Annotated in this window: 101 protein-coding genes (2 of these 101 cut by a window edge); 29 read left to right on the top strand and 72 right to left on the bottom strand. The window is 64.2% G+C overall.

The window, feature by feature from the left end; translation table 11 throughout:
- The 5 genes from QD356_RS02010 to QD356_RS01990 all read right to left on the bottom strand — a co-directional run.
- Positions 1-532: the 5' portion of an exopolysaccharide biosynthesis protein gene (locus QD356_RS02010; RefSeq protein WP_192838471.1), read on the bottom strand. 53 nt of this gene lie to the left of the window's left edge; 532 of the gene's 585 nt are visible here — the first part of the coding sequence; its start codon is at positions 530-532; its stop codon lies off the left edge, out of view.
- Positions 533-630: 98 nt separating this feature from the next.
- Positions 631-1,344, bottom strand: a complete 714-nt coding sequence (locus QD356_RS02005; protein ID WP_107335281.1) for a divalent cation transporter — start codon at positions 1,342-1,344, stop codon at positions 631-633.
- Positions 1,344-1,769 (bottom strand): hypothetical protein, encoded by a 426-nt coding sequence (locus tag QD356_RS02000; RefSeq protein WP_192838470.1) that lies wholly within the window; start codon positions 1,767-1,769, stop codon positions 1,344-1,346. The genes QD356_RS02005 and QD356_RS02000 overlap by 1 nt, the downstream gene beginning before the upstream one ends.
- Positions 1,770-1,896: 127 nt before the next feature.
- Positions 1,897-2,322, bottom strand: coding sequence for a TM2 domain-containing protein (locus QD356_RS01995; protein WP_192838469.1), 426 nt, complete (start codon positions 2,320-2,322; stop codon positions 1,897-1,899).
- Between the two features lie 218 nt (positions 2,323-2,540).
- Positions 2,541-3,380, bottom strand: coding sequence for an isopenicillin N synthase family oxygenase (locus QD356_RS01990; RefSeq protein ID WP_192838468.1), 840 nt, complete (start codon positions 3,378-3,380; stop codon positions 2,541-2,543).
- 247 nt (positions 3,381-3,627) lie between these two features.
- Here QD356_RS01990 and QD356_RS01985 point away from each other — a divergent pair, with 247 nt between their 5' ends.
- Positions 3,628-3,831, top strand: coding sequence for a cold-shock protein (locus QD356_RS01985; protein ID WP_043335501.1), 204 nt, complete (start codon positions 3,628-3,630; stop codon positions 3,829-3,831).
- 259 nt (positions 3,832-4,090) lie between these two features.
- Here the strand turns inward: QD356_RS01985 and QD356_RS01980 are convergent, their stop codons facing one another.
- The 6 genes from QD356_RS01980 to QD356_RS01955 form a co-directional block, all read right to left on the bottom strand.
- Positions 4,091-4,639 (bottom strand): hypothetical protein, encoded by a 549-nt coding sequence (locus tag QD356_RS01980; protein WP_192838467.1) that lies wholly within the window; start codon positions 4,637-4,639, stop codon positions 4,091-4,093.
- A 220-nt stretch (positions 4,640-4,859) separates the two neighbouring features.
- Entirely contained in the window at positions 4,860-5,309 is a 450-nt protein-coding gene (locus QD356_RS01975) for a nucleoside deaminase (protein ID WP_107336621.1), read from the bottom strand.
- 82 nt (positions 5,310-5,391) lie between these two features.
- Entirely contained in the window at positions 5,392-6,417 is a 1,026-nt protein-coding gene (locus QD356_RS01970) for an SPFH domain-containing protein (protein ID WP_043337056.1), read from the bottom strand.
- 137 nt (positions 6,418-6,554) lie between these two features.
- The gene (locus QD356_RS01965) at positions 6,555-7,010 is read right to left on the bottom strand and encodes an NfeD family protein (RefSeq protein ID WP_192838466.1); all 456 of its coding nucleotides are present in this window, start codon (positions 7,008-7,010) and stop codon (positions 6,555-6,557) included.
- 163 nt (positions 7,011-7,173) lie between these two features.
- Entirely contained in the window at positions 7,174-8,082 is a 909-nt protein-coding gene (gene yegS, locus QD356_RS01960) for a lipid kinase YegS (RefSeq protein ID WP_192838465.1), read from the bottom strand.
- A 146-nt stretch (positions 8,083-8,228) separates the two neighbouring features.
- The gene (locus QD356_RS01955; RefSeq protein ID WP_225347735.1) at positions 8,229-9,434 is read right to left on the bottom strand and encodes a multidrug effflux MFS transporter; all 1,206 of its coding nucleotides are present in this window, start codon (positions 9,432-9,434) and stop codon (positions 8,229-8,231) included.
- 130 nt (positions 9,435-9,564) lie between these two features.
- Between QD356_RS01955 and QD356_RS01950 the strand changes: the two genes are divergently transcribed.
- Entirely contained in the window at positions 9,565-10,644 is a 1,080-nt protein-coding gene (locus QD356_RS01950; RefSeq protein ID WP_192838464.1) for a LysR family transcriptional regulator, read from the top strand.
- A gap of 75 nt (positions 10,645-10,719) precedes the next feature.
- Positions 10,720-11,115 carry a glutathione S-transferase N-terminal domain-containing protein gene (locus QD356_RS01945; RefSeq protein WP_043337063.1) on the top strand — a complete coding sequence of 132 codons (396 nt, stop codon included), beginning with the start codon at positions 10,720-10,722 and terminating at the stop codon, positions 11,113-11,115.
- 134 nt (positions 11,116-11,249) lie between these two features.
- Here QD356_RS01945 and QD356_RS01940 read toward each other — a convergent pair whose 3' ends face one another.
- The 3 genes from QD356_RS01940 to QD356_RS01930 all read right to left on the bottom strand — a co-directional run bounded on the left by QD356_RS01940 (position 11,250) and on the right by QD356_RS01930 (position 14,182).
- Positions 11,250-12,617: a COX15/CtaA family protein gene (locus QD356_RS01940; RefSeq protein ID WP_264158079.1), complete on the bottom strand. Its 1,368-nt coding sequence runs from the start codon at positions 12,615-12,617 to the stop codon at positions 11,250-11,252.
- A 131-nt stretch (positions 12,618-12,748) separates the two neighbouring features.
- Positions 12,749-13,390, bottom strand: coding sequence for a hypothetical protein (locus QD356_RS01935; protein ID WP_192838463.1), 642 nt, complete (start codon positions 13,388-13,390; stop codon positions 12,749-12,751).
- Between the two features lie 75 nt (positions 13,391-13,465).
- Positions 13,466-14,182: an SURF1 family protein gene (locus QD356_RS01930; protein WP_279876627.1), complete on the bottom strand. Its 717-nt coding sequence runs from the start codon at positions 14,180-14,182 to the stop codon at positions 13,466-13,468.
- 106 nt (positions 14,183-14,288) lie between these two features.
- Here QD356_RS01930 and QD356_RS01925 point away from each other — a divergent pair, with 106 nt between their 5' ends.
- Positions 14,289-14,480, top strand: coding sequence for a DUF2909 domain-containing protein (locus QD356_RS01925; protein WP_043337068.1), 192 nt, complete (start codon positions 14,289-14,291; stop codon positions 14,478-14,480).
- Between the two features lie 17 nt (positions 14,481-14,497).
- Here the strand turns inward: QD356_RS01925 and QD356_RS01920 are convergent, their stop codons facing one another.
- The 4 genes from QD356_RS01920 to coxB are packed head-to-tail and all read right to left on the bottom strand — an operon-like array spanning position 14,498 to position 18,852.
- The gene (locus tag QD356_RS01920) at positions 14,498-15,358 is read right to left on the bottom strand and encodes a cytochrome c oxidase subunit 3 (protein ID WP_131431479.1); all 861 of its coding nucleotides are present in this window, start codon (positions 15,356-15,358) and stop codon (positions 14,498-14,500) included.
- On the bottom strand, positions 15,355-15,951 hold the full coding sequence (locus QD356_RS01915) for a cytochrome c oxidase assembly protein (protein WP_192838461.1): 597 nt from the start codon (positions 15,949-15,951) through the stop codon (positions 15,355-15,357). The genes QD356_RS01920 and QD356_RS01915 overlap by 4 nt, the downstream gene beginning before the upstream one ends.
- 27 nt (positions 15,952-15,978) lie before the next feature.
- Positions 15,979-17,631, bottom strand: coding sequence for a cytochrome c oxidase subunit I (gene ctaD, locus QD356_RS01910; protein WP_107335293.1), 1,653 nt, complete (start codon positions 17,629-17,631; stop codon positions 15,979-15,981).
- Positions 17,632-17,661: 30 nt separating this feature from the next.
- On the bottom strand, positions 17,662-18,852 hold the full coding sequence (coxB, locus tag QD356_RS01905; protein ID WP_225996475.1) for a cytochrome c oxidase subunit II: 1,191 nt from the start codon (positions 18,850-18,852) through the stop codon (positions 17,662-17,664).
- Positions 18,853-19,342: 490 nt separating this feature from the next.
- Here coxB and QD356_RS01900 point away from each other — a divergent pair, with 490 nt between their 5' ends.
- The 8 genes from QD356_RS01900 to QD356_RS01865 all read left to right on the top strand — a co-directional run bounded on the left by QD356_RS01900 (position 19,343) and on the right by QD356_RS01865 (position 31,916).
- Positions 19,343-21,091 (top strand): carbon starvation protein A, encoded by a 1,749-nt coding sequence (locus QD356_RS01900; RefSeq protein WP_192838460.1) that lies wholly within the window; start codon positions 19,343-19,345, stop codon positions 21,089-21,091.
- On the top strand, positions 21,081-21,401 hold the full coding sequence (locus tag QD356_RS01895; RefSeq protein ID WP_225996474.1) for a cory-CC-star protein: 321 nt from the start codon (positions 21,081-21,083) through the stop codon (positions 21,399-21,401). The genes QD356_RS01900 and QD356_RS01895 overlap by 11 nt, the downstream gene beginning before the upstream one ends.
- A complete protein-coding gene (locus QD356_RS01890; RefSeq protein ID WP_192838459.1) occupies positions 21,392-22,624 on the top strand; it encodes an ArsA family ATPase in 1,233 nt (410 codons plus the stop codon). The genes QD356_RS01895 and QD356_RS01890 overlap by 10 nt, the downstream gene beginning before the upstream one ends.
- Before the next feature lie 541 nt (positions 22,625-23,165).
- Positions 23,166-24,464 carry an efflux RND transporter periplasmic adaptor subunit gene (locus QD356_RS01885; RefSeq protein ID WP_192838458.1) on the top strand — a complete coding sequence of 433 codons (1,299 nt, stop codon included), beginning with the start codon at positions 23,166-23,168 and terminating at the stop codon, positions 24,462-24,464.
- A 101-nt stretch (positions 24,465-24,565) separates the two neighbouring features.
- Entirely contained in the window at positions 24,566-27,697 is a 3,132-nt protein-coding gene (locus QD356_RS01880; RefSeq protein WP_192838457.1) for an efflux RND transporter permease subunit, read from the top strand.
- Positions 27,698-28,087: 390 nt separating this feature from the next.
- Complete coding sequence (locus tag QD356_RS01875) at positions 28,088-29,578, top strand: paraquat-inducible protein A (RefSeq protein WP_192838456.1); 1,491 nt, start codon at positions 28,088-28,090, stop codon at positions 29,576-29,578.
- Positions 29,575-31,209, top strand: a complete 1,635-nt coding sequence (pqiB, locus tag QD356_RS01870) for an intermembrane transport protein PqiB (RefSeq protein WP_054554969.1) — start codon at positions 29,575-29,577, stop codon at positions 31,207-31,209. Before QD356_RS01875 ends, pqiB begins: the two co-directional genes overlap by 4 nt.
- An 11-nt stretch (positions 31,210-31,220) precedes the next feature.
- Complete coding sequence (locus tag QD356_RS01865) at positions 31,221-31,916, top strand: ABC-type transport auxiliary lipoprotein family protein (protein ID WP_192838455.1); 696 nt, start codon at positions 31,221-31,223, stop codon at positions 31,914-31,916.
- Positions 31,917-32,035: 119 nt separating this feature from the next.
- On the opposite strand, the gene QD356_RS01860 is transcribed toward QD356_RS01865, so the two are convergent.
- From QD356_RS01860 to QD356_RS01850, 3 genes are all read right to left on the bottom strand, one after another.
- Positions 32,036-32,575, bottom strand: a complete 540-nt coding sequence (locus QD356_RS01860) for a glycine zipper 2TM domain-containing protein (protein ID WP_192838454.1) — start codon at positions 32,573-32,575, stop codon at positions 32,036-32,038.
- A 369-nt stretch (positions 32,576-32,944) separates the two neighbouring features.
- The gene (locus QD356_RS01855) at positions 32,945-33,580 is read right to left on the bottom strand and encodes a hypothetical protein (protein ID WP_043331848.1); all 636 of its coding nucleotides are present in this window, start codon (positions 33,578-33,580) and stop codon (positions 32,945-32,947) included.
- 87 nt (positions 33,581-33,667) lie between these two features.
- Positions 33,668-34,864, bottom strand: coding sequence for a GGDEF domain-containing protein (locus QD356_RS01850; protein WP_192838453.1), 1,197 nt, complete (start codon positions 34,862-34,864; stop codon positions 33,668-33,670).
- Positions 34,865-35,573: 709 nt separating this feature from the next.
- On the opposite strand from QD356_RS01850, the gene QD356_RS01845 reads away from it, so the two are divergent.
- From QD356_RS01845 to QD356_RS01810, 8 genes are all read left to right on the top strand, one after another.
- Entirely contained in the window at positions 35,574-36,074 is a 501-nt protein-coding gene (locus tag QD356_RS01845; RefSeq protein WP_131431471.1) for a hypothetical protein, read from the top strand.
- Positions 36,075-36,418: 344 nt separating this feature from the next.
- Positions 36,419-37,033 carry a CBS domain-containing protein gene (locus QD356_RS01840; protein ID WP_043331851.1) on the top strand — a complete coding sequence of 205 codons (615 nt, stop codon included), beginning with the start codon at positions 36,419-36,421 and terminating at the stop codon, positions 37,031-37,033.
- A 250-nt stretch (positions 37,034-37,283) separates the two neighbouring features.
- On the top strand, positions 37,284-37,898 hold the full coding sequence (locus QD356_RS01835; RefSeq protein ID WP_192838452.1) for a hypothetical protein: 615 nt from the start codon (positions 37,284-37,286) through the stop codon (positions 37,896-37,898).
- 249 nt (positions 37,899-38,147) lie between these two features.
- Positions 38,148-39,338: an MFS transporter gene (locus tag QD356_RS01830; RefSeq protein WP_225996473.1), complete on the top strand. Its 1,191-nt coding sequence runs from the start codon at positions 38,148-38,150 to the stop codon at positions 39,336-39,338.
- A gap of 349 nt (positions 39,339-39,687) precedes the next feature.
- Entirely contained in the window at positions 39,688-40,461 is a 774-nt protein-coding gene (locus QD356_RS01825) for a DUF969 domain-containing protein (protein WP_064503231.1), read from the top strand.
- On the top strand, positions 40,458-41,369 hold the full coding sequence (locus tag QD356_RS01820) for a DUF979 domain-containing protein (protein ID WP_192838450.1): 912 nt from the start codon (positions 40,458-40,460) through the stop codon (positions 41,367-41,369). Before QD356_RS01825 ends, QD356_RS01820 begins: the two co-directional genes overlap by 4 nt.
- Positions 41,370-41,445: 76 nt before the next feature.
- Positions 41,446-42,105, top strand: a complete 660-nt coding sequence (gene pcp, locus QD356_RS01815; protein ID WP_192838449.1) for a pyroglutamyl-peptidase I — start codon at positions 41,446-41,448, stop codon at positions 42,103-42,105.
- 102 nt (positions 42,106-42,207) lie between these two features.
- Positions 42,208-43,254 (top strand): asparaginase, encoded by a 1,047-nt coding sequence (locus tag QD356_RS01810; protein ID WP_192838448.1) that lies wholly within the window; start codon positions 42,208-42,210, stop codon positions 43,252-43,254.
- A 219-nt stretch (positions 43,255-43,473) separates the two neighbouring features.
- Here QD356_RS01810 and ppc read toward each other — a convergent pair whose 3' ends face one another.
- The 5 genes from ppc to cysM all read right to left on the bottom strand — a co-directional run bounded on the left by ppc (position 43,474) and on the right by cysM (position 52,136).
- A complete protein-coding gene (gene ppc, locus QD356_RS01805) occupies positions 43,474-46,122 on the bottom strand; it encodes a phosphoenolpyruvate carboxylase (protein WP_192838447.1) in 2,649 nt (882 codons plus the stop codon).
- A gap of 332 nt (positions 46,123-46,454) precedes the next feature.
- Entirely contained in the window at positions 46,455-47,429 is a 975-nt protein-coding gene (gene mazG, locus QD356_RS01800) for a nucleoside triphosphate pyrophosphohydrolase (protein WP_192838446.1), read from the bottom strand.
- Positions 47,426-49,690, bottom strand: a complete 2,265-nt coding sequence (gene relA / locus QD356_RS01795) for a GTP diphosphokinase (protein WP_192838445.1) — start codon at positions 49,688-49,690, stop codon at positions 47,426-47,428. The genes mazG and relA overlap by 4 nt, the downstream gene beginning before the upstream one ends.
- A gap of 56 nt (positions 49,691-49,746) precedes the next feature.
- Positions 49,747-51,150, bottom strand: a complete 1,404-nt coding sequence (locus QD356_RS01790) for an RsmD family RNA methyltransferase (RefSeq protein ID WP_192838444.1) — start codon at positions 51,148-51,150, stop codon at positions 49,747-49,749.
- Positions 51,150-52,136 carry a cysteine synthase CysM gene (gene cysM, locus QD356_RS01785; protein ID WP_107335311.1) on the bottom strand — a complete coding sequence of 329 codons (987 nt, stop codon included), beginning with the start codon at positions 52,134-52,136 and terminating at the stop codon, positions 51,150-51,152. Before cysM ends, QD356_RS01790 begins: the two co-directional genes overlap by 1 nt.
- Positions 52,137-52,357: 221 nt before the next feature.
- Here cysM and QD356_RS01780 point away from each other — a divergent pair, with 221 nt between their 5' ends.
- Positions 52,358-55,591 carry a hybrid sensor histidine kinase/response regulator gene (locus QD356_RS01780; RefSeq protein WP_192838443.1) on the top strand — a complete coding sequence of 1,078 codons (3,234 nt, stop codon included), beginning with the start codon at positions 52,358-52,360 and terminating at the stop codon, positions 55,589-55,591.
- Between the two features lie 125 nt (positions 55,592-55,716).
- Here QD356_RS01780 and acpS read toward each other — a convergent pair whose 3' ends face one another.
- The 9 genes from acpS to QD356_RS01735 form a co-directional block, all read right to left on the bottom strand.
- Positions 55,717-56,094 (bottom strand): holo-ACP synthase, encoded by a 378-nt coding sequence (gene acpS, locus QD356_RS01775; RefSeq protein WP_192838442.1) that lies wholly within the window; start codon positions 56,092-56,094, stop codon positions 55,717-55,719.
- Positions 56,091-56,921 carry a pyridoxine 5'-phosphate synthase gene (gene pdxJ, locus QD356_RS01770; protein ID WP_192838441.1) on the bottom strand — a complete coding sequence of 277 codons (831 nt, stop codon included), beginning with the start codon at positions 56,919-56,921 and terminating at the stop codon, positions 56,091-56,093. Before pdxJ ends, acpS begins: the two co-directional genes overlap by 4 nt.
- A gap of 121 nt (positions 56,922-57,042) precedes the next feature.
- The gene (gene recO, locus QD356_RS01765) at positions 57,043-57,759 is read right to left on the bottom strand and encodes a DNA repair protein RecO (protein WP_043331865.1); all 717 of its coding nucleotides are present in this window, start codon (positions 57,757-57,759) and stop codon (positions 57,043-57,045) included.
- 203 nt (positions 57,760-57,962) lie between these two features.
- Complete coding sequence (gene era, locus QD356_RS01760; protein WP_052384345.1) at positions 57,963-58,907, bottom strand: GTPase Era; 945 nt, start codon at positions 58,905-58,907, stop codon at positions 57,963-57,965.
- 92 nt (positions 58,908-58,999) lie between these two features.
- Entirely contained in the window at positions 59,000-59,692 is a 693-nt protein-coding gene (gene rnc, locus QD356_RS01755; RefSeq protein WP_043331866.1) for a ribonuclease III, read from the bottom strand.
- Positions 59,693-60,032: 340 nt separating this feature from the next.
- The gene (lepB, locus tag QD356_RS01750) at positions 60,033-60,836 is read right to left on the bottom strand and encodes a signal peptidase I (protein WP_054554987.1); all 804 of its coding nucleotides are present in this window, start codon (positions 60,834-60,836) and stop codon (positions 60,033-60,035) included.
- A 55-nt stretch (positions 60,837-60,891) separates the two neighbouring features.
- Entirely contained in the window at positions 60,892-62,712 is a 1,821-nt protein-coding gene (gene lepA / locus QD356_RS01745; RefSeq protein WP_043331869.1) for a translation elongation factor 4, read from the bottom strand.
- A gap of 321 nt (positions 62,713-63,033) precedes the next feature.
- On the bottom strand, positions 63,034-64,449 hold the full coding sequence (locus QD356_RS01740; protein WP_043331870.1) for a DegQ family serine endoprotease: 1,416 nt from the start codon (positions 64,447-64,449) through the stop codon (positions 63,034-63,036).
- Between the two features lie 316 nt (positions 64,450-64,765).
- On the bottom strand, positions 64,766-65,236 hold the full coding sequence (locus QD356_RS01735; RefSeq protein WP_054554989.1) for a SoxR reducing system RseC family protein: 471 nt from the start codon (positions 65,234-65,236) through the stop codon (positions 64,766-64,768).
- 127 nt (positions 65,237-65,363) lie between these two features.
- Between QD356_RS01735 and QD356_RS01730 the strand changes: the two genes are divergently transcribed.
- Positions 65,364-65,609 (top strand): VF530 family protein, encoded by a 246-nt coding sequence (locus tag QD356_RS01730; protein WP_043331871.1) that lies wholly within the window; start codon positions 65,364-65,366, stop codon positions 65,607-65,609.
- A 186-nt stretch (positions 65,610-65,795) separates the two neighbouring features.
- Here QD356_RS01730 and QD356_RS01725 read toward each other — a convergent pair whose 3' ends face one another.
- Together QD356_RS01725 and rpoE are read right to left on the bottom strand one after the other, a co-directional pair.
- Positions 65,796-66,533, bottom strand: a complete 738-nt coding sequence (locus QD356_RS01725; protein WP_107335316.1) for a sigma-E factor negative regulatory protein — start codon at positions 66,531-66,533, stop codon at positions 65,796-65,798.
- A gap of 366 nt (positions 66,534-66,899) precedes the next feature.
- Positions 66,900-67,502 carry an RNA polymerase sigma factor RpoE gene (gene rpoE / locus QD356_RS01720; protein ID WP_043331873.1) on the bottom strand — a complete coding sequence of 201 codons (603 nt, stop codon included), beginning with the start codon at positions 67,500-67,502 and terminating at the stop codon, positions 66,900-66,902.
- Positions 67,503-68,035: 533 nt separating this feature from the next.
- On the opposite strand from rpoE, the gene QD356_RS01715 reads away from it, so the two are divergent.
- Entirely contained in the window at positions 68,036-69,124 is a 1,089-nt protein-coding gene (locus tag QD356_RS01715) for a 3-deoxy-7-phosphoheptulonate synthase (RefSeq protein WP_043331875.1), read from the top strand.
- A gap of 135 nt (positions 69,125-69,259) precedes the next feature.
- Here QD356_RS01715 and dinG read toward each other — a convergent pair whose 3' ends face one another.
- Together dinG and QD356_RS01705 are read right to left on the bottom strand one after the other, a co-directional pair.
- Positions 69,260-71,398, bottom strand: a complete 2,139-nt coding sequence (gene dinG / locus QD356_RS01710) for an ATP-dependent DNA helicase DinG (RefSeq protein WP_192838440.1) — start codon at positions 71,396-71,398, stop codon at positions 69,260-69,262.
- Between the two features lie 217 nt (positions 71,399-71,615).
- A complete protein-coding gene (locus tag QD356_RS01705) occupies positions 71,616-72,920 on the bottom strand; it encodes a DEAD/DEAH box helicase (protein WP_192838439.1) in 1,305 nt (434 codons plus the stop codon).
- 1,011 nt (positions 72,921-73,931) lie between these two features.
- On the opposite strand from QD356_RS01705, the gene QD356_RS01700 reads away from it, so the two are divergent.
- Complete coding sequence (locus QD356_RS01700) at positions 73,932-74,198, top strand: hypothetical protein (protein WP_043331879.1); 267 nt, start codon at positions 73,932-73,934, stop codon at positions 74,196-74,198.
- A complete protein-coding gene (gene xthA, locus QD356_RS01695; protein ID WP_192838438.1) occupies positions 74,198-75,010 on the top strand; it encodes an exodeoxyribonuclease III in 813 nt (270 codons plus the stop codon). Before QD356_RS01700 ends, xthA begins: the two co-directional genes overlap by 1 nt.
- 137 nt (positions 75,011-75,147) lie before the next feature.
- On the opposite strand, the gene QD356_RS01690 is transcribed toward xthA, so the two are convergent.
- The 8 genes from QD356_RS01690 to QD356_RS01655 form a co-directional block, all read right to left on the bottom strand.
- Positions 75,148-76,443, bottom strand: a complete 1,296-nt coding sequence (locus tag QD356_RS01690) for a hypothetical protein (protein ID WP_192838437.1) — start codon at positions 76,441-76,443, stop codon at positions 75,148-75,150.
- A 133-nt stretch (positions 76,444-76,576) separates the two neighbouring features.
- On the bottom strand, positions 76,577-77,371 hold the full coding sequence (locus tag QD356_RS01685; RefSeq protein WP_054554996.1) for an energy transducer TonB: 795 nt from the start codon (positions 77,369-77,371) through the stop codon (positions 76,577-76,579).
- Between the two features lies 1 nt (position 77,372).
- Positions 77,373-77,771 (bottom strand): biopolymer transporter ExbD, encoded by a 399-nt coding sequence (locus tag QD356_RS01680; protein WP_043331884.1) that lies wholly within the window; start codon positions 77,769-77,771, stop codon positions 77,373-77,375.
- Entirely contained in the window at positions 77,764-78,387 is a 624-nt protein-coding gene (locus QD356_RS01675) for a MotA/TolQ/ExbB proton channel family protein (protein WP_084589252.1), read from the bottom strand. Before QD356_RS01675 ends, QD356_RS01680 begins: the two co-directional genes overlap by 8 nt.
- Positions 78,380-79,831 (bottom strand): MotA/TolQ/ExbB proton channel family protein, encoded by a 1,452-nt coding sequence (locus tag QD356_RS01670; RefSeq protein WP_192838436.1) that lies wholly within the window; start codon positions 79,829-79,831, stop codon positions 78,380-78,382. Before QD356_RS01670 ends, QD356_RS01675 begins: the two co-directional genes overlap by 8 nt.
- Positions 79,831-80,742, bottom strand: coding sequence for a DUF3450 domain-containing protein (locus QD356_RS01665; RefSeq protein ID WP_279876607.1), 912 nt, complete (start codon positions 80,740-80,742; stop codon positions 79,831-79,833). Before QD356_RS01665 ends, QD356_RS01670 begins: the two co-directional genes overlap by 1 nt.
- Before the next feature lie 322 nt (positions 80,743-81,064).
- Positions 81,065-81,991, bottom strand: a complete 927-nt coding sequence (locus tag QD356_RS01660) for an FAD-binding protein (RefSeq protein WP_192838435.1) — start codon at positions 81,989-81,991, stop codon at positions 81,065-81,067.
- Positions 81,988-82,740, bottom strand: coding sequence for an electron transfer flavoprotein subunit beta/FixA family protein (locus tag QD356_RS01655; protein WP_192838434.1), 753 nt, complete (start codon positions 82,738-82,740; stop codon positions 81,988-81,990). The genes QD356_RS01660 and QD356_RS01655 overlap by 4 nt, the downstream gene beginning before the upstream one ends.
- A gap of 593 nt (positions 82,741-83,333) precedes the next feature.
- Here QD356_RS01655 and QD356_RS01650 point away from each other — a divergent pair.
- Positions 83,334-84,977 (top strand): electron transfer flavoprotein-ubiquinone oxidoreductase, encoded by a 1,644-nt coding sequence (locus tag QD356_RS01650; protein ID WP_153635265.1) that lies wholly within the window; start codon positions 83,334-83,336, stop codon positions 84,975-84,977.
- A gap of 227 nt (positions 84,978-85,204) precedes the next feature.
- On the top strand, positions 85,205-86,440 hold the full coding sequence (locus QD356_RS01645; RefSeq protein WP_192838433.1) for a dicarboxylate/amino acid:cation symporter: 1,236 nt from the start codon (positions 85,205-85,207) through the stop codon (positions 86,438-86,440).
- Between the two features lie 110 nt (positions 86,441-86,550).
- Here the strand turns inward: QD356_RS01645 and QD356_RS01640 are convergent, their stop codons facing one another.
- From QD356_RS01640 to QD356_RS01565, 16 genes are all read right to left on the bottom strand, one after another.
- A complete protein-coding gene (locus QD356_RS01640) occupies positions 86,551-87,492 on the bottom strand; it encodes a sulfurtransferase (protein WP_225996472.1) in 942 nt (313 codons plus the stop codon).
- 131 nt (positions 87,493-87,623) lie between these two features.
- Positions 87,624-90,143: an ATP-dependent helicase gene (locus QD356_RS01635; RefSeq protein ID WP_225996471.1), complete on the bottom strand. Its 2,520-nt coding sequence runs from the start codon at positions 90,141-90,143 to the stop codon at positions 87,624-87,626.
- Between the two features lie 106 nt (positions 90,144-90,249).
- Positions 90,250-90,879, bottom strand: a complete 630-nt coding sequence (locus QD356_RS01630; RefSeq protein WP_192838432.1) for a DUF1285 domain-containing protein — start codon at positions 90,877-90,879, stop codon at positions 90,250-90,252.
- A 42-nt stretch (positions 90,880-90,921) separates the two neighbouring features.
- Entirely contained in the window at positions 90,922-91,755 is an 834-nt protein-coding gene (locus QD356_RS01625; RefSeq protein WP_043331890.1) for a TatD family hydrolase, read from the bottom strand.
- A 110-nt stretch (positions 91,756-91,865) separates the two neighbouring features.
- Positions 91,866-92,216 (bottom strand): PilZ domain-containing protein, encoded by a 351-nt coding sequence (locus QD356_RS01620; protein ID WP_043331891.1) that lies wholly within the window; start codon positions 92,214-92,216, stop codon positions 91,866-91,868.
- Positions 92,217-92,493: 277 nt separating this feature from the next.
- Positions 92,494-93,519, bottom strand: a complete 1,026-nt coding sequence (locus QD356_RS01615) for a DNA polymerase III subunit delta' (protein WP_054555003.1) — start codon at positions 93,517-93,519, stop codon at positions 92,494-92,496.
- A complete protein-coding gene (gene tmk / locus QD356_RS01610) occupies positions 93,516-94,265 on the bottom strand; it encodes a dTMP kinase (protein WP_192838431.1) in 750 nt (249 codons plus the stop codon). The genes QD356_RS01615 and tmk overlap by 4 nt, the downstream gene beginning before the upstream one ends.
- 99 nt (positions 94,266-94,364) lie before the next feature.
- Positions 94,365-95,366, bottom strand: a complete 1,002-nt coding sequence (gene mltG / locus QD356_RS01605) for an endolytic transglycosylase MltG (RefSeq protein ID WP_192838430.1) — start codon at positions 95,364-95,366, stop codon at positions 94,365-94,367.
- Positions 95,367-95,438: 72 nt separating this feature from the next.
- Positions 95,439-96,329, bottom strand: coding sequence for an aminodeoxychorismate lyase (gene pabC, locus QD356_RS01600; RefSeq protein ID WP_192838429.1), 891 nt, complete (start codon positions 96,327-96,329; stop codon positions 95,439-95,441).
- Between the two features lie 118 nt (positions 96,330-96,447).
- Positions 96,448-97,692, bottom strand: a complete 1,245-nt coding sequence (gene fabF / locus QD356_RS01595) for a beta-ketoacyl-ACP synthase II (RefSeq protein ID WP_043331892.1) — start codon at positions 97,690-97,692, stop codon at positions 96,448-96,450.
- A 339-nt stretch (positions 97,693-98,031) separates the two neighbouring features.
- Positions 98,032-98,265, bottom strand: a complete 234-nt coding sequence (acpP, locus tag QD356_RS01590; RefSeq protein WP_024950601.1) for an acyl carrier protein — start codon at positions 98,263-98,265, stop codon at positions 98,032-98,034.
- Between the two features lie 100 nt (positions 98,266-98,365).
- Complete coding sequence (fabG, locus tag QD356_RS01585; protein ID WP_043331893.1) at positions 98,366-99,109, bottom strand: 3-oxoacyl-ACP reductase FabG; 744 nt, start codon at positions 99,107-99,109, stop codon at positions 98,366-98,368.
- A gap of 60 nt (positions 99,110-99,169) precedes the next feature.
- On the bottom strand, positions 99,170-100,132 hold the full coding sequence (fabD, locus tag QD356_RS01580; protein WP_192838428.1) for an ACP S-malonyltransferase: 963 nt from the start codon (positions 100,130-100,132) through the stop codon (positions 99,170-99,172).
- A 274-nt stretch (positions 100,133-100,406) separates the two neighbouring features.
- Positions 100,407-101,429 carry a phosphate acyltransferase PlsX gene (plsX, locus tag QD356_RS01575; RefSeq protein WP_192838427.1) on the bottom strand — a complete coding sequence of 341 codons (1,023 nt, stop codon included), beginning with the start codon at positions 101,427-101,429 and terminating at the stop codon, positions 100,407-100,409.
- Between the two features lie 29 nt (positions 101,430-101,458).
- On the bottom strand, positions 101,459-101,629 hold the full coding sequence (gene rpmF, locus QD356_RS01570; RefSeq protein WP_065392644.1) for a 50S ribosomal protein L32: 171 nt from the start codon (positions 101,627-101,629) through the stop codon (positions 101,459-101,461).
- Positions 101,630-101,662: 33 nt separating this feature from the next.
- Positions 101,663-102,193, bottom strand: coding sequence for a YceD family protein (locus QD356_RS01565; protein ID WP_107335333.1), 531 nt, complete (start codon positions 102,191-102,193; stop codon positions 101,663-101,665).
- A 258-nt stretch (positions 102,194-102,451) separates the two neighbouring features.
- Between QD356_RS01565 and QD356_RS01560 the strand changes: the two genes are divergently transcribed.
- Positions 102,452-103,048 (top strand): nucleoside triphosphate pyrophosphatase, encoded by a 597-nt coding sequence (locus QD356_RS01560; RefSeq protein WP_192838426.1) that lies wholly within the window; start codon positions 102,452-102,454, stop codon positions 103,046-103,048.
- 81 nt (positions 103,049-103,129) lie between these two features.
- Here QD356_RS01560 and QD356_RS01555 read toward each other — a convergent pair whose 3' ends face one another.
- The 3 genes from QD356_RS01555 to QD356_RS01545 are packed head-to-tail and all read right to left on the bottom strand — an operon-like array spanning position 103,130 to position 105,906.
- Positions 103,130-104,233 (bottom strand): S49 family peptidase, encoded by a 1,104-nt coding sequence (locus QD356_RS01555; RefSeq protein ID WP_192838425.1) that lies wholly within the window; start codon positions 104,231-104,233, stop codon positions 103,130-103,132.
- A gap of 34 nt (positions 104,234-104,267) precedes the next feature.
- On the bottom strand, positions 104,268-104,954 hold the full coding sequence (locus QD356_RS01550; RefSeq protein ID WP_054555006.1) for an HAD-IA family hydrolase: 687 nt from the start codon (positions 104,952-104,954) through the stop codon (positions 104,268-104,270).
- Positions 104,947-105,906 (bottom strand): RluA family pseudouridine synthase, encoded by a 960-nt coding sequence (locus tag QD356_RS01545; protein ID WP_054555007.1) that lies wholly within the window; start codon positions 105,904-105,906, stop codon positions 104,947-104,949. Before QD356_RS01545 ends, QD356_RS01550 begins: the two co-directional genes overlap by 8 nt.
- A gap of 1,036 nt (positions 105,907-106,942) precedes the next feature.
- Here QD356_RS01545 and rne point away from each other — a divergent pair.
- A complete protein-coding gene (rne, locus tag QD356_RS01540) occupies positions 106,943-111,148 on the top strand; it encodes a ribonuclease E (protein ID WP_192838424.1) in 4,206 nt (1,401 codons plus the stop codon).
- A 260-nt stretch (positions 111,149-111,408) separates the two neighbouring features.
- Here the strand turns inward: rne and murB are convergent, their stop codons facing one another.
- The 6 genes in view from murB to msbA are tightly spaced (at most 54 nt apart) and all read right to left on the bottom strand, a layout consistent with a single transcriptional unit that may run on beyond the window.
- Entirely contained in the window at positions 111,409-112,488 is a 1,080-nt protein-coding gene (murB, locus tag QD356_RS01535; RefSeq protein WP_192838423.1) for a UDP-N-acetylmuramate dehydrogenase, read from the bottom strand.
- Entirely contained in the window at positions 112,485-113,042 is a 558-nt protein-coding gene (locus QD356_RS01530; protein ID WP_192838422.1) for a low molecular weight protein-tyrosine-phosphatase, read from the bottom strand. Before QD356_RS01530 ends, murB begins: the two co-directional genes overlap by 4 nt.
- A complete protein-coding gene (gene kdsB / locus QD356_RS01525; RefSeq protein ID WP_192838421.1) occupies positions 113,042-113,881 on the bottom strand; it encodes a 3-deoxy-manno-octulosonate cytidylyltransferase in 840 nt (279 codons plus the stop codon). The genes QD356_RS01530 and kdsB overlap by 1 nt, the downstream gene beginning before the upstream one ends.
- On the bottom strand, positions 113,881-114,075 hold the full coding sequence (locus QD356_RS01520; RefSeq protein ID WP_043331901.1) for a Trm112 family protein: 195 nt from the start codon (positions 114,073-114,075) through the stop codon (positions 113,881-113,883). The genes kdsB and QD356_RS01520 overlap by 1 nt, the downstream gene beginning before the upstream one ends.
- Positions 114,076-114,129: 54 nt before the next feature.
- Complete coding sequence (gene lpxK, locus QD356_RS01515) at positions 114,130-115,119, bottom strand: tetraacyldisaccharide 4'-kinase (protein ID WP_054555010.1); 990 nt, start codon at positions 115,117-115,119, stop codon at positions 114,130-114,132.
- Positions 115,116-115,343: the 3' end of a lipid A export permease/ATP-binding protein MsbA gene (gene msbA / locus QD356_RS01510; RefSeq protein ID WP_279876594.1), read on the bottom strand. Its footprint extends 1,521 nt past the window's final position; only the last 228 of its 1,749 coding nucleotides appear in the window; its start codon lies beyond the right edge, outside the window — the gene reads right to left on this strand; the stop codon is at positions 115,116-115,118. The genes lpxK and msbA overlap by 4 nt, the downstream gene beginning before the upstream one ends.

Genomic DNA, 115,343 nt, shown 5'->3' with positions numbered 1-115,343 from the left:
CCAGCAGGATGATCAAGCCATCTTCCCCGATCAGCCCCAGTCCCAGCAGCAGCAAGGTTGCCGCCGGCAAGGCCGCGGCGAAGGGCACTAGCTCCAGCGGCACCATAGCCGTGGCCAGCAGGATGGTCAGCGCCGCGATACCGCGATAGGCAATGCCGCGCGTCATGAAGCTCAGGCGTGGCTTGAGCAGACGATCGAGGCGTCGTGTCCAGGGCCTTGCCCGCTCGACGCCATGGGTCAGGCGTTGATGCTCGAAACTGAAGCACGCCAGCCGGCGTGGCAACCACGGCATCTTGCGCCCCAGCAACAGTTGACCCGCGATCAGCACGATGAACAGCGCACAGGTCGTCGGTACCCCGGGGATCGCCCCGGTCGGCAGCAGTACCAGCAAGGCAGGCAATACCAGCAAGGGGCCGAAGCCCCGGGAGTTGAAGTGCTCCAGAATGTCGCCCAGCGAGATATCCCCTTCGATCTCGCGGTCCAGCTCTTCCAGCAACCCCGTGAGGTTGCCTTCATTGGCGTGCTTGCTCATGCGAGCTCCCTATCGGGAAGATGACAGAGGGTGTGAAGGTCTCGAGCCGTGGCGAGTCAGCTGGTGCCGCCCCGCCACGGTGAATCGTCAGCTGATCGTCAGCCGACCAGGCGATCACCCAGCATGCCGATCATGAACCCCAGCGAGGCGCCCAATGGCGGTGACCAGTGATGCGCCACCCGCGACTGGGGCGCAATGTCCTGGAAGACGAGGTAGAGAATGCCGCCGGCGGCGAAGGCCATCAGTCCGCCCAGCACGCCCGGCGCATCCGCAAGCCACAGATGGCCGGCCAATGCCGCCAGCGGGCCCAGCAGAGACAGCAGCACGAAGGCCCCGAGCCCCTGACGCGCCGTCAGCCCGGCCCCTTCCAGCTCACGATAGGCATTGAAGCCTTCCGGCAGGTTCTGCACCGCGATGAACAGTGCCAGCAGCATCGCCGCGGCGGGAGAGGCAGAGGCCAGTGCGCCCAGCGCGATCGCCTCGGGGATGAAGTCCATCAGCATCGCCAGCAACTGGCCCTTGGCGCCGCCACCGCGCGCCAGCCAGCGGTCCAGTTGCATGAAGATCAGCGCGCCCAGCAGAAACAGCCCCAACAGCGCCGCGATGGACAGCGCCTGCATGGCATGCGGCACCAGCACCAATGACACGGCGGCCAACAGAATACCGCCGCCGAGCGCGGTGATCCCCGCCAGCCAGCTGCGCTTGACGTGACTCTCGTGACTGCGCTCCAGCTGGGCGATCACGCCACCCAGCGGGATGCACAACCCGGCAGCCCAGGCGAGCGCCACCATGGTCCACGGAATCGATGCCATCATGCTGTCGTCGGGGCTGCAGGACTCGGTCGCGCGCCCAGCACACGCATCAACAGGCTGGTGCCGACACCCCAGGCGCCATTCAGGATCAGGCCACCGACCACCATCAGCGGCGCGACCTCGATCCCCTTGAGCGGAAAGACGACCAGCATGGCCACGGCCGTCGGGCCGACTGCACCGAAGACGAGGCTGATCAGCCAATGGCTGACGCCGGTCCTGCGACGCACCAATGCCCACAGCGGTAGCCCCCACAGCCCGCCCCAGAAGGCCAGCGAGAGCACTGATGGAACGCCCAGCGGCCCGGTAGGCGTCATGTTGTAGGGCGCCCTGGGCAGAATATCGGCCAGATAGAAGAGCCCGAAGAGGCCCTGATGGAAGATCAGAGTCGCCAGAAAGGCGGCGATGAAGGCTTTCAACCAGATCATGTTCACTTCCTTGTCGTCATGTTGATGAAAACATCCGAGCCCCAGCACATTAGAACATGCGAAAACTCGTCACTGCCTTTCCTGCTACGTCACTTTCGTCCCGCTGGATGCAACGCAGGCGTGATCTCTAGCGCTGGGTGGCCGGCGTCTGCTCGGCATGGCGCAGCGATATCTGGTCATTGAGTGTCCAGAAGTCATACAGCACGCCGATGAAGAACAGCCCACCGGTGCACAGGTAGAGCAAGCCGGTCAGCCACTTGCCCATGTACATGCGGTGGATGCCGAACACGCCCAGGAAGGTGAGCAGAATCCAGCTCAGCGAGTAATTGATCGGGCCTTCGCGAAAACGGAAGTCCGCCTCGCGGTCCATCGCCGGAATCAGGAACAGGTCGATCAACCAGCCGATGCCCAGCAACCCGAAGGTGAACAGCCAGATGGTGCCGGTGACCGGCTTGCCATAGTAGAAACGGTGCGCGCCGAGGAAACCGAAGATCCACAGCAGATAGCCCATGGTCTTGGAATGCGTGTCCTGTACAACAGGCGATGTGGTCATCAGTGAAGCCTTAGCCGCGATGCGGCAGATCATGATTGCGAATACTGTCAATGCGGTCTTGGCGCCGATGAATCAAGCCTTCTGCCGCCAGAGGCCACGCCCGGAAACGACAACGCCACCCGCGCACTGGCGCGGATGGCGTCGGATCAGCAGGTATCTCTTCATCGCTCCCGGGAGCGAAAGCCAGGCCGGGAACGAAAGCCAGGCCGCAGCCGACGCTAGATGACGCCCAGCTCGCGCAGACGTTCCTTGAGGTAGGAGTCCGCCGTGTGCTTGTCAGACAGTACCACTTCGGGGCGCGGATGCAGGAACAGCGGCAGCGACAGGCGTGACTGGCTGGAGCCCTCGCCGGTCGGGTTGATCACGCGGTGCGTGGTCGACGGGAAGTAGCCACCACTGGTCTCCTGGAGCATGTCGCCAACATTGATGACCAGCTGACCCGGATCACAGGGCACGTCCATCCACTCGCCATTGACGTCCATCACCTGCAGGCCCGGCTCGTTGGCTGCCGGCAGCACGGTCAGCAGATTGATGTCTTCATGCGCCGCGGCACGGACGGCGCCCGGCTCTTCACTGCCGGTCATCGGCGGGTAGTGAAGCACGCGCAACAGCGTCTGACCGCTGTCCTTGATCATGTTGGAGAGCGGTTCACGGTAGAGCTCGGCCACTTCGGCAGGTGAATGGGCCTCGACCCAGCTCAGAAGCTCTGCTGCAAAGGCTTCGGCCTGGCGGTAATACTCCATGGCATTCTCGCGCAGGCTGTCCGGAATCTTGCCCCACGGATAGATGTGGTAATACTCCTTGAGATCACGCGCCGTATGGCCCTTGGCGGTCTCGGAGACATCTGCCGGGAACAGTCCATCCTGGGTCTTGGGGTCGAAGCGCCAGGCAAGCTTGTCGGCGCTGGAGAAGAATTCGGCCCATTCGGCGTAGATCTTCTCGACCAATTCATGAGAGATCGGGTGATTGCGGATGACACCGAAGCCCGTCGTGCGTAGGGATTCGACAAATTTTTCGGCTGCATCGGCCGAGCGGTAATCTACGTTCTGGACCTTCATGGCATTTCCATCTATGTTGGCTCTGTGTGAGCATCCTACTTGAGCCGGAAGGAGTCGCCAATACGACAACTTTCTGTTCGAATGGAAGCGAGCACGTGCAGCCTAGGCTGCATGCGTAGGTCAAGCAGGAAAGGATGTCGTCGCTGGACGCAACGCGTCTCTCTGGTGGAATTCCCCCTAGCCGCACCAACGCACTCTGGTCTGATGGGCAGACCACCAACATCATCTCGTAAGCAAGGAAAGAATCATGGCAACTGGCACAGTCAAGTGGTTTAACGACACCAAAGGTTTCGGCTTCATTTCTCCGGACGACGGCGGCGACGACCTGTTCGCGCACTTCTCTGAAATTCAGGCAGAAGGCTTCAAGTCCCTGCAAGACGGTCAGAAGGTTTCCTTCGACGTCACCCAGGGCAAGAAAGGCCTTCAGGCCGCAAACATCAAGCCGGTCTGATCTTCTCGATCAGCCTGGTCAGGCCGCCCTCACCGGCGCTCTGATGATGGCAGCAAGACAGTCATGGAAAAGCCCGCCTTCCGGCGGGCTTTTTTGTGGCCAGGCCTTGGCCTGACTCACGCTTATCGAAGAGTCGCCATCAACAAGAACGCCGCGACCCAAAGGGGCGCGGCGTTCTTGTATCGGCGGCCGTGTCACTCGCACTCAGCCAGTGACACGGCTTGCGACAGGCATCACGCCAGCATTCGCTGGCCAGTGATTACTGCTGCGCTTCGTCGATGGACTCGTTGGCATCCTGCTGCGCAGCGTTGATCTTCTCGTTCGCTTCGGCAGCAGCGTTGTCGCCAGACTGCTCAGCGGAGTCGGTCAGCTCGGCAGCCTGCTCCTTGGTGGAGTCATAGGCGTTCTTGGCAGCATCGGCAGTGGCGTCAGCAGCGTCGTTGACACCTTCCTTGGCAGACTCATAGGTCTCGGAAGCAGCGTTCTTGGTCGCGTCGAGGGCGCTTTCGCTCTCGGCAGCAGCTTCATCGCCCATGGCATCGGCGGATTCGGCAGCGTCGTCAGCCATGTTGTCGGCCTTGTCAGCAGCGTCATCCATCTCTGCGGCCGCTTCGTCAGCTGCCTCGTCCATCTTCTCGGCAGCGGCGTCAGTCGCTTGATCGGCGCTCTGTTCAGCCTGCTCGGCGCTCTGCTCGGCAGAAGTCTCGGCGTTCTGGGCAGCTTTGTCAGTATCGCCGTTATCGCAACCAGCGATGGCCAGAGACAGGCCAGCGGCCAGTGCGGGAATCATCCATTGCTTGAGTTTCATCGTCTTCTCCATGATAGGTGGGGAGTTGCCAGCCCCTGTTTCCTGCAAGTGGCATTGCAACAAAGGTCGTGTAGTCATGCAAGCGAAAGCGTGGCTTGGCGCCTGATACCCAAGACATGGTGCCAGACCGACAGCTTTTCAAGCATTCCGCCCTTTTCACAGCAGAATAGTGTTAACGAACACCATTTTCCATCAGCTACCACCAAAAACCGCGCCGCGATCACTCACCGATATCTTCGTTCCAGACGTCCGGCTGCTCGCGAATGAAGGTCGCCATCAGCTCGCGGCAACGCGCGTTGTCGACCACGTCGACCTTGACGCCCAGGCCACGCAGGTGGTCTTCCGCGCCCATGAAGGTGTGGTTCTCACCAACCACGACATGCGGGATACCGTAGAGCTGGATGGCACCGCTGCACATCGGGCACGGTGACAGCGTGGTATAGAGCACGGATTCACGATAGACGCTGGCCGGCAGGCGACCGGCGTTTTCCAGTGCATCCATTTCACCATGCAACACCGTGCTGCCCTTCTGCTGGCGCTGATTGTGGCCACGACCGATGATCTTGCCATCATGGACGAGTACCGAGCCGATCGGCACGCCGCCAGCCGCATAGCCCTTTTCCGCCTCTTCAATGGCGGCCTGCAGGAAGCGCTCATGATCGGTAGTCATTGCTGTCATCGTCTTGCTCCAGATGCGGTGAATATTCAGTGGAGCGGCAGCCTACTGCCACTCACTGCTCGGCACAATACACTCAGCCCAGGCCCGCTTCGCCGGTCATCATCTGACGGGCGCGTCGCAGCCCTTCATTGCTGGCATTGGTGGGCTCGCCGACTTCAGTGGCAAGCTCGCGGAAACTGCCCATGGCACCCAGCAAGGCAGAGGCCTCGTAGGGGATGAAGACGCGATCACCTTCGCGCGCCATGTCCGGCAGCACCTGCAGATATTTCTGCCCCAGCATGTAGCCGACCACCAGCTGCGGGTCTTCCGCACCGATGGCATCGCGCAGCTGATAGATGGCCTGACGCTCACCTTCGGCGCGCAGAATCGCGGCCTGCTTGTCACCCTCGGCGCGCAGTACCGAAGACTGCTTCTCGCCCTCGGCGGTCGCGATGGCAGCTTCGCGCTGGCCATTGGCCTCGGTCACCGTGGCGCGACGCTTGCGCTCGGCCGCCATCTGCAGCCGCATGGCGTCCTCGACTTCCTCGGGCATGCTGATGTCCTGGATCTCGACGCGCGTCACCTTGACGCCCCACTTGTCACCGACTTCATCCATGGTGATCTGTAAGGCGTCGTTGACCTCCTTGCGGCTCTCGAAGAGCTTGTCGAGCTCCATGCGACCGATCTCGGAGCGCAGGCTGGTCTTGGCCAGGACCTCGACGGCCTGGGTGAAGTTCTCGACTTCATAGACGGCGCGCTTGGGATCGACGATCTGGAAGTAGAGCGCGCCATTGACTGTCACGGTGACGTTGTCCGTCGTCACCACGCTCTGGCCGGGGAAGTCCATCACCGTCTCGCGGCGATCGATGCGCGTCTCCTCCACCACCAGCGGCAGGTTGTCGCCCTTGACCTCACGATAACGGCGAATGGTGATGGAGCGCGGCTTGTCGATGAACGGAATCACCAGATTCACGCCGGATTCCAGTGTGCGGCTGTAGCTGCCGAGGCGTTCGATGACGACGGCTTCTGACTGCTGGACGATCATCAATCCCTTGGCCAGCAGGATTACCACCAGCGCCAGTATGAAAAGAATGATGATGAGTCCCGGACTGATAATCATATTGCTCAACTCCCTTGAACTGGGCCGTATCCGCAAGCCCTTGTGAAATATCCGATCACGCTTGATCCGCTGCCACCACGACCGCGCCGTCGAGCCGCGATCTCATGGCGTCTTTGTGCAGTTTCCTTCGAGACAGACTACTTCGAGACCGATTCCTTCGAGACAGGCTCGACACAGACGGTGATGCCTTCGACGCTGACGATCCTGACCGTGTCCCCCGCTGTCGGCGGCGTCTCCCCCTCCCAGCGTAGCGGATACTCATTGCCTGACACGCGCACGGCAGGTTTGCCGCCGTTGCCGATGATCACCTTGGCCAGCTGCCCGGTCTCCGCGCCGCTGCCCAGGGTACCGTAGGGCGTCTTGGGCAACAGATAGGGATGGATCTTGCGCACGAACAGCGGCACCAGCACCAGGGCCGTGATCGCGACGCTGATCAACTGGATGTTTAGCCCCGCCCCCAGCCCCGCCGCCAGAGCGCCCCCGAGGGCACTGACACCCAGTGCCAGCAGCACGAACTGCGCGCCCAGCAGCTCAAGCCACGCCAGAATCAGCGCGAGGATGACCCAGATATGCCACGCCGCCAAACCGACCATGCAATCACTCCCTGAAGTCCTGACTCCCGCCCTGCGCGGCCGAGAGATTGGAAGAATACGCTGCCACCAACGCAACGAGCGCAGCCTGAGTAAACCTCAGACTGCGCTCGTGTACCAGCCAGCTCTCATGGCCCAGCCAGCGCTCAATGGCCCAGCTGCGGGCTCATGAGTGTGTCAGCAGGGCGGCGCCCTGCGGGGCGACCAGACGCAGAGCGCCGGGAATCAGCTGGAATTCGCTGTTCTCGATCAGATAGCTCTCGCCATCGAGATTCACCGGCAGCGACTCACCCCGATAGTGCAGCGAGTCAGTGCGCACATACCGCACGAAATGGCCGTCGTCGGGAAGCGACTCCAGCTCCTCGATCACCTCCCCCACCCGCGCGATGGGGAAGTCGCGGATCACCAGCACATCGAAGCAGCCATCATCGAGCAGCGCCCGAGGTGCCAGCTCCTGACCGCCGCCCGCCTGACGACCATTGCCGATCGCCAGCACGAACAACGCCAGCTCCTCCTCCACCCCGTTGAGGGTCACGCTGCCACGATAGGGACGGAAGTCCCATGCCTTGAGCACGCCCATCAGCGAATAGGCCCCGCCGCCGAACAGCTTCTTGAGGCCACCGGGCGTCGAGCGCGTCACCTCGGCACCGAAGCCCGCCGAGGCCATGTTGAGGAAGTAGGCATCATCCAGCTGCACCACATCGACGGCTCGCGCCGCCCCTTCGCAGGCCAGCGCCAGCGATTCCGTCACCGGCTCGGGGATGCCGAGCGAGGTCGCCAGGTCATTGGCGGTGCCCAACGGCAGGATCGCGACTTCCGGACGCTTCGCGACTGGATGCTGCATCAATGCATTGGCGATCAGATTGAGGGTGCCGTCACCGCCGCCAACGACCAGCCGCGTGACGCCTTCATCGACCGCCTCGCGCACCAGTCTCGCGACATCATCACCCTCGAAGGTCAACCGCACTTCAAGCCCTGCCATACGCTCACGCTGAGCGAAGATGGCCTCACGCAGCTCCGGCTGCTGAGCCTTGTCCCCGTTGAGTATCACGCGCACACGCGCCGCTGATTCCATGGTGCCTCCTTGGCGACATGCGGATCGAGCGACAAGCATACTCCGGTCGGGGGCCTTCAATGAACCATCTCTGCCCCGCGGCCCGCCGTGGTTGTCAGCCAGCGAATCCTCCATGCCCGGCCAGTCGCACCGGCCAGTCCTACCGACTAGACGCCCGGCTGACGTCGCGCGCCCAACAGCAGCAACGGCAGCACCATCACCACGCTGATCAGCAGCAGCCCCTGCTGAGGGGCGAGCGGCGTATTGAGCAGCGCCGTCGCCACCACTGCCGAGCCGCCGAGCTGGATGCTGCCGAGCAGCGCCGCTGCGGTGCCGGCACGCTCAGCGAAGGCCTCCAGCGCCAGGCTTGACGCCGCGCCGAGCGCCAGCGAGAAGCCGACCGACAGCACTGCCACCGGCACCATGAAGGCCGCGGCCGACAGTGGCAGCCAGGCAAAGGCCGCGCCCTGCATCAGGCCGGAGAGCAGGATAATCGCCAGCCCCAGGCGCACGGTGGGCTGACGGCCGAGGCGCGTGATCACGCGCGGTGCGAAGAAGAAGGTGATGATATTGATCACGGCATTGCCGCCGAACAGGGCACTGAAGACCAGCTCGGAGTGACCGAGGCGCTCGACCAGCAGCTCGGAGGACGACGACACATACAGCAGGATGGCGCTCATCGCGGCCATCGCGACCAGCGCCTGATACAGGAAGCGCCAGCTGGTCAACACGGGGCGGTAGCGCGCCCAGTTGTACAGCGGACGCTCCACGACCGTCGTGGCCGGACGCGTCTCGCCAAAGCTCTTCCACGCCATCAGGCCGACGCACAGCGCGAAGGCGGCCATGAACAGGAAGTTGGAGCGCCAGCCGAACTGCACCGCCAGCAGGCCGCCCAGCACCGGCGCCAGCGCCGGGATGATGCACAGCGCACCATTCAGATAGCTGTACATCCTGGCGCCCTGCTCCGGCGTGTAGCAGTCACGCACGGCCGCGAAGGCCACCGTCACCGTGGCACATGCCCCCAGCCCCTGCAGGATACGCCCGAGATACAGCATGCTGATGTCCTGTGCCAGCACGGCGACCATCGCGCCGACGAGATAGACCGTCGCGCCACCCAACAGCGCCGGACGCCGTCCGTAGAGGTCCGTCAACGGGCCGACCAGAATCTGCCCGACACCCACAGCGCCCAGAAACAGCGTCACCGTCATCTGCATCACATCGGTAGGCTGGGCGAATTCGCGCGCCATCGCCGGCAGTGAGGGCAGATAGATATCGATCGCCAGCGGCGAGAACATCACGCAGCCGACCAGCAGCAACAGCAATAGTCGTGCGTTGGGCATGGGCCTTGCGGCAGCAGAGGAAGACACGGACATGGATAATCTCGAGAGTCAGAAGCCAAGGGCGGCCCGACAAAGGGCCATCAAGAATCCGCAGAGCCTAGCGCCTGCGACTTATGAAGCAAAATGATATTATTTCAGGCCTGATATTCCACTGGAGAAACTCATGAGCGCGACAGCCCCGCAGACACCCGCAAGGCCGGTTGCCGCCCAGTCTCCAGCCGCGTCTTCACTGCCTGCGTCTTCGGGCTCAGCACCAGCGGCCACGCCCTTCAACACGCCCTTCAACACGCGCATCGACCTCAATCTGCTGCAGGTGCTGCAGGTGCTGCTGGAAGAGTGCAGCGTGACGCGCGCGGCGGGCCGTCTGCACCTCTCGCAGTCTGCCGTCAGCAAGAGTCTGGCACGCCTGCGCGTGATGTTTGATGACGCCCTTTTCATTCGCGAACGCCACGGTCTGCGCCCCACGGCGCAGGCCCTGTCATTGCGTGGTGAACTGGCCGAGCTGCTCTCGCGCCTCGAGAATCTGAGCGCCCCTGCCACCTTCACCCCCGCCACCAGCCAGCGGCGCTTTCAACTGGCGGTGCTGGAAAGCGCCTGGGCGACCCTGATGCCGTCCTGCACGCGCGCACTGACCGATGCGCTGCCGCATGGCAGCCTCGAGATCAGTCGCTGGCAGGCCGATTGCCTGAGCCTGATGGAAAAGGGCCAGCTGGATATCGGGCTTGCCGGACACGATCACAGTGCCGAGACCCCGGGCGAGCCGCCCGCCCTCCCCGCTGGCTTCCAATCACGCCTGCTGTGGCGCGACGACCATATGATTCTGGTGCGGCATGATCATCCGCTCACGCGGCGCCAGACACCGATGACGCTGAGTGAATTCGCGGCCTTGAGTCATGTGCAGGCCACCTGCGAGGGGCGCTCACGCTGGTCGCTGGATGAGCGGCTGGAGCAGCACGGCGCACCACGCCGCATCAGCGTGCTGGTGCCGGATTTCCGCGATGCCCTGAGCATCGTCGCGCACAGCGAGCTGGTGTTCTGCGCCCCCAGAAGCTTTGCCCAGGCCAGCAGCGAGCTGCATGGGCTGGCGATCCTTGAGCTACCGATGCGCCTGCCCGCGCTCAGCTACCGCTTGATCTGGCATGCCAGCCACGAGCAGGACCCCGGGCACCGCTGGTTGCGACAGTCCCTGCTGACGCATATCCGCAACGCGCATGGGGAAGACGCCGAGGCCGCTGAGCTCTAGAATGGCCCCATTCTGAATTCGCCACCCGCCCTGCGGCACTGGCGCCGATACCCGCACGTCCCATGAGGTTCTGCCATGCGCTCCATCATCCGCCTGTTCTTCCGCACCCTGCGTCTGGTGCTGGCTCCCTTCATGCTGCTCAGCGAGAAGCTGACCCGCGGCAGCGCGCTCGAGCGCAGCCCCGCCCAGCAGGCCGAGGTGGATGCCGAGACGGCCAAGCTGGCGTTGTATCAGTTCTCGACCTGCCCGTTCTGCATCAAGGTGCGCAAGCGCATGCATCAGCTGAACCTGAACGTCGAGCAACGCGACACCCAGCACAACGCCACTCACCGCCAGGCCCTCGAACAGGGTGGCGGTCGTGTCAAGGTGCCGTGCCTGCTGATCACCCATGACGATGGTCGCGAAGAGTGGATGTACGAATCCGACACCATCAATGCCTACCTGCAGGAGCGCTTCGGCAGCGCGGCCTGACAGGATAACGGCTGATACGATGCAGACCGCAAGAGGCCGCTCTCATGAGCGGCCTCTTGCGGTCTTGTGAGCGCGATCACGCGCGCTTGGGTGCCTCTCTTCTGCTTACCGTCTTGCCCACCTTCTGCCTCTCATCAGGCCAGCGCCTGCGAGACGGATGCCCGCTTGAGGCGAGCCGCCTGGCGCATCTGATCCATCGCCCACACCATCGCCAGCGTCAGCGCGACGGCCCCCAGGGTATGCGCCAGCGCCAGATCCAGCGGCAACCACCACAGCACATTGGCGATTCCCAAGCCTGCCTGCACCAGCCAACACCCCAGCGCCCAGCGCCAGGGGTTGTCAGGTGCCGCCGTCCGCGCCGGCAAGTGGCGGCGCTGGCGCCAATACAGCGCCAACAGCACCGCCCCCAGCAGCACGGCCCCGCCACGGTGCGCCATGTGGATGGCCGTGCGCGCCTCACCATGCAGCTGCCCATGCAGATAGCTGGGGCCGACATCCTGGGTCAGGTGGAAGCCCTCTCCCCAGTCCATCGCCGGCCATGCGGCACCATTGCAGGTCGGGAAACCTTCACAGGCAAGCCCGGCATAATTGCTCGAGGTCCAGCCCCCCAGGGCCAGCTGCCCCAGCAGCAGAGCCGCGGCCAGAGTGGCCAGCCAGGGCTGACGCCGGATGTGCGCTGCATCAGCGCTCGCCTTGTGTTGCTCAGCCGTCACATTGAGGTGCGCCGCCCGTCGTCTGAGTGATAGCCACAGCAACAGCAGCAGGCTCAACACGCTCAGACCGCCCAGCAGATGCAGCGTCACCACCTGCGGCCACAGTTTCAGCGTCACGGTAAAGGCCCCGAACGCGCCCTGAACCAACAGCATGCCCAACAACAGCCAGCAGCCGGCCAAGGGAAAACGAGTGCGCGCCTCCTCGCCCCAGTGATCAGTCACCTTTGCCTCGCCGCTGCCACCCTCGAAGGTCTGCGATTGATGAGCATCCCGACGGCGAACCCGCCAGCCCAGTGCGAGCAAAGCGATGGCCGCAAGCCCGAGCAGACTCGCCGCATAACGATGGATCATCTCCGCCCACGCCTTGTAGCCTTCAAGCGGATGATGCGGGCTATGCAGACTCGCCGTCTGGGCATCCGGCACGACTAGGGCGCCATAACAGCCCGGCCAGTCGGGGCACCCCAGCCCGGCGTCCACCAGCCGCGTCCAGGCTCCCAGCCCGATCACCAGAATGACCAGTCCCAGCATGCTGGCGACCAGTCGCTGACTGCTGCGCCACAGGCGTGCCGTCACCCGCCGGCTCGCCGCCTGCCGTGAGACAGGGCCATGCACCAGATCAGACGTCAGCTCAGGCGTCGCCATCGAGAAGGCCTGCGCAGCTGAGGCTTCATCCGTGGTGGCGTGGCGCAGAAATGGCGGGCGAGGCAGCAACGCCGCCCCTCGTTGGCGAGCCCGCGAGACGGCGCAGGCCCGCGGTGGATAGCGCTTCTGTATGGCGAGGCGAGACATGGCATATCTCCCTGGTGAAGCGAAAGAAGATCACTCCCGGCCTGGCGAGGCGTGGTCTGGAGAGGCCCGGCCTGGCTAGGCACAAACTATCGAGGCGCAACCTGGCGAGGTCCGGCCTGGCGAGGCGCTAACTATCGAGGCGCAACCGGATTACGCTTGAGCAGCCGGCGCACATCTTTCATCACGGCCTGCGGCGTAATCTCGGGCCCGTAGGCGACCACGACCTGCCCGTGAGGGTCGATCAGGCGTAACTGGTGCGGCGCGGAGGTGGTGTCGTTGGGCGCCGGCCAGCGCCCGAGCGCCCGTTGCTCGCCCGGCACCTGAGGATGCACAAAGGTCTTTTCAGCCACCACCAGGCGGCCCAGGCGTGGCGCCTCCTTGCCAAGCGCGCGATGCAGGCGCCACCAGCGCTCGGCCTGCGCCGCGGCCAGCTGTGGCTGGTTCGGCTCCGGCCAGCTGAGCCAGAAACGCTGCTCATCCGCGCCTCGGGCGGCCAGCGGCGGCATGCCGGGGGCCTCCTTCGCGCTAACAGCGCTGCCAGTCGCGTTTCCTGTGGCGTTTTCGGTGACGTTGTCAGTGGCGTTTTCTGTCACGAGGTAGTCGAGCGACCAGTCCGTGAGCGGCTTGACCTTTGGCAACAGGGCACCGTTTGCCACCCGCCCCTCGGGAATCCCGACCTGTGCGCTCAGCATGGCCCACGCCAAGGGCAGCGGGGCGGACAACAGCCCCAGCAAGGCCACGAGTTTCAGACGCTGTCGCATCACGTGTGTCATCGCTCTCCTCCTGACGACGGCTTCCCTGCTTGCCCGGGTGTGCGGACAACAGACTCAAGACACAAGCACCAGACGTTAGGCCTGGCGCTGACGTAGCGCGGACTGGCGTTGACGGCGCGCGCCCAGAACCATGACCACCGCCGCCCCCAGGCTGAGTCCCAGCCACTGCAACGCATAGGCATAATGGCGCTCCGGCGTCATGTTGCTCGGCTGCCACCAGGGCAGGAATCGCCCCTCCCCGCTCGTCTGGTGCAGGACACCCGCAAAGGCCGGTGTGCCCAGCGCCTGCCAGGCGCTCAGATCGACCTGCTGCAGACGCTGCCCCTCGCGGTTGGGGCCGAACAGTGGGCCACCACTGTTGCCTTGACCGTTCAGCCACTGCCAGCGACCACTGATCACCCCGGAGCCTGTCGGGGTCGTGAACTCCGGGTCGCTGCGCGGGGCCGGCGATGCCACGAAGCCACGCTCCACCAGCCACCAGCGGCCATCCAGCGTTCGGAAGGGCGTGAGCACCGCCACGCCATGGCGCTTGTCCAGCGTGCGGTTGTCCAGCAGCAGGCTGTGTTCCGCGAGCCACTCGCCGCGCAGCTCGATCAGGCTGGCACTGGCGGGCGGTGCCGTCGGCATCACCAGCTCCGGCGCGCTGGCGGTATCCTCCAGATGCTGGGCACGCGCCTGGCCACGCATCACCTGCCAGCTGCACAGACACAGACCGAGCACGATCAGGCATCCCCAGAACAGCCACCAGCCGCGTCCGACCTGGCGCTCCTGCGTCGCCGCTGTGGATGACACCTGCGCCGCAGGCACTGACTTGCGCTTGTCAGCCGGATGAGCTCGACTGTCACTAGCGAGTGCTGCGCTGTGCTCACCCGCCACTGTCTGCGCCCCGGGAGGTGACATGCTGCTCAAATCGCTGATCGCACTGGTCTTTATCGGCATGCTGGCAAGCCTGGTCGCCGGCGCCGGTTTTCTGCTGCGCGATGGCAGCCGCAGTCGACGCCTGCTGACCTCTCTCAAATGGCGGGTTGGCCTGGCAGTGTGTCTGGTGATTCTGCTGGTCATTGGCTTCTCCACCGGAATGCTGGACTGACATCACGCCGCGTGCTGTCAGAACACATAGACGAACAGGAACAGACCGATCCACACCGCATCGACGAAGTGCCAGTACCAGGCAGCCGCTTCGAAGGCGAAGTGACGTTCACTCGAGAAGTGGCCGCGTATCACGCGCACCAGCATCACGATCAGAATCAGGGTGCCGATGGTGACGTGCAGACCATGAAAACCGGTCAGCAGGAAGAAGGTGCCGCCATAGACCCCCGCCTGCAGCGTCAGCCCCAGGTGATGCCAGGCCTCGTAGTATTCGATGCCCTGCAGGGTCAGAAAGCACAGCCCCAGCACCACGGTGCCCGCCAGCCAGTTGCGCGCCGTGCGCCGAAACTCCATCTTCAGCGCTTCATGCGCCACCGTGAGGGTGACGCTGGAACTGACCAGCAACAGCGTGTTGGCCAGCGGCAACTGCCAGGGCGACAGCAGCTCTCTGGGCCCGGCGATGCTGGCATCCGGCGGCGTCATCAGGGGCCAGCTGGCGGTGAAGTCAGGCCACAGCAGCGCCGTCACTCCCTTGGCGCCCTCGCCATCGAGCCAGGGCAGCGCGAAGGTTCGCAGATAGAACAGCGCCCCGAAGAAGGCCGCGAAGAACATCAATTCCGAGAAGATGAACCAGGCCATGCCCCAGCGGAACGAGCGGTCCATCTGGTCATCGTAGAGGCCGCCCATCGACTCGCGCACCACATCCCGAAACCAGCCCGCCATCACCAGCACCACGGCCAGCAGGCCGATGCCTGACAGCCAGGCGGCGCTGCCGTGCACCATCCAGATTCCGGTGCCGATCATCATGCCGCCCACCGCCAGCACGCCGAAGATGGGCCAGGCACTGTGGGCCGGGACGTAATAGCTGCCACTGCTCATGTTTCACCTCCTGCAGAATGCTCTGCACCATCGTCCCCCGCGGATGACGGCGTCGTGACCGGATAGAGCGTGTACGCCAGGGTCAGATCACGAATGCCCTCCGGAAGGTCAGGATCGACCTGAAAGACCAGCGGCAGCTCGCGCCGCTCGCCTGCTGCCAGCGTCTGCTCCTGGAAGCAGAAGCACATGATCTTGCGCAGATGCAGTGAGCCCTCGGCAGGACTGACACTGGGGACCGCGCGGCCACGCACCGGGTAATCGGCGTGATTGGTGAACACGAAACGCGCGCTGTACTGGCCACCGGGATGGATGCGGAATTGCTCATCCAGCGCCTCGAGCGTCCACGGCAGGCCCTGCCCCTGCTGGGTGATGAAGCGCACCGAGACCCAGCGGCTCTCGTCGATCTCCATGGCCACCGCGGCCCTGGCCTGACTGGCGGCCTTGCCATTCAGCCCGGTGAGATTGCAGAAGACGTCATAGAGCGGCACCAGCGCGAAGGCGAAGCCCAGCATCGCGACCAGCGCCAGCAGCGTGCGCCGCACGGTGCGTGCCACTGCCTGTTGCTGTTGTGCTGCGTGATCGCGTGAGGGCATGTCACTCTCCTGGCCGCTGTCCATCGCTCAGCGGATGATCTGGCCATCGCGGGTCTGCGGAGGAATCTCGAAGGTATGCAGCGGCGCCGGGCTCGGCACGCTCCACTCCAGGTCCACCGCGCCCTCCCAGGCACACGCCGGCGCCCTGACACCGCCGCGCGCGCACTTGACGATCACGACCAGGAACAGCAGCTGCGAGATACCGAACAGGAAGGCGCCGATACTGGACAGCATGTTGAAGTCGGCGAATTGCAGCGCGTAATCCGGGATGCGCCGCGGCATGCCGGCCAGCCCCGAGAAGTGCATCGGGAAGAAGGTCAGGTTGACGCCGATGACCGACAGCCAGAAATGCCACTTCGAGAGCCCCTCATGGGGATAGAAGCCGGTCCACTTGGGCAGCCAGTAGTAGGCTCCGGCGAGAATCGCGAACAGCGCGCCGGGCACCAGCACATAGTGGAAATGCGCCACCACGAAGTAGGTGTCGTGGTACTGGAAATCCGCCGGGGCGATGGCCAGCATCAGGCCCGAGAAGCCGCCGATGGTGAACTGGACGATGAAGGCGATCGCAAACAGCATCGGGGGCTCGAAGCTGATGGAGCCGCGGAACATGGTGGCGATCCAGTTGAAGACCTTCACGCCGGTCGGCACCGCGATCAGCATCGTCGTGTACATGAAGAACAGTTCCGCCACCAGTGGCAGGCCGACGGCGAACATGTGATGCGCCCAGACCAGGAAGGACATGATCGCGATGGAGCCGGTGGCGTAGACCATCGAGGCGTAACCGAACAGCCGCTTGCGCGAGAAGGTCGGCACGATGGCGGACACGATGCCGAAGGCCGGCAGGATCATGATGTAAACCTCGGGATGCCCGAAGAACCAGAACAGATGCTGGAACAGCACCGGGTCGCCGCCACCGGCGGCATTGAAGTAGCTGGTGCCGAAGTTGATGTCGAACAGCATCATGGTGATGGCGCCCGCCAGCACCGGCATCACCGCGATCAGCAGGAAGGCCGTGATCAGCCAGGTCCAGACGAACAGCGGCATGTCCATCAGGCGCATGCCCGGGGCACGCAGATTGAGGATGGTGGCGATGATGTTGATGGCGCCGAGAATCGAGCTGATGCCGGCGATGTGCAGCGAGAAGATGAAGAAGCTGGTCGAGGGCGGCGCATAGGTGGTGGACAGCGGCGCGTAGAAGGTCCAGCCGAAGTTGGGGCCACCGCCCTCCATCAGCAGGGTGGAAAGCAGCAACAGGAAGGCGACCGGCAACAGCCAGAAGCTGAAGTTGTTGAGGCGTGGCAGCGCCATGTCGGGCGCGCCGATCTGCAGCGGAATCATCCAGTTGGCCAGTCCCGTGAAGGCCGGCATGATGGCGCCGAACACCATGATCAGCCCATGCATGGTGGTCATCTGGTTGAAGAACTCCGGCTGCACCATCTGCAGGCCGGGCTGGAACAGCTCGGTGCGGATCACCAGCGCCATGATGCCGCCGATGAACAGCATGCTCAGCGAGAAGATCAGATAGAGGGTGCCGATATCCTTGTGATTGGTGGTCAGCAGCCAGCGCAGCATGCCGCGCGGCGCGCTGCCGTGGCCCTCGCCCACATGAGCGCCGCCTGCGGTGGCCCCCTCGCTCTCGCTGGCCTGAAGTACCGCCTTGCGTGGCTGTTCACTGGCCATGACACGCCTCCTGAATGCGTCGCTTGCACGCTATTGAGACAGCTGTTCCTTGATGACGGCTGGCTGCACCAGCTCGCCGGTATCGTTGCCCCAGGCGTTGCGCTCATAGGTGATGACAGCCGCCAGCTCGACCGGGCTCAGCACATCGGCAAAGGCCGCCATGGGCGTGCCCGCCTTGCCGTTGACCACGATATCGATGTGCGCCTGCATGTCCTGGGTGACGATGGCGCTGCCTACCAGCGAGGGGAACGCCGGCGGCATGCCCTGGCCATCCGGCTGATGACAGGAGGCGCAGATGGTGGCGTAGGTCTTCTCGCCCTTCTCCATCAGCTCCTCGAGGCTCCAGTCACGACCGGCATCGTTGAGCGCGGCCTCGGCTTCGGCCTTGCGCGCGATCAGCCACTCATCGAACTCGGCCTCCGGTAGCGCCTCGACCACCACCGGCATGAAGCCGTGGTCCTTGCCGCACAGCTCGGTGCACTGGCCACGATAGGTGCCGGGGGTCTCGATGCGCGTCCAGGCCTCATTGATGAAGCCGGGAATGGCGTCCTTCTTGACGCCGAAGTCCGGCACCCACCAGGAGTGGATGACGTCGGCGGAGGTGGTCAGGAAACGCACCTTGCGATTGATGGGCAACACCAGCGGGTTGTCGACTTCCAGCAGGTAATGCTCGCCCTTGGCGGCGGTGTTGTTGATCTGCTCGCGCGGGGTCGCGAGGCTTGAGGTGAAGGCGACATCCTCGCCCAGATACTCGTACTGCCAGCGCCATTGGTGGCCGGTGATCTTCACGTCCAGCGCCGATTCGGAGGCGTCGTACATGTCCTTGAGCGTGGCGGTGGCAGGCACCGCCATCACCACCAGAATCAACAGCGGGATGGCGGTCCACAGAATCTCGATACGGGTGTTTTCATGAAAGCTTGCCGATACCGCACCGCGTGATTTGCGGTGCTTGATCATCGCGTAGCCCATCACACCGAATACTACGATGCCGATGACCACACAGATCCAGAAGATGATCATGTGCAGCGAGTGGATCTCGCGACTGACCGCGGTGACCCCGACCGGCATGTTGTATTCGACTGCCAGCACCGAAGGGGTAAGGGCTGTCAGTGACAAGGTCGTCAGTGACAGGGTCGTCAGTGACAGGGTCGTCACTGTGCGTCGCAAGCGCAGACGCATTGGCCTGGTGACACGGGAAAGGCATTCCGCGATCCATGACATCGGCGCCTCCTTGTCATTGTTATCGAGAGCCTCACCCAGATGACGGCGCTGAGCGGCTCCCCGTGCTCCGACTTGCTTCGAGTATAGAAGAGCTTGGCGGAACACAAGGTCGCGTGGATCAACCCACTGATACTCCTTGGTCGCAAGGCAGAGCGAGGCAAAAACGGCTACCCCGCGCGTGATGCCGCCTGAGCACAAGGCAGCGGCGCGCTTCTGCGTTCAGTCCACGCAGAGAGGCGGCGATTCAGGAATGTCCTGGAGGTTTGCTGGCGACATGCCGGCGCGCGTCGGGGCGACCAATGGCGAAGTTATATGCGCATTTATCGATGTTAGCGTCACGCCGATCTGCACCAATGTGTTGAAAGTCTTGCTTGAAAGCCCTGACGGAAGGTCTTGCTCGGCGTGCGCTCGACAGCGGCATGTCGACCTGACAACCAGCACACGCCAGCACGCCCTACTCAATCCATCACCACGCCCCTCGGAATCTGCCATGAACGCCATCTGGCTTGCCCTGTTCGGCTGCGCCGCCTTCGCCATCGGCTATCGCTTCTATTCCCGCTTTCTGGCCGAACGCATCTTCCGCCTCGACCCGAATTTCGTGACGCCAGCACATGCGCTGCGCGATGACACCGACTATCTGCCGACCAATCGCTGGGTGCTGTGGGGTCACCATTTCACCTCGGTGGCGGGCGCAGCCCCCATCGTCGGTCCGGCGATCGCCGTCTACTGGGGCTGGCTGCCGGCCGTGCTGTGGGTCGTGCTGGGCAGTCTGTTCGCGGCAGGCGTGCATGATTTCGGCACCTTGACGCTATCGGCGCGCCATCGCGGCCAGTCGGTCGGCACCCTGGCGGACAAGCTGATCGGCAAGCGTGCCAAGCTGCTGTTTCTGTTCATCATCCTGATTCTGGTCCTGATGCTGAACGCGGTGTTCGCCTGGGTGATCGCCAATCTGTTCATCAACTTCCCGGCCAGCGTGCTGTCGGTGCTGATCCAGATTCCGCTGGCGGTATGGATCGGCCATCGCGTCTATCGTCGTGGCGGCAAGATGTTGATCCCCTCGCTGCTCGCGCTGATGGTGATGTATGCCGCCGCCCTGCTGGCGGGTCAGTTCGAGTTCCTGCAGATCGACCTGGCCGGTGCCTTCACCGCCATGGCCGGTGGCGAAGATGCCACCCTGCTGTTCGGCCTTTCGCCCATCTCCAGCGCCTTCCTGGTGTGGATCATCGCGCTGATGAGCTATGTCTACATCGCGTCGGTCTTGCCGGTCTGGAAACTGCTGCAGCCACGCGACACCATCAACTCTCACCAGCTGGTGGTCGGGCTGGTACTGCTGTACCTGGGACTGGCCGTAGGTGGCCCGCATCTCAAGGCGCCGGCCTTCAACGCCGATGCCGAGATGTCCTTCTACCCGCTGCTGTTCATCACCATTGCCTGCGGCGCCATCTCGGGCTTCCACGGTCTGGTCGCCTCCGGCACCACCTCCAAGCAGCTGTCCCATGAACCGGATGCGCGCCTGATCGGTTACTCCGGCGCGCTGGGCGAAGGCATGCTGGCGCTGATTTCCATCATCGCGGTGGCAACCCTGTTCGCAACCCAGGCCGACTTCACCGCAACCTATTCAAGCTTCGCCGCGGCGGGTGCCAATGGCCTCTCGAGCTTCGTTCAGGGGTCCGGCCAACTGATCTCGCACCTCGGCCTGCCCGCCAACGTCGGCAGTACGCTGGTCGCGGTCATCGTGGTCAGCTTCGCAGCGACCACGCTGGACTCCGCCGTGCGCCTGATGCGCTACATCATCGCGGAACTGGGCAGCGAATACGGCATGCCAGCGCTCAGCCACAAGCATGTCGCCACCAGCATCGCCGTCATCGCCAGTGCCGCACTGGTCATCCTGCCGCAGGGACCCAAGGGCTTCGGTTCCGGCGGCTACCTGCTGTGGCCGTTGTTCGGCACCAGCAATCAGCTGCTGGCGGGCATCTCGCTGATGCTGGTGTCGGTGTGGCTCAAGCGTCAGGGCCGCCCTGTCATCTATACCCTGGCCCCGATGGTCTTCCTGATGATCATGACGCTGTGGGCGATGGTGCAGCAGGTGGTGCTGGATTGGTCGGGCATGGGCAGCAACGACCCACAATGGCTGTTGTTCACCTTCGGCAGCCTGATCATGGTGTTTGCGCTGTGGATTCTGCTCGAGGCCAGCCGCAGCCTGAAGTCTCCCGCCCGGGTGAGCGCTCATGAGAGCTGATGACGATACTCGGTTGGCGTCATTACCGCGCCAGCCGGGGCTGACAAGGCGCCTGCTGACAGGCGCCATTCAGCTGCGGGATGGCTGGGAGGCCATGCTGCGCGTCAACCAGCAGCGCGATCTGGCGCAGCTTGCCCGTGAGGAGGAGGACATCTTCATGATGATGAGCTTCGCGGAGCTGATGGGCATCCCCAATCCGGCGCCGGCCGTCTCGCTGGAGATGCTGCCGCTGATGCTGGAACGCATGCATGACTGGCACCTGCGTCAGGGACTTGAGCATTCACCGCTGGAGGGCATCAAGTGCTGTTGAGCAGGCTATGGAAACGCGCAGCATTCCGCACGGCGAAAGATACGGCTGTCTGGGAAGGCACTCAGCCGTCAGCGGCTCACGAGACTTACGAAACTCACGAGGCTCACAAGGCTCACACTCACCAGTCTGGCCAAGCACCGGAGCAAGCCGGGAAATCGGAGCATCCCGAGATCTGGTTCTTCGGTGGCAAGGGCGGTGTCGGCAAGACCAGCTGCGCGGCGGCCCAGGCGCTGGCACTGGCGGAGAAAGGCGAAGCGACCCTGCTGGTGTCGACAGACCCCGCGCACAACCTCGGCGACCTGTTCGGTGCGGTCGGTGGCAAGCCCTGCAACATCGCGCCGCGCCTCGACGTGATGGAACTGGACCCCGAACGGGAATGCGACCGCTACCTGGAGGCGGTCCGCCAGCGAATCGCCCCCCTGGTAAGTGGCGAGCGCAGTGCCACCGTGATGCGCCAGCTCGAGCTGTCACGCCACGCCCCCGGCACCAGTGAAGCGGCACTCTTCGATGCGCTGGTGGAGATCATCCTGACTCCGCCAGCCCCGCTGGAAGATGAAACTTCACACTATCGCCACATCCTGTTCGATACGGCCCCCAGCGGGCACACAATTCGACTGCTGAGCCTGCCTGAAGTGCTGGGCGGCTGGCTGGAGGGCATGCTGGGTCAGCGTAGGCGCGCCGTCGCCGAACGCAGCCTGTGGCTGGACAGTCAGCAGGCGTCAGAGACGCCAGGCGAAGAAGCGCCGGAAGACCCGATCAGCGAGGCGCTGGAGCAACGCCGTACGCGCTACGCAGCATTGCGTCAGCGCTTGAGCGATACCCGCCGGGCGCGCGTGATTCTGGTCAGCACGCCGGAGAAGCTGCCGTGTCTGGAGACGACCCGAACACGAGAGGCGCTGGAAGCTCATGGCCTGGCCGTCGGCGGCTTGATCATCAATCAGTGCCTGCCGGAACCCGCCGCGCAAGGGGCTGGCGGTCCCTCCTCAACGCCCCACGAGCCGCAGGCTGACTGGGTCGCGACCTGGCGAGAACAGCAACGACACTGGACCGCCAGACTGGAGGAGGCCTTCGCTGATCGCCCGCGCCTGCGTCTGCTGCGCCAACCACAGCTGCCGGAGGACCGCGCAAGCCTTGCCCCGCTGGTGGCACAATTCACGGCGTTCCGCCCCTGGTCACCCGCCCCTGCCGCGTCCTCTTGCGGTTGCGCTGCCCCCGCCAGATGACTCGAGAGGTCGCCCTGCTCTTCAGCCCCTCAGCGCTTCAGCCCCTCAGCACTTCCGCTCTTTCGCCCTCCCGCTTCCTCGCTCTCCCGACCTCATGCTGATCCGCTGATCCGTCATGTGCTGACGACATGCATTCGCGTACGGGGTCGGGGAGTTCATCATTCAGACACTTCGATCTGATAACTTATTCAGAATTTGCGCATATTGATGCACCATCACTGACCTCGTCTCACCTGACTTGTGCACGCATCTTGAGTGAGGCGAGGCATGTGCACGCCTGCGGGCATGGCAAGCGAATTGCATTGTCTTGCATCCCCCTCCAAGACGTTCAGAATGCTGCTCACATGGCAACAATCTGTTGCAACAGGGTGCGCAATAACTGCACAAAACAACCATACAGTCGCCTCGCCATTCCGATAGAATAGCGGGCTAAATATATTCCTCATCATGACATCGTTGCTTTGACCTGCCGCGCCTGCGGTAAGTCACAATGTGGCGATAGTGACGCACTTCAGCCCCTGAATTTCGTAAAGGACGCTCCATGGCCCCGACTTCCCCCAGTCAATCCCGCTTGCAGAGACACCCATTGGCTTTCAATGCCCGCCGCCTCGGCCTGCTTCCGGCAAGCCTGCTGCTGGTCGGTGCCTTGCTGGCCGGCTGTAGCGGCGACAAGGAGGAGGCTGGCCAAGGCTCCGCCGCAGGCGCCAGCCAGGCCGCTCAGGTCGATGTCGTCACCGTCACTGCCCAGGATGTACCGCTCACCACCGAACTTCCAGGCCGCACGCGTGCCTATCAGATCGCGGAAGTGCGTCCGCAGGTCGGCGGCATCATCGAATCGCGCGACTTCACCGAAGGCAGTGACGTCGAGGAAGGTCAGGTGCTCTATCACATCGATTCGCGCACCTATCGCGCCGATGTCGAGAGCGCCAAGGCGAGCCTGGCGCGCGCCGAGGCGAGCCTCAACACCTCGAGCCTCAAGGCCAAGCGCTACAAGAATCTCGTCGCGCGCAAGATGGTCAGCCAGCAGGATTATGACGATGCCGTGGCCACCGTCGGCGAAGACCGTGCCGATGTCGCCTCAGCCAAGGCCGCGGTATCCAGCGCGCAGATCAACCTGGATTACACCAAGGTCACCTCACCGATCAGTGGTCGTATCGGCAAGTCCAGCGTCACCAAGGGCGCACTGGTCACGGCCAGTCAGGAAACCAGCCTGGCCACCGTCCAGCAGCTGGACCCCATCTATGTCGACCTGACCCAGTCCGCCACCGAAGTGCTGCGCCTCAAGCGTGAGCTGGGCGAGAATCGCGATGCCGCCACCGCCCCGGTCCAGACGGAAGTCGAGCTGGTGATGGAAGACGGCAGCGTCTATGGCGCCAAGGGCAAGCTGCAGTTCGCGGATGTCACTGTCGACCAGGGGACCGGCATGGTCACGCTGCGCGCACTGTTCCCCAACGAAGATGAGCTGCTGCTGCCGGGCATGTTCGTGCGTGCCCGTCTGACCGAAGCCGTTGCCAAGGATGCCATCCTGATTCCGCAGAAGGCCGTGAGCCGTGACAGCACGGGCCAGGCCAGCGTGATGACGGTCAATGCCGAGAACAAGGTCGAGGCCAAGCAGGTCGTGATCGGTCAGGCCATCGACAATCAGTGGCTGGTGACCAGCGGCCTCGACAGCAATGACAAGGTCATCGTCAGCGGTCTGCAGAAGATCAAGCCGGGTGCCACGGTCGAGATCGCCTCGGACGAGACAGGCACTGACCAGAACGCTGCACCTCAGTCGCGGACTGCTGCCAGCAGCGACTCCTCGGAAAGTGAACAGGCCAAGACCGGCGATAGCCAGTAAGCTTGCCCCCGCTTTTCGCGCCACTGTCGCCAGTCAGACGAGAGACGCTTCTCGTGTGACTGGCGACCGTCCCGAACGACGTTCCAGGAGCCTCAAACGTCATGGCCAGATTCTTCATCGATCGCCCTATCTTTGCCTGGGTGCTCGCCATCATCGTGATGCTGGGGGGTATCTTCAGTATCCTCAAGCTACCGATCGAGCAGTACCCCTCGCTGGCCCCTACCAGCATCACCATCCAGGCTACCTACTCCGGTGCCTCCGCCCAGACGGTGGAAGACACGGTGACCCAGGTCATCGAGCAGCAGATGAACGGCATCGACAATCTGCTGTACATGAGCTCGACCTCGGACTCCCAGGGCAACGCCAGCATCGAGCTGAGCTTTGACACCGGCACCGATCCCGACATCGCCCAGGTTCAGGTACAGAACAAGCTGCAGCTGGCCACTCCGCGCCTGCCGCAATCCGTACAGAACCAGGGTGTTTCAGTCACCAAGTCCTCCGGCAGCTTCCTGATGGTCGCGGCCTTCGTCTCTGACGATGGCAGCATGACCAAGCAGCAATTGACCGACTATGTCGCCTCCGACATCCAGGATGAGGTCGCGCGTGTCCAGGGCGTCGGCGAGACCCAGCTGTTCGGCGCGCCGGGGGCCATGCGTGTCTGGCTCGACCCGCAGAAGCTCAACAACTTCAAGCTGACCACCAGCGACGTCACCACGGCCATCAGCACGCAGAACAACCAGATCGCCTCGGGCCAGCTGGGCAATCTGCCGGCGGAAGAAGGCCAGCAGCTCAACGCCACCATCGTGGCGCAAACCCTGTTTGAAACGCCGGAGCAGTTCGGCAACATCCTGCTCAAGACCCAGGAAGATGGCTCTCAGGTCTATCTGCGTGACGTCGGCCGCGCCGAGAAAGGCGCCGAAACCTACAGCACCGTCAGCCGCTACAACGGCAAGCCTGCTGCTGGCCTGGGGATCAAGCTGGCCTCGGGCGCCAACGCGCTGGACACCGTCCAGGCCGTCAAGGACCGCCTCGATGAACTGTCCGCCTACTTCCCGCCGGGCATGAGCTTCAAGGTTCCGTACGACACCTCACCCTTCGTCAAGATTTCCATCGAAGAAGTGGTGATGACACTGCTGGAAGCCGTGGCACTGGTCTTCCTGGTGATGCTGCTGTTCCTGCAGAACTTCCGCGCCACCCTGATTCCGACCATCGCGGTGCCGGTCGTGCTGCTGGGCACCTTCGGGGTGCTGGAAGTGCTGGGCTTCTCCATCAATACCCTGACGATGTTCGCCATGGTGCTCGCCATCGGGCTATTGGTCGACGATGCGATCGTGGTGGTGGAAAACGTCGAACGCGTTATGCACGAAGAGAAGCTCTCGCCACTGGAAGCGACTCGCAAGTCGATGGGCCAGATTACCGGCGCACTGGTGGGTATCGGCCTGGTGCTGTCATCCGTGTTCATTCCGATGGCCTTCTTCCCCGGCACCACCGGTGCGATCTTCCGTCAGTTCTCGGTGACCATCGTCTCGGCGATGACGCTGTCCGTACTGGTGGCGTTGATCCTGACGCCGGCCCTGTGCGCCACCCTGCTCAAGCCGACCAAGGAGAAGACCACCGGCTTCTTCGGCCTCTTCAACCGGGTCTTCGATCGCTCCAACGCGCGCTACCAGAAAGGCGTTGGCGGCATGCTCAAGCGCACCGGGCGCTCGATGCTGGTCTATGCATTGATCGTCGTCGGCTGTGGCGTGGTATTCACGCGCATCTCGACCGGCTTCCTGCCGGATGAGGATCAAGGCTATCTGTTCAACCAGGTCATCCTGCCGGTGGGCTCCACTCAGGAACAGACGCTCGAGACGCTGGAAAAGGTCGAGCATCACTTCCTGGTCGATCAGGAAGATGCGGTTCAGGAAATGTTCGACGTCGCCGGCTTCAGCTTCGCCGGTCGCGGTCAGAACATGGGCCTGGCCTTCATCAACCTGAAGCCGTGGGATGAGCGCGAGCGCGATTCCTTCAGCGTGGTCAGTGAAGCGCAGAGCTACTTCAGCACCTTGAAGGAAGCCCTGGTCTTCGCCATCAACCCGCCGCCGATCATGGAACTGGGCAACGCCAGCGGCTTCGACATGATGCTGGTCGACCGTGGCGGCATCGGCCACAAGGCACTGACCGACGCGCGCAACCAGCTGCTGGGCATGGCGGGCCAGAATCCGGCCGTGACCGGCCTGCGCCCCAATGGTCTGGAAGACAGCCCGCAGTTCACGCTCAATATCGATGAACTCAAGGCGACGGCGATGGGTGTCTCGCTGTCAGAGGTCTACTCGACGCTTTCCACGGCGTGGGGCTCGACCTACGTCAATGACTTCCTCGACAACGGTCGTACCAAGAAGGTCTATGTGCAGGCGGAAGCCAGTGCCCGCATGCAACCGGAAGACCTCAAGAAGTGGTACGTACGCAACACCTCCGGCGAGATGGTGCCGCTGAGTGCCTTCATCAACGGCGAGTGGACCTACGGGTCGCCGCAGCTGGAACGCTACAACGGCGTCTCCTCGATGGAACTGCTGGGACAGGCGGCACCGGGTTACTCCACCGGTGAGGCCATGCAGGCCATGGAAGAGATGGTCAGCCAGCTCAACAATGGCGTCGCGCTGGAATGGACCGGCATCTCGCTGCAGGAATCCCAGAGTGGCGGCATGGCACCGTATCTGTATGCCATCTCGCTGGTCTTCGTCTTCCTGTGTCTGGCCGCGCTGTATGAGAGCTGGAGCATTCCGTTCTCCGTCATGCTGGTGGTACCGCTGGGGGTGCTGGGTGCCCTGCTCGCCACCTGGATGCGCGGACTCGACAATGACGTCTACTTCCAGGTCGGCCTGGTGACGACCATCGGGCTCTCGGCCAAGAACGCGATCCTGATCGTCGAGTTCGCCAAGGACCTTGAAGTGCAAGGTCGCTCGCTGATCGATGCCACCATGGAAGCCGTGCGCATGCGTCTGCGCCCGATCCTGATGACCTCGCTGGCCTTCACCCTGGGTGCCGTGCCACTGGCCATCTCGACGGGTGCGGGTGCCGCCAGCCGTCACGCCATCGGCAACGGCGTGATCGGCGGGATGATCTCGGCCACGGTGCTGGCGATCTTCCTGGTGCCGGTCTGCTATGTGGTCGTGCGCCGCCTCTTCGGTGAGCCGAAGGACCTCAAGCGAGCCCACGAAGCGGCCCGCCAGGAGGATGACCTTGTCTGATCTCTGATCACGACAGAAGCCTCATTGCTGTCACATTGCGTGACGGCCCTGCACGCCGCCCTCTCCGGGCGGCGTGCCTGTTTGCAGGCTGGCAATAAAAGGCGCGCTCACGCGGCAAGCATTGAGTGCCATCAGCCTTTTGCGGCATCATGCTACTATCGAACACTGTTTGCCTGCGCAGGCCTGGTGCTCCTACAGCTCCTATACCTTCGCAGGTCCGCGTGTGCATGGGGGCAGGCCACTGACGGCGCATCCCCGAGAGCGCATCCTCGAGAGCGCTGTCCCAAGAGCGCAGCCGCAGGCGTGGTCAAGCCGCGGCTGACAATGCCTCTGCGCATGCCCCGAACACGCGCGGCACGGCGATACACCACCCGATCCCGCTGGAGCGACATGCCTCGTCCCCTTGCTGCCCTGCGCCGCTACACCCGGCGTACCTTTGAAACCCGTGATCCGCCGCAGGTGTTCGCGCCTGTCACGTCAGGCGTGTCACGGCGGCGGATGCGTGCCTGCGAGTGCTGCGACCTCGTCGTGGCACTGCCGGCGCTCAAGGCCGGCGAGCGCGCCCGCTGCCCGCGCTGCGATCATCTGTTCGCCCAGCGCCATGCCCATGCCGTGCAACGCACCCTGGCACTGGCGATGGCGTGCCTGGTGATGCTGGTACTGACGCTGCCCTTCGAGTTCATCGCCTTTGCCACCAGTGGCATCTCGGCAAGCCTCAGCCTGATCGATACGCCCGCCGCCCTGACGGCCGAGTCCTATCCTTCCCTGGCCGTGCTGCTGATCCTGACCATCGTGATGCTGCCGGCGCTCTACCTGCTGGGCGTCATCTACACCCATGCGGCCATCGGGTTGAAATTGCCCTTGCCGGGTATTCGTGGCATTGCGCGCACCCTGAGCCACCTGCGCCCGTGGATGATGGCGGATGTGTTTCTGGTCGGCGTGATGGTGAGCCTGGTCAAGATCGCCGGCATGGCCGATATCAGCTTCGGCCCTTCCTTCTGGGCGTTCTGCGCCTTCGCCCTGCTGATGACCAAGACGCTGGCCAGCATCGATGGAGATCGCATGTGGTTCGCGCTGGCAGGCGAGCCAGCCGCCCCCAGCGGGACGTTGCCGGGCATCGGCGCTGCCTTGCAGGGATTGGCCAGTTGCCATAGCTGCGGCCTGATCAACGCCTGCGGCGAACGGGAGGCTCACACCCACTGCCGCCGCTGCGGCGACCCTGTCCATCAGCGCAAGACGCAGAGCCTGCAGCGCACCTGGGCGTGGCTGATCGCGGCGGCGATTCTGTACATCCCCGCCAATCTCTTTCCGATCATGACCACGGTCAGTCTCGGGGAGAATGACCCGCAGACGATTGCCGGTGGCATCGTGGTGCTGTGGTCACATGGTGACTGGCCCATCGCGATGGTCATCTTCATCGCCAGCATCCTGGTGCCGGCCTCGAAGATGATCGCCATCGCCTGGCTGTGCATCAGCGCCCAGCGCCCCGAGGTGCAGCATGCGCGGGCGCGGGTGACCCTGTACCGCATCACCGAATATGTCGGGCGCTGGTCGATGGTCGATGTCTTCGTGGTGGCGCTGCTGGCCGCGTTGATCCAGCTGGGCGCGCTGATGTCGGTCCACCCGGGGCCCGCGGCGCTGTCCTTTGCCTGCGTGGTGGTGCTGACGATGCTGTCGGCATTGAGCTTCGACCCACGCCTTGTCTGGGACACCGAGACGGAGAAGACGATGATGGCGAACACGCTGTTCGGTGATCTGCCGCTGACCCCGCTGACGGGCTCCGCATCTCTTGCCGCGTCCTCGCAGGCCACGCCTCCGTTCACGACCCCGGATGCCTCCCGCAATCCCCCTTCCGCTGCCGCCTCACAGGATGACTTATGAGTGATGATTCTCGCGCACGTCGTGAAAGTCGACGCCGCCTTTCGCCGATCTGGATAGTCCCGATCGTGGCCCTGCTGATCGGCGCCTGGATGGTGTGGCACAACTACGCCAGCCGTGGCCCGCTGATCACGATCGAAATGGAGACGGCGGAAGGTATCGAGGCGGGCAAGACCCTGATCAAGACCCGGAATGTCGAGGTCGGCAAGGTCGAATCCGTGCGCCTGTCGGACAATCTTGACAAGACCATCGTCACCGCGCGCATGTCCAAGGACAGCGAGCGCATGCTCAATGCCGACTCGCGACTCTGGGTCGTGAAGCCGCGCATCGGTCGTGAGGGCATCAGTGGCCTCAATACCGTACTGTCGGGGGCCTATATCCAGCTTCAGCCCGGCGACAGCCGCGATGAGGAGGATCACTTCGTGGCGCTGGAGCAACCGCCGGTGACGACGCAGGATGCCAAGGGACTGCGCATCGACCTCACCAGCAACGATGGCAGCGTGCTCTCCGACGGCGACCCCGTCACCTACGAGGGCTTCGTGGTCGGGCGCGTGGAATCCAGCGAGTTCCGCCCCAGCGAGAAGGAAATGCACTACACCCTGTATATCGACTCGCCCTACCATGAGCTGGTGACCTCCACCACGCGCTTCTGGTCCACCAGCGGGGTCAGCCTGCGCCTGGATTCCCAGGGCCTGCAGGTCGATGTCGGGTCATTGGAAAGCGTACTGAGCGGCGGGGTGGCCTTCGGCATTCCCGAAGACCTGCCGCGTGGTCGTCCGGTGGTCGAGAACACCTCCTTCACGCTGTATTCCGACCAGGAAGAGGCCCGTGAAGGCAGCTTCCACCAGGCCATCGACTACGTGATCATGGTCGACGATACCGTGCGTGGCCTGTCGCGCGGCGCGCCGGTGGAATTCCGCGGCGTCCGTCTCGGCACCGTGGTCAGCGTGCCCTATCGCCTGACCCACCAGCGCGTGCGGACGCTGTCGAGCTTCGAGATTCCGGTGCTGATTCGCATCGAGCCCGAACGCCTCGAGGGGCAAGTGGATGATGAAGGCGTGGCGCAGTGGAAGAAGCGCCTCGAGCGCCTCTTCAAGCGCGGCATGCGCGCGACGCTGAAATCCGGCAACCTGCTGACCGGCGCCCTGTTCGTCGATCTCGACTTCTATGACAACCCGCCGCCCTACAAGGCTGATACCTTCGATGATATCGAGGTCATGCCGAGCGTCTCGGGGGGCCTGGCGCAGATGGAAGCCAAGCTCAATGCCCTGCTCGACAAGCTCAATGCACTCGATGTCGAGCCGGTACTGAGCAACCTGAACAAGACGCTGTCGGCCTCCGAGAGTCTGGTCAAGCGCCTCGACAAGACGGCCGGTCATGTCGATAGCCTGTTGGGTTCCGAGGCGGTACAGAAGCTGCCGGGCGATATCAGCACCAGCATCGACAACCTCAATCGTACCCTGGATGGTCTGACACCGGATTCTTCCGCCTACCGCAAGCTGGAAGGCGATCTCGAACGACTGGACCGCGTGCTCAAGAAGGCGGAACCGCTGCTCGACACGCTGGAGAAGAACCCCTCCAGCCTGATCTTCGACAAGCCGACCACTCGCGATCCGATCCCAAGGGCCCAATGATGACGACAGCCATGAGTCTCTCGACCCGCACAGCCACCGTGCCGCAAGCGTGCAGCGCGTCTGCCTCACCGCGCACTTCAACTTCGCACAAGGGCCGCTTCGGCGGCCTGATGGCAGGCTTGCTGATGCTCGGCACACTGGCGGGCTGCACGACTGCCGCCACCGGTGGCGCCTACCTGCTGCCACAAACGACACAGGCCGGTGCCCAGCGCAGCGTTGCCGCCGATGCGCCCCTGCTGGAAGTGATGCCGGTGCAACTGGCCAGCTACCTGGAAGGCGGCAGTCTGGTCTATCAGACGGATGACATCACGCTGGTACAGGCCAGTCAGAACCTGTGGGCCGATGACCTGCAGGACATGCTGACCCGCCAGCTGCTGACACAGCTCAAGGCCAGCCCCGCCCAACCGCTGAGCCAGTACCGTATCGCGGACACCAGCCTGAGCGGCCTCAAGGGCGCACGCCTGAGCGTAAGCCTGGATCGCTTCATCGGCCGCCACGATGGCCAGTCCGTCATCACCGGTCGCTGGCGCCTGCGCGGCGTGGATGGCAGCGTGCTGGAGGAAGGCGACATCCAGACGCTGACTCCCCTGACGGATGACGGCTATCCGGCGCTGGTCAATAGCCTGGGCGAAGGCTGGCGTGTGACTGGCGAGCAGTTGGCACGCGAGATCGCCAAGGCACTGCCGGCCACGGCGGATGCCAGCTGATGACCTGACGGTCTGATGGAAAAGAGCACGGTTGGATGCCCAGAAAGCTGGATGTCCAGAAACCAGAAGCCCCCCGACGGAATCCGTCGGGGGGCTTCTGGTCTGGCGGCTAGCTGGCCTCAGCCTTGCTGGGGCAACACCAGCTCACCGTCACGGATCTCGAAGCGCTTCACATCCGGCTTCTCCTCGAGACGCACGGTGCGGGTCTCGTCACCCATGTCGACCTTGACGTCGTAGCCGACCACCTTGTCTGACGCGTCCTGCACCGTTTCGCAGCGCTGTTCGGTCGTGGTGTAGGTGTCGCCCTTCTTCATCTGGCCCTGGATCTGGTTGCCGGCATAACCGCCACCCACGGCACCCGCGGCTGTCAGCACCTTCTTGCCATTGCCACCGCCAAACTGATTGCCCACCACACCGCCGACGATCGCGCCAACGGCCGTGCCCACGACATTGTGGGTGTCCTTGCTGGGAGCCTGATGCGTCACGGTCTCGTTGTGACAGACCTCGCGCGGGGTGGTCACGGTTTCCGTCACGGCATCCACCGCCACGATATCGGCATATTCAGGGCCTGAGTTGCTGGCCGTATAGCTGCCGATCGCCACTCCACCGCCAATGCCCAGTGCAGCCACGATCGCGCCAATCAGGATGGACTTGTTCATGCGTGTTCTCCTCACCGAATAGTGTTGCAGCCTGGCTCGTCGGCCAGTCAGCCATGCCCCTGGATGACACTTGAGGGGCTTGCCGCTGCGTTCGGAGAGTAATCTAACACTGTTCGATAAACTCGGTAATGTGGCAACTTCACCACCCGGTCGTCGCCATTTCGCAACATCGGACATGAAAAAGCCGGGTTCTACGCTAGATCATGCCTTATATTAGCAATTTCTTGGCAAGCAGGCTTGCGGCCAGAAAACCCCGCTCATCGTCCTGGCGCTGACGCACAGGGCTGTACGAGTTGGACAAGGCAAGGGCCGGTGCGAGCGCCTCAGCTCGCACCGGCCCTTGCCTTGATAGCGCTGACCGCAAGTCACTCAGTCCAGCTGATTGGCCGTGATGGACACGGCTTCATCGTTGCAGAACTGCACGCGCACATCTTCCCACCAGTTCAATAGACGGCAGGACGTGTCATCGGCAATCGTCTCGCTGATATCACTGGGCTTGCCCAGCAACGAGATGGCCTGAGCCTCGCTCATACCCTGCACCAGATAGCCATCATCAAGTGCTGAACGAATGCGGTACTGGCGCTGACTCTCCTCACGTGCGGCCAGGGCACGCTCCTTCTCACGCGCCAGGCGCTGTGCGGTCGGGTCTTCGCCTGAAGTCTCTTCTATCACGTCAGCGGCGGGCACCACCGTCAGCGAATCATCCAGCGTGACGGGGGTATCGCCCTGCTGGCAAGGCTGCTGCTGCCAAGTGGGCACCCCCGCCTGGACACAGCGAAAGATGCTGTTGTTGGCCTTGGCGGCAGGCGGCAGAGAGGGTGTCGCCGGGTCGGCAATCACTTGCGCCCGGGGCGCCTGCCCGTCACTCGAAGACGCTGCAGCATTCGGCGACTCCTCCGCCTGAACCGCCGCAAGCGGCATACCACTGACCAGCGTCGCCACCAGCAGTCCCCGCAAGAGCCGGCGCGACACCTGGCGCGAAACGCTGCCACAGGAATCCATCATCAACTTGTCTCTCCGCTTGGTGAGAGCGTGGATCACGCACGGATATCACGCCCAATGAGGTGAAATGGCAAAGCCATCATCCTTGCGTCAGCGCTTCCACTGATAGACCTCATCGGCGGTCTGCACATCGTCATGGTGACTGACATCAGAGCGACTGGGGGTCGAGGCCGCTTCGCCTGATCCATCGCCCGGAGTGTCCAGTGGCGGCATGCCTGGCATGGCCAGCCTGTCGTGGCTGTGATCGGGGCGGTGGTCGTGATCAGACGGCTCGATCTGATCGAGACTGGCTGCACCGTGATCGGGCGTATCCCAGACGGTGACCACCCGATTGCGCCCTTCGCGCTTGGCACGGTACATGGCCTGATCGGCACGCTGCAGAAGGTCCGGCAGCAGTGATTCCGCGCAAGCGGCCGGTCCGCCCTGGGCCACACCGATACTGATGGTGACCCGCAGCAGCTGGCCGTTGCTCAGCGTGAAGGCACGACTGTTGATCGAGAGCAGCAAACGTTCGGCTGCGTGCTGGAGCCCTTCTCTGTCCTCCGTCGGACACAGGGCCACGAACTCTTCTCCCCCCTGGCGGCACAACTGATCACTGCCGCGCAGATGGTGACGCAGTCGTTGCGTCAGCTCTATCAACACCTCATCGCCAATCGCATGCCCCTGGGTATCATTGATGGCCTTGAAGTGATCGACATCGATCATCAGCACCCCCAGGCCACCACGACTCAGCAGACGCGGCCCCTCTTCCAGCAAGGCAAAACGAGACAGCGCCCCCGTCAACTGGTCATGACGCAAGTCTCGACGGTAGCGCTGCTCGCGCTGCTCAGCCTCCCACCCGATCTGCACGGCCACCACCGCGATGAAGGTGACGGAAATCACCAGGTTGACGACACTGGCCAGCGACATGAACTCGTAGGAGACGATATAGACCGGGCTGGTGAGATATTGGGCGCCGATATAGAACAGCAGCAGAACACTACTGAACAATAGCCGTTGAATGCGTGACAGGGACGCGATGCAGATGAAGAAGATGGCGACGATATGGAAATACTCGAAGCCACCCTCGGCGCCGAACTGGTATTCCCACCATGCCGCCTTGGCAGACACCGGCACCACCAGCAACAGCAACGCGGTATTCATGTACCCCTTGCGGTGGAACATGATGGCCAGGACGTTGAGCAGGACGCCGATGACATTGATCACCACCGGCTGCGGATAAGGCTGCAGGCTCAGCAGAGCGAAGTAGCCCAGCTGGCAGCCGAGCGCACTGATGTAGATCCACATGAACAACTGATAAAGCGCGAGGTGCCGCTCAGCCAGCCCCGCCGGAGCTGGCCACCGCCACTTCATGTTTACCGTGCGCAAGACACCCTGCCGACTTCCTGCTTTGCGACGGCGATCTGCTTTCGCCATGATTCCTTCCTCATTTACGGCACTTCCCGTGTGCCTCCGCTGCGCGCTACCTGATGATTTTACCTGCCTATTCTATCTCACGCTGCTGTATGAAACGTGACAGCCCTTACCATTGCGCATCCTACAAGGCATGCAGCGCAAGTCAGGCATGTGATTCACGTGTACCAGGCGCCCTCCCCTGCGAGACTGGCAATCCCATCACAGCGGCGTGGCTCACGTAGCAGGAGCCTGAGCGTGAAGCATCAGCAATCTCGAGGATCAGCAGTCGAAGATTCTCACAAAGTGGGCCTTGTGGGTGACTTGCAGAGTAGTTCAGAGAAGATTTAAGCCCTAGATTCAGTCGTGATGATGACCGGGCTGGAAAAAGTCCGTGACCAGTCAATGGTACTCTTGAGCATGGCAATGCTGACATCTCATCGCCAGCCTGCATGACTCGGACCACCTGACACTCGGGCCCTCCTCGACGTCTGAGGCAAGAACCGGGCAGACAATCGCCCGCCTTCGTGACACCATCAGCGCCTGGACATGGCAGTAGCCGTCACCCACTTTTCCCCGCCGTTTTTAGAGAAGAGAGACTGTAATGGACGCGACCACTCTGACACGCGACTTCCACCTGTGGCAGCGTTTCTCCAAGCAAGACCGCCTGGAACGTGAACATCGTGCTGCCCGCCGCAAGATCGCCGAAGCTGGCACCATGGCGACGCGCATGATCAAGGCCTATGAAAGCATGGCCGCCAAGGGCGTCTCCGAGAATGCATGCTATCGCACCATCTACAAGCAACGCGATGCGCAGGGTGAGATCATGGTGCGCGAAGGCTGGCTCAAGGTGCGTCGTGTAGTCGCGGAAGGCGGCACCACGCGTCTTCGCGGCACGCTGATGACAACGTTCAGCCTACTGGATGGCGAGCAGGAACCCGCTGATGCCAGCGTCGAGAAACTCACGCTCGAGGTGTATGACGAAATCGTCGCCGGCACCAAGATGAAGCTGGCCTGCAAGGTGGACCGTTGCGACGCCGATGACCAGACGGACTTCATCACCTTCCTGGATGCCGTACGCGGCGACCTCAAGCAGTGGGTGTGATGCGCCCAGGCGTGTACGCCAGCCCCTGATGAAGGGGTAACTCCCTGAATCGGCTCAATGATGCCCACTCGCCTCGTGCAGTGGGCATCATTGCTGTCAGGGGCAAGAAGGCTGCTGACTCCTGCCAGTGTCGGCCTGCCGGGCTCAGCCTTTGTTTCCCAAATGGAATCTATCCATTTCCCATCTCGCACAGATTGCAGCAAATATTGACCTCATGGACCGAAAATCCTGTCACTGTTGCGACAGTAGCAACCTGAGGTTACCCATCGTGCAGGAAACTCCTGGCCCTCGCCTGACTCATAGTACGCAGAACATGCTCGTCATCTGATCACAGGAGTCAGTCCATGAATGCCATTGCACCGTCGGCTTACCATACCCTCGACGTCGAAACGCTCTCTCATGTCACCTCCGCTCGTCTGCCTTTGCAGCCGATCGGCGACATCACCATGGATAGCCCGGCCAGTGAGCTGGTGACGGACTTTGCCGTTACCGCCGGTCGCAGCATTCAGGGCAGCGCCTCCATCGGTCAGGCACTGGCGACCATGAAACAGGCGGGGGTGCGCCTGCTGCTGGTCCACGATCATGATGGCACCTTCACCGGCGTGGTGACTTCGCGTGAGCTGCAGGGTGGCCGAGTCGTGATGCGTGCCATGACCCGCTTCAATGTTCAGCGCGATGAAGTCACTACCGACATGGTGCAGATACCCCGCGCGGAGCTGCAGGGCATTCCTCTCGCCGTGCTCAAGCGCGCCCGCGTCGGGGACCTGGTCGAGACGCTGCGTCAGAGTGGCGAATCCCACCTGCTGGTGACCGAGCAGGGCGATGATGGCAAACCCAGCGTGCGCGGTCTGGTCGCCGCCTCCCGCGTCGGCAAGGCCTTGGGGCTCGACCTGGAGCACCCGCCGGAAGCACGCAATTTCGCTGATATCTGCCGGGCCGTGCTGGGCAAGTACGAGTGACCCGACAAGGGTAGGCAGTGTCCTCAGTCATCTGGCTGACAGAGGCGTAATGAAGTCGCGTCCTGACAAGATGGTTTATCCCCAGACTGGTGCTTGATTCGGGAAAAATGCTCACAAACGGCGTATGATGTGGCTATCAGCGCGAGATATCACTTGGCAGGCAGCATGGAAGCGCCTGTCGGTCAGAGAGATGACTCGGGCTCTGACGGATATACTCAGCCAACGGATGGTGTAGATGAGGATTTCAGCCATGCCATTACGCTCACTGCGTGATCATCTTTTCAAGCAGCGCCACGTCGAGGTGCTCGTCATCAAACAGATTGATGGCGAGCTCGTGCATGTGTGTGGTGCCGGCATCGTGGAAGGCAACGGCAGCGTCAGTCACAAGCGGCGTGAGCTGCAGCGTGACAACCATGCCTTCCCGGTGCGCATGCATGATGGCAATCAGGTACTTCAGCCGGACGACTTCAATCGTCTGGTGCTGCTGGAGGAAGTGACCCTGCACCCCCTTGGCTGCCAGCCGAAGGAAGCCATCTCGCTGGAGGTGGCTGGCCATCGCTATCGTGTCGCGCATACCCCCATGCGCTGCTGGCACTTCCGCGGCCACCTCGTGCTGGAGCGCACGCCCCAGGGCATGCTGCTGAGCACCGAGGACATGACCCTGATTCGCGCCAAGGCGAGTCGCCAGCCAATCTCCAAGACGGCACGCGCCAATGCCGAGCGCCTGCAGAAGACGCCCGCATGGCGCAATGTCGCTCCCCGCGGCCACGATGTGCATGCCGACGGCGCCACGACGCGTCAACGCGCGGCAGCACGCAGGGTCGATAGCGCGACACGCGAGCTGGAGCTTGAGCCCAAGTACTGAGGCACAGGAGCGGTGCACTGCAGCGGGGACATTGAGCCAAGACAGATGCATTGAGACAGGCTCATTGAGAAAGGCCCATCGAGAAAGGCCCATCGAGAAAGGCCCATTGAGACAGAACGCTCGGCAATTGCCGAGCGTTCTGCTGTCCAGGGCCCGGTCAGCGGAAGAGCGGCTCGCGGCAAGACAGCTTGAGCATATGCCGGTATTCTCACAGACCTGTCCTCTCGTTCAGGTTTCCTCATGCGCCGAATGCCAGCATCCCTATTCCTGCTCATCCTGATTCTGGTCGCCCTGAACCTGCGTCCGGCGCTGTCATCCCTGGCACCCCTGCTGGATCGCATCACCCAGGACCTGGGCCTGAGCACGCTGGCAGCGGGCCTTCTCACCACACTGCCCGTCGTCTGCCTGGGGCTCTTCGCCCCACTGGCGCCGCACCTGGCCCGCCGCCTGGGGGTAGAGCGCACCCTCAGCCTTGCCCTGGTCACTCTCGGCATCGCCCTGTGGTTGCGGGCCAGTGACATGGCACTGCTGCTGTATCTCGGCACCCTGTTATGTGGCGGCAGCATCGGCGTCGCCGGCACCCTGCTGCCCGCCATCGTCAAGCGCGAGCATCCTGAGCGAGCCGACCTGTTCACCGGCGTGTACACCATGGCGCTATGTCTTGGTGCGGCGCTGGCCGCGGGACTCAGCGTGCCACTGGCCAATCTTCTCGACAGCTGGCAAGCCTCATTGGCCTGCTGGGCGCTGCTTGTGGTGATCGCGCTTCCCGCCTGGCGCCTGAGCATGCCCCACCCGTGGCCAGAGAAGATGACCAGCCATCAGCAGGCCACCCCCCGCCTGTGGCACCTGCCGCTGGCCCGCCAGGTCACCTTCTTCATGGGCTGCCAGTCTTCCCTGGCCTATATCGTCTTTGGCTGGCTGCCTTTCCTGCTTCAGCAGCGCGGCCTGAGCGATATCGAATCCGGCTGGCTGATGGCCGCCTCGGTAATGGCACAGGTGCTCACCGCTCTGTTGGCCCCCGTGATCGGCCGCATGGGGCGCGACCAGCGCCCCGCCATCCTGCTGCTGTTGTCCTGTACCGCCATCGGCCTGCTGGGACTGATGATCGGGCCGCTGTCCCTGCGCTGGCTGTTCGCCGTGCTGCTCGGTTTCGGCCAGGGGGGCAGCTTCTCGATGGCATTGACGCTGCTGGTGCTGCGCACCTCCGATGCACGTCTGGCGGGCGCCCTCTCCGGCATGGCACAAGGCACCGGCTACATGCTGGCCGCCCTCGGGCCACTCGCCGTCGGTATTCTGCTGGAAATCACGGCCGACCTGCGCGTGATCGCGTCGCTGTTCGCGCTGATCCTGCTGAGCGCCGCCATGCTTGGCTTCCAGGTCGGCAGGCGTCGCCGTATCTGCCTGCGCGAGGATGGCAGCACCGAAGTGGTCGATGGCTGACATCTTCTCCCCTCAAGGGGTGAGGCAAGGCCCTACCAAGGCATCAATATTATCTGTCAGCCATGTCTGGATGATAGATTTTATCGATACTACTTGTCGTTGAAATTTATATATTCCGAATGTCTCATTTGGATTCCTCTGGTGTCGCTCTACCCTCTGAGTTCTCGTTGTAAAGCAACGAAACATTGCGCCCTGCCATGTTCGAACTGCTCGGCAATGGTCAACCAGCCAGACAATGTTCGACCTGCTTCGCAACGAGACCCTCATAACAACAATCTCACACCCAGAGGCACATGCTCATGTCCTTCGAAAGGATTCGATTGTCCTCCCCCTGCTCGGGAGACACCTCATGCTGTCATTGATCGGCGTAGCCATCATCGTCATCGGCCTGGCACTGCGCCTCAATGCGCTGCTGGTGGTGCTGGTGGCAGGTTTCTCCTCCGGCCTGGTGGCCGGCATGTCACCCACTGAAATTCTCGCCGCGCTCGGTCAGGCCTTTACCGACAACCGCGCCGTCTCGCTGTTCATCATCACCCTGCCGGTGATCGGACTGCTCGAACGCAATGGACTGCGCGATCAGGCCGAGCATCTGGTCCAGAAACTGCGGGCCGCCAGCGCCGGGCGTATCTCCTTCAGCTACCTGGTGCTGCGCAAGGCGACAAATGCCTTCGGCCTGCAGCTCGGTGGCCACCCGGCAATGATCCGACCGCTGGTCGCCCCGATGTCAGTCGGCGCCGCCGAACGTGATCTCCCCGAAGAGGCGCTGAGCTCGCCACGCTTCAAGGCCCTGAGCCAACGCATCCGCGTTCTGAATGCCGTCAGCGAGAACTTCGGCAACTTCTTCAGCCAGCTGATCTTCGTGGCTTCCGGCGGGTTGTTGCTGATCAAGAGCGTGCTCGACAAGAGTGGCGCCAGCGTCAGCCTGGCCGACATGGCGCTGTATGCCATTCCCACCGCGCTGGTATCACTGGTGGTGGTATTCGTGCTCTGCCGCCGGCTGGACGCGCGCATTCGCCGTGAACAACAGCTGTTGCGCGAGGAATACCCCCAGCCCTCCGGCCAGACCAACGCGACACCGGGCAAGGACACCTTCACCACTTCTGCGACGGAGAGCCACTCATGAACGGTATCGACGCTCTCTACCTGATTACCGGCTTCGCCATCATGGCCTTTGCCGTCTTGACGCTCACCGATCGTGATCATCCGTGCAGACTCGGCACCAGTGCCTTCTGGATGATCTTCGGCATCAGCCTGGCATTTGGCCAGTGGCTGCCCGATGTCGTGGTCGGGCTTGCCATGCTCGCGCTGGCCCTGCTGGCCGCCACCGGCCAGCTCGGCTTCGGCAACTACGGCCAGTTGAGCGATGAGGCGCGTCAGGCGCGCCGCAAGCGTCTGGGGTCGCGCCTGTTCATCCCCGCGCTGGTGATTCCGGTCGGCACCTTCCTTTACACCCTCACGACAGGTCAGAGTGCGCTGGTCGGCCTGGGCGTCGCGACGGTACTGGCCTTTGCCGTGGCACTGCTGCTGCTGCGCGAAAGCCCGGCGACCGGCATGCAGGAAGGTCGCCGTCTGGCCGATGCCATCGGCTGGGCCGCCATCCTGCCGCAATTCCTGGCCGCCCTTGGCCTGCTGTTCGATCAGGCCGGCGTCGGCCAGACCATCGCCGGGCTGGTCTCGAGCGTGGTGCCGGATACCAGCCTGATCGCCTGCGTGATTGCCTACTGCGTCGGCATGGCCGTGTTCACCATGCTGATGGGCAACGGCTTCGCGGCCTTTGCGGTCATCACCTCCGGTATCGGCTATCCGCTGGTCATCGCGCTGCATGGCGGCAACCCGGCCATCGTCGGTGTGCTGGGGATGCTGTCCGGCTACTGCGGCACGCTGATGACGCCGATGGCCGCCAACTTCAACATCGTGCCGGCGGCCCTGCTGGAACTGGATGACCGCTACCACATCATTCGCGCACAGATACTGCCTGCGCTGGTCATGCTCGCCGCCAACATCAGCCTGATGTTGCTGCTGGCCTTCTGATCTCCCACTCTTACCCGCGCATCGATCACCGCCAGCAGTGACCCGCGGTGATCGATGCCAGCCAAGGAATGTCATCATGCGTCGTCTGCTACTCTGCGGCTTCGAGCCCTTCGGCACGGATAGCGTCAATCCCGCCCTCAAGATCATCGAACAACTGGACGGCCAGACACTGGCCATGCACGACCAGCCCGATGAGCGCTTCGAGATCATCACCTGCCGGGTGCCGGTGACACGCTACGCCGCGATTGAAAGTGTCATCGAGGCCATCGGCCAGCACGCCCCTGACACCGTGATCATGCTTGGTCAGGCAAGCGGTCGCAGCGCCATCACGCCGGAGCGGGTCGCCATCAACCTGGATGACTATCGCATCAAGGACAACCGCGGCTACCAGCCGGTGGATGAGCCCATCGAGGCCGATGGCCCGGACGGCTGCTTCACCACCCTGCCGATCAAGGCAATGGTCAACGACCTCCAGGCGGCAGGCCTTCCCGCCAGCGTCTCCTACACGGCAGGCACCTTCGTCTGCAACCACCTGTTCTATGGGGTGCAGCGTCATCTGGCGGATAGCCCCATCCGCTCCGGCTTCGTGCATATCCCGGCGCTGCCCGAGCAGAGTGTCGATGGCCGCCTGCCGACCATGAGTCTTGAAAGCATGCTCGAAGGCGTACGGGTGATGTGCATCAGCGCCATGTCCCATCAGGAGGATGCGCGCATCGGCGGTGGCAATATCAGCTGAGCGCCCCCATCGCGACGCGGCTGAACGCCCGACTCCGACAGCTTCCCTGCAAGCCGGCATGCGTTACAATGCCGGCTTTCCCATTTCTGGCAGGTGGACACGATGACTCCCAAGACGCACATCCTGGTGCTGTATACCGGCGGCACGCTGGGCATGGTGGAAAGTGAACATGGACTGGTACCTGCCGGTGACTTCGATGCACGTCTGCGCGCAGCACTGGAGCAACTGCCCCCCAGCCGTCGTGGCCGTCTGCCCGCCTTCACCCTGCGCGAGTTTCCGCAGCTGATCGACTCCTCCTCCGCGACACCGGCGGACTGGCACACCATCGCCAGCCAGATCGCGGACGCCTACGACAGCTTCGATGGCTTCGTCGTGCTGCAGGGCACCGACACCCTGGCCTGGACCGCCTCCAGCCTCGCCTTCCAGCTCAAGGGTACCGCACGCCCGGTCATCGTCAGTGGCGCACAGTTGCCGCTGGAAGCCGAGCACAGTGACGCGCTGGGCAATGTCGAGCTGGCGCTCACCGCCGCCGCCCAGCCGACCCTCAATGAAGTCGTGGTCGCCTTCGGCGGGCAGCTGCTGCGTGGCGTGTGCACTCGCAAGTGGTACACCCAGGACCACCGCGGCTTCACCACGCCCAATGCGCCGCTGCTGGGCGAATGGGTCGATGACCGCGTCGTGCTCTACCCCGGCCGCCTGATGGATGACCAAGGCCCCGCCTTCGAGCTGCCCGACTATGGCCGCCTCGGCAAGGACAGCATCATTCGCCTGCCGCTCTACCCCGGCATCAGCGCCGAGAGCGTGCGTGTGCAGTTGATGCGCCCCGAGGTCAAGGGCGCCGTGCTGGAGTTGTGGGGCAGCGGCAATCTGCCGGAAGACAGCGAGCTTCTGGGAGTGTTGGCCGATGCGCGTGGCGAAGGCAAGCTGCTGGCCGGTATCAGCCAATGTCCGCACGGGCCGGTCACCATCGGCCACTATGCGGCCGGCGCAGGCCTGGCCACCATCGGCGTGCTGTCAGGCGACGACATGACGCTGGAAGCGGCCTTCACCAAACTGCTGCATCTGGTGGCGCTCGATCAGGATGAAGACTGGCAGCGGGAACGCTTCCTGATGCCCTTGGTGGGTGAGCGCGCCAGCGGCCTGCTGTGAGTCCTGGCGGCTCCGCATGTCGCTGACCCCTTGTCGCTGAGCGCTGAACTCTTGTCACTGATCAGCGCGCAAACAGCCCCATGGTTGGCCGATAGATAACAGAAAGCCCCCGCCAGGCATACCTGACGGGGGCTTTCTAGTTTCGCTGATAGGCCTTGGCTAATCCTTCACACCAAGGCGCAAATCAACAGGGCCAGCTGGTTCACCGGATCAACCGAATCAGCCGGTGTTGCGCAGACCGGCCGAGATACCGGCCATGGTCACCATCAGCGCGCGTGACAGCTCGGCGGAGATGGCGCCATCGGCGTCGCGGTTACGCTGCAGCAGCTCGGCCTGCAGACCATGCAGCGGGTCGATGTAGGGATTGCGCACATCGATGGCCTGACGGATCAGCGGCATATGCTCAAGCAGTGCCTGTTGATCGCGGATCTCCAGCACCACCTTCTCCAGACGCTCGAGACGATCTCGCAGCGATTGCCCCAGCGCCTTCAGGGCCGGCTCATCGACCAGACGCTGCTCGTAGTAGGCCGCCGTCGAGAGATCGGCCTTGGAGAGCAGCATCTCCAGCATGTCGACGTAGGTGGAGAAGAACGGCCAGTCGTTCATCATCTCGCGCAGCACTTCCAGGCCGCCCTCTTCCTGCATGCGCGTGGCGAAGGCCTCGCCACTGCCCAGCCAGGCGGGCAGCATCAGGCGAATCTGGGTCCAGGCGAAGATCCACGGGATCGCGCGCAGCGTCTCGACGCCACCATCCTGTCGACGCTTGGCGGGGCGGGAGCCCAGCGGCAGGCGTGCCAGTGCGGTTTCCGGCGTCACCGAGCGGAAGTACGGCACGAAGTTCGGGTCTTCACGCACCACGCCGACATAGGCCTTGTGCGCGATACCGGCCAGGCGGTCCATCTCGTCACGCCATTGCTGCTTGGGCGCCGGCGGCGGCAGCATGCTGGCTTCCAGCACCGCGCAGACGTAGATCTCCATCGAGCGACTGGCGATGTCCGGCAGACCGAACTTGAAGCGAATCATCTCGCCCTGCTCGGTAACGCGCAGCGAGCCGGTCACCGAGCCCGGCGGCTGGGACAGGATCGCCGCATGCGCCGGGCCGCCGCCACGACCGACCGTACCACCACGGCCGTGGAACAGGGTCAGTTCGACGCCGTGGCGCTTGGTGACTTCCACCAGCGTTTCCTGGGCGCGGTACTGTGCCCAGGCAGCCGCCAGCTGGCCGGCATCCTTGGCGGAGTCGGAGTAACCGATCATCACTTCCTGACGATCACCGGCCTGCTCGCGATAGATCGGCATGCCCAGCAGCGTATCGATGACCGGGCCTGAGCGGTCCAGATCATCCAGCGTCTCGAACAACGGCGCGATCGGCAGGCGCACATCACCGCCGATCTCCTTCATCAACAGTGCCACCGCCAGCACATCGGAGGCCTGACCGGCCATCGAGATGATATAGGTGCCCAGCGCCTCGCGATGCTCGCGTGCGATGACCTTGAAGGTATCCAGTACCTCGCGCGTGTCAGTGGAGCATTCCCAATGGCGCGGGATCAGCGGGCGACGGCCCGCCAACTCCTTGGTGAGGAAGTCACAGCGCTGCTGCTCGTCCCACTCGAAATAGCTGCCCAGCCCCAGCGTCTGGCTCAGTTCGTCGAAGACCTGCGCGTGACGCGTACTTTCCTGGCGGATATCGAGCTTGGTCAGAGTGACACCGAAACAGGCCACGCGACGCAGGGTGTCGAGCAGTGCGCCGTTGGCGATGGTGTCCAGCCCCACATCGCACAGCGAGCGATAGCAGGCCAGCAGCGGCGTATACAGCTGCTCGCGGGTCTCGATGATATCGACACCTTCGTGGCGCTTGCCGTCCAGGCCCGCCTTGGCCCAGTCACGCGTGCTTTCCATGCGCAGAATCAGGCGGCGCAGGATCTCGCGATAGGGTTCGGCCACATCGCCGGCCTCGGCACGCAGAGCGGCCGTGCACTTCCACATCGACAGCTCCGACTTGAGCTGTTCGAGATCGCGAAGGTAGAGGTCCGCCGCCATCCAGCGTCCCAGCAGCAGCACGGTCCGCGTCACGCTGGCGGTGACATTGGGGTTGCCGTCGCGGTCACCGCCCATCCAGGAGGCGAAGCAGATCGGTGCGGCGTCCAGCGGCAGACGCTCACCGGCGGCGTCCAGCGTCATCTCGTCAAGCTGACGGTGGAAGTCCGGCACCGCTTGCCACAGCGAGTTCTCGATGGTGGCAAAGCCCCACTTGGCCTCATCCACCGGCGTCGGACGCTCGTGGCGGATCTCGTCGGTGTGCCAGGCCTGGCTGATCAGCTCGGTCAGGCGTGCACGCGCGAGGGTCGCCTGTTCCGGGCGATCACAGGCGCCTTCCATCTGGGTCAGACAGCCCTCGATGGCATCGTATTTCTGGATCAGGGTGCGGCGGATGACTTCCGTCGGGTGCGCCGTCAGCACCAGCTCGATACGCATCGCCGAGAGCTCCTCGACGATCTTCTGTGCACTGAAGCCACGCTCGCGAATGCGCGTGATCAGCTCGCCGAGGTCCGGCTGGCTGCCGGGACGATAATCCTCGACGCGCTTGAAGCGGCCACGGTAGTGCTGCTCGGCGATGTTGGAAAGATTCAGAAACTGGTTGAACGCCCGGGTGACGGGCAGCAGATCACCATCCGGCAGATCACGCAGATAGTCGATCAGCTCATGACGGGCGGCCTGATCGCCCTGCTGGCCCTGTTTGGCCAGGGCGCGGATGCGCTCGATGCGTGCGACGAAGTCATCGCCGAGGTCGGCCGCGATGGTCTGGCCGAGGTTGTCACCGAGAATACGCACGTTATCGCGCAACGATTCATGCAAGTCGTGACTCATGAAACCCTCCTTGGGAGTGACGGTGCTGCCGCGGTCATCTTCCTCTGTCACCAGAGGCACACAGTCAGATAGCTGACAACAGATTCCCTCATTGCGCAAAGACACCTGATGACAACCGGCTGAGGGAAGACACCGGCCTGGCGCTGGTGAAGACACTGGCGCGAAACGGAAAGACCCGCGGCGCAGCAGACCGGAAAGCAGGACAAGACTCGCGTCCTGATCGCTTCCCCTCAGCATACGACCGCGGGCCTCGGCTCCACAATCCGACTATCGCGTAAACTTACTACATTTTTCCAAATGCCCTTTTCCCAATACGCTGTGACGACGCTCCCTCACCGAACCAGCGGCGTCACCGGACGCGCTGCTGACGTCGCACCCTCGCCCTGTCGCGCCTGCTCAGCCGCACGTTCCTGGCGCTTGGCCTCATCCCAATGCGCATCCATCTCGGCAAGCGAGGCCTCATCCAGCGTGCGCCCTTGCCCTGCGATCGCGGCTTCCACATGGCGAAAGCGTGATTCGAAGCGCGCATTGGTGGCGCGCAGCATCTGCTCCGGGTCCGCCTTGAGGGTGCGCGCGAGATTGACCACCGCGAACATCAGGTCACCGACCTCCTCGCGCGCATGGGCCGTATCACCCTCGGCCAGAGCTTCCTCGACTTCGCCGAGCTCCTCACGAATCTTGGCCAGCACGCCACTCGTGTCGGGCCAGTCAAAGCCCGAACGCGCGGCCTTCTTCGAGAGCTTGGCCGCCCGCGTCAGCGCCGGCAGGCCAAGTGGCACGCCATCCAGCACGCTGTCGCCGGCAGTCTGGCTGGCAGGCGCGTCAGCGGTCTCCTGCTGCTTGAGCGACTCCCACTGCGCATTGAGCGAGCCTTCGTCGACCTCATGAGTGGCGATGCCCTCACGGCGCGACGCGAGGGTGCCATCCGGGAAGACGTGCGGATGGCGGTGCAGCATCTTCTCGGTCAGCACATGGATCACGTCGTGAAAATCGAAGCGTTGCTGCTCACTGGCGATCTGGGCGTAGAAGACGCCCTGAAACAGCAGGTCACCCAGTTCCGTCGGCAACTCCTCGAGCACACTGGCATCGGCCGCGGCGCGCTCGATGACATCGGCGACCTCATAGGCCTCCTCCAGGGTGTGCGGCACCAGACTCGCGTAATCCTGGCGGCTGTCCCACGGGCAGCCGTACTGCGGGTCACGCAGCACGGCCATCAGGGTCAGCAGGTCATCGAGGGTGTAGCGCGTATCGACTGGCGTGGCCGTCTCTTCGCCAGGTTCCCGACTTTCACCAGACTCCAGCCTCATGCCTTGTCGCCCCCGACCCGCAGGCGCTTGACGTCGATGATGTTGGGCAGCTGCTGGATGCGGGCGAATACGCGCCCCAGCACGTCGAGATTCTCGACTTCCAGCGTGATCTTGAGCGTGGCGATGTTGTCGAGCTGATCGGTGCGCGTGTTCACCGACAGCACATTGACCTTGTCGCCGCTCAGCACATTGGTGACATCACGCAGCAGACCGGAGCGGTCCCAGGCCTGGATCTCGATATCCACCGGATACTGATTGCGCGAGCGCTGGCCCCAGTCGACATCGACGATGCGACGCGGCTCGTCCGAGCGCAGCTGGATCAGGTTCGGACAGTCCTGACGGTGCACGGTCACGCCGCGCCCCTGGGTGATGAAACCGGCGATCTGATCGCCCGGCACCGGGTGACAGCAGTTGGCCATGGTGGTCTTCAGATTGCCGACCCCCAGCACCATGACGGCGTCGGGCTTTTCCTTGCCCTGCGGCTTGCGCTGGCGCAGCAGACGCTCGAGCTGCTCCTGGTCATCGGTATCGCCGAACAGCTGCTGGGCCTGATGCAGCACTTGGCCGACGCGCAGATCGCCCGCGCCGATGGCGGCGTACATGTCATCACGCGTCGGGTAATTGACGGCGTTGGCCAGCTTGTCACGGTCGAGATTCTCCAGCGCCAGCCGCGAGAATTCCTTCTCGAGCAGCGCCTTGCCCTCATCGACGTTCTGGTCGCGTGCCTGCAGCTTGAACCAGGTCTGGATCTTGGCGCGGGCCCGCGAGGTGCGCACATAGCCCAGATTCGGGTTGAGCCAGTCACGGCTCGGGCCACCCTTGGTGGCGGTCAGGATCTCGACCTGCTGGCCGGTCTTGAGCTTGTAGGTCAGCGGCACGATGCGCCCGTCGACCTTGGCACCCCGGCAGCGATGGCCGACCTCGGTATGCACGCGGTAGGCGAAGTCGATCGGCGTGGCGATCTTGGGCAGGTCGATGACATGCCCCTCCGGCGTGAAGACGTAGATGCGGTCCGGCGCGACGTCGGAGCTCAGCCCCTGACGGATCGCCTCCTGGCCGCCGTTCTCGCCGACTTCATCCTGCCATTCGAGCACCTGACGCAACCAGGCGATCTTGTCCTCGTAGCTGCGACTCTTGTGACCGACATCGTGGCCCTTGTAACGCCAGTGGGCACACACGCCCAGCTCCGCCTCCTCGTGCATGTCGAAGGTGCGGATCTGGATCTCGATGACCTTGTTGCTCGGCCCCACCACCGCAGTGTGCAGTGACTGGTAGCCATTCTTCTTGGGATTGGCGATGTAGTCATCAAACTCGTGAGGCACGTGGTGCCAGCGCGAGTGGACGATCCCCAGCGCCGTGTAGCAATCGCTGACGGTGCCGACCAGAATCCGTACCGCGCGCACGTCATACACCTGGGAGAAGGCGATGCGCTTGATCTTCATCTTCCGCCAGATGGAGTAGATGTGCTTGGCGCGGCCCGCGACATCGAAATGCTTGATGCCCTGCTCGCTCATCAGAGTGCGCATCTCGATCAGCAGGTCGGCGATGTAGTGCTCACGCTCCAGACGTTTCTCGGACAGCTGCTTGGCGATGGTCTTGTATTCATCCTCCTCGCGGTAGCGGAAGGACAGGTCCTCCAGCTCCCACTTGAGCTGACCGATGCCCAGGCGGTGCGCCAGCGGCCCGTAGATATCGAAGACTTCGCTGGCCACGCGCATGCGCTTCTCGCGCGGGGCATCCTTGACGTGACGCAGGGCGACAGTACGTTCGGCGATCTTGATCAGCGCGATGCGCACGTCATCGATCATCGACACCAGCATCTTGCGCAGGTTGTCCTGCTGGTCATGCTGCGCCATGCCATGACTCGGCGCCTGCAGCTGACTGATGGCGGCCATGTTGAGCACGCCATCGATCAGGCGGGCCACTTCCTTGCCGAAATGCTTCTCGATGGCCTCAAGTCCCAGATGCCCTTCACGCACCGCGCGATAGAGCACGGCCGCGACCAGCGCCGGTTGGTCAAGCTTGAGTTCCGACAGGATGTCGGCCATCTCGAGACTGAAACGGAAACTGCGCAGCGGCTCGCGCCACGGCTTGTCACCGCGGGCGTCCGCCTCGCGCGCCACCTTGAGCGCCACTTCACAGGCCTGCACCATGACCTCGGCATTCACCGACGGGACTTCCTCGCGCAGTCGCGCGACCCACACCGGGATGTCCACACCACCGCTATCGGTCAGCGGCTGATCTTCGCGCACCTTGACCATGACCCTATGTCCTTGAATATCTTGCCATCTTGATGACAGTGCCCGAGGGCACCGCCTCAGTCTTCCGCCCGCTCCAGCAGCAACATCGACTCCAGATGTGCCGTGTGAACGAACATGTCCGCCATCAGGGCACGCGTGACGCGATAACCGGCGTCCTGCAACAGCCGTGCATCACGCATCAACGTGGTCGGGTCACAGGCGATGTACAGCACACGCTGCGGCACTCGGCTGACCCTCCCAGCATGCAGATCACGTGCCAGCTCCTCGCAGAGAGGCTGAGCGCCATCACGCGGCGGGTCTAGTACCAGAAGGTCGATACCCTCGAGTGACGGCAGGGCCTTGCTCAGGTCCGCTCGACGTGCACTCACCTGCGCCAGTCCGTTGGCTTCGGCGTTGACCCTCAGCTGATCGACCATGCCCTGACTGCCCTCGATGCCCGTCACCTCACTGGCGCCGGCCGCGGCAGCCGCCAGGGTCAGGTTGCCGACACCGGCGTAGAGGTCCATCACCTTGAGGCCACTGACGTCGCCCAGCCATTCGAAGGCGGTGTCGATCAGGCGCTGATTGAGCGCCGCATTGACCTGCACGAAGTCGCCCGGCGAGAAGGCAAGACGCAGCGTCGTTGCGCCGATATTCAGTGAATACGCGGCGTTCGGCGTGCCCGACAGCCACTCCAGCACCACCGGATCACGCCCGACCCGCCAGCCGACCACCAGGCCATGCTGCTCGGCGAAGGCCTGCCAGCGCTGCGCATCACGCGGCACCGCCTTGAGCTGGCGCACCACCACGATGACCTGCCCTTCGGCAGCGGTCAGCTCCAGATGGCCCAGACGCTTGGGCGCCTCGAGGCTTTCGATCAGCTCACGCAGCGGCGCGAGCAGGCGGTCCAGCTCCGGCACCAGCACGCTGCAGGTGGTGATATCGACCAGCTGGTTGCTGCCGCGTCCCCGGAAGCCGAACTGCAACTCACCGGCATCGGTCACGCGTACGCCGATACGCGCGCGGCGGCGATAACGGTTTTCATCTTCGCCCAGCGGCTGAATCTCGGGCAGCGTCACGCCATTGCGTGTCGCATGTTCGCCCAGCACCTGCACCTTATGAGTGCGTTGTGCATCCAGCGCCATATGCTGCAGATCACAGCCGCCACAGCTGCCGAAATAGGCACAGGGCGGCGTCACGCGACTGTCAGCCGCGTTATCACGTGCACGCACATGCGCCTCATTGAAGCGCTTGTGCGTGCGGTGGATGGCCAGCGTCACGCGCTCGCCGGGCAAGGCCTGATCGATGAACTGGGTCTTGCCGCTCTCGTCATGGGCGATGCCGCGCCCGTCATGGGCCAGGCGATCGACCGTCAGCCACTGGCTGTCGGCGTCGCTGGCATTGCGGGTGCCACGACTGGCCACTTCCTTCTCGCGACGGGTCGGCTTGCGCGCCGGTCGCTTCTGTCCGAGCAGCGCCATCAGGAACGCTCCCCTGCGACGGCTTCATTGTGGGGCGTGTCCTGCTGAGTCATGTCGTCGTCCTGGGTATAGAGGCCTGTCGAGAGATAGCGGTCTCCCCGGTCACAGACGATAAACACGATGACCGCATTCTCGACCTGCTCGGCGAGCTTGAGCGCGCCCGCCAGCGCACCACCGGAAGAGACACCGGCCAGAATGCCTTCTTCGCGCGCCAGACGGCGCATGCAGACTTCGGCTTCGTGCTGGCCGATATCCAGCGTGCGGTCGATGCGTGAGGCATCGAAGATCCGCGGCAGATATTCGGCAGGCCAGCGGCGGATACCCGCGATGCTGGCGCCTTCGGCAGGTTGCAGGCCGACGATCTCGATGGCCGGATTCTGCTCCTTCAGATAGCGCGAGGTGCCCATGATGGTGCCGGTGGTGCCCATCGAGGACACGAAGTGCGTGATGCGCCCATGGGTCTGCTGCCAGAGTTCCGGCCCGGTGGTGCGGTAATGCGACAGCGGATTGTCCTGGTTGGCGAACTGATCCAGCGCCTTGCCCTCGCCACGCGCGATCATCCCCTCGGCCAGGTCCCGTGCGTGCTCCATGCCATCGGCTTCGATCAGCGTGGCCCCGTAGGCGCCCATCGCCTGCTTGCGCTCGCTGGAGGCACTGGCCGGCATCACCAGCACCATGCGGTAGCCCTTGATGGCTGCCGTCATGGCCAACGCGATGCCGGTATTGCCGGAGGTCGCTTCGATCAGGGTGTCGCCGGGAGAGATCTCGCCGCGCGCTTCCGCCTCCTGGAACATGGAAAGCGCCGGACGATCCTTGACCGAACCGGCGGGGTTGTGACCCTCCAGCTTGGCCAGCAGCACATTGTTGCGGCCCGCGGTGATGCGCGTCAGGCGCACCAGCGGCGTGTTGCCGACGACATCTGCAAGACTGGGATAATCGGACGCGCCAGGGGTGGCGTCACCGGGGGTTTCGCTGAGATGAGACATGAGAGGCAGACTCCAGAGACGCCGCGCCCGGACAGCCGAATGACAGCGGTCAGGCGCTGGCATCGGGACCAAGGACGAACGGGGGGCCGCGTCGGGGTGTAGATGATGCGCGCAGTATATCGCTCCCGCCCTGCCCTGTCAGGGCGCTCGCCATCGCTTCGCTCAAGAGCGCGAGGTATGCTTGCCGCTGATGCTCGTTCGCCCTTTGACGATGGATTGCCATGCTGCTTCGTACCCGATTCCAGCTTGCCCTCTTGCTGCTGCCCCTCGCCACCAGCCTGATGTTCAGCCTGTATGCGGTGGACCGCGAGATCAGCGGTGAGCGCCTGGCCATGATGGAGCGCCTGCAGGCCAGCATGCAGGCCATCATGCCGGGCATGGCCAACGCCGCCCTCGCCGCTGACGACCAGCGCCTGCACGAGCAGGCCCAGATGCTGATCGACCAGCGCGACGTGCGCGCCCTGACGCTGCGCACCGCCAACGGCGGCACTCTGTTGCATCTCGGCCCCAGCCAGCGCCCGGAGACCAGCGCGCTGGTCGAGAGTCAGGCCTACCCCTCGGACCCGGACTCGCTGGTGATGGTGATGCCGGTCATCGACCCGTGGCGCGAGACGCAACGCGGCGAGCAAATGTCGTGGCTGGTGCTGGAGGCCTCCGACACCCGCCTGGTGCTGCATCGCTACCAGCTGCTGGTCGGCTACGGGCTGGCCAATCTGGTCTTCGGTCTGGCGCTGCTGCTGCTGGCGTTCCATGGCTCGCGCCGCATGCTGCAGCCGCTGCATGAACTGGGCGAGGCCCTCACCTGCCTGGCGCGCGGCGAGACACACCGCCAGCTGCCGGTGGCAGGCAATGACGACCTCAGCGAGCTGGCCGAGAACTACAACCGCAGCGTCGAGCAGCTCAAGCGCGCCCGCGAGGACATGCAGGACCAGATCGAACAGACCACCCAGGACCTGCACGAGTCGATGGAAACCGTCGAGATCAAGAACATCGAGCTCGACATGGCGCGCCGCAAGGCGCTGGAAGCCAACCGCATCAAGTCGGAATTCCTGGCCAACATGAGCCATGAGATCCGCACGCCGCTCAACGGCATCATCGGCTTCAGCAACCTGCTGGGGCGCAGTGATCTGGACAACCGCCAGCGCGACTGGCTGGGCCACATGCAGAATGCCTCCTCGAGCCTGATGTCATTGATCAATGACATTCTCGACTTCTCCAAGATCGAAGCCGGCAAGCTCGAGCTCGAGAAGGTGCAGATGGACATCGAGCCGCTGATCGAGGAAGTGCTCGCCATGCATGCCCCGGAGGCCCATCGCAAGCATCTGCATCTGCTCGGGCTTGTCTATGACGACGTGCCGCAGCGCTTCGAGGGCGACCCGCTGCGCATCAAGCAGGTGGTGACGAATCTGGTCGCCAATGCCGTCAAGTTCACCGAGCGCGGCGAAGTCATCGTGCGCGTGATGGTGGATGACCTCTCCGGCAGCAATACCCGCCTCAAGATCGCGGTGGCAGACACCGGCATCGGCATGGACAGCGCCCAGCGCAATCGCCTGTTCCAGGCCTTCTCGCAGGGAGACCCGTCACGGGCCCGCCAGTTCGGCGGCACTGGCCTTGGGCTGATGATCTCCAAGCGACTGGTCGAGCAGATGGGCGGCGAGATCCAGGTCGACAGCCTGCCCGGCCACGGCTCCACCTTCCTGTTCAGCGTGCCGGTGGCGGTGAGCAGCATCGAGGAGCGCCCGCGCGAAGTCGTGTTCGATCATCAACGCATCTGCCTGATCGAGCCGCACTCGGCCACCCGTCGCGCCCTGAGCTACCTGCTGACCCGCTGGTCACTGACGCTGGTCGGCATCGAAGAGCAGCCGGACCTGGTGGTGGTCGCGCTGGAGAGCCGAGACCTCAAGCGGCTGGATGAATGGGGCGCGCGCCTCAAGCATCTGCCGTGTCGCGTGCTGGGCCTGCTGAACGCACCTCTGCCCGCCGACGCCGAGAACCTGCAGCAGTACGGCATCGACGAAGTGGTCAGCAAGCCGGTCACACGCCTGCAGATGCGCCACAAGCTGGCCAACCTGCTGCATTCACCTCACCGCGACCCGACTCAGGCGCCGCGCAGCGCCTCCTTCACCTCGCTTGAGCCGGCCACACGCGAGCAGGACGCAAGCACGGCGCCAGCCGCCAAGCCGATCGACAAGACTGATGCGAGCGCCAAGCCAGCCAGCACACCTGCCGCGAGCGCCACGCCTGCCAAGACGCCACCGGCCGGCCCGCGGCCTGAGCTCCCCGCCCAGCCTGCGAGTCAGGAAACGTCCGCGCAGCCTCGCAAGTGCGTGATGGTGGTCGACGACAACCCCTCCAACCGCCTGTTGGCCGAGGAGCTGTTGACCGACATGGGGCTGGACACCCTGGCCGCCCAGAGTGGCGAAGAGGCGCTGGCGCTGGCTCAGGAGCAGGTCGTGGATGCCGTCCTGATGGATATCCAGATGCCGGGCATGAACGGGCTGGAAGCCACCAAGGCGCTGCGTCATCAGCATCGCGAGGGCAACCGCCACCTGCCGGTGATCGCCCTCACCGCCCATGCACTGGCGCATGAACGGCGAGAGCTGTTGGCGGAAGGCATGGATGATTACCTGATCAAGCCCATCGACGAGGGCCTGCTGGCCAACCTGCTCAGCCGTCATCTGGGCATTTCGCTGAACCCGCCACCGCAGGCCGCGCGGTCATCTAGCCAACCGCGCAGCCCTGCCCGCAGCCAATCGCGCAGTCCAGAACGCAACCAATCGCGCAGCCCTGCTCGCAGTCAGGCGACGTCGGCCTTGCCACCGGGAGTGAAAGACGCTGCCAGCCAGGCTGAGTCATCGTCGCCGGTAGCGCCACTGCCCCGCTCTGCCGCGAAGAGTCAGCTCAGCCTGGAGCAGGACGCCGACCTGCCGGTGGTCGACATGGCGCTGGGCGTGGAGATGGCCGGTGGCCGCGAGGCCCTGGCTCTGGAGATGCTGGGGCTGTTGATCGAGAGCCTGCCGGAGAGCGAGGCCAGGATCCGCCGCGCCTGGCAGGCGCGTGACAACGAGGCGATGCTCGATGGCGTGCATTATCTCAACGGCGCCTGCCGCTACTGTGGCGTGCCACGCCTGGCACTGCTGGTGGAAGCACTGGAGACCCGCATCCGCGTCAGCGGCCTGTCACAGCTGGAAGAGGATGTCGATGCCCTGTTCGCGGCCATCGACAGCCTGATCCAGTGGTCGCACAGCGATGAGGCCAAGGCCTTGCTCGCCGCGCCGCTTGAGCCGGCTAGCCCCGACGGTGACACGGCTGAGGCGCCGACAGCGCCCCTTGTCGAGACCTCACCCTCGTCCTCCTCCGCGCCCTCGGACGCACCCGCTGAGCCATCCGACACAGGCTCGTCATCGGTAAGCAAGCCACAGGCGAGCGAGCCCCAGTCCAAAAACCAGCCCTGAAAAACCAGTCCTGAAAGACCAGCCCTGTACAAACGACAACGCCACCCGCTGCCGCTAGGCAGGGGTGGCGTTGTCGTTTCGAGCGCCGTGTTCACAGCCGCGATACAGCACCAGACCGAATAGGGCTAACGCTCCAGCACCACGAAGGCGATGGCCTGATCAAGCTCATCACTGATCGACAGGTGCAGATGGCGGACACCCGCCCGCGCGGTCAGGGCTTCCGCCTCGTCAGACAGCTTGAGCGAGGGCTTGCCCAGGGCGTCGTTGACCACCTGAATCTGGGTGAAGCGCATGCCCTGACGCAGGCCGGTGCCCAGCGCCTTGACAAAGGCTTCCTTGGCCGCGAAACGCTTGGCCAGAAAGGCCGCCGGCTGAGGGTGATCGGCAAAGCGCGCCAGCTCCTCTTCCCCCAGCAATCGGCGCGCAAAGCGCTCGCCGTGACGCGCCATGCCTGCCTCGAAGCGCTCGATACGCGCGATGTCCGTGCCTATGCCGACGATCATCCGCAGCAGCCTGAGCCCTGCACATGCTCATGGTCATCACCGTGTTCGTGGTCATGGTCATGATCGTGCGCATCCAGCGCGGCCATCAGGCCCGCTTCCTGGCCTGCGATACACAGACGCTTCATCTCGATGACGGCCTCCTTCAGGCCGACGAACATGGCGCGCGCGATGATCGCGTGACCGATGTTCAGCTCGTTGAGCCCGGAGATACCCGCGATCGCCTCGACGTTGTGATAGTTGAGGCCGTGACCGGCATTGACCACCAGCCCCAGCTCGTTGGCCAGTTCCGCGGCGGCCGCGATGCGCTCGAACTCGACACGTGCCGTCTCGCCCGTGGCATCGGCATAGGCACCGGTATGCAGCTCGATGACCGGCGCACCCGCTTCGAAGGCGGCACGGATCTGCTCCGGCTCCGGGTCGATGAACAGCGAGACTTCACAGCCCGCCGCTGCCAGACGCTCGCAGGCGGCGGTGATGCGTGCCAGATCACCGGCGACATCCAGCCCGCCTTCGGTGGTCAGCTCTTCGCGCTTTTCCGGCACCAGACACACGTTGGCCGGCTGGACTTCCTCGGCCAGCGTCAGCATCTCTTCGCTGACGGCCATCTCGAGGTTCATGCGCGTGTTGAGCACCTCGGCCAGAATGCGCACGTCGCGCTCCTGAATGTGGCGACGGTCTTCACGCAGGTGCACGGTGATACCGTCGGCACCCGCCTCTTCCGCGACCAGCGCGGCCTGGACCGGGTCCGGATAGCGGGTACCACGCGCCTGACGTAGTGTGGCGATGTGGTCGATGTTGACCCCGAGCAGGATGCGCAGCGGATGCATGGTCAGCTCCTAACGATGAACAAGAGAACAGGCATGGCGACGAGGGCCATGCCGAAGACAGGTCGCGCAATACTATCATGCGTCACGCCGCAGCCGGACAGTGTCGCCACGCCTGATGACGTCAGTCGGACTGACGACTCTGACGCCGCCTGGCCGTCAGCTGCATCATCAACTCGCGCGAGCGCAGCGGGCGCTCCCCCAGCAGCGGCGCCAGCGCACGCCGCGCCAGCCACAGGCTCTCGCGGGCAAGCCCAGCATGGCCCCAGTCTTCGCTGGCCAGCAACTTCAGGGCCCGCCCTTCGATGCCCGCCGCGCCTGGCGGCTGCGCCTGAAAGCGTCGCTCACTGACCACATAGTCATAGCGCACATCCGGCATCAGCGGGCTGTCATCCAGAGCGCGAAACTGCGGCAGTTGCTCCAGCGCTTCCAGCAGACTGTATTCGAGTCGCCTGAGCGCGGGCGCGCGTCTGGCGGGCAGTGCCACCTCATCCAATGTCAGCGAGTAGAGCGCGAACAGCTCCGGCACCGGCATTTCCACCGGCAGCGTGCGGGTCAAAAGCTCATTGGCGTAGAACCCGCACAGCAGCCCCTCGCCCGCCAGCAGACTGGCACTGCCGCCGGTCTCCATCAGGTTGAGAGTCTTGAGATCGCTCTCGCCTCGCCAGGTGACATGCAAGGGCGTGAACGGCTGCAGTCGTGCACGCGCCTTGCTGCCCGGGCGCTGAACGCCACGCGCCACCGCGCGCACCCGTCCGTGTTCGAGGGTCAGCAATTCGATGATGGCACTGGTTTCACGGTAGGGCTTGCGATGCAGCAGGAAGGCCGGTTGCGGCGTCATCAGGCAGGCTCACGTCAGACGGTGGCTTGGCAAAAAAAGCTGGCAGAAGGACTGGCAGAGGGGCTGGCAAGAAACGAGACCGCCTGGACAGGGCCAGGCGGTGCGTGGCAGAGGCCGCGAGAACATCGGATCGGCGACGGGCGGCACATGGCAGGCGCGACCCTCTCGGATCACCACCGCCCTGCGCCGCTCGCGCGACGTCGTCAGTCCTTGTCGTGGGTGTAACCCAGACTCTTCAGGGCACGCTCGTCATCCGACCAGCCACGCTTGACCTTGACCCACAGGTTCAGCATGACCTTGGCATCGAAGGCACGCTCCATCTCGAGACGCGCTTCACGGCCGATGTTCTTGATGCGCTCACCGTTTTCGCCGATCAGGATCTTCTTCTGACCCTGACGCTCGACCATCATCAGCGCGCTGATGTGCAGGGTGCCGCGCTGATCGGTCTTGAATTCCTCGATCTCGACGGTCATCTGGTAGGGCAGTTCGTCGCCCAGCTGACGCATCACCTTCTCGCGCACCAGCTCGGAGGCCAGGAAGCGAGAGCTCTTGTTGGTGATCTGGTCGTCCGCGAACATGTGCTCGCCCTGCGGCAGACGCTTCATCACGTTCTCGAGCAGCAGATCGATGTTGGTGCCGTTCTTGGCCGACATCGGAATGATGGCCGCGAAGTCACGACGCTCCTGCAGGCTCTGCAGCCAGGGCGCGAGGGTGGTCTTGTCCTTGAGCCAATCGATCTTGTTGACCACCAGGATCACCGGCGCCTTCACGTGGGCCAGCTTCTCGAGCACGATCTGGTCTTCTTCCATCCAGCGGGTGCGGTCGACGATGAAGACGACGGCATCGACGTCACGCAGCGCCTGGGTGGCGGCCTGGTTCATGAAGCGGTTGATCGCCTTGTTGCGATCGCGCTGCATGATGTGGATCCCCGGGGTATCGACGAAGACGCACTGGGTGCCCTCTTCGGTATGGATACCCATCACCTGGTGACGCGTGGTCTGCGGACGACGCGAGGTGATCGAGACCTTCTGGCCCAGGATGTGGTTCATCAGCGTCGACTTGCCGACATTCGGGCGACCGACGATGGCGACGAAGCCACAGCGGGTGTCCGGCAGCGGCTGATCGCTGACACCGGCGGCGGCCAGCATGCCCTCGAGGGCGTCCGGCGTGCCGGCGCCGTTATCAGTGGAGTGATCAGGGGCGTCGCCGCTCGGGGTGACGTTGTCTTCTGGGGTATGGCTCATGAGCGGCCTCCGCGGGCAGGTTCGAGCAGTTGCAGCGCGAACTCGGCCGCCTGCTGTTCAGCATGACGACGGCTGGAGCCGACGCCTGTGGTCTTGGTGTCGATCATCTCGACGTGGCAATCGACGCTGAAGGTCTGCGAATGCGCTTCGCCTTCGACGCTGGTCACCTCATAACGCGGCAGTGCCGCCTGACGCGATTGCAGGAATTCCTGCAGACGCGTCTTGGGGTCTTTCTGGGTGTCCTGAAGATTCAGCGCTTCAAGACGGGTGGCGTACCAGCGCAGCACGTGTTCACGCGCCACCTGCATGCCGGCGTCCAGATAGATGGCGCCGATCACGGCTTCCACGGCATCGGCCAGAATGGACTCGCGACGGTGACCGCCGCTTTTCATCTCGCCGGAGCCCAGGCGCAGGTTCTCGCCGAGATTGAATTCACGCGCCAGCTCCGCGAGGGTCTGGCCCTTGACCAGACGCGCACGCAGGCGTGACAGCTGGCCTTCACGGGCCTGGGGGAAGCGCAAAAACAGCGCTTCGGCGATCACGAAGTTGACGATGGAATCGCCAAGGAATTCGAGACGCTCATTGTTCTGGCCACCATAGCTTCGATGGGTCAGAGCCAGTTCCAGCAGGCTCGCATCCTCGAAGGTGTGGCCGATACGCTTTACAAAGGCATTCAGCGGGCTACTCACAGGTCTCCCTACTCTCTTTTTGTCGCTGACGCCCGCGGGCGTCCTGTCGAATGGTGCATCAGTCATGCTGGCTGATGCCTGTCGTCTTCGACATGTCTCGCGATGCCCGAAGCCTACGCGGCTTGAGGAGTTGCCGATTGCCACCATCCCAATCCGATATTCGTCAGCCGCGCTGCCCGCAAGCTTGTGGCCACGGGTCCGACATGATGAACAGCAGGTTGACATGGCAGGCACGACGCATCGTCCCATGTCGAAAATCCGCACTGATAGGGCCGGCGGGCCAATGTGGCCCTGCCAGACACGACCGGGCCGCCTCTCGGCGGCCCGGTCAATGCACTGATCAATGAATCAGGCGTACCGAGGAAAAGTCCGGGAACCCTTCTTTCCAGTGCATCCACACCGCCACCGCCTTGCCGACGATGTTCTCTTCCGGCACGAAGCCCCAGTAGCGGCTGTCGTTGGAGTGATCACGGTTGTCACCCATCACGAAGTACATGCCTTCCGGCACCCGAATCTCGCGCATCTGCGGGCCGGGGTCCTGAGGGTTATTGTAGATTTGATGCGCGTGTTTCCCCAGTGTCTCATCCAGCAGGTCTTCACCGGACTGTTCACTGGAGTTGCGCGCATTCAATGTCTTGTCGATGGCCTCACCATTCACGTAGAGCTGCTTGCCTTCGTAGCGAATGGTATCGCCCGGCAGGCCGACGACGCGCTTGATGAAGTTGGTGGACGGATCCTCCGGGAAACGGAACACCATCACATCGCCACGCTCCGGCTCGCCGACTTCCAGCACCTTGGTGTCGACCACCGGCAGGCGCAGGCCATAGTCATACTTGTTGACCAGGATGAAGTCGCCGATCTTGAGCGTCGGCAGCATCGAGCCGGACGGAATCTGGAACGGCTCGAACGCGAAGGAGCGCACCACCAGTACCAGCAGCAGTACCGGGAAGAAGGACTTGGCATAGTCCACCGGCCACGGGTCACGCGCCAGCTTCTCACGCGTGCCAGCGTCCAGTTCTCCTTCGACGGAGGCCTCGGCCTTGGCCACACGCGCCTTGCGCGCACTGCGCAGGGCAACCAGGTCTATCAACCACACCACGCCGGCTACCGCTACGGCAATCACCAATACTAGCGAGAAATCCATCGTTGTCCCTGTCTGCCCTGGGTCTTGGTGGCAAGCCGCCAGACGGCGGCCTGCCTCAGTCGTTCATCTTGAGCACGGCAAGGAAGGCGTCCTGGGGAATTTCCACCCGGCCGACCTGCTTCATGCGCTTCTTGCCCGCTTTCTGCTTCTCGAGCAGTTTCTTCTTGCGGCTGACGTCGCCGCCGTAACATTTGGCGGTCACGTTCTTGCGCAGCGCCTTGACGGTGGAGCGTGCCACGACCTGGCCACCGACGGCAGCCTGGATCGCCACATCGAACATCTGACGCGGAATCAGCTCTTTCATCTTCTCGACCAGCAGACGGCCGCGGCCATGTGCGTGATCACGGTGAATGATCGCCGCCAGTGCATCGACGCGGTCGCCGTTGATCAGCACGTCCAGACGCACCAGCTTGGCCGCCTCGAAGCGCTCGAAGCTGTAATCCAGTGACGCATAGCCCTTGGAGATGGACTTGAGGCGATCGAAGAAGTCCATCACCACTTCCGCCATCGGCAGTTCATAGATCAGCTGGATCTGGCTACCCAGGAACTGCATGTCGAGCTGAACGCCACGACGATTGACGCACTCGGTGATGACGTTGCCGACATATTCCTGCGGCACGAGGATGGTAGCGCGGCAGATCGGCTCGCGCAGCTCATCGACGTTGGCCATGTCCGGAAGCTTGGACGGGTTGGACACCGGCAGCACATCGCCGTTGTCCATCAGCACCTCATAGATCACCGTCGGCGCGGTGGTCAGCAGATCGAGATTGTACTCGCGCTCCAGACGCTCCTGGATGATCTCCATGTGCAGGGTGCCGAGGAAGCCGACACGGAAACCGAAGCCCAGCGCGTCGGAGTTTTCCGGCTCGTAGTCCAGCGAGGCATCGTTGAGCGCCAGCTTCTGCAGCGCGTCACGGAAGTCCTCGTAGTCATCGGAGCTGATCGGGAACATGCCGGCATAGACCTGCGGCTTGACCTTCTGGAAGCCCGGCAGACGCTCGACCTTGTCGGCGGTCTTGGTGTGCACGATGGTGTCACCCACCGGCGCGCCCATGATGTCCTTGATACCGGCGACGATGAAGCCGACCTCACCGGCGCGCAGCACGCCGGTTTCCTTGCGCTTGGGCGTGAAGATACCGATCGCGCCGGTTTCCCAGTCGCGGCCGGTGGACTTCAGACGGATCTTCTCGCCCTTCTTCAGGGTACCGTCGAAGATACGCACCAGCGAGACGACGCCGAGGTAGTTGTCGAACCAGGAATCGATGATCAGCGCCTGCAGCGGTGCCTCCGGATCGCCCTTGGGCGGCGGAATGTCACGCACCAGACGCTCGAGCAGCGCTTCCATGCCCATGCCGGACTTGGCCGACACCTGACAGGCATCCGTCGCGTCCAGACCGATGATCTCCTCGATCTCCTGGGAGACCTTTTCCGGGTCCGCCTGCGGCAGATCCATCTTGTTGAGGACCGGCAGCACCTCGAGGCCCTGCTCGATGGCGGTGTAGCAGTTGGCCACCGACTGGGCTTCGACGCCCTGGCCGGCATCGACCACCAGCAGCGCCCCTTCACAGGCATACAGCGAGCGCGAGACTTCATACGAGAAGTCGACATGCCCCGGCGTATCGATGAAGTTCAGCTGATAGGTATTGCCATCGTCAGCGTGGTAGTCGAGGGTCACCGACTGCGCCTTGATGGTGATGCCGCGCTCACGCTCGATGTCCATCGAGTCAAGCACCTGCTCCTTGAGCTCACGGTCGCTCAAGCCTTCGCACAGCTGGATGATGCGGTCAGCCAGCGTCGACTTGCCGTGGTCAATGTGGGCGATGATTGAGAAGTTGCGGATATGCTTCAAGGACGGCGGCGTTACGCGTTCGGTCATGGATCACTGCTCTGTATTTGTGCCCGTCTCCGTGAAATCACACGGCCAACACGGGAGACGACGGAAATCGAATTGCACGTATTGTACAGTCCGACCACAAGCGATGATAGAAGGCGTTGCCTTTTGCGCCCCTCCGGCCCTGTCACAACCCGCCTGATCTCGGGTGAGCCGCAGGGCCGCCCGGTAGCAGACGGGGCGCACAGTCGCCCGTGCGCCCCGTCTGCTACCGGAGTGACCGCCGTCCTGCTGGTGGCGGTCACCTTCTGTTGCCTGCGCGCTCGTCGCCCAAGTTCTTGACGCTTGCGTCAGGCGCTGGCGGGATCACTTGTCGCTGTCGGCACGCATGCGCAGTGCGATGTACAGCGGGCGACCATTGCGCACCAGGCGCAGCGAGACCGGACGGTTGGTCGGCAGCTTGGCGACCACATCGCGCAGCGCCTGAACGCTGGTCAACGGCTGCTGATTGAGTTCGACCAGCACATCGCCAGCGCTGATGCCTGCCTCGGCAGCCACGCCCTGCGGGTCGACTTCCATCACGCGCACCCCGTGATCGAGGTTGAGCTCGTTCAAGCTGGCCTTGTCGAGCTCTGCCACCGCGACACCCAGCCCCTGCTTGTCGTCACTGGCCTTGGCGGCATGCGCCTGCTCACTGCCCGGCCAATGGCCGACCTTGGCGGTCAGCGTCTGGCTCTTGCCATCGCGCAGGATGGAGAGCTTGAGCGAATCGCCCGGCGAGCTGGCACCGACCATGCGCGGCAGGTAAGCCGAGCTCTCGACCGCCTTGCCATCGACGGCGGTGATGATGTCACCGCTCTTGAGGCCAGCGGCGGCGGCAGGGCCATCCGGATCAAGATCGGCGATCAGCGCACCGCGCGCACGGTCCAGCCCGAAGGATTCGGCCAGGTCCTTGGAGACCGGCTGAATGACGACGCCCAGCCAGCCGCGATCCACGCGCCCATCGGTCTTGAGCTTGTCGGCGACATCCATCGCCACATTGATCGGAATCGCGAAGCTCACGCCCATGAAGCCGCCGGAGCGGGTATAGATCTGGGAGTTGATGCCCACCACATCGCCATCGAGATCGAACAGCGGCCCACCGGAGTTGCCCGGATTGATCGCCACATCGGTCTGGATGAACGGCACATAGGCGTCCGACGGCAGGGTGCGATCGATGGCGCTGACGATGCCGGCGGTGACGGAATGATCGAAGCCGAACGGCGAGCCGATCGCGGCCACCCATTCGCCGACTTCCAGTGCATCACTGTCGCCCATCGGCAAGGTCGGCAGGTCTTCCGCCTTGACCTTGAGCAGCGCGATATCGGTCTTCTTGTCCTCACCGACCACCTGCGCCTTGAGTTCGCGACGGTCGTTGAGGCGCACCATCACCTCATCGGCACCGTCGATGACGTGGGCATTGGTCATGATGTAGCCATCATCGGAGATGATGAAGCCAGACCCGAGACTGGAGCGCTTCTCGACGCCCCCGCGGCCCGGACCAGGCAGCTGATCACCGAAGAAGCGCTTGAAGAATTCGGGCATCTCTTCGCCATTGGGCCCTCGGAACACCGGCCCCGAGCTGCGCTGGATCTCGGTGGTGGTCGCGATATTGACCACCGCGGGCGCCGAGTCCTTGACCAGCTGGGTGAAGTCGGGCAATTCACGAGCCTGAACCAGCTGGGAGCCCATCAGGGCAGCCATGGCCAAGGCAGGTACCATCAGGCGGGAAAGGGATTTCATCAGTGCGGCTCCTGGTACGTCCTGTCATCACTTGTTATCAGGCGTGCAATCACGCAACTACTGACGATGGCAGCGTCACATCGCTGGCGGCGTCCTTCTCATTGACGTCGAAGCGTCGTTGAAGTTCAGCGATTGGTGCCGCGCTGGACGCAACCATGCGTCGCCAACATCCGACAGGTGCCGATGCCAGCCTGATGCAGACTGACGACGCCACCTGCCGACTACGCAAGTCACTCCCCGATCTGCCGAGAGAGTCGACTACCGCTATCACTTGAGCACGTCATCACTTGAGCACGTCATCATTTGAGCACGAAGGCTACAGCGCCTTGATCGCCATCGCGTCCATGCCGAGACGACGCATCAAGCGCGGCCGGTAGAGTGCCTGGCGCTCAGGGCGCGCGGCATGCCAGCGCACGACCATCAGGCCCGCCGCCAACGAGAGCGCGAAGCCCAACGGCACCGCCAAGGTGCCAGCGCCCGCCAGCTGCTCGGCCACGATCCCCCCCAGCATGCCGCTGACCAGCGGCAGGCCATACAGCAGACCCGCACTGCGCAGAAACGCCGACTCATCGATGCCGATCACCACCCGCTCACCCACCATCGGCAAGTCTTCGCCTGCCGGCACATGGATCAGCACGCGATGCGGCTTGCGACGCGAAAACTGGCTCAACAGGCCGCTGCCACAGCTACTGCGCGCATTGCAGGCACCACAGGTGGAGCGACGCTGGGTCTCGACCCAGACGCCTTCCTTGCCATGCCCCGTGACCTGCCCCTCTTCCTGCATCATCTTGCTGACTCCTGCAAAAACTCGCCGCGCACTGGCGACACATACGCGTAGAATAGCGTCATTCACGGCGGCACTTCACGCGCCTCAGGCCCGATAAGCGCCCACGATACCATCAACAGGAGCCCGCATGAGCGACGCACCCCCATCCACTTCCCGCCTGGACCCGCTGCACGGCGTCACCCTCAAGGCACTGCTTACCTGGCTGGTGGACCACTACGGCTTCGAGACCCTGGGCGAGTTGATTCCCATCAACTGCTTCCTCAGCGACCCGAGCATCAACTCGAGCCTCAAGTTTCTGCGCCGCACGCCCTGGGCACGCGCCAAGGTCGAGGCACTCTACATCCAGACGGCAGATCGCTATCTGCATGACTGAGGCCGAGCGTGGTCACACCGGCAAGTGACGGCGCTGGCCGGATGCGACCAGGTCATGTGGGCGCAACCAGGATATACAGACAACAAAAGAGGGGCAGCCATAGGCTGCCCCTCTTTTGTTGTCTATCCATGCTGCTTTCATCTGCCTTGGCAGCGACGCCAGCGCAAGCCAGTCATCCAGCGAATGTTACTGGGCAACATCCTGCAGGCTGATCCACTCACTGCGCTCCGGCACCGGGCCACGCGAGGAATGCTGGCTCAGGTAAGCCTCGAGCAGACGACGCTGGGCGAGATCCGCCGCGGCGACATTGCTGGACGACATGCCGGAATCATAGCTGCCACTCTGCGGCGCCATGAACATCGGGCGCGAGCTGGAGGGCGTCACGCCGACCTGCATCAAGCCGCTGTTGGCGCCGGGCTGTACCCACTGAGACGCCTCGGCGTTCACCGACGGCTGACTGACCTGACGCACGGTGCCGCCCTGGATGGCTGAACCGCCCTGATTGACGGAAGAGCCGCTGGCAAGCTCTGCACCGCTGTTCACGCCGCCGGGCACCCCATTGTCACCGCCATTGAAGACCTGCACGCCGGTGATCACCATCACCGCGACGCCTGCCGCGATGGCCGCGGAGCCGGCAAAGGAGAACAGGCTGCGGCGCTCGGCCACGGGCGGTGCACTCGCGGGAGCTTCACGGGAGATCAGCTCGACCTCGGCGCTGACCGCCGACGCGATATCCAGAGTGAAGGTGCTTTCACGCTCACGATGCATGGCACTGCGCGCCAGGTGATAGCGGCGCCAGGTGTCTGCAGCCTCAGGAGACTCATCGAGCCCCTTGAGGACACGACGCAGATCCAGCTCGTCACCCTCCGCATCCATCAGCGCGGACAGCGACTCCTTCACGGATTCGGTGGTCTTCAGATTCATGCGTAAATACCCTCACACTCGTCAGATTGAACGACGACTTCAATCTGCACTCCTGGCAACAAATGGCGTCATTCACCATGGCGGCTGATGGCCCGAGCGGGCCAACGGCAAACAGCGTTACTGCGCCGTGGAAGAGGGGCTTTCGTGCCCTGCCCCTCACCACTCACTTTCCAGCGCTCATGCACGCAGTCGCTGAGCTACATGACTACTGAACAGTAAGAACACGCGCCGCACGGATTGTTCCGCCATTCGTTCAGAAAACATTCACTTTAGCTGCAAGATTTCGCCAAGCCACTGAGTTGATTGAATTTAACCAACAAAATTTTTGTGGCTCTTCTCTCACAGGGGCGACGCAGAACAGCGACGTCACTCGACGGCAGACACCGCCGCGGCGGGACTGACCAGCCCCTGGATCGCCTTGTCGACCGCTTCACGTGCGCGGAAGATACGCGAACGCACCGTGCCCACCGGGCACTGCATCACCTCGGCGATATCCTCATAGGACAGGCCATCGAACTCGCGCAGCGTGATGGCGGTGCGCAGGTCTTCAGGCAGCTTCTCGATGGCCTCGAAGACGACCTTCTCCAGCTCATCGCGCGCCATGGCGGCTTCCGGCGTCTCGATGTCCGACAGGCGACCGGATTGATCAACCACCTCGGCATCGCCGATATCCATGTCGGTGCCCGGCGGACGACGGCCCCGCGAGACCAGATGATTCTTGGCCGTATTGATGGCGATCCGGTACATCCAGGTATAGAAGGCGCTCTCGGCCCGGAAGTTGGGCAACGCACGATAGGCTTTGATGAAGGCTTCCTGGGCGACATCCTGCACTTCTGAATGATCGTGTACGTAACGGCTGATCAGGCCGAGAATCTTGTGCTGATATTTCCTGACCAGCAGATCGAAGGCGCGGTTATCCCCTTTCTGGGCGCGCTCGACCAACTGCTGGTCCGTTTCATTGACACTCATTCACTCGCTCCCTCCGCGGGAGTGGAGGCACCGCTTGCGGACTCCACATCAGGAATCCCCGGGGCATCAGCACCTGACAGGAATTGCGACTCGCGCATGCGTTATCCGGCCCCTTTGATATTCGTTGTGATGGATGCGATGCCTGGCGCGGGGCGAAAAAGCGCCCGACGGCCCGCTGACGCGACCAAAATCAACGCACAGTGTTCCTGTTTATCATTTGTACGGCAAGACGCCATGCCGTCAAAGCCTCAGGTTTTGCGTGTTCACTCCCGTCATGACAGCGTTTGGCGACGCTGACACGTCAAAGCGTAAAGATTTCTTTACGATTTACGCTCATCTTGAGTCGCACGAGCCTCAAGTCAGCGCCAGCCAGCTTGACAGTTGATTAAATTTGACCCAAGGGCGCTGACAAGCCGGCATGCAGCAGATACCATGGACGTCATTCAGTACGCACAACACGGATGGCGGGCGCGAAGACGCCCGTCTGACTCTGCTAGCAGCCATGCAGACCGCACACCGCTCAGGACACTGTCATGTCAGAACAACACGTCAACAACCTCAACGTCCTGTCACAGGACGTGCTGATCACCCCCGAAGCGCTCAAGCAGGACATCCCGCTGACCGCCAAGGCCGAAGAGACCGTCATCGAAGGCCGTCGCACCATCCAGCGTATTCTGGACGGTGAAGACCCGCGCCTGCTGGTCGTGGTCGGCCCCTGCTCCATCCATGACCTGGACGCCGCCCGTGACTACGCGCGCCGCCTGAAGGTGCTGGCCGAGGAAGTGAAGGACAGCCTCTACATCGTGATGCGCGTCTACTTCGAGAAGCCGCGTACCACCGTCGGCTGGAAAGGCCTGATCAACGACCCGCACCTCAATGACACCTTCGAGATCGAGGAAGGCCTGCACATCGCGCGCGGCCTGTTGGTCGAACTGGCCGAGATGGGCCTGCCGCTGGCCACCGAAGCCCTCGACCCGATCTCCCCGCAGTACCTGCAGGACTGCATCAGCTGGTCCGCCATCGGCGCCCGCACCACCGAATCCCAGACCCACCGCGAGATGGCCTCTGGCCTGTCGTGCCCGGTAGGCTTCAAGAACGGCACCGACGGCTCGCTGGATGTCGCCGTCAATGCCCTGCAGTCCGTGTCTCACGGCCACAACTTCCTGGGCATCAACCAGGCCGGTCAGGTCGCGATCATCCGCACGCGTGGCAACGCCTATGGCCATGTCGTGCTGCGTGGCGGCAACGGCAAGCCGAACTACGACAGCGTCAGCGTCGCGCTGGCCGAGCAGGAACTGGCCAAGGCCGGCGTCACCGCCAACCTGATGGTCGACTGCTCCCACGCCAACTCCAACAAGGACCCGGGCCTGCAGCCGCTGGTGCTGGAGAACGTCACCCAGCAGATCCTCGAGGGCAATCGCTCCATCATGGGTCTGATGGTCGAGTCGCACATCAACTGGGGCGCGCAGAAGATCAATGCCGACCGCAGCAAGATGGAATACGGCGTCTCCATCACCGATGCCTGCATCGACTGGGCCACCACCGAAGACACCTTCAAGACCATGGACGCCAAGCTCAAGGATGCGCTGCGCGCTCGCCTCGAGCAGCCTGCCGAAGCCTGAGCCAGAAGCCTGAGACCACTGGCTTAAGACCGACAGCATTGGATGAATGAAAAAGCCCCGCCGATTGGCGGGGCTTTTTTGTGGCCGCTGGGTCGGCAGCTGACGGGCCAGCTCTGACCGTTCAGCCCTGACCCATCAGTTCTGACGCACACCATCGATCTCGCGCACGAAGGGCGGCAGTGCCTCGATCAACTGCTGACCGTAACGCTTGGTCAGGATGCGTCGATCCAGAATCGTGATACGCCCTTCATCGGCTTCCTTGCGGATCAGGCGCCCGCAGGCCTGCACCAGCTTGATGGAGACATCCGGCACCGCGATACGCATGAACGGATTGCCGCCCCGCGACTCGATCCACTCCGCCAGCGTCGCACCGACCGGGTCATCCGGCACCGCGAACGGCAGCCGCGTGATCACCACGTGGGTCAGATACTTGCCGGGCAAGTCGATGCCCTCGGCGAAGCTCGCCAGCCCGAAGATGATGCTGCCGCGCCCGCCATCCACCGCCTTGCGATGCTGACTGAGCAGCTCATGCTTGGGCAGACGACTCTGCGCCAGCACCCGCTTGCGGGTCTCGCTGTCCAGCGCCTTGTTGACCGCCGCCAGCTGCTTGCGCGAACTGAACAGCACCAGCACCGCCTCGCGCACATCCAGCGCATTGACGAAGTCGACGATCGCCTGCTCATGCGGACCGGGTGGCGACGGCTCCACCGCCTCGCGCGGGATGGCCAGCACCGCCTTGCCATAATCGAACGGGCTGGGCAGGCGCTGATAGCGATAGCGATTGGCAAGGCCCGCGCGCTCCTGCAGGCGTTCGAAGCGATTGAGCGCCGTCAGGGTCGCCGACGTCAGCACAGCACCGAAACAGGTGCCCCACAGATGGCGTGCCAGCGTTTCCGCGGCCGACACCGGACTTGCCGAGACGGTCATCTCCGGCTCGCCATTGAAGCGCTCGAAGGTCAGCCAGCGCGCATGCGGCGGCCCATCGGCAGGGTCGCTCAGGCCGATGGCCTCCCACAGTGCATGGGCTTCCAGCGCACGCCCGTGCAGCAGGGCCACCAGCGGCAGCCAGTCCTCGGCATTCTCCTTGGGCAGGCCGGTGGCCTTCTCCGGGTCCAGGCTCTCACGCAGGATGTCGGCGATCTGCTCCAGCGCCCGCGACAGCTCCGCAAAGCCCTTGAGCAGGTTGTGGCCCAACTCCTTGAGCGCCTCCGGCGCCTGTCCGCGCTCAAAGCGATGATTGGTGACGTCCTCGCCGGCCCCATTGGGCAGATCCGCCAGCTGATGCCCCAGCCCGAACACCTCGCCCAGACGCGGTTCGATATCCGCCAGTAACTCGGGCATGCGCGCCAGCAGGCGGCCGATGGTCGGCTGACTGCCCAGCGCCGCATTCAGCTCGGTGAGCGACTTCTTGAGATTGCCCAGCCAGCGCAGCGTCTGATTGATCGGCGTGCGGTGGTGGAAGTGATCCAGCGCCTTGTCGGGCAGATGGTGCGCCTCATCGAAGACGTAGATGCAGTCACTGGGCGATGGCAGCACCAGCCCGCCGCCCAGCGAGAGGTCCGCCAGCACCAGGTCATGGTTGGCGACGATGATGTCGGCCTGCTCCAGCTGACGACGGGCACGGAAGAAGGCACACGCCGAGAAGTGGCTGCAGCGGCGATTGGTGCACTGACGGTGGTCCGTAGTCAGACGCGCCCAGTCGCGGTCCTCGACCTGCAGCGGCCAGCTGTCGCGGTCCCCCGCCCACTCACCGCTGGCATAGTCCTCGGCCATCTTGCCGGCCAGCTCCACGAAGCTGCCGCCGTCGCTGGCGATCATGTCGCGCTCGAACAGCGCCATGGTCGGGTTGTCCTCGACACCTTCCAGCGCCTGATCCAGCTTCTGCACGCACAGGTAACGGCGACGGCCCTTGGCCAGCGCATAGTCGAAGGTCAGCCCCGAATGCTTCTTGAGCGCCGGCAGGTCCTGATGCATGACCTGCTCCTGCAGCGCGATGGTCGCGGTCGAGACCACCAGCCGCTTGCCGCGCGCCTTGGCCACCGGCAGCGCGGAGAGCAGATAGGCCAGCGTCTTGCCGGTACCGGTACCGGCCTCCAGCACGCAGACATGCTCGTTGCCGAGGCGATAGCCTTCCGGATTCTGCTCGATGTTGCCCAGGGTGCGCGCGATCTCGGCGATCATCAGCCGCTGCCCATAGCGCGGCGTCAGCTCAAGACCCTCGAGCAACTTGCGATAGGCGCCCTGAATCTCGCCCTTGAGGCTATCTTCCAGCATTGCGTGTCTCTCTCCTCAACTGGCCATCCACCCCTGACCCACGACATCCGGTCGACAACAACTGGCAACTGGCTGCTTGTCGTCAAACGTGCGGGTCATGGAGCGCAAGACGGCGAACAGCCTGAGCTGTCCGCCGTCTTTGCGTGCTACTGCCATCTACCTCGACTGCCCTGCGCGGCCGGCCACCTTTCTGTGACCGGTCGGAGGCAAGCAGGCGTTACAGCAAGCCCTGGGGCGGCTGCTGACGCGGCAGCGTTTCCTGCAGGTAGTCTTCGATTTCCGGCAGCGAGAAGACATCTTCCTCACCGACGAAGCTGATCAAGGTCACATCGCTGAAGCTTGCACGGTGGACGTAGTCTTCCGGCACTTCCGGCAGCGTGAAGTTGATCGCATGGGTCGCGTCCTCGAGTGCGAAGCCACGCCCGGCGACATCGCTGACCACCAGCACCTTGAGTTTGCCGTTGCGGAAGGCCTCATGGGCTTCCAGGCGCTCGGTCTGGGTCTCGGCGCCGGACATCACCGCCGACTCGATACCGGCTTCCTTGAGCGCGGCGTTGATCTTGCGCACCAGCCCACGGCTGTTGCCGAAGACCACGGAGCGCTCCATCTCGCCCTGCTTCACCAGATTGATCAACAGACGCAGCTTGTCATCATCGCTCACGGTGTAGGTCTGCACGGCGTCGTTGTCCGCCGCGATGGCAGCCGTCGCTTCGTGCTCGACCGCGACCTGAGTCGCCTCATGCGTCCACTGCTCGGCCAGCCCCAGCACGTCGGAAGACAGCTCGGCGGAGAACAGCAGCGTCTGGCGCTCTTCGGGACGCGGCGTGGCGCGGATGATGCGCTTGACGTCGGGGATGAAGCCCATCGACAGCATGCGGTCCGCTTCGTCGACCACCAGCACCTCGGCCTCGGAGAGATCGACATCACGCTTGGTGTGGAAGTCGAGCAGGCGGCCTGGCGTTGCGACCAGCAGGTCGACCTTGCGCTCGAGGCGTTCACGCTGCTTCTGGTAGTCCATGCCACCCACCACGCAGGCCACCGAGATGCGCGCAAATTCGGAGAACGCCTTGGCGTCCTTCTCGATCTGCAGCGCAAGCTCACGGGTCGGCGCGATGATGACGGCACGCGGCGCGCCCGGCTTCTGGCCTTCCGGCGCCTTCTCTTCCAGGAAGTAGGCCAGGGTGGCGATCAGGAAGGCGGCGGTCTTGCCGCTGCCGGTCTGGGCACGACCGACCACGTCACCACCCAGCAGCGCCTTCTCGAAGGTCTGGGCCTGGATCGGGGTGCAGTATTCAAAGCCAGCCTTCTGGATGGCACGCATCAGCGGCAGCGGCAGATCGAAATCATGGAAGCGCCACTGGCCGGCGACCGGCGCGACCGGGAACTGATCGAGGTTCCACTTGGACTGGGAGCGACGCGGCTTGCGACGACGACGCTTGGGCTTTCTCGGCTTCTGGTTCGGGTCCTGCGGCTCTTGCTGAGTCTGCTCAGCGGCTGGCTGGGTCTGATCCGTCTCGCTCATGTAATCCGTTCTTTTCAAGGGTTCATATGCGACAGGCGCGGGTCGTTCTCGGAATCTCGCCGTGACAGGCCACACCCGGTTGGTTCGTCATGCCCAGTCGTCTCACCTGGTTCGCCTGACTCGCGCCTGATGCGCGGTAGTCTCGGGCTGCATGCGCCTTTACCGGATTGGGAGCCATCCCCTGCCCTTCTGCGGCAACACCCCCTGGGTGCGCGTCTCCGAGGCCACGCAGGCCTCGGGTGCAGAAGGACACGAATGCTCTCACCTGTTCTTGACGGATTCACGCATCCAGCGCTCCCCTGCCCGAATGTTCGGCAAGGGACTGGAGCGGACGTCTGCCATGAGGCTCTGCTCACGTGGCACCGGTCATGTCATCGCCGGGCTCACGCAACGGACAGGCTCATGGGTCGCCACAAGGACGGCCGATACTGCGTGTCGGTCGAAAGGGCTTCTTCATCGGGCGGGCATCAGGCTGCCGGGCAACCTTGGCCACGCCACGGGACAGTTCGCCGCCGCCCGTCTGTCTATCTGTCTTGCTGTGTGGGCCGGGGCGGCGTACCTGCCAGGGTCATTCAGTTAACACTCATATATTGCATATTGCATGTCGCTGGCACGGGCAATGGCAGCAAGACTGGCGCGTCCGGCAAGCCGTTGTCTCTGACATGCGTGAGGGGAAGCGCGCCCCGAGGGGCAGGCGACCCGCCATCGTGCATGAGACACAAGGCGTCGGTTCAAGCGGCCAGTCACACACCTCACCTGCGGGCAGCGACGATAACGCCGACATATTGTACCAGCCCGCCGGCGTCTTCGCGCCCCTGCATCATGACGCACTCGGCGCGAGACATCCTCGCGTGCACGACACGCGATGCTTCTCACCACGACGCCCCTCATGGCACCCGCCCCATGCAGGCTGGTAGAATGCCCGACAACTGATGCGGTTGCCCGCGTGCCGCGGCCTTGCCGTGCGACTCAAGGCTGGCGACTGCCGACACCGAACAGGAAAGCCCGAAGATGACACGTAGAAAGAAGAGCCGCTCCATCGCCGACAAGGTGCAGATTCGTACCGGCCGCCGCAAGGACTTCAAGAAGTGGCGCGCCGAGAACCCGGACCAGGTGCATTCCGGCCCACGTTACGTGGCCAAGAAGAAGGACCAGCGCAAGTCCCAGGCTGCCGCCAAGCTGGAACGCATGAACGCGGCGCCGCTGTTGCCGCTGCACCCTGATGCGCCGGCAAAGGAAGACAGCTCCTCCAAGGATGATGGTGGAGGCGAAGCGTGATGCGCCTGATTTCCTTCAACATCAACGGCATCCGTGCGCGCCCGCATCAGCTGGAAGCGCTGATCGAGACCCATCAGCCGGAAGTCATTGGCCTGCAGGAAACCAAGGTGCAGGACAGTGAGTTCCCCCACGCGCACATCGAGGCGCTGGGCTATCACGTGGTGTGGCACGGCCAGAAAGGCCACTACGGCGTCGCGATGCTGACCCGTCAGGTGCCGAAGAAGGTGCACTACGGCATGCCGGATGACGACGAGGATGCCCAGAAGCGCATGATCGGCGTCGAGATCGACGGCCCGAACGGCGAGCCGCTGATCGTCTACAACGGCTACTTCCCCCAGGGCGAGAATATCGAGCACCCGGTGAAGTTCCCCTACAAGACGCGCTTCTATCAGCAGCTGTTCCGCCTGCTGGAAGAAGACCACCAGCCCGAGCAGCATGTGGTGGTGATGGGCGACTACAACATCTCAGCCACTGACCGCGACATCGGCATCGGCGAGCCCAACCGCAAGCGCTGGCTGCGCGAAGGCAAGACCAGCTTCCAGCCCATCGAGCGCGAGTGGATGGAACGCCTCTACGCCTGGGGCCTGACCGACAGCTTCCGCCACGTGCACCCGGAAGCCGATGATCAGTTCAGCTGGTTCGACTACCGCTCGCGCGGCTTCGAGCGTGAGCCCAAGCGTGGTCTGCGCATCGACCTGATCATGACCAGCCCCGGCCTGACTCCGCTGATCAAGGATTCCGGTGTCGACTACGCGCTGCGCGGCATGGAAAAGCCGTCGGATCACGCCCCGGTGTGGACCGATATCGGCTGATACGCTGAGCAGCGCCAGCGCGAACACGATCGCCAGACACGCAAACGCCGCCTTTCCCGTCTCAGGACGATCAGGAAAGGCGGCGTTTGCGTTGCAGTGACACTCAGACAGCGCTGGATCGTAAGCGTCTCACGTCATCAGCGCTGCGCGACGGATTTCAACCAGGCATCGGCCCCTTCGGCGCCACGCGCCTGAGCCTTCTTGAAAGCTTCACGCGCAGGGTCGAACTGCTCCAGCTGACTGGCGACCACTCCGGAGAGCAGCCAATGACGCGCCGAGTCGTCGCCACGCTCACCGGCCGCGGCCAGCGCCTGCTGCGCCGTTTCCCAGCGCCCCCAATCATAGGCAAGCTCGGCATACTGCCGGGCATCCTCGAGTGACTGGTTCTGCTGCGAGACGGCTGCCCACGCCTTGAGCGCATGCTCGACATCGCGCGCCGCCGTCCAGGCCTGTGCCAGCTGGCGACGCAGCGCCGGGGTATCGTCAAGCAGCGGCTGCCCCTGGGGTGTCGCGGATTTCGAGAGCCCCGCCTCGATCAGCTCCGCCGCTCGCGCCGGCGCACCGGCCGCCAGCTGCAGGTCGACTCGCTGCTGGTAGGCGTCACTGCCACTGACGATCCCCGCCGCCCACGCCGCTTCCCAGGTGCTGGCGGCGCGAGTGTTCTGGTTGAGGCGCTGATAGAGCGCCACGGCACGCTGCCAGTCCTGCGGGTCGCGTGACTCGCCCAACCCCTGCTCGACCAGCGCCACCGCCGCGCCATGGCGGCCGGTCTGCTGATAGACGCTGACGGCCAGCTTCAGGCGATCACCGCTCGGCGCACTCGCCTTGCTGGCGCGCTCCAGCCAGTCCTCGGCGCGCGCCCAGTCACCTCGGTTGGCTTCCAGACTGACCGCCAGCCACAGGTCATCGGCACTCGCCGAGCCGCCGTGCAGATATTCCGCCAGACGAGCGATACCGCTATCGCGCTCACCGGCGCGCAGGCGCAGCATCGCTTCACGACGCAGCCACTCGCGAGCCTGGGAGGCATTGACGCCCGGCAGGCGACGCGCCTCGGCATACAGACGTGCCGCCTGGGCCTGATCGCCCTGGCGCGCACGCGCACTGGCCGCCAATGACAGATACAGCGCGCGCACCTCGCCGCGCTGGCGCTTGGCCTCACGCTCGGCGCGCTCACCGACCGCGTCATAATCGCCTTCATCCAGCCGTGACTGCAGCGTGCGCAACTGCCCCGCCACTTCGGCGGAAACGCGCGTCGCCGCATGGGCCGCACTGATGCCACCAACCTCCATCATCAGCATCAGGCAGGTCGAGACCAGCGTCACGCGGGTGAGTCGGCGCCCGCCGCGTGTCAGCAGCTGGCGCGCCCGCGCCATCAGGCCTCGCGATCGCTCAGCGCTGTCGGCGTCCTGCGGCGGTGTGGATTTCGCTACCATGAGTCTTTCCTCTTGCGTTCATCCGCTGCCATGACCCGGCGCATTGCCGACAAGTCCACGGCATCAGAGATGACGACATATGACACACATCAGACACCCGATGAAAGCCCACGCCATGGAGTCACGGGTTGCCTCAACGCAACTGGAACTCGAGCCGCTGGCGCGCCTGGCGCGCATTGCCCGCGGCCGGGAATTCCCAGCGCGCGATCGCCTTCATCGCCGCCCGATCAAACACGCCCGACGGCTCGGCACGCACCACCCGCAGCGAGCCGCCATCGACATTGCCGTCCGGACGAATCACGAACGCCACCTCGACGAAGCCCTCGATGCCGCGGCGACGCGCGCGACTCGGATATTCGGGAGCGGTGCGCACGGTGGGACGCGGTGAACCACCCTGTGCCGCCGGGGCTGCCTTGGGCTTTGACGGCTTCGCCGCGGCCTGTGATGACGCATCAGACGCCGACTGAGCCGATGAAGCGGCCTCGGCCTGCCTGGCGACCGCCTTGGGCTCCGGCTTGGCCTTGGGTGCCGGTTTGGGCGTCGGTTTCGGCTTGGGGGTCGGTTTGGGCGGACGCTCGACTTCCAGCGGCGGCAGGCTGTCATCCATGGTCAGCTCTGGCGTCGGCGGCAATGGTGTCTTGACCTCGGGAATCGCCACCGGGCTTGTCGCCTTGGGTGCTGGCATCGGCGCTGCCTTCGGTGGCGGCGGTGGCTCGGCCGGCGGCGTGGGCAGACTTTCACTCGCCGCCGGCGCGGGCGCCGGTGCCTCTTCAGGTGCCTGAACGGTGGAGACCGACAGCGGCTCCGGTGGCGGCGTGTCGTTCACCGGCGGCGCGACCAGCAAGGCCAGCGCATAGAACAGCACCAGCGCCAGCAAGGCACCACCGACAAGCCCGACGAGTCGATTGGCATACAGGCGTCGCGTCATGTCATTCGCCCTTCGAGGCGGCGACCGCGATGTCCTGCACACCCGCGTTGCGCAGTGCATCCATCGTCTCGACCAGCAGACCGGTCTGTGAGCGGCTGTCGGCCTGGATCACCACCGGCTGACCATCGGCAAGATCGGCCACGGCGTCGCCGACGCGATGGGCATCCACCGGCTTGCCGTCGACCCACACCGCGCCCTCGGCGGTGATGGCGACCATGACCGCCGCGTCAGGGCGCGCCGTGGCGTTGGAGGCTTCCGGACGCTGGATCTCGACCCCGGACTCCTTGACGAAGCTGGTGGTGACGATGAAGAAGATCAGCATGATGAAGACGACATCCAGCATCGGCGTCAGATTGATCTCGCCGCTGTCTTCCGCGGCCTCCATGCGACGTCTACGCATGTGGTGTCTCGCTTGTATCAGAGGAGGAATCAAAGCCGTTCGCAGCGGACATGCCGGAACGTGCATCGTCGACGGCGCGCGCCAGACGGTCGTGCAGGCGCTGGTCTTCACGACGCACCACACGCTCGAAGCGCGTGACGAACATCAGGCCCACCACCGCGACCGCCATGCCGGCCAGCGTCGGCAGCGTGGCGCGTGCCACACCATCGGCCATGGCACGCGCCTGGCCGGTGCCGGCGATCGCCAGCGAATCGAAGACATGGATCATGCCGGTCACGGTGCCCAACAGGCCGGCCAGCGGACAGATCAGTACCAGCAGCTTGAGCCACGGCAGCGGTGCGCGCAGACGTGACAGCAGCTCACGGGTCAGCACTTCGCGATGGGTGAGCGCCGACCAGCTGTGGTGCTCGCTGCGCGCTACCCAGTCGCGAATCAACTGCTGACGCGCCGGACGATGCACGAGCCGCCAGTAGAGGCCGCGTTCCAGCGCCAGCCCGAACAGCACCATGGCGATCAGGCAGATCACCACGATCAGCGGGCCACCGCTTTCCACCAGCCGCATCACTGGCGCGAAGCCACCGCTCAGCAAGGAAGAGGCGGCCAACGAATCAGGCATGCTCGGTATCCCGCTGACGCGCTGCCGCGCTGGCAGCCTTGCTCGGGGCGCGCTTCTCGAGGTGGTCGGCCAGACGTGCACTGGCGCGGCCCTCGAGACGACCCATCAGGCCCTTGGACAGACTGGAAAGTCCGGTCTGGGCGAACAGCAGCGGCACGGCGGTCACCAGACCCAGCACGGTGGTCACCAGCGCCTGGGAGATACCGCCGGCCATCAATTTGGGGTCGCCGGTACCGAAGACGGTGATCGACTGGAAGGTGCCGATCATGCCGGTCACGGTGCCCAGCAGCCCCAGCAGCGGCGCGATGGCAGCCAGCAGCTTGACCAGCGCCTGGCCACGCTCGAGCCTGGGCTGCTCGGCCAGCAACGCCTCATCGAGACGGGCCTCGAGCGCTTCCGGCTCGTGATCATGGCGCATGCCTTCAAAGCGATGCAGCACACGGCCCAGCGGGTTGTCGTCACTGAGCTGGCTCAGGTCGGCTTCCTGACGCTTGACCGCACGACGGGTCAGCGACAGGCGCACCAGCTGGATCAGCGCGATGATCAGGCCCAGCACGCCAAGACCGACGATGACGTAACCGACGGCACCGCCCTGCTTGAGGCGCTCACCGAGACGCGGCGCCCGCGCCAGCGCCTGGGTGACATCGCCACCGGTGGGATCGAAGCTCAGGCGATCACTGTCGCCGGCATCGAAGGCCGCCAGCTGCTTGCGAATGCGCAGCGGCGTGGTGCCCGCAAGGCCGAGGGTGTCCAGCGCCGAGGGGCCATCCACGGCCTTGTCTTCCGACAGCGGCGCCAGCAGGTGGCGACCACTGAAGGCCATCTGTTCGCCGACGCGCACGATCTCACGCGGCTTGATGCTGCCATCCGGCCCGGCCAGCGGTGCCTGGAAGCGCAGCGCGCGACCGCTTTCGGTGGCGATGCTGCGGATGTCCGCGGTCAGGGCGGCGAGTCGCTCGCGGCCCGGCACCTCATCACGCGGCCCCAGGTCCGGCAGACGCGCCTGGCCGCCGACCAGCAGCCAGTTGCCCGCCAGCGCCTCACGCGTCTCGCGGGCATGCTTGCGCGCTACCTCGAAGACCTGACCGAGATCGCCCTGCTGGGCCTGACGCTCTTCGTCCAGACCGCTGAGGGTCGCCTGTTGTTCCTGCGCCTCGGTTTCGAGGGTCGCGCGCGTCTCGCGCAGGCTGTCACGCCGCGCCTCGGCCTCGCTGACCGCCGCTTGCAGTGCCTCGCGATCCGACAACAGGGTATCGAGACGCGCCTGATCGCGGCCTTCGGCCTGACTGGCGGCCTGTTCGAACTGCTCGACGCTCAATGACTGCTCGGCACTGCCGGTCGCCGCCAGCACGGCGGGAGATGACAACGTCAGCAGCCCCAGAGTGCCGGCCGTCAGCAACAGGCGTGACAGAGACGCGCGTGGCGCTTGTGAATTCGTCGCCATCAGCTGGACTCCTGCGCGGTACGGGTAGTGGTGGTACGTGTGCTGGTGACTGCCGCGGCAGCCTGATCGGCGCTCTTGAGCGCGGACTGCGACAGACGCCCCTTCGGAGCCAGCTCGACGTCCTCGACCGGCACCGACAGCGGCAGGGTTACCAGTGACGGTGCCTGCTGGTCACGCGCCATGCTGATACCCTTGCGCAGCGCCTCCAGGCCGCTGTCATCCAACACCTGCCAGCTGCCATTTCTGGCCTGCCAGGCGCCACCATGCTGACCATCCAGCGTCAGGTAATAGAGGCCCACGCGGCCGACACGCAGATACTGCACCTCGGTGTCTTCCCCACCGACAAGTCCTGCGCGCCAGGTATCGAAGCCCTGACCGTAGCTCAGCTCCTGCTGCCAGGCGTTGAGCAGCTGATCGAGGCGCTCGTCATTGCTCAGGCTGGCATTGGAGAGGTTGTCACGCAGACGTTGGACGCGCGCGAGACGCTCGTCCTTGAGAAACGGCAGATCCTGCTCGATGAAGTCCGCCAGCTCCTCGACCTGCTGACGCAGCAGGCCCGGCAGCGACTCGCGCGTGGCCTCGAGATTCTCCAGCGCCGTACGCTGGCGCTCGATACGCGCCGCGCGGTCAGCATTCAGCGGCGTCAGTTCCGCGGTATAGCTTTCCAGACGCGCGGCTTCCTGACGCGCTTCACGCAGACGCACCAGCAGCGCACGCGTCTCGTCATCGGCAGCGTCGATGCGCGCCTGCAGCTCACGCTGGGTTTCCTGATGAATGGCGGCACTGTCACGCAGTGTCTCGGCATGCGCCGGCAATGCGGTGGCTGTCAGCGGTGCAAGCAGCACCAGCGCCGGGAGCAGGCCGCCAAGGGCTCGCACGCACGGGAAGGGGAAAGAAGTCGAACGCCGCACGGACATCTCCTGAAGAACTAGGCTTGGTTGCATCCTCGGTCGCCTGCCAGGCCGCTAGTGGCTTCCGAGTGGAAATGCAAATCACTGGCATGGACGGTATTACAAACAAGAACAATTATCAATTGATCTTGCCTCGCTCTGCCCCATCAGCAGGCCCTGAAACCTGCAATGCAGCGTTGCACTTTTCTCCTGACGCTCTCTCCCCTGCCCTCGCCCCAACCCTTGCCCGCAGACACAAAAAAAACGCGACCCGCCGAAGCGGGTCGCGTTGATTGGCCAGGGCACCTTGCGGTGTCTCGGCCTCAGCCTTGCGGGGCGTTGCTCAGAGCTTGCCTTCGAGCTCCGGCAGCACCTCGAACAGATCCCCGACCAGGCCGTAATCCGCGACCTGGAAGATCGGCGCTTCGTCGTCCTTGTTGATCGCGACGATGACCTTGGAGTCCTTCATGCCCGCCAGGTGCTGGATCGCCCCGGAGATGCCGACGGCGATGTAGAGGTCCGGCGCGACGATCTTGCCGGTCTGGCCGACCTGCATGTCATTGGGCACGAAGCCGGCGTCGACCGCTGCGCGAGAGGCACCGATGGCGGCGCCCAGCTTGTCGGCGATACCGTTGAGCAGCGCGAAGTTCTCACCGTTGCCCATGCCGCGGCCACCGGAGATCACCACCTTGGCGGAGCCCAGCTCAGGACGCTCGCTTTCGGCCAGGGTTTCCTCGACAAAGCTCGAGACGCCTGCATCCTCGACCACGTCCACGGCCTCGATGGCCGCCTGTCCGTCGAGCGCGACCGGATCGAAGCCGGTGGCACGCACGGTGATGACCTTGAGCACATCGTCGCTCTTGACGGTGGCGATGGCGTTACCGGCGTAGATCGGGCGCTGGAAGGTATCGACGCTCTCGACGGCGATGATCTCGGAGATCTGCGCCACGTCCTTCAGTGCCGCGACACGCGGCATGAAGTTCTTGGCGGTAGTGGAGGCGCTGGACAGCACATGGCTGTAGTCATCGGCCAACGCCACGACCAGTGCCGACAGGTTCTCGGCCAGCTGATGGGCGTAGACGGCATTGTCGGCGACACGCACACGCACGATACCGGCAAGCCTGGCGGCCTGCTCGGCGACGGCGCCTACGCCCTCACCGGCAACCAGCACGTCGATATCGCCACCGATGGCGGTTGCGGCTGCCACGACACTCGCGGTGCTGCTGGTCAGCTGGCCATCATGATGATCGGCAATGACGAGAATGCTCATGAGATCACCTTTGCTTCGTTCTTGAGTTTGTCCACCAGCTCATCGACGGAGCCGACCTTGATGCCGCCCTGACGCTCGGCCGGCGGCGTGACCTTGACCAGCGTCACCTTGGAAGCCGTGGAGACACCCAGCTCTTCCGGCGTCTTCACATCCAGCGGCTTCTTCTTGGCCTTCATGATGTCCGGCAGCTTGGCGTAGCGCGGCTCGTTGAGGCGCAGGTCAGTGGTGACCACCGCCGGCAGGTTCAGCTTGACGGTCTGCAGGCCGCCATCGATCTCGCGGGTGACATTGACGCTCTCGCCATCGACCGCCACTTCGGAAGCGAAGGTACCCTGCCCCATGCCGGTGAGTGCCGCCAGCATCTGGCCAGTCTGGTTGTTGTCGGCATCGATGGACTGCTTGCCGAGAATCACCAGGCCGGGCTGTTCTTCCTCAACCACCTTGGCCAGCAGCTTGGCCACGGCCAGTGAGTCGACGGCGTCATCGGTCATCACCTGCACGGCGCGATCGGCGCCCAGCGCCAGCGCGGTACGCAGCTGTTCCTGGGCGGCCTTCGGGCCGATGGTGACGGCCACGACTTCGGTCGCCACGCCCTTTTCCTTCAGGCGCACCGCTTCTTCCACGGCGATCTCGCAGAAGGGGTTCATGGCCATCTTGACGTTGGTCAGATCGACGTCAGACTGGTCAGCCTTGACGCGAATCTTGACGTTGTAATCGATGACGCGTTTCACCGCGACGAGTACTTTCATGGTGTCCTCGCTGATTTCTCATGGAGTACCAGTGACCGTGAGGCCGCCAGCGCTCGATTCATGCAAGCGTTTGATAGGTGAATATCTTCCACAGATGACCGTGATGACAAGTGTCTCGCCACGATATCCGCTGGCACCCGACGGATGAAGTCAGCCAGACCGGCGTGGTTTTCATTGTCCGGGCGCCGCCATTCTCATGCGGGCATCTTGCGCAGAATTGGTTGCCGGGGTCAAACCTGACAATCACTCTCAACACGCCCGGGCGTGAAACCCATCGGGCGATTTCCTGCAACGCCCCCGGTGGCTATTACGTCAGACCCAAGCATAATAAACAAACGGTCGTTTTAAATGCTACTGTTGCGGCATGCTATGCGGCTGCTTCGCGCCAGCGCCTTGTGTCGAGCGGCCGATAGTCCGTGCAGGACATGGCGTACCAGCGTGAGTCGCACCCCTATTTTCACTCCGACGAGTCGTGCCCTGACGCACGCCACGCCGGAGGTTCACTGCCCAGCGAACGACCGTGGTCGTTCGTGACACGCCCGCCCCGCCGGATCCGCGGGGCCCTGACGGCGCAAAGATTGAGGAGACGGGTCATGGAACGCGAATTCATGGATTTCGACGTGGTCATCGTCGGTGCCGGCCCTTCCGGCCTGGCGGCGGCCTGCCGACTGATGCAGCAGGCCAACGCGGCCGAGAAGGAGCTGACGGTCTGCGTGGTCGAGAAAGGTTCTGAAGTCGGCGCGCACATCCTGTCCGGCGCCGTGCTCGAACCGCGTGCACTGACCGAGCTGTTCCCCGACTGGGCCGAGCGCGGCGCACCGCTCAAGACGGCCGTCACCCGTGATGAGGTCGTGCTGCTCAAGGATGACCAGAAAGCGCAGGTCATCCCCAATGCACTGGTCCCCAGGACCATGCACAACGACGGCAATTACATCATCAGCGCCGGCAACCTGACGCGCTGGCTGGGCGAGCAGGCCGAGGAGCTGGGCGTCGAGATCTTCCCGGGCTTCGCCGCCCAGGAAGTGCTGCATGGCGAGGATGGCACGGTGCGCGGCATCGTGGTCGGGGACATGGGCGTGGCCGCCGATGGCAGCGAGAAGGATGGCCACATGCCGGGCATGGAGCTGCGCGGCAAGTACACCCTGTTCGCCGAGGGCTGCCGTGGCCACCTGGGCAAGCAGCTGATCTCGCGCTTCTCGCTCGATAGCGAAGCGGATGCCCAGCACTACGGCATCGGCTTGAAGGAGCTGTGGGATGTGCCCGCCGAACAGCACCAGCCGGGACTGGTGGTGCATGGCAGTGGCTGGCCGCTCAAGGGCAACGCCGAAGGCGGCTTCTTCCTCTATCACACCGATGACCAGCAGGTGGTGGTGGGCCTGATTGTCGATCTCGCCTACGACAATCCGTACCTGTCGCCCTTCGATGAATTCCAGCGCATGAAGCAGCACCCGACCCTGGCCCGCCATCTCGAGGGCGGCAAGCGGGTCTCCTATGGTGCGCGTGCCATCGCCAAGGGCGGCCTCAACTGCCTGCCCAAGATGAGCTTCCCGGGCGGCCTGCTGATCGGCTGTGACGCCGGCACCCTCAACTTCGCCAAGATCAAGGGTCTGCACACCGCGATGAAGTCCGGCATGCTGGCGGCGGAAAGCGTGTTCGACGCCATCAAGGGCGGCGACGAAGGCGGTGAAGACCTGGTCGACTTCGGCAAGCGCTTCAAGGACAGCTGGGCCTATGAGGAGCTGGACGCCTCGCGCAGCTTCGGCCCGGCCATGCACAAGTACGGCACCTTCCTCGGTGGCGCCTACAACTTCCTCGACCAGCTGACGGGCGGCCGCCTGCCGACCCTGCATGATACCACGCCGGACTACGCGCGCATGCGCCCGGCGGCTGAGTGCACGAAGATCGAGTACCCCAAGCCGGATGGCAAGCTGTCCTTCGACAAGCTGTCCTCGGTGTTCCTCTCCAACACCAATCACGAGGAAGACCAGCCGTGCCACCTGCGCCTGTCCGACCCGGAGCTTCCGGTGCGTGACAACCTGCCGCGCTACGCCGAGCCCGCCCAGCGCTACTGCCCGGCCGGTGTCTACGAGATCGTCGAGGAGGCCGGTGAGCCGCAGTTCCAGATCAACTTCCAGAACTGCGTGCACTGCAAGACCTGTGACATCAAGGACCCGGCGCAGAACATCACCTGGGTCGCGCCGGAAGGCGGCGGTGGCCCCAACTACCCCAACATGTAAGCCCCTGCTGCCTGCCAGCTGATAACGCCGCCGCGGCCCTGCCGTGGCGGCGTTATCGTGTCTGGCTCTCCTCATTCCTCAGCGCCGCGCCTGCGGACGCCTTGCGCCCCGTGGGCGCTTCTTGTGTTATTCCAAAACAATCTCAAAGCGATTGTTGATATAACAGCTCCCCGGTAGCACATTAGCCTCCCTCGAATTCAGACTCACGCCATCGCTTCGGAGCCACCATGTCCGTCACACGCCAGATACTGCTCGCCCTGGGGCTGGGCATTCTCAGCGGCCTTGCCCTGAACGCCGGGGCAGGCGCTCTGCCCGAGGGCAGCGTCGCCTGGCTCGACAGCCACCTGCTGACGCCGGTGGGCCAGATCTTCCTGCGCCTGCTGCAATTCGTGGTGGTGCCGATGGTGTTCGGCGCCCTGATCATGAGCCTGACCAACCGCGAAGGCGGCGCCGATGTCGGTCGCCATGCCGGCCGCCTGCTGGGCAGTTACGTGGTCACCAGCGCCGTGGCGCTGACACTGGGCATGCTGGTCGCGCATTGGCTGACGCCGGGCAGCGGCGCCGAGAGCCTGGTGGATTCAGCGCCTGAAGGCCGCAACGCCGACAGCATCGCCCAGTGGCTGGTGGGCCTGGTGCCCAACAACCCCTTCACCGCACTGGGTGGCGGTGGCCTGCTGCAGGTCATCTTCGCGGCCGCCCTGATCGGGCTGGCGATGCGCGCCCTGCCGGAGGAAAGCGCACCGCTGCATCGCGTGATCGAGAGCGGTTACACCGTCAGCCTCAAGGTGCTGTCCTTCGTGCTCAAGCTGGCGCCGGTGGGGGTCTTCGCACTGATTACCTCGGTGATCGCCACCCAGGGGCTGGACCTGCTGATGCGCCTGGGCATGTACGTGATCGGCCTGATCATCGCGCTGGCGCTGATGGCACTGCTCTATCTGGTGCTGCTGGCCGTCACCGGTGCCCGCCCGCTGGCCTTCGTGCGCCACTTCGGCCAGAGCCTGGGCTTCGCCTTCGGTACCGCAAGCTCCGGCGCGACCCTGCCGCTGGCGCTGGGCAATGCCCGCGACTACGGCATGAATGAATCCCTGGCCAGCTTCGCGCTGCCCTTCGGCACGGCGCTCAAGCGTGACGGTGCCGCCGTGCTGCAGGGCTTCAATGCGCTGTTCGTGGCGCAGCTGTTCGGCATCGATGTCACCACCTCGCTGGTGATCACCGTGTTCACCACCGGCCTGCTGGTCAGCTTCTCGACGGCTGGCGTGCCGGGTGCGGGGCTGGTCGCCATGACCACCGTGCTGGGCGCGGCAGGGCTGCCGCTGGAAGGCGTGGCCGTGGTCGCCGGGGTGGACCGCTTCACCGATGGCCTGCGCACCGCCCTCAACGTGATGGGCAACTGCGCCAACGCCGCCCTGCTGGAGCGCTTCGATTCGCGCAAGCCCGCCGCTGACCACGAGACACAAGCGTAAGCACGCACGCAAAGAGTCAGGCAAAGCGCCCCACAAATGACAACGCCCGCCAGAGAAACCTCTGGCGGGCGTTGTCATTTGTGAAGCCGTCATCGCGCTGGCGCGTGCGGCTACTTCTCGCTGGCCTCACCGGTGGCGACCGGGCGCGCGGGATCACTGATCCAGTCACTCCAGGAGCCGGCATACAGGCGCGGCAGCGGCAGCCCCGCGATCGCGAAGGCCAGGATGTTCTGGCAAGCGCTGATGCCGGAACCGCAATAGGCGATCACCTCACCCTGCGCCGGCAACAGGCTGCGCAGCTCACGCATCAGGCTCATGCGGTCCTTGAAGCGGCCATTGGCTTCCAGATTGCTGGGGGTCGGTCGGCAGAATGCGCCGGGAATATGGCCTGCCACCGGATCGACCGGCTCCTGCTCACCGCGAAAACGCGCCTCGCCGCGGGCATCCAGCAAGCTGTCATCCGTGGCGGCCACCTCCTGGGCGCTGACCAGCAGGCTGTCATCAAAGCTCGGCTGCCAGTCGCTGGGGGTGGGGCTCACCGGTTGGGCAGGCGCACGCTTGAGCTCACCCATGGCCTGATTCCAGGCCTGGATTCCGCCATCCAGCACCCGCACATCCGGATGCCCGGCCCAGGTCAGCATCCACCACAGCCGCGCCGCCGCCATCTGCCCGCCCATGTCGTCATAGACCACCACCTGTTGCTCGGGCGTGATGCCGAGGCGGCGGAACAGCTCGGCCGTCGCCTGATGTGACGGCAGCGGATGCCGCCCGCCCACGCCGTCCTCGCGCACGGCGGCCGAGAGATCGCGATCCATATCGACATGGATGGCCCCCGGCAGATGGCCTTCACGCCACAGGCGCTCGCCGGCTTCCCCATCATCGAGACGCGCACGGCAATCCAGCACCACAGGGGACTTGAGGCCCGCCATCGCCAGCTGGGTCACCAGCTGGCTGGCATCGATCAGGGGCGCCTGGCGCTGGTCCGGCACCAACAGCGATGAGGCGGAGACGGAGGCTGCCGCCAATGCGGCAGGATCGGGATACTGAGCCATGGGAACTCCTTTTCGGGCAGACGAAGATGCGCTGCAGGCATGATGGTGCTCGACGCAAGGCTTGGCAATCGCGCTGCCTTGTCGCCCGAGTCTCAAGTCCGTTGTCACAAGGGTCACAAGGGTCACAAGGGTCACAAGGCTGTCAGCGGGGCACGCGTGGCGATCAGGCGGCGCTTGTTGCCATCGGCGAAGCGCACCTCGATCAGCGGATTGGCCTCATTGCCGGAGACCTCTTCGATCACCCCCTCACCGAAGCTCTCGTGACGCAAGCGCTGACCGACTTCCCAATCACCGACGCGTCGCAGCACCGCCGGCTCGCCGCGTGGAGAGCGATTGCCCTGTCGAGCGCCGCGAGCATAGGTGCCGCCCGAACTGGACTGGCCTTGCGCAGCCGACTTGCTGGCCGGCTTGCCCGGGGACTTGGCGGCCTTCTTCGGCAGCGCTTCCAGCGTCGGCGGCGTGATACCGTGACGCGCCAGTGGCAGCCGCGCCAGATAGGCCTCGCCAAGTGCCGGCGCCGCCACACGCAGGCGCTCGTCGCTTCCGTCCGCTGACTCGCGGGCGGCCTCATCGCCGTCCTCGGCCTGCAGACGGGCGAGCTTGGCACGCTTGCCGGCACCGTGAATCCAGTCGCCGAGGCGGGTGCAGTCCTCCACGCACAGCTCCGCGAGGAAGCGGCTTGGCGTATGCGTGCCGCCGTCACGCCACAGGTGCAGCTGCTCGCGGGCACGCGTCACGCCGACGTAGCACAGGCGTCGCTCCTCCTCGAGGCGCTCCGACGACAGCGGGTTGTCACGCGAGTAGGCCGGGAAGTCTTCCTCGTTCATGCCCCACAGCCCCACCAGCGGCCACTCCAGCCCCTTGGCCCCGTGCACCGTGGTGATCAGCACGCCGTCGGCGGCGTCCTCGACCGGATTGCGCAGCAGATTGATGAAGGCGTCGGGATCATTGGCCAGCTCCCCCGCCTGCTCGATCAGCACATCCAGCAGGCGCACATCCTCCTCGCCCTTGTCACGCCGGGCCGCGGCGCGGCGCAGCACCTTGTCGGCTTCCAGCTCATCGACCACATGGCGCAGCAGCCGCGCGGGCGCCCAATCGCCCAGCGAGGGCAGATCGCACAACAGCTTCCAGCGCTTGTGCAGGTTGCGGCGTTGCAGCGGCTTGAGCCCCTCGAGAATAGGGTCTTCCTTGCGTGGCCAGCGCTGGCTGTCGGCCAGTTGCTGACACAGGCGTTCGAGGCGCTCGCGCGCGACGAAGGCGGTGGGCTGGGTGAACAGCAGCAGCAGGTGCGCCGGGTCGCGCAGACGAGTGGCATCACGCGCCAGCTCCAGATAGCCCGCCAGCGCCTGCACCAGCGGCAGACGGAACACGAAGCGATCCCCCTGCCCCAGCCGGAAGGGAATGCCGGCCTTGAGCAGCTGCAACTGCACCGGTACCGACAGCGCCCAGCTGCGCACCAGCACGGCGGCCTCGGCGCCACTGCGACCCGACTCTCGCCAGGCCGTGAGCGCCGCGACCAGACTGGCGGCGCCCTGGCCTTCGAACAAGCGCGTCGCCGGCGTGCCGGGCGCGGCCAGACACAGCTGGTCCGGACGGCGCGCATTGGCGGCGATGGCGTGATTGGCCGCCAGCGCCAGACGATGGCCGTGGCGGAAGGTGTAGCTGAGCGGGAAATCCAGCGGCGCGGCAAAGCTCTCGGCAAAGCGCGTCAGCATGTAGTCAGGCCGCGCGCCACGCCACTCGTAGATGCACTGGTTGGCATCGCCCACAGCCATGACTTCTGCCATGGCGCCGGAGGCTGCGGGCGACGGCTCGCCGCCGGACGGTGCACCCGCCAGCAGCGCCAGCATGCGCTGCTGCGCCTCATTGATGTCCTGATACTCATCGATGATGACGTGCTGCAGATGCCCCTGGATGCGTGCACGGGTCTCGGGCTCCTTCTCCAGCTGACGAAGCGGCCGGTAGAGCAGATCGGCATAGGTCATCTGGCCGTACTGCTCGAGCAGCTGCTCAAGCTGAGCGAAGGACTCGACGAAGTGGCCGGTGTGCTCGCCGAGATTCATGCGCTCGTAGAGCAGCGTCGGCTCGCACATCTCGGCCTTGACCAGATCACAGAACTGGGCGAGCGCTTCGAGGCGCTCGCCTTCCAGCGCCGCCTCACGATCGGCGCGATCAGCATCGCCCAGCGCACGCTGGGCGGCCTGCTTGAGCAGACGCTCCAGCGCCCAGTCCTGCTGGATGAGTTCGCGCGGCTCGAGGCTGCCCCAGCGCACCAGGGTGGTGGTCAGGCGATGGCCGATGGAGTGGAAGGTGCGGATGTCGGGCAGCCGAGTGCCCGGCGGGGCCGCCTGCGCCAGCTTGGCGACGAAGTCCTCACGCGCCGAACGGTTGAACATCAGCACCAGAATCCGCTGAGCCGGAATGCCTTCCGCCAGCAGACTCAGCACCCGCGCCACCAGCGTGGTGGTCTTGCCGGAGCCCGCCACCGCCGCTACCCGCGCATGCCTCCCACGATGCGCCACCACGGCGCGCTGCTGATCCGTCAGCCGTTGCGTCAGCTGATCGACGGCCAGCGCCAGTGGCGATGCTGCAACATCTGGCCCGGAGGTTGCGGTGCTGTCGGGCTCGATGGGAGGAAGTGGTGACGACATGAAGACCTGCAATGGCTGACGGCGAGAGAAAGGGGCGAAGCAGAACGCGAGGGGCGCATGGAAGAGAGAGCAGAAGGCGGCAGGCTCAAAAAAGGCTCAGACAGGTTCAGACCTCGACCTCATCGGCCGCCAGCTGTCCCAGAATCTGGAAGCGCCCGCCGCTCATGAAGCCGAGTGTCAGGCTGCCGTCTTCCTGCTCATGCGTCTCGGCGCTCTCGAGCAGCCGATAGTAGAGATTGCGGTGCAGGCGCGCGGCAAGGCCGAAGCGCACCGCCACTTCCGGCAACCACAGGCCGTCCGGCGTCTCGCTCAGCGTCAGGCAGGTCTCCCCTTCCAGTCGCACGACATCGCCCTGATCGGTGACCAGCTGCCAGACGTCCGGCTGGGGCTCTGTCTGTCCGGGCTCGGCCTCTCCAAGCTCAGTCGGCGCAGAATCACTCTCGACGCGGGAGCAGTCCACCGCCAGGAAGGGGCGGTCCTCGACCTGGATGGTGACCTTTTCCGCCGGCGTGACCAGGCAGTAGCTGCCATCGGGCTCGCGGCGCAGGACACGCGACAGCATGTGCACCAGCCGCGCACGGCCGATGGGCGTGCCCTCGTGCAGCCAGCGCCCGTCGGCACAGATGACGAGGTCCATCTCGCCACAATGCGCCGGGTGCCATTGGTCCACCGGCGGCAATGCCTTGCCGCTGGTGGCCTTGTCGCCCAGCTGGGTGAGGATGGCGGCTGGATTCATGACGTTCCCTCCCTGGTGGTCAGATCATGCGAGGTGCCACGCTCAATCGATGAGCATACCGCTGCTGGCCAGCGCTTCGCGAACGTTGTCCGGCGCTTCCGGCGCGGCGGCACGGAACAGGCGATAGAAGTTGGCAGTGGTCTGCATCGCCAGCTCATCGACGGTGATGCCGCGCTCGGCGGCGATGCATTCGGCGACCTCGACCACATTGCCCGGCACATTGGAGGTGCCACGGTACGGCACCGGCGCCAGATAGGGGCTGTCGGTCTCGATCAGCAGGCGGTCCAGCGGGATGGCGCGCGCCAGCTCGCGGACGTGTTCGGCGTTGCGGAAGGTGACGATACCGGAGATGGAGACCATGAAGCCGTGGCCCACCGCGATGCGCGCCATGTCGAGATCTTCGGTGAAGCAGTGCAGCACGCCACCGACAGCGGGGTCCGTGTGCTGCTTGATCAGCGCCAGGGTGTCTTCCCGTGCCTCACGGGTGTGGATGATCACCGGCAGCTCGAGCTCACGCGCGGCGATCAGATGGCGCGTGAAACGCTCGTACTGCAGCTCGCGGCTGACGCTCTCGTAGTGATAATCGAGGCCGGTCTCGCCGATGGCCACCGCGCCGAAGCGCTCGGCGCACTTCTTGATGTCCTCGACCGTGGGTTCCGGGTCGACCTGGTGCAGCGGATGCACACCGGCGGAAATCACCACATCCTCATGCTGCTGGGCGATGGCCGAGATCTCGGGCACATCGTCGAGCGTGACGGCAATGGCGAGAAACTGGTGCACGTGACGGGCGCGCGCGGCGTCCAGCACGGCCTCGAGGCTGCCGCCGTGCTCTTCCAGTTTCAGACGATCAAGGTGGCAATGCGAATCGACAAACATCCGGAAACTCTCACTACTGATGGCCACGCGCTGCGCGGCGAAAAACGTGCTCGACCGGCGGGCGCCCATGGCACTGCCGGTCGAGATGATGAAGCGACGCTGCGCTCGCGCTACAGCGTATAGGTCGCGTGACCCTTGCCGAGCATGCCGGCCAGGTGGTTCTCGATATGGTCACGCACCTGGCGGTCCTCTTCACTGAAGTGGATGCCGATCCCGGCAGTGCGCCGGCCACTGACGCCCTGCGGAGAAATCCATACCACGCGCCCGGTGACCGGAATACGCTCGGATTCCTCAGGCAGGGTCAGCAGCAGATAGACCTCCTGGCCCATGGTGTAGCGCTCGGTGGTCGGCACGAAGATGCCGCCGCGCACGAGGGTCGACATGTAGGCGGCCAACAGGGTCTTCTGATCACGAATGGTCAGCGAGAGCGCCTTCTGGCCTTGCTGTGGAGCGGTATCCATCCTTCACCTCCGGCCGGTCTCCCGGCACATGCAGTCCCGTGACGAGCGTCAGCACTCACATGAGGGCTCACGCTGCGTATCAATGCGTATTCTTCGGCCATTGCCTGCTGTCATCTGACGCAAGGCGAGCAAGCGGCCTGGCTGGCTTCAGTCTAGCCTGCCCGCCTTGCCTCGCGCAGCCTCGTGGCTTTCCACGCGGGCATCGCTCAGCCATACCCTCAGCTCTTCGCTCAGACCTTCACTCGGGCCTTCACGCCAGAAAAAGCCAGCTGCGCACTCAGGAGCGCAGCAAGGCGGCCCAACGCACCAGCCAGGCTTCCAGCACCAGCTGTGGGTTGGGGTTGCCGCCCGCGGCCAGCAGACGGCGCTGCTCGCGGGCGAAGTCCAGCAGCTTGAACCAGTCCTGGGTGCGCCCGTTCTTGACCGCCTGTCTCAGCAGCGGCTCAAGACTGGGGTCACGCAGGTCGCTGGCGTTGCCGGACAGGCCCATGCGAATCAGGTCTTCCAGCCAGGCAATACCGTACCACAGCACCTGCGCCAGCGGTTGGCGCTCCAGTCGCCACGCCTCGGCCACCGGCTCGCCACCGCGCACCAGCGCATCGAACAGCTCGCGCAAGGCCTGACGCAGCTGACGCTGCTCCGCCTCGCCAAGACGCACCGCCAGCTGCGGCAGTCCGCCTGCCATGCGCAGCAGAGCCTGAGCATCCTCGCCCAGCTGCTGCGTTAGCCACGGCAGGCTCTCTTCGGCCGGTGGAATCACCAGCGGCCATTGCTGACAGCGCGAGCGAATGGTCGGCAGCACCCGTGACGGCATGTCGCTGAGCAGAATGAACAGCGTATTGGCGCCGGGTTCCTCGAGGCTCTTGAGCAAGGCGTTGGCCGAGGCGATGTTCATCGACTCCGCCGGTTGCAGACGGATGACGCGGTAGCCGCCCTGCTGGGCCGTCTGGGAGACGAAGCGATTGACCTCACGGATCGGGTCGATGCGGATCATCTTGCCGACATCCTGCGGCGCGACCGCCATCAGATCAGGGTGATGCCCCGCCGCCAGCATATGACAGCCATGACATTCACCACAGGCCGCCGCGCCGGGCTTGCCCTGGGCGGTGCGACACAGCACGCGGGCGATCATCGCATCGGCCAGCTCGTGCTTGCCAAGCCCCGACGGTCCGCTGAGCATCACCGCATGCGGCAGGCGACCGTTGTCGTGTACCGCAGTGAAGTGTTGCCACAGCGAATGCTGCCACGGCAGCGGCGAGAAGCTCGAAAGCGTGACACCACTGCTGACGTCTGAAGCACTCATGGCTGCTCATCCGTGGGAATGTTCGCCTGCCAGGCCGCCACGCGAGCCGCCAGTACCGCCGCGATATCGGCCTGCACGGCCTCGAGCGACTGACCGGCATCGATGGTGGCAAAGCGCTCGGGGTCGGCATCACGACGCATGTGATAGCCGACACGCACCGCCTCGAAGAACTGCTCGGCTTCCTGCTCGATGCGGTCGGCGCCTTCACCGGTCTCGGCGCGGCGAGCGGCCAGACGGCCACGTGCCGCCTCGACCGGCATGTCCAGCAGCAGGGTCAGGTCCGGCTGCAAGCCTTTCTGCACCAGGGATTCCAGCGCCGAGATATCGGCCAGCGGCAGGTTGCGGCCACCGCCCTGGTAGGCAAAGGTCGCGTCGGTGAATCGATCGCACACCACCCAGGCACCGCGCGCCAGCGCCGGACGAATGGTCGCGGCCAGATGCTGGGCACGCGCGGCGAACATCAGCAGCAGTTCGGCATCATCACTCAGCGACTCGGTCGGCGCCGGGTCCAGCAGCAACTGGCGAATGGCTTCCGCTCGCTCGCTGCCACCCGGCTCACGCGTGCGCACGACCTCGAGGCCATGCGCCTCGAGCTCGGCGACCACGAAGGCGACATTGGTGCTCTTGCCGACGCCTTCACCGCCTTCCAGCGTGATGAAGCGACCACCGCGCGAAGCCTGAGTGGCCGCCGCGCTGGCGGCGTGGCGAGAAGACGTCGTGCTTGATGCGCTCGGACGTGAAGACATGATGTTTCCTGATTCAGACAGCAGATGACTCGCGACGAAAGCCCCGTGCAGCATGGCAGACCCTGTTCGCCACACGGGTTTCAGCTCATTCGCCACGCATTACCGATTGAGAATATAACGGCGCACGGCATTGTTGTGCTCGCGCAGCGTGCGCGAGAAGTGATGCTTGCCCTCACCCTTGGCGACGAAGTAGTAGGTATCGCCTTCCTTGGGGTGCACCGCCGCTTCCAGCGCGGCGCGCCCGGGCATCGCGATCGGCGTCGGCGGCAGGCCGGTGATCACATAGGTGTTCCAGGGCGTCGGCTTGCGCAGGTCGGCGCGCGACAACGAGCCATCATAGTCCTTGCCCAGGCCATAGATGACGGTCGGGTCAGTCTGCAGGCGCATGCCACGCTCCATGCGACGCTTGAAGACGCCGGCGATCTCGTCGCGCTCTTCCGGCGCGCCGGTCTCGCGCTCGATCAGTGACGCCATGATCAGCGCTTCGTAGGCGCTGGTGATCGGCAGGTCGTCATCACGCCCGGCCCAGACTTCCTCCAGCGTCTTGCTCATGCGGCCATAGGCCTGCTTGTAGAGCGAGAGGTCGCTGACGCCCTTGTGATAGCGGTAGGTGTCCGGGAAGAAGCGCCCTTCCGGCTTCTCGCCCTCTGCACCGACGGCCGCCATCAGCTCCTCGTCGCTCATGTCGCGAGTCGTGTGCTCAAGCTTGGGCGAGGCATCCATGGCAGTGCGCATCTGGGCGAAGGTCCAGCCCTCCGGCACGGTCAAGGTATAGCTGACCACATCGTCACTGGACAGCAGCGCCACCAGCTCACGGCCGTTCAAGCCCGGCGTGAGACGGAATTCACCGGCGCGCAGGCCATTGACGGCCTCAGGCTCGAGGCGCGACCACACCTTGTACGGCCAGCTCGCCTCGATGATGCCCTGTGACTCGAGCTCGCTCACCACCCTGGTCAGACTGGCGCCCTTGGGCACCTCGAACAGCTGTTCCTTCTCGATCGCCAACGGTGACAGCAACTGCGCCTGCCAATAACGAAAGCCCACCACACCCGCAGCCACGGCCAGCACTACCAGCATCAGGAGGATCTTGAACACTCGCATAATCAGGTTTCCAGTCTTCATGGCGAAGGCGACGACCGCACAGGCATGCCTGCTGACGCTCGTCGTCTTCCGTCAATTCGCGGGCTCGCTCAGCAAGCGCGCGACAGTGTGATTCAACTCGCCCAGCGCCGGATGCGCCGCATCCTTCCACTCCGCCAGAATCGCGCCATCGGGCTTGAGCAGGGTGCGCAGCGGCCAGACGCCCTGCACGGAATTCATGACGACGACCCGCTCGGCCCACGCGAGTGATTCAAGCCCCTCACGCACTCGCTCGAACACCATCTCGGCCTCAAGCGCCGCCAGCAGCGTGCCCTCGACCCCGGCACGATCAAGACACGGCGTGAACCAGCGCCCGTCACGATACCAGGCCAGATTCATGCTGGTGGCCTCGATCAGTTCGCCCTGCGCATTGAGCAACAGGCCCTCGCTGATGGCCGTGTCGTTCCACTCGCGGCGCGCCAGCACGTTCTCGAGCCGATTGAGGTGCTTGAGTCCCGCCAGTGCCGGCTGCTCGGCCACACGCAGCTCGCAGACCCGCGCCGTGATGCCACGCCGCGCCTGTTGATTGACCGCAAAAGGCGTCGCGCGTGCCCGCAAGCGCGTCTCCGGTGTCTCAGGTGCCCTGTAGCCCCGCCCGCCGGAGCCGCCGGTGACGATCAGCTTGAGCACTTCAAGCCCCTCGCCCTGACAGACCGCCAGACAGCCAGACAACTCAGCTGACGAAGGCGCTGCAATCCCCAGACGCTGACAACCGCGCGTCAGGCGCGCCTCGTGCCAGGACCACAGCTGCGGCTGGCCCTCACGCACCAGAATCGTCTCGAACACGCCCTCGCCATAGGCGAGGCCACGGTCATCACTGGGCAGATCGGCGGCGAGCGCTGCAAGAGAGCGCTTGTCGTAAGCGCTCCTTTCATCAGAGGCCCGGCCATCTGAGCTCTTGCTGCCAGAGGCATCAGTCGTCATCGATACAGCCCTCCAGAGAACGGTTGCGGACACGACACGCAATGCAGGTGACGCCCCACAGACAAACGCGCCCCCGGATGGGAGCGCGTCTGAGGAGAGAGAACACGAAAGCGTGTGATCAGTCCTTGAGCTTGCCGAACACCAGCGAGCCGTTGGTGCCACCGAAGCCGAACGAGTTGGACAGGGTGTACTCGATCTTCATGTCACGTGCGACGTTCGGCACGTAATCGAGGTTGCAGCCCTCGGCCGGGTTGTCCAGGTTGATGGTCGGCGGCGCGATCTGGTCACGCATCGCCAGCACGCAGAACACGGCCTCGACCGCGCCGGCAGCGCCCAGCAGGTGACCGATCATCGACTTGGTGGAGCTGACCGCCACATCGCGTGCCGCATCACCCAGCACCGACTCGACGGCGAGGCTTTCCGCCTTGTCGCCGGCATTGGTGGAGGTGCCGTGGGCATTAATGTAGTCGATCTGGCTCGGCTCGAGCTTGGCGTCACGGATGGCGTTGCGCATCGCGGCGGCCGCACCACGGCCATCTTCGGGCGGCGCCGTCATGTGGTGAGCGTCGTCGGACATGCCGAACCCGAGCACCTCAGCGTAGATGGTCGCGCCACGTGCCTTGGCGTGCTCGTACTCTTCCAGCACGACGACACCGGCGCCGTCGGACAGCACGAAGCCATCGCGGTCGCGGTCCCACGGACGGCTGGCCGCCTGCGGATCATCGTTGCGGGTCGACAGCGCACGCGCTGCGGAGAAGCCACCCAGACCCAGCGGCGTGGTCGCCATCTCGGCGCCGCCGGCCACCATCACGTCGGCATCGCCATAGGCGATGGTACGTGCGCTGTAACCGATGTTGTGCGTCCCGGTGGTACAGGCGGTGGTGATCGCGATGTTCGGACCACGATAACCGAACTGGATCGCCAGATTGCCGGAGATCATGTTGATGATGGAGCCCGGCACGAAGAACGGCGAGATGCGACGTGCACCGCCCTTCTCCAGCGCCTTGTGGTTGTGCTCGATCATCGGCAGGCCGCCGATACCGGAACCGATGGCGACACCGATGCGCTCGGCGTTGTCTTCGGTGCATTCAATGCCGGAGTCGGTGATGGCCTGGTGGGCCGCCGCGATACCGTATTGGATGAAGAGGTCCATCTTGCGGGCCTCTTTCGGGTTCAGGTACTGACCCACATCGAAGTCCTTGATGGAGCCACCGAAACGGGTATTGAAACCGCTGACATCGAAATGCTCAATGGCCGCGATGCCGCTCTTGCCCGCCTTGATGTTGCTCCAGCTTTCCTCGACGGTATTCCCGACCGGGGTTACCAGGCCAAGACCTGTTACCACTACCCTTCTGCGAGGCATCGTGTCTCCTCCAAAACTATCGAATTGGCACGCCAGGGCCATGGACGCCCGGACGGTAATTGAGCGCATTATACAGAAACCTGGCCATGCGTGGGCAGTCGGTTTTCAAGCGCTTTTCTGGCCACTTTCACGAAGGAATTCCGACACTTGCCACAAGGGGACATTTGTCACGAAGCCCACCGCCTACCACCAGACAATGCGCGCCCTGTCGGCGCGGCATTGCGCAGCACATCCCTGAACGACAAGAGCCGCACTGAGGAACAGTGCGGCTCTTGAACGTACAGACAATTGCATCACGACCATGAGCAACAGGTTGCTCCGTGATCGCTTCAACACACCTTACTGGTGGTTGACGATGTAATCGATAGCTTCCTGCACGGTGGTGATCTTCTCTGCTTCTTCGTCAGGAATTTCAGTATCGAATTCCTCTTCAAGAGCCATCACCAGCTCGACGGTGTCCAGGGAATCGGCGCCCAGGTCTTCAGTGAAAGAGGAAGAGTTCTGGATTTCTTCTTCTTTGGCGTTCAGGCGCTCAGCCACAACCTTCTTGACGCGTTCTTCAATGGTGCTCATTTAACAATCACTCCTAGTGGTACGGAATCCGCAGCTCGAAAAAGCTGGGCGTAGTTTATAGGCCACCCCAAAAGGACGCAACCACGTCCCTGCGTGGGGTTCAGCGCATGTTCATGCCACCGTTCACCTGCAACGTCTCACCGGTAATGTAGCCTGCTGCATCACTGGTCAGGAAGCCGACTGCCGCAGCAATCTCTTCCGGCTGGCCAAGGCGCGCCAGCGGGATGTTGCCGAGCAACGCTTCGTGCTGCGCTTCCGGCAATGCTTCAGTCATGTCAGTGGCAATGAAGCCCGGCGCCACTGAGTTGACGGTAATATTGCGTGACGCGACTTCGCGCGCCAGCGAGCGGGCAAAGCCTTCCATGCCTGCCTTGGCGGCAGCATAGTTGACCTGACCGAGGTTGCCCATGGTCGCGACCACGGACGAGATGTTGACGATGCGGCCGAAGCGCGCCTTGGTCATGCCGCGCAGGCAGCTCTTGCTGACACGGAAGACCGACTTGAGATTGGTGTCGAGCACCGCGTCCCAATCGTCTTCCTTCAAGCGCATCAACAGGTTGTCACGCGTGATGCCGGCATTGTTGACCAGGATGGTCGGGGCGCCGAAGCGCTCGCCGATTTCCTTGAGCACGGCGTCGACGCTGGCCTGATCGGTGACGTTGAGCAGCATGCCCGCGCCTTCGATACCGTGCGCCTCGAGGTCAGCGCCGATGGCCGCTGCCCCTTTCTCGCTGGTGGCAGTACCGATCACGATACGGCCCTGACGGCCGAGTTCACGGGAGATGGCTTGGCCGATGCCACGACTGGCACCGGTCACCAGTGCGATTCTGCGTTCGCTCGTCATCTTGAGTCCTGAGTTGGCTGATCCAAGTCACATGGCCGGCCAGATGGGCCAGCCACGAGCTTACTGATTCTGTTCGGCAGCGGTCTCGCGGGCAAGTTCCAGCGCCGCTTCCAGGCTATCCGGATCATTCACGGCCAGGCCACGTGCCTGACGCTGAATGCGCTTGCCAAGGCCGGTCAACACCTTGCCCGGGCCGCATTCGATGAAGCTGCGCGCGCCACTGTCGAACATGGCATTGACGCAGTCGGTCCAGCGCACCGGCTGATAGAGCTGCTCGATCAGACGCTGACGCAGTGTCTCGACATCGTCATGCGCCTTGGCATCGACATTCTGGATGACGGTATAGCGTGGCGCACGGAAATCGATGGCATTCATCGCCTCGGCCAGCTTGTCGGCCGCCGGACGCATCAGATCACAATGCGACGGTACCGACACCGGCAGCGGCATGGCGCGCTTGGCACCCGCCTCCTGACATGCCGCGATGGCACGCTCGACGGCAGCGGTGCCACCGGCGATGACGACCTGTCCCGGCGCATTGTAGTTGACTGCTGCGACCACTTCACCCTGCGTCGCACTGGCACAGGCGGCTTCGACCTGGGCATTCTCGAGACCGAGAATGGCCGCCATCGCGCCCTGGCCCTGCGGCACGGCAGTCTGCATGGCTTCGCCGCGCAGATTGACCAGCTTGACGCCCTCGGCGAAACCGATCACGCCAGCGCAGACCATGGCGCTGTATTCACCCAGGGAGTGACCGGCCATGCGCGCCGGGCGCGGGCCTTCCAGCTCCTGCCAGACGCGCCAGATGGCGACACTGGCGGTCAGAAGCGCCGGCTGGGTCAGCTCGGTACGATTGAGCTCCTCCGCCGGGCCTTCCTGTGTCAGGTGCCAGAGATCGCGCCCCAGCGCGTCAGAGGCTTCCTCGAAGGTAGTGCGGACCACGCTATAGCGCTCCGCCAGCTCCCGCAGCATGCCGACCTGCTGGGAGCCCTGTCCCGGGAAGATGAGGGCCAGGGAATCTGTCATTGCTGTCACCATTTCCATCTGTTCAGGTGGGACTGACACGGGTCAAGAAACCCGATTTCCACTGGCTCGCAAGCGAGACGACCACTGTCGTGTCTCACGCTTCTGCCAGGGGAAAGCCTGCTTCCTGTCATTTACATCATGCTGCTGTCCTGCGGAGGCTTCCTGCCCCTGATTCCCGCCCGCCTTCACCGCCCGGCCGCGAAGCGCTGGCATTGTCGCACCGTGTGCGCCGAAGCTCGACCCCAACAGGAACAAATCAGACCAATTTACTCATTCAGCGTGAGTATGTGCCTTCCAGGGCCTGCGCCAGGCGCGAGGGCAACTGCTCGCGAGCCTCGCTGGCCGCGCGCGTGACGGCAAAGGCAAAGCCTTCCGCCGCCGCGCCGCCGTGACTCTTCACCACCACGCTCGCCAGGCCCAGCAGGCTGGCGCCGTTGTAGCGCACCGGGTCCAGTTCACGCGAGAGTCGTGTCAGCGCCGGGCGCGCCAGCCAGGCCATAAGGCGCGTGCGCCAGCTGGCCGCCAGGGTCGCCCCCAGCTGCGCCGACAGCATCTGCGCAAGCCCTTCACTACTCTTGAGCACGACATTGCCGACGAAGCCATCACAGACCACCACATCCACCTTGCCGGAGAAGAGGTCGCCGCCCTCGACAAAGCCAAGGTAGTCGAAATCCGACTCGCTGCCAGCCAGCAGGGCGTGCGCTTCCTGCACCTGCGCCGTCCCCTTGACCGACTCGACCCCCACGTTGAGCAGCCCCACTCGTGGACGCTCGACCGCGTCGATGAGGCGGCTGCGCATCGCGCCCATGCGGGCGAACGCCAGCAGATGGTGCGGTGCGACATCGACGTTGGCGCCGAGATCCAGCAGGCTGCAGGCGCGCGCGCCGCGCGTGGGCACCGCGGCACAGATGGCAGGTCGCTCCACCCCTTTCACTCTTCCCACTTCGCGCATGCCCAGCGCCATCAAGGCGCCGGTATTGCCGGCACTGACACAGGCATCCGCCTGGCCGTTCGCCACCAGGCCCAGGGCCTGAGACATGCTGCTGGGCTCGCGACTGCGCAAGACGCGGGACGGGCGAGCATCAGACGCGACAATGCCGTCGACAGCGAGTGTCTGAAGGCGATCACGAACACGGGAGAGTGAAGCAGGGAGGGAGTCTAACTCGGCATCCAGTAGATGCTGCGGGCCGACCAGGATGGCGCTGAGTTGCGAGTCTCGCAACAGCGCACTGGCCGTGCCCCGTAACGTAGCGCGGGGACCGAAGTCCCCGCCCATCGTATCGATGGCGATACGCACGGCGTTACGCCGCGCGCTGCATCAATGCCTTATGCATCAACGACTTTGCGGCCACGGTAGAAACCGTCGGCAGAGACGTGGTGACGCAGGTGAACTGTACCGGTTTCCTTGTCCTGGGACAGGGTCGGTGCAGTCAGGGCATCGTGGCTACGACGCATGCCACGCTTGGAACGAGTTTTGCGGTTCTGCTGAACTGCCATGGGGATTACTCCAATCTTGTCGACAAATTGAGTTCAGTGCTTGTCCTTCAGGGTGCGAAGCACACTGAATGGATTCACAGCGGGTGCGTCCGAGGCCTCGGGTTCCACACCGCTGGCCAGCTGGTCGCGAGAGACGGCACAATCGGCCTCCTCGTGGTAGACCACCTGCGGCAGGACCAGGAGCACTTCATCCTCGATCACTGTCAGGAGATCCAGCTGTTCGTTTTCCACCACTACCGGCTCGTACTCACCGGGCAGCTGCGCCGCCAGCGCATCGCTGGTTACCAGACCCAACAGGAACTCGCTGGAAAGCGGCTCCGGCTCGGTGGGTCCCAGACAACGCTGACATAGCAGACTTGCCTCGAAGGCGATGGAGCCTTCGATGAAGCTGCGACGTTGAGTGTCGATGTCAAAGGTCATGGAGACGCTGACGTCCCCTTCCTGAGCACCGATGGCCTCAACAACACGGGGCATGTTCGCCAGTGGAATCACGCCTTCAAGGCGTTTACCCGCTGACGCCAGCCGGTAGGGCTCGACCTTGGTCGGCAGTCTTGTGGTCAACATAGGCGCGCCATAATAGGGATTCCCCCTCCCGGTGTCAAAATGCATGAGCAACTTGTTGCTTTTGCCAGCCCCCTCACCATCACGCTTTCACGTCGATATGCGACAACTGACACTGGGCTACACGTCCAGCGCGCGATTGTACGCGCCTGACGCTTCAATGCCGAGAGGATTTACGGCATCCTGCAGCCCTTGTTTTTCAAATACTTGCCGCGCGCCGACCAGCCAATGCCCGCAACGCGCCCCGACGGGAGAGCCATGATGACTCCACTGGTCCTGGCGTCCAGCTCACGCTGGCGTCGTGAACTGCTTGAACGCCTCGGGCTGCCCTTCACCTGGACAGCCCCCAGTATCGATGAGACGCCGCGGCGCGAAGAAAGTGCCGAGACACTGGTCCATCGTCTGGCACTCGGCAAGGCCAACGCCGTGGCGGATGCCTACTCCCACCACCTGATCATCGGCAGCGATCAGGTCGCCGTCTTCGAGGGCGAGATACTTGGCAAGCCAGCGGATCTGTCAGCCGCACGCACCCAGCTGGCGCGCTTCTCCGGACGTCGCGTGCGCTTCGTGACCGGCCTGGCGCTGATCGACACCCGGTCCGCGCGTCACTGGGTCTGTCATGAAGACTACGAGGTCGTCTTCCGCTCCCTGACCAGCGCCGAGATCGAACGCTACGTCGAGCGCGAACGCCCCCTCGACAGCGCCGGCAGCTTCCGCATGGAAGGCCTGGGCATCACGCTCTTCGAGCGTCTCGAGGGGCGTGACCCCAACAGCCTGATCGGCCTGCCGCTGATTCGCCTGTGCGAACTGCTGCGCGAGGCAGGCGTCGACCCTCTGCTGGATGCGCCGCACTCCTGAGTGGCGCCGCGCCCCCGAGAGACACCGTAGCCCTGAGAGATACCGCGGCCCTGAGCGACGAGAGCTGCGGCCCTGACTCGCCTACCAGGGCAGGCGGTAGCTGACCGGCGACACCGTCGTCTCGAGCCCCATCGCACTGGCCATCACACCGGCGAAGCGCCGCGTGAAGCGCTCGAAGGGGTCCTGACGCGGCGTGTAATCGTGCAGCTCCGCCTCTGGCGTCAGCTCCGCCGCCAGCTCTTCCAGCGTGCCGGTACGATCGACCAGCCCCAGCCCCCGCGCCTGCTCACCGGTCCAGATCAGCCCCGAGAACAGCTCGGGATCGTCCTTGAGGCGCTCACCGCGCCCGGCCTTGACCGCCGCGATGAACTGCTGGTGCGTCGTGGCCAGCACGCTCTGCCAGAAGGCGCGCTGGTCCGGCGAGATTTCCGAGAACGGATCAAGAAACGCCTTGTTGTCTCCCGCCGTGAACACGCGACGCTCGATATCCAGCTTCTCCATCGGCCCCTTGAGCCCGAAGCTTGAGGAAATCACGCCGATGGAGCCCACCAGGCTCGAGGGTGCCGCGATGATCTCGCCGGCGCCGGCCGCCATGTAATAGGCACCACTGGCGCCCAGGTCTTCAATCACCGCGATCACCGGCTTGTCGCCCCGCTCACGCAGCCGCATCAGCTCGTCATAGACGCGCTGGGACTGCACCGGGCTGCCACCAGGCGAGTTGATGTCGAGCACCACCGCCACGGAGGCCGGTGACTCCCAGGCCGCGCGCAGCCCCTTGATGATGCGCTCGGCATTGGCTTCACCGTCCGCTTCGATCACGCCTTTCACGCGCACCACGCCCAGATGCTGCTCGCCGGGCAGCGCCGCTGGCTGGCTGCCGAGCGTGAACAGAGTCACCGAGGTCGCGATCGAGGCGATGAACAGCAAGGCGAACAGGAAGCGGAAGAACAGCTTCCAGCGCCGCGAACGACGCTGCTCGGTGACTACGCCCTGCACCCAGCGGTCCATCATCTCGAGCTGCGCGGTGCGCTCGCGCGCCTGCCAGTCCACCTCTCGCTCGGAGGCGTCAGCCGCGCCCTGTCCACTCATGCCCTGTCCACTCATGCCCGGCCCGCTCAAGCCCGCTTCGCTCTCGTCCTTGCCACCCACGCCTTCACGCCAGGGATCCTGCGGCCTGTCACTCATCGATTGCTGCTCCTGTGCTGGGCGATCGCGGCCGTTACCTGGCCACGTACAGCCAATCCATCAATTCATCGAAATGCGAGACGATGCGCTGCGGCGCACAGGCCTCAAGACGCGGCACACTGTGTACGCCGTAGTCGACACCGACACTGTGCATGCCCAGGGCACGCGCCATCTCCAGATCATATTCGGTATCGCCGACCATCAGCGCCTCATGCGCCTCAACGTTCAGCTCGGCCAGCAACTCCTCGAGCATGCGAGGGTGCGGCTTGGACAGCGTCAGGTCCGCGGTGCGCGAGGCATGGAACCAGTCACCGCAGTCATGGGCCGTGAACATGCGGTCCAGCCCGCGCCGGCTTTTGCCCGTCGCGACGGCCAGCAGCTGCTCGGGATGGCGACGTAGACGCTGGATGCCGGCCTCGACACCGGGGAAGAAGTCCAGCGGCGTGGTATCGACCGCCACGAAATGCGCCTTGTAGGCCGCGACCAGCGCCTCGCACTGCTCGGCCGTCGCCCCCGGGAACAGGCGCTCCATGGCTTCAGGCAGCCCGAGCCCGATGATGTCGCGCGCCGCATGGGCAGGCAGCTCGCCCATGCCCGTCGCCAGCGAGGCCGCCTGCAGGCAGTCGACGATACGCGCTTCTGAATCCATCAGGGTGCCATCCCAATCGAAGATGACCAGGCGATAGCGCGGCTGCGGCAGTCCTGCAGTGAGATCAGTCATGACGAGCTCCCAGCTCTCTGGCAGTGGCGAGAACGCGCTTCATCCGCTTGTCCAGCGGTGCGCGCACGGTGACGGTTCGCCCGTCGATCGGATCAGGAAAGCTGAGTTGGGCGGCATGCAGGAACAGGCGTTCCAGCCCGACCTTCTTCGCCAGGGCATTGCCGCGCTCGGTGCCGTACTTGGTATCGCCGAGCAGCGGGTGCCCGGCATGCACCGAGTGCACGCGAATCTGGTGGGTACGCCCGGTAATCGGCTCGGCCTCGACCAGCGTCATGCTCGGGTAGGCCTCACGCACCGCGTAGCGGGTGCTGGCCGTCTTGCCGGCCTCATCGACGCGCACCCGCCGCTCACCATTGCCACCGTCGTAGCGCTCCAGCGGTGCGTTGACGTAATCGCGGCGTGAATCCCAGCGCCCCTCGACCAGCGCCAGATACAGCTTGGTCATCTTGTGGGCCTTGAGGTCGGCATTGAGCTGCAACAGCGCAGCCCGCGACTTGGCCAGCAGAATGCAGCCGGAGGTATCACGGTCCAGGCGATGCACCAGCTCCAGGAACGGCAGGTCGGCGCGAATCTGGCGCATGGCCTCGATCAGGCCGATCTTGACGCCGCTGCCGCCGTGCACGGCAAGCCCCGAGGGCTTGTTGATGACCATGAAGTCATCCGTCTCGCGCACGATGCAGCCCGCCAGCACCTCGCGCAGGTTGTCACTGACTTCCTGCACGGCGGCTTCCGGCGAGAGGCGCAGTGGCGGCACCCGCACCAGATCGCCCGCCTGCAGGCGGTAATCGACCTTGATGCGCTTCTTGTTCACGCGCACTTCACCCTTGCGCACGATGCGATAGATCAACGCCTTGGGTGCGCCCTTGAGGCGGGTACGCAGAAAGTTGTCGATGCGCTGCCCGGCCAATTCCGGGGCAACCTCGATCCACTGGACTGATTGGCCTTCGGCCATGTCGCACTCCTTTCCGGCCCCGCCTTCGCGCGGCCTGCTCATCTTGTTGCCGTGCGCCTGGGCGCACTCAGACCGGTCATTCTACGGTGTCATGCGACCAATGGGGAATCATCGTGCCATATGCCGCTCTCATCCGCGGCTCGCCGGGCCTCGTATCTCGGGCGATGTAGCGAAGCGTTTGATCTGGCAGCTGAATTGCTGGTACATACCTTTACTGGTATATTCGAGCGCAGTGAGATGGGCCTTCTCTATATGCCCGATCATCGTCTCCGCAGCCCTGTCACAGCGGCCGGAAAAACGGCGCACCCGGCACTTCAACAAGGTGCTTCACGCCGGCGGAGAGGGTCAGATGGCCCGCAATGAAGCAACGCGCACCGACATCAGCACCGTGCAGGTCACGCAAGCACCCTGTTGTCATCTACCCTGTCGGTAGCGTGCTGTCCCGCGCATCGCACCTGTCAATCACAGGCAGCGAAGGCCGCCCCAAGGACAGTCATTCGCGGCCAGTGGCCAGACCAACAGCTGACGCAAAACATCGATGTCGCTCAGGTCTCACAGGACCTGATGACGATATCAGCGGGCGCGGAACGCATGACGCCGCGCGCCGCAGCGCAATCGCCCTTCGAGCCTTCGTTGCAGACTCCACGAGATGATGTCGCGGGAGCCCGAAAGCCGCCTGCGCAGGCAAGACAGCAAGACGCCCAGTCATTCATGGGCCAACGACACAAGACCGCTCGGGCATGAAGCCCGGGTAATCATTCGATATCCGTGCCGAAGGCCGGCGTCGATGAATCGGCAAATGCCAGGTGTTAGGGAAGAGACCGCAGGGCCGGAGGAGTACAAATCCCCGCAACACGTCCTGCCTCTTCCAAGTACTCAACATGATCATGCCGCATGTGGCCCGTCCACGGACTTGCCTGCATGCGAAAAACGCATTCCACGACATGCGCTGAGCACAACACGAAGCGGAAAACGGTTCCTCGTCGCCGACGCACAATGCGGCTGCCCTTCGGCACGCCCAGTCTAGCGAGACGACATGAAACGGATGCTCATCAACGCGACCCAGCCGGAAGAGCTGCGCGTCGCACTGGTCGACGGACAACGCCTTTACGATCTCGACATCGAGTCCGGCGCCCGCGAACAGAAGAAAGCCAATATCTACCGCGGCAAGATCACCCGCATCGAGCCCAGCCTCGAAGCCTGCTTCGTCGACTTCGGCGCCGAACGCCACGGCTTCCTGCCGCTCAAGGAAATCTCCCGCGAGTACTTCTCCAAGGACCCCGGCCAGGGCCGTCCCAACATTCGTGAAGTGCTCAAGGAAGGCCAGGAAGTCATCGTCCAGGTCGACAAGGAAGAACGTGGCAACAAGGGCGCCGCCCTGACCACCTTCATCAGTCTGGCCGGCCGCTTCCTCGTGCTGATGCCCAACAACCCGCGTGCCGGTGGTATCTCCCGCCGCATCGAGGGCGAAGAGCGCGCTCAGCTGAAAGAAGCGATGAACAGCCTGACCCTGCCGGACAAGATGGGCGTCATCGTGCGCACCGCCGGCATCGGCAAGAGCGCCGAAGAGCTGCAGTGGGACCTCGACTATCTCGCGCAGGTGTGGGACGCGGTGACCAAGGCCGCTTCCAGCCGCCCTGCCCCCTTCCTGATCTACCGTGAATCCAACGTCATCATCCGGGCCATGCGCGACTACCTGCGCAATGACATCGGTGAGGTGCTGATCGACTCCCCGGAAGTCCAGGAAGAAGCGCTGTCCTTCGTACGCCAGGTGATGCCGAGCTACCAGCAGAAGATCAAGCTCTACGAAGACGATGTACCGCTGTTCTCGCGCTTCCAGATCGAATCCCAGATCGAGACCGCCTACCAGCGTGAAGTGAAGCTACCCTCCGGTGGCGCCATCGTCATCGACCATACCGAAGCCCTTGTCTCCATCGACATCAACTCCGCTCGCGCCACCCGCGGCAGTGATATCGAGGAAACCGCGCTGCAGACCAACCTGGAGGCCTCCGACGAGATCGCCCGCCAGCTGCGTCTGCGCGACATCGGCGGCCTGGTGGTAATCGATTTCATCGACATGACACCGGCACGCAACCAGCGTGAGGTCGAGAACCGTGTGCGCGACGCGCTCAAGATCGACCGCGCTCGTGTCCAGATCGGCCGCATCTCACGCTTCGGCCTGATGGAAATGTCGCGTCAGCGCCTGCGCCCCTCTCTGGGCGAGACCAGCGGCGTGGTCTGCCCGCGCTGTGACGGCCAGGGCACCATCCGTGACGTGCGCTCCATGGCGCTCTCCATCATGCGTCTGATCGAAGAAGAGGCCATGAAGGAGCGCAGCTCGCAGATCCGCGCCATCCTGCCGGTGCCGGTCGCGACCTACCTGCTCAACGAGAAGCGCGCCACGCTGTTCGACATCGAACGTCGTCAGGGCGTGAATGTCGTGCTGCTGCCGAACCCGGAGCTCGACACGCCGCACTACGAAGTCGTGCGTCTGCGTGACGACCACGTCGATGAAGACGGTGCCGACAAGTCCAGCTTCGAGCTGTCCGTCGAGACCGAAGTCGGCAAGGAACCGGATCCAAACTTCGACAAGCCGCCGGCGCGCACTGAAGCGGCCGTCAAGAGCGTGTCCCACACCACGCCTGCCCCGGTTGCCGCACCGGAAGCGCCTGCCGCAGCGCCCGCAGCCGTGGCCGAGAGCGCTGACAGCAGCAATGACAGCGATAGCCGTAACGGCAACGGCAAGAACAACGGCAATCGTCGTCGCAACGGCAGCGGCAGCAGCAACGGTCGCAACCGCCAGGAGTCGCGCAACGAGTCTCGTAATGACACTCGCAGCGAAGGCCGCAACGACAGCCGTCAGAGCTCGCGCAATGACAACCGTCAGAGCAACCGTTCGAGCCAGGGCAATGACACCCGCGCTCAGGCCAGCAAGCAGGAAGTCGTGACTCAGTCGTCAGCCCAGACTCCCGCCAGGACTGCCGCTCCGGCCACCGGTGGCGGCCTGCTGTCGCGCCTGGCCCGAGGCTTCAGCCGCCTGCTGGGCAATGACAGCGACACCGCCGTGCCAGCCAAGTCCAGCGAAGCCCGCAAGGCACTGGAAAAGGCCCGCGAGCGTCGCGAGACCGTCAGTGAAGCCAGCGCTCCGGCAGCGGCTCGCAACGACTCCCGCAATGGTCGCAACGCTGAACGTAGCAACGATCGTAACAACGACCGCAGCAATGACGGCCGTGGCAACGAGCGTGATGACAACCGCAAGGACTCCCGTCGTCGCAATGACAACGCGTCACGCAACAACGACGGCGAGTCACGCAACAGCGGCAACGATTCCCGCGGCAACGACGCTGACAGCAGCAGCCAGAACGATGGCCGCAGCAACAACAAGCGCCGTCAGCGCAACGACCGCGGCAACCGTCGCAAGTCCAACGAGTCGCGTCAGGACAGCCAGCAGGAAATCGTCACCAACGACAGCAAGCCGCAGGCCGAACCGGAGCAGACGCCGCAGGCTGACAACAGCCCGAAAGCCGAAGCCAGGAGCAGCGACAGCCAGAACGCCAAGGCCGACAACGCCAGCAAGCGCGACTCCGGCAAGCGCAGCGACAAGCCGGCCCGTGGTGAAAAACCGGCCAAGACTGACAAGGCCGAGCAGGTCGACAGCAAGCAGGCACGCGAGTCCATCAAGGCAGCCGAACAGGCCGAGCAGGTGGAACAGCAGGTCAGCAGCGAAGACCAGCAGACCCGCAACAACCCGCGTGTGCGCAGCCGTCAGCACGCTCTGAACCCGCAGGCGGTCGAAGAGCAGAAGTCGCTCAAGGCCATGACACTGGCAGGCCCGCAGGCCACCGCTGCTCCGGCAGCCGCTACTTCGGCAGCCACTGCGGTACCGGCCATTGCCGAGGAAGGTGCCGAAGCCGTCAGCGCCACTACCGCTGCTCCGCAGGGCGAAGCCAATGCCCCGCAAGGCATGGAAAGTGCCCCGCAAGGCAACGACAGCGCCTCGCAGGGCGAAAACAGCACCGCTGCACAGGACGCGCCGGCCAGCGCCGAGCAGTCTGCCAGCGCAGACCTCACGGCAGCCGTTGCACCGGAAGTCAGCGAGCCGAGCAACGAGGCGCTGAAAGAGACGGTAGCCCCTGAGTCAGCGGCATCCGATGCGCAAGCGTCTGAGTCTGAGCCAGCGACAGCGGAAGTGCCCGAGCCAGTCGTCGAAGCGCCGATCGAAGCACCTGCCGAAGAGGCGCCCGAAGCGCCTGCCACTGGCGCTCACCAGGCGCAGAAGACTGAGCAACACGCCGCCCAGCGCACTGAGCAGCACGCCGTCCAGCAGCCAAGCGTGCACCAGCCGCAGGCCAGCGCAGCTGACGACGCCGTCGACACGCCGGCCGTCACCGCGGCAGAAGTCGCGCCGGAAGCCGCGGCCGATGAGCAGTCGCTGAAGGAAAGCGTGACCAGCGAAGCCGCTGTGCCTGAAGCGCCAGCCGCCGCCGAGCAAAGCGTCCAGGCACCGGCCGCCGAAGCGCAAGCTGCCGAGCAGACCGAAGCTCAGGCACCTGTCGCTGAAGCAGAGGAAGCGGTCGCCGCTGAAGCCGACACTGCCAGCCAGCCTGCGCAGCCTGTGGCGGAAGAACCTGCCTTGGAAGAAGCAGCCACTGAACAGCCTGCACAGGAGGCCGCGCACGAAGAGGCTCCTCAGCAGACTGAGACCAGCGAGGCGAAGGTGACGCAAAGCGCTGACGTGGCCAGCACTGAGATTGAGCCTGCCGTCAGCACTGAGCGCACCGCAGATACTGTCGCTGAAGCTGCGGAAGGCTCTCAATTAGCTGAAGGCTCTGATTCTGCTGACGGCTCTGATGCTACTGCTGAAGGTGCCGAAAGCGCCGTCAACGTCAGCGCCAGCGTCGAGAATGCGCCGGCCGAGGCAGCGTTCGCGACTGCCGAACGTCACGACAATGTCGCCGTGGCGCAAGCCGTGAGCGACGACTCCCATACAGGGGAAGTCGCTGACAGCGAGCACAAGCAGGCACCGAGCGAGCAAGGCGAGACGACAGCGGCAGAAGGCGTGCAGCAGGACAGCACGCAGCCAGCCACCGAGACCCGCCGTCGCCGTGGCGAACGCGCCTACAACGATCCGCGTGAAGTGCGTCGTCGTGAGCGTGAAGCTGCCGAACGTGCTGCCGCACAACAGGCCAGCGCAGAGACTCAGGACACGACCGCTCAGGATGACAGCAACACGTCTCACTGAGTCCTGAGGCTGGCGCCCTGCCCCTGCCGTCGCTCTGCCGCCCCTTTCAGCCACCAGCGCTGAAGGGGGGCGACAGAAAGGCAGCAAGACAGGGTCTGCCAGCCGCTCCCGTTGAGCAGCAAGTCAGAACCAAGCGCTGAAAACAAGAACGCCCCGCAGGCAAGCCTGCGGGGCGTTCTTGTTTTCAGTGCATGCTATTTTCAGCGCCTGGTGTGCGTGCCTTCACTTCAGCGCAGGTCTCATGTGCACGACTCTGGGCCTCAGCCCTCGGGCATCATCCCAAGCTCGCGCGGCTCCTGCTCGAGCCAGACACCGAAGCGGGCGTGGACGGCCTCACGCACCTCCTGCGCCAGTGCCAGCAGCTCCGTGACGGCACCCTCACCGAAGTGCACCAGCACCAGCGCCTGCTGAGCATGTACGCCGACATGGCCTCTGCGCGCGCCCTTGAGACCACATTGATCGATCAGCCAGCCTGCTGCCAGCTTGATGCTGCCATCGGCCTGCGGGTAATGCGGCAAGCTCGGGAAGCGGGTCAGCAGCGCCTGGGCCTCAGCCTGGGGAAGCTGCGGATTCTTGAAGAAACTGCCGGCATTGCCCAGTTGCGCGGGGTCGGGCAACTTCTCACTGCGCGTGGCAATCACCGCCTGGGCGACCTGCAACGGCGTCACCTCCTCCCCTTGCGGCAACGCCGCACTGACGCGCTGGGCGAGATCACCATAACCGAGCCGGGGCGACGCCTGGCGCGATACCTGCAACTCCAGACGCGTGATCAGCACGCGATGCTCAAGCGCGCCCTTGAAGATGCTGTCGCGATAGCCGAAACCGCATTCCTCGCGATCCATCCAATGGCAGCTGCCATCTTCCAGCGACATGACTTCCAGGCGCAGCAGATGGTCTGCCAGCTCGACGCCATAGGCGCCGATATTCTGGATAGGCGCCGCACCGCAGCACCCGGGTATCAGTGCCAGGTTCTCGTAGCCCCACCAGCCGGCGGCGGCCAGCTCCATCACCAGGGCATGCCAGCGCTTGCCGGCCTCGACGGAAACCGTGGCCGTCAGGCCGTCTCCTGCCGGCGTGATGGTGACCTCATCAAAGGCCGGACGCATGACATGGGCATCCAGCCACGGCAGCAATACCAGATTGCTGCCGCCGCCGATCACCACCAGACGCTCACCAGCCTGCCGGGAGGCCAGCACCTGCGCCCTGGCCGCCTCGATGGTGTGTGGCTCGCTCAGGGCGCGGGCACGCGCCGAGAAGCCCAGCGTATTGCAGCCATCCAGCGCCACCCCCTCACGTTGCGAGGTGTCGCCAGCGTTCTGATCACGGGATACCTGAGTCATGAGCGCGCCCGCGCCGTGGTCGCCGCAGGCAGTGCCGCAATGAGCGCCTCGCAGGCCACATCGATCAGATCCAGCACACGCTCGAAGGCATCGGGGCCCCCGGTGTAGGGGTCCGGTACCTCACGACTGCCCGCTGCCAGCGCGGGCAGCGGGGTCGGCAGCAGGTCCAGCAGGCGACCGATCAGCGCCTGATCACCACCGTTGCTGCGCGCAGCCAAGGCACGGGTATCGGCAAGATTGGTGTCGTCCATCACCAGAATCAGATCGAAGTCGTGAAAGTCCTGGTCGCACAACTGACGGGCACGCAGCGTGCTGATGTCGTGTCCGCGCTTGGCCGCATGCGCGATGGCCCGCGAATCAGGCTGACCGCCGACATGCCAGTCACTGGTGCCGCAACTGTCCACCGTGACGACCTGATCCAGACCATGGCGCGTCAACGCCGCACGCAACACGCCTTCGGCACTCGGTGAGCGGCAGATATTGCCCAGGCACACCATCAGGATGCGCTCCAATGGCGCCTGACGCTGGACCAGTTGCTCAAGAAGCTCGCTCATCAGGCCTCTCCGCTCTCGCTGCCTGCCGCTGCTTGCGCCAGCCAGTCACGCACGCGCTCGAGATCCTCCGGCGTATCGACACCGGCTGGGTGCGCCGTGCAGGCAATGGCCACCTGGATGGCATGACCATGATGCAGCGCGCGCAGCTGCTCGAGCTGTTCGAGCTGCTCCAGCGGGGCCGGCAGCCAGTCGACGTAATCGGTCAGGAAGCTGGCACGATAGGCGTAGAGGCCGATATGGCGCAGCCAGGAATCGGTGGCCAGCATGTCCGGTGGCGTGGTGAAGTGCTCGCGGTCCCACGGGATAGGCGCACGCGAGAAGTACAGGGCACGCCCGCGCAGGTCACGCACCACCTTGACCACATTGGGATTGAACAGGCTGTCGACGCTGGCGATCGACTCCGCCAGCGTGGCGATCGAGGCGCCCTCGTCTTCCTCGAGGCGTACCGCCACCTGATCGATCAGCGCCGCCGGCAGCAGCGGCTCGTCGCCCTGGACGTTGACCACCAGGGTCTCGGGGGCCAGCGCCAGCAGCGTGACCACCTCGGCAAGGCGGTCCGTCCCGCTGGGATGATCGCCACGCGTCATCACCACCTCGGCCCCGAAGCCTTCACAGGCCTCACGGATGCGCTCGTCATCGGTGGCGATCACGACCCGGCTGGCCTGACTGGCGCAGGCATTGCGCCAGACGTGCTCGATCATCGGCTGGCCATGAATGTCCGCCAGGGGCTTGCCCGGCAGGCGTGAGGAGTTGAAACGCGCCGGAATCACGACCACGAAGCCGGACTCGCCCTCTGAACGGCTGTCGTCTGCCTGCCCCTGCTGCAGAAGGTCACTCATCAGCCGCGGCTCCCCTTGAGCTTCTCGTCGGCATCCATCTGGCGCGCTTCTTCTTCCAGCATGACGGGGATGCCGTCGCGTACCGGATAGGCGAGGCCATCGTAGAAGCACTTGAGCTCGGCGTTCGCCGCATCATAGGTCAGCTTGGCCTGACACAGCGGGCAAACCAGTAGCGCGAGCAGTTCCTTGTCCATCGAGACATCTCCGGAATAACAGCAGAAAAGAAAGAAAATTCAGCGATCAAGCACTCAGAGCGCCTCAAGGCGTTTGGCGAGCCAGTCCACCAGCGCCTGGTCCGGACGCGCCTCGACATCCAGCGCCCAGCAGCGCTCATTGGCGAAGCTGCGACACTTGACGGCGTCCTTGGCGGTCATCACCACGGGCAGATTGTCGGAAAAGCGCAGATCCGTCGGCGTGAAACGATGGTGGTCCGCCAGCGGACGCGGCAGATGCTCGACCCCGAGGTTGGTCAGGGTGCGGAAGAAGCGCTGCGGATTGCCGATACCGGCCAACGCATGCACCTGACCGCTGAACGGCAGCTGATGGGCAGGATAGCGCACGTCGTCGATAAGGTGGCGCCAGTGGACCGGCGTCAGCTTCATGCAATGCGATTCCACCGGCAGGCGCGAGCAGTCGATGACACCGTTGGAGATCACCGCATCGACACTGGCGAGGCGCGACAACGGCTCGCGCAGCGGCCCGGCGGGCAGGCAACGCTGATTGCCGAAGGCACGCTCACCGTCCACGACCACCAGCTCGATATCGCGCCCCAGCGCATGATGCTGCAGACCGTCATCGGAGAGCAGAATGTCGCAGCCCGCGGCAATCAGGCGCCGCGCCGCGCTCGGGCGATCCGGATCGACCGCCACCGGCAGGCCGGTCTGCTGGGCCAGCATCACCGGCTCATCGCCGGCATGCTGAGGATCGGTATCGGCCTGCACGTAGAGGGGATAGCGCGGCGAATGCCCGCCGTAGCCGCGCGAGATGATGCCCGGGCGCCAGCCCTGCTCGCTCAACCAGCGCCCCAGCCAGGCGACCAGCGGCGACTTGCCGGTACCACCGACGGTGATGTTGCCGATCACGATCACCGGCACCGGCGCCTTCCAGACCTCACGCTTGCCGGTGAGATAGGCGTTGCGCTTGCGCGCCACCACATTCTTGTAGACATGTTCCAGCGGGCGCAGCAGATGAAGCCAGCCGGCGCCGCGATACCAGGCGTCTACCAGTCGTTCACTCATGCGTCTGCCGTCTCCCGGAACTGGATGCGATGCAGCGCGGCATAAGCACCTTCCTGAGCAATCAATGATTCGTGGGTGCCGTCTTCGATGATCTCGCCATCATCCATCACCAGGATGCGGTCCGCCTTCTCGATGGTGGACAGACGGTGGGCGATCACGAAGGTCGTCCGGCCCTGACACACTTCCTCCAGCGCGCGCTGGATATAGCGTTCGGATTCGGTATC

Source organism: Cobetia sp. 2AS, from assembly GCF_029846355.1.
Classification (GTDB): Bacteria; Pseudomonadota; Gammaproteobacteria; order Pseudomonadales; family Halomonadaceae; genus Cobetia; species Cobetia amphilecti.
Note: the sequence above shows the minus strand (reverse complement) of the source record. Positions and strands in the feature narration are given on the sequence as shown.

Coding starts and splice junctions, on each gene's coding strand:
- QD356_RS02005 (WP_107335281.1), bottom strand. CDS start 1,344: ATGGCATCGATTCCGTGGACCATGGTGGCGCTCGCCTGGGCTGCCGGG.
- QD356_RS02000 (WP_192838470.1), bottom strand. CDS start 1,769: ATGATCTGGTTGAAAGCCTTCATCGCCGCCTTTCTGGCGACTCTGATC.
- QD356_RS01995 (WP_192838469.1), bottom strand. CDS start 2,322: ATGACCACATCGCCTGTTGTACAGGACACGCATTCCAAGACCATGGGC.
- QD356_RS01990 (WP_192838468.1), bottom strand. CDS start 3,380: ATGAAGGTCCAGAACGTAGATTACCGCTCGGCCGATGCAGCCGAAAAA.
- QD356_RS01985 (WP_043335501.1), top strand. CDS start 3,628: ATGGCAACTGGCACAGTCAAGTGGTTTAACGACACCAAAGGTTTCGGC.
- QD356_RS01980 (WP_192838467.1), bottom strand. CDS start 4,639: ATGAAACTCAAGCAATGGATGATTCCCGCACTGGCCGCTGGCCTGTCT.
- QD356_RS01975 (WP_107336621.1), bottom strand. CDS start 5,309: ATGACTACCGATCATGAGCGCTTCCTGCAGGCCGCCATTGAAGAGGCG.
- QD356_RS01970 (WP_043337056.1), bottom strand. CDS start 6,417: ATGATTATCAGTCCGGGACTCATCATCATTCTTTTCATACTGGCGCTG.
- QD356_RS01965 (WP_192838466.1), bottom strand. CDS start 7,010: ATGGTCGGTTTGGCGGCGTGGCATATCTGGGTCATCCTCGCGCTGATT.
- yegS (WP_192838465.1), bottom strand. CDS start 8,082: ATGGAATCAGCGGCGCGTGTGCGCGTGATACTCAACGGGGACAAGGCT.
- QD356_RS01955 (WP_225347735.1), bottom strand. CDS start 9,434: ATGTCCGTGTCTTCCTCTGCTGCCGCAAGGCCCATGCCCAACGCACGA.
- QD356_RS01950 (WP_192838464.1), top strand. CDS start 9,565: ATGAGCGCGACAGCCCCGCAGACACCCGCAAGGCCGGTTGCCGCCCAG.
- QD356_RS01945 (WP_043337063.1), top strand. CDS start 10,720: ATGCGCTCCATCATCCGCCTGTTCTTCCGCACCCTGCGTCTGGTGCTG.
- QD356_RS01940 (WP_264158079.1), bottom strand. CDS start 12,617: ATGTCTCGCCTCGCCATACAGAAGCGCTATCCACCGCGGGCCTGCGCC.
- QD356_RS01935 (WP_192838463.1), bottom strand. CDS start 13,390: ATGACACACGTGATGCGACAGCGTCTGAAACTCGTGGCCTTGCTGGGG.
- QD356_RS01925 (WP_043337068.1), top strand. CDS start 14,289: ATGCTGCTCAAATCGCTGATCGCACTGGTCTTTATCGGCATGCTGGCA.
- QD356_RS01920 (WP_131431479.1), bottom strand. CDS start 15,358: ATGAGCAGTGGCAGCTATTACGTCCCGGCCCACAGTGCCTGGCCCATC.
- QD356_RS01915 (WP_192838461.1), bottom strand. CDS start 15,951: ATGCCCTCACGCGATCACGCAGCACAACAGCAACAGGCAGTGGCACGC.
- ctaD (WP_107335293.1), bottom strand. CDS start 17,631: ATGGCCAGTGAACAGCCACGCAAGGCGGTACTTCAGGCCAGCGAGAGC.
- coxB (WP_225996475.1), bottom strand. CDS start 18,852: ATGTCATGGATCGCGGAATGCCTTTCCCGTGTCACCAGGCCAATGCGT.
- QD356_RS01900 (WP_192838460.1), top strand. CDS start 19,343: ATGAACGCCATCTGGCTTGCCCTGTTCGGCTGCGCCGCCTTCGCCATC.
- QD356_RS01895 (WP_225996474.1), top strand. CDS start 21,081: ATGAGAGCTGATGACGATACTCGGTTGGCGTCATTACCGCGCCAGCCG.
- QD356_RS01885 (WP_192838458.1), top strand. CDS start 23,166: ATGGCCCCGACTTCCCCCAGTCAATCCCGCTTGCAGAGACACCCATTG.
- QD356_RS01880 (WP_192838457.1), top strand. CDS start 24,566: ATGGCCAGATTCTTCATCGATCGCCCTATCTTTGCCTGGGTGCTCGCC.
- QD356_RS01875 (WP_192838456.1), top strand. CDS start 28,088: ATGCCTCGTCCCCTTGCTGCCCTGCGCCGCTACACCCGGCGTACCTTT.
- pqiB (WP_054554969.1), top strand. CDS start 29,575: ATGAGTGATGATTCTCGCGCACGTCGTGAAAGTCGACGCCGCCTTTCG.
- QD356_RS01865 (WP_192838455.1), top strand. CDS start 31,221: ATGAGTCTCTCGACCCGCACAGCCACCGTGCCGCAAGCGTGCAGCGCG.
- QD356_RS01860 (WP_192838454.1), bottom strand. CDS start 32,575: ATGAACAAGTCCATCCTGATTGGCGCGATCGTGGCTGCACTGGGCATT.
- QD356_RS01855 (WP_043331848.1), bottom strand. CDS start 33,580: ATGATGGATTCCTGTGGCAGCGTTTCGCGCCAGGTGTCGCGCCGGCTC.
- QD356_RS01850 (WP_192838453.1), bottom strand. CDS start 34,864: ATGTGGATCTACATCAGTGCGCTCGGCTGCCAGCTGGGCTACTTCGCT.
- QD356_RS01845 (WP_131431471.1), top strand. CDS start 35,574: ATGGACGCGACCACTCTGACACGCGACTTCCACCTGTGGCAGCGTTTC.
- QD356_RS01840 (WP_043331851.1), top strand. CDS start 36,419: ATGAATGCCATTGCACCGTCGGCTTACCATACCCTCGACGTCGAAACG.
- QD356_RS01835 (WP_192838452.1), top strand. CDS start 37,284: ATGCCATTACGCTCACTGCGTGATCATCTTTTCAAGCAGCGCCACGTC.
- QD356_RS01830 (WP_225996473.1), top strand. CDS start 38,148: ATGCCAGCATCCCTATTCCTGCTCATCCTGATTCTGGTCGCCCTGAAC.
- QD356_RS01825 (WP_064503231.1), top strand. CDS start 39,688: ATGCTGTCATTGATCGGCGTAGCCATCATCGTCATCGGCCTGGCACTG.
- QD356_RS01820 (WP_192838450.1), top strand. CDS start 40,458: ATGAACGGTATCGACGCTCTCTACCTGATTACCGGCTTCGCCATCATG.
- pcp (WP_192838449.1), top strand. CDS start 41,446: ATGCGTCGTCTGCTACTCTGCGGCTTCGAGCCCTTCGGCACGGATAGC.
- QD356_RS01810 (WP_192838448.1), top strand. CDS start 42,208: ATGACTCCCAAGACGCACATCCTGGTGCTGTATACCGGCGGCACGCTG.
- ppc (WP_192838447.1), bottom strand. CDS start 46,122: ATGAGTCACGACTTGCATGAATCGTTGCGCGATAACGTGCGTATTCTC.
- mazG (WP_192838446.1), bottom strand. CDS start 47,429: ATGAGGCTGGAGTCTGGTGAAAGTCGGGAACCTGGCGAAGAGACGGCC.
- relA (WP_192838445.1), bottom strand. CDS start 49,690: ATGGTCAAGGTGCGCGAAGATCAGCCGCTGACCGATAGCGGTGGTGTG.
- QD356_RS01790 (WP_192838444.1), bottom strand. CDS start 51,150: ATGGCGCTGCTCGGACAGAAGCGACCGGCGCGCAAGCCGACCCGTCGC.
- cysM (WP_107335311.1), bottom strand. CDS start 52,136: ATGTCTCATCTCAGCGAAACCCCCGGTGACGCCACCCCTGGCGCGTCC.
- QD356_RS01780 (WP_192838443.1), top strand. CDS start 52,358: ATGCTGCTTCGTACCCGATTCCAGCTTGCCCTCTTGCTGCTGCCCCTC.
- acpS (WP_192838442.1), bottom strand. CDS start 56,094: ATGATCGTCGGCATAGGCACGGACATCGCGCGTATCGAGCGCTTCGAG.
- pdxJ (WP_192838441.1), bottom strand. CDS start 56,921: ATGCATCCGCTGCGCATCCTGCTCGGGGTCAACATCGACCACATCGCC.
- recO (WP_043331865.1), bottom strand. CDS start 57,759: ATGACGCCGCAACCGGCCTTCCTGCTGCATCGCAAGCCCTACCGTGAA.
- era (WP_052384345.1), bottom strand. CDS start 58,907: ATGCTGGCCGCCGCCGGTGTCAGCGATCAGCCGCTGCCGGACACCCGC.
- lepB (WP_054554987.1), bottom strand. CDS start 60,836: ATGGATTTCTCGCTAGTATTGGTGATTGCCGTAGCGGTAGCCGGCGTG.
- lepA (WP_043331869.1), bottom strand. CDS start 62,712: ATGACCGAACGCGTAACGCCGCCGTCCTTGAAGCATATCCGCAACTTC.
- QD356_RS01740 (WP_043331870.1), bottom strand. CDS start 64,449: ATGAAATCCCTTTCCCGCCTGATGGTACCTGCCTTGGCCATGGCTGCC.
- QD356_RS01735 (WP_054554989.1), bottom strand. CDS start 65,236: ATGATGCAGGAAGAGGGGCAGGTCACGGGGCATGGCAAGGAAGGCGTC.
- QD356_RS01730 (WP_043331871.1), top strand. CDS start 65,364: ATGAGCGACGCACCCCCATCCACTTCCCGCCTGGACCCGCTGCACGGC.
- QD356_RS01725 (WP_107335316.1), bottom strand. CDS start 66,533: ATGAATCTGAAGACCACCGAATCCGTGAAGGAGTCGCTGTCCGCGCTG.
- rpoE (WP_043331873.1), bottom strand. CDS start 67,502: ATGAGTGTCAATGAAACGGACCAGCAGTTGGTCGAGCGCGCCCAGAAA.
- QD356_RS01715 (WP_043331875.1), top strand. CDS start 68,036: ATGTCAGAACAACACGTCAACAACCTCAACGTCCTGTCACAGGACGTG.
- dinG (WP_192838440.1), bottom strand. CDS start 71,398: ATGCTGGAAGATAGCCTCAAGGGCGAGATTCAGGGCGCCTATCGCAAG.
- QD356_RS01705 (WP_192838439.1), bottom strand. CDS start 72,920: ATGAGCGAGACGGATCAGACCCAGCCAGCCGCTGAGCAGACTCAGCAA.
- QD356_RS01700 (WP_043331879.1), top strand. CDS start 73,932: ATGACACGTAGAAAGAAGAGCCGCTCCATCGCCGACAAGGTGCAGATT.
- xthA (WP_192838438.1), top strand. CDS start 74,198: ATGCGCCTGATTTCCTTCAACATCAACGGCATCCGTGCGCGCCCGCAT.
- QD356_RS01690 (WP_192838437.1), bottom strand. CDS start 76,443: ATGGTAGCGAAATCCACACCGCCGCAGGACGCCGACAGCGCTGAGCGA.
- QD356_RS01685 (WP_054554996.1), bottom strand. CDS start 77,371: ATGACGCGACGCCTGTATGCCAATCGACTCGTCGGGCTTGTCGGTGGT.
- QD356_RS01680 (WP_043331884.1), bottom strand. CDS start 77,771: ATGCGTAGACGTCGCATGGAGGCCGCGGAAGACAGCGGCGAGATCAAT.
- QD356_RS01675 (WP_084589252.1), bottom strand. CDS start 78,387: ATGCCTGATTCGTTGGCCGCCTCTTCCTTGCTGAGCGGTGGCTTCGCG.
- QD356_RS01670 (WP_192838436.1), bottom strand. CDS start 79,831: ATGGCGACGAATTCACAAGCGCCACGCGCGTCTCTGTCACGCCTGTTG.
- QD356_RS01660 (WP_192838435.1), bottom strand. CDS start 81,991: ATGAGCATTCTCGTCATTGCCGATCATCATGATGGCCAGCTGACCAGC.
- QD356_RS01655 (WP_192838434.1), bottom strand. CDS start 82,740: ATGAAAGTACTCGTCGCGGTGAAACGCGTCATCGATTACAACGTCAAG.
- QD356_RS01650 (WP_153635265.1), top strand. CDS start 83,334: ATGGAACGCGAATTCATGGATTTCGACGTGGTCATCGTCGGTGCCGGC.
- QD356_RS01645 (WP_192838433.1), top strand. CDS start 85,205: ATGTCCGTCACACGCCAGATACTGCTCGCCCTGGGGCTGGGCATTCTC.
- QD356_RS01640 (WP_225996472.1), bottom strand. CDS start 87,492: ATGGCTCAGTATCCCGATCCTGCCGCATTGGCGGCAGCCTCCGTCTCC.
- QD356_RS01635 (WP_225996471.1), bottom strand. CDS start 90,143: ATGTCGTCACCACTTCCTCCCATCGAGCCCGACAGCACCGCAACCTCC.
- QD356_RS01630 (WP_192838432.1), bottom strand. CDS start 90,879: ATGAATCCAGCCGCCATCCTCACCCAGCTGGGCGACAAGGCCACCAGC.
- QD356_RS01625 (WP_043331890.1), bottom strand. CDS start 91,755: ATGTTTGTCGATTCGCATTGCCACCTTGATCGTCTGAAACTGGAAGAG.
- QD356_RS01620 (WP_043331891.1), bottom strand. CDS start 92,216: ATGGATACCGCTCCACAGCAAGGCCAGAAGGCGCTCTCGCTGACCATT.
- QD356_RS01615 (WP_054555003.1), bottom strand. CDS start 93,519: ATGAGTGCTTCAGACGTCAGCAGTGGTGTCACGCTTTCGAGCTTCTCG.
- tmk (WP_192838431.1), bottom strand. CDS start 94,265: ATGTCTTCACGTCCGAGCGCATCAAGCACGACGTCTTCTCGCCACGCC.
- mltG (WP_192838430.1), bottom strand. CDS start 95,366: ATGCGAGTGTTCAAGATCCTCCTGATGCTGGTAGTGCTGGCCGTGGCT.
- pabC (WP_192838429.1), bottom strand. CDS start 96,329: ATGACGACTGATGCCTCTGGCAGCAAGAGCTCAGATGGCCGGGCCTCT.
- fabF (WP_043331892.1), bottom strand. CDS start 97,692: ATGCCTCGCAGAAGGGTAGTGGTAACAGGTCTTGGCCTGGTAACCCCG.
- acpP (WP_024950601.1), bottom strand. CDS start 98,265: ATGAGCACCATTGAAGAACGCGTCAAGAAGGTTGTGGCTGAGCGCCTG.
- fabG (WP_043331893.1), bottom strand. CDS start 99,109: ATGACGAGCGAACGCAGAATCGCACTGGTGACCGGTGCCAGTCGTGGC.
- fabD (WP_192838428.1), bottom strand. CDS start 100,132: ATGACAGATTCCCTGGCCCTCATCTTCCCGGGACAGGGCTCCCAGCAG.
- rpmF (WP_065392644.1), bottom strand. CDS start 101,629: ATGGCAGTTCAGCAGAACCGCAAAACTCGTTCCAAGCGTGGCATGCGT.
- QD356_RS01565 (WP_107335333.1), bottom strand. CDS start 102,193: ATGTTGACCACAAGACTGCCGACCAAGGTCGAGCCCTACCGGCTGGCG.
- QD356_RS01560 (WP_192838426.1), top strand. CDS start 102,452: ATGACTCCACTGGTCCTGGCGTCCAGCTCACGCTGGCGTCGTGAACTG.
- QD356_RS01555 (WP_192838425.1), bottom strand. CDS start 104,233: ATGAGTGACAGGCCGCAGGATCCCTGGCGTGAAGGCGTGGGTGGCAAG.
- QD356_RS01550 (WP_054555006.1), bottom strand. CDS start 104,954: ATGACTGATCTCACTGCAGGACTGCCGCAGCCGCGCTATCGCCTGGTC.
- QD356_RS01545 (WP_054555007.1), bottom strand. CDS start 105,906: ATGGCCGAAGGCCAATCAGTCCAGTGGATCGAGGTTGCCCCGGAATTG.
- rne (WP_192838424.1), top strand. CDS start 106,943: ATGAAACGGATGCTCATCAACGCGACCCAGCCGGAAGAGCTGCGCGTC.
- murB (WP_192838423.1), bottom strand. CDS start 112,488: ATGACTCAGGTATCCCGTGATCAGAACGCTGGCGACACCTCGCAACGT.
- QD356_RS01530 (WP_192838422.1), bottom strand. CDS start 113,042: ATGAGCGAGCTTCTTGAGCAACTGGTCCAGCGTCAGGCGCCATTGGAG.
- kdsB (WP_192838421.1), bottom strand. CDS start 113,881: ATGAGTGACCTTCTGCAGCAGGGGCAGGCAGACGACAGCCGTTCAGAG.
- QD356_RS01520 (WP_043331901.1), bottom strand. CDS start 114,075: ATGGACAAGGAACTGCTCGCGCTACTGGTTTGCCCGCTGTGTCAGGCC.
- lpxK (WP_054555010.1), bottom strand. CDS start 115,119: ATGAGTGAACGACTGGTAGACGCCTGGTATCGCGGCGCCGGCTGGCTT.